107 protein-coding genes and 1 other RNA gene (2 of these 108 cut by a window edge) are annotated in these 112,851 nt (G+C 70.0%); 64 read left to right on the plus strand and 44 right to left on the minus strand.

Translation table 11 applies throughout. The annotated features are described in order from the left end of the window. Together ABN273_RS03015 and ABN273_RS03020 are read left to right on the plus strand one after the other, a co-directional pair. On the plus strand, positions 1-742 hold the final stretch of the coding sequence (locus tag ABN273_RS03015) for a hypothetical protein (protein WP_349447035.1). Its footprint begins 1,010 nt before the window's first position; only the last 742 of its 1,752 coding nucleotides appear in the window; its start codon lies beyond the left edge, outside the window; it ends in the stop codon at positions 740-742. Positions 743-1,060: 318 nt separating this feature from the next. After that, on the plus strand, positions 1,061-1,321 hold the full coding sequence (locus tag ABN273_RS03020) for a WhiB family transcriptional regulator (RefSeq protein ID WP_020546325.1): 261 nt from the start codon (positions 1,061-1,063) through the stop codon (positions 1,319-1,321). A gap of 407 nt (positions 1,322-1,728) precedes the next feature. Here ABN273_RS03020 and ABN273_RS03025 read toward each other — a convergent pair whose 3' ends face one another. The 5 genes from ABN273_RS03025 to ABN273_RS03045 all read right to left on the minus strand — a co-directional run bounded on the left by ABN273_RS03025 (position 1,729) and on the right by ABN273_RS03045 (position 5,308). Continuing rightward, a complete protein-coding gene (locus ABN273_RS03025) occupies positions 1,729-1,935 on the minus strand; it encodes a hypothetical protein (RefSeq protein WP_349447036.1) in 207 nt (68 codons plus the stop codon). Beyond that, positions 1,935-2,336 carry a VOC family protein gene (locus ABN273_RS03030; RefSeq protein WP_349447037.1) on the minus strand — a complete coding sequence of 134 codons (402 nt, stop codon included), beginning with the start codon at positions 2,334-2,336 and terminating at the stop codon, positions 1,935-1,937. The genes ABN273_RS03025 and ABN273_RS03030 overlap by 1 nt, the downstream gene beginning before the upstream one ends. A gap of 143 nt (positions 2,337-2,479) precedes the next feature. After that, a complete protein-coding gene (locus ABN273_RS03035; RefSeq protein WP_349447038.1) occupies positions 2,480-3,595 on the minus strand; it encodes a CU044_5270 family protein in 1,116 nt (371 codons plus the stop codon). Beyond that, a complete protein-coding gene (locus tag ABN273_RS03040; RefSeq protein WP_349447039.1) occupies positions 3,595-4,179 on the minus strand; it encodes an RNA polymerase sigma factor in 585 nt (194 codons plus the stop codon). Before ABN273_RS03040 ends, ABN273_RS03035 begins: the two co-directional genes overlap by 1 nt. Before the next feature lie 307 nt (positions 4,180-4,486). Further along, on the minus strand, positions 4,487-5,308 hold the full coding sequence (locus ABN273_RS03045) for an SDR family oxidoreductase (protein WP_349447040.1): 822 nt from the start codon (positions 5,306-5,308) through the stop codon (positions 4,487-4,489). Positions 5,309-5,566: 258 nt separating this feature from the next. On the opposite strand from ABN273_RS03045, the gene ABN273_RS03050 reads away from it, so the two are divergent. Beyond that, the gene (locus tag ABN273_RS03050) at positions 5,567-6,061 is read left to right on the plus strand and encodes a MarR family winged helix-turn-helix transcriptional regulator (RefSeq protein WP_349447041.1); all 495 of its coding nucleotides are present in this window, start codon (positions 5,567-5,569) and stop codon (positions 6,059-6,061) included. A 201-nt stretch (positions 6,062-6,262) separates the two neighbouring features. On the opposite strand, the gene ABN273_RS03055 is transcribed toward ABN273_RS03050, so the two are convergent. After that, positions 6,263-6,703 carry a metallopeptidase family protein gene (locus ABN273_RS03055; RefSeq protein ID WP_349447042.1) on the minus strand — a complete coding sequence of 147 codons (441 nt, stop codon included), beginning with the start codon at positions 6,701-6,703 and terminating at the stop codon, positions 6,263-6,265. A gap of 389 nt (positions 6,704-7,092) precedes the next feature. Here ABN273_RS03055 and ABN273_RS03060 point away from each other — a divergent pair, with 389 nt between their 5' ends. From ABN273_RS03060 to ABN273_RS03080, 5 genes are all read left to right on the plus strand, one after another. Further along, a complete protein-coding gene (locus tag ABN273_RS03060; RefSeq protein ID WP_106236645.1) occupies positions 7,093-7,461 on the plus strand; it encodes a DUF3499 domain-containing protein in 369 nt (122 codons plus the stop codon). Between the two features lie 182 nt (positions 7,462-7,643). Further along, entirely contained in the window at positions 7,644-8,993 is a 1,350-nt protein-coding gene (locus ABN273_RS03065; RefSeq protein WP_349447043.1) for a phosphomannomutase/phosphoglucomutase, read from the plus strand. Continuing rightward, entirely contained in the window at positions 8,990-9,157 is a 168-nt protein-coding gene (locus ABN273_RS03070) for a Trm112 family protein (RefSeq protein WP_106236648.1), read from the plus strand. The genes ABN273_RS03065 and ABN273_RS03070 overlap by 4 nt, the downstream gene beginning before the upstream one ends. Then, entirely contained in the window at positions 9,154-10,263 is a 1,110-nt protein-coding gene (locus ABN273_RS03075) for an SIS domain-containing protein (protein ID WP_349447044.1), read from the plus strand. Before ABN273_RS03070 ends, ABN273_RS03075 begins: the two co-directional genes overlap by 4 nt. Positions 10,264-10,312: 49 nt before the next feature. After that, complete coding sequence (locus ABN273_RS03080) at positions 10,313-11,269, plus strand: cation diffusion facilitator family transporter (protein WP_349447045.1); 957 nt, start codon at positions 10,313-10,315, stop codon at positions 11,267-11,269. Positions 11,270-11,327: 58 nt separating this feature from the next. Here the strand turns inward: ABN273_RS03080 and ABN273_RS03085 are convergent, their stop codons facing one another. After that, a complete protein-coding gene (locus ABN273_RS03085; RefSeq protein ID WP_349447046.1) occupies positions 11,328-11,903 on the minus strand; it encodes a phosphatidylglycerol lysyltransferase domain-containing protein in 576 nt (191 codons plus the stop codon). Here ABN273_RS03085 and ABN273_RS03090 point away from each other — a divergent pair. Further along, complete coding sequence (locus ABN273_RS03090; protein WP_349447181.1) at positions 11,853-11,981, plus strand: hypothetical protein; 129 nt, start codon at positions 11,853-11,855, stop codon at positions 11,979-11,981. The two genes, ABN273_RS03085 and ABN273_RS03090, sit on opposite strands and share 51 nt — an antisense overlap. Before the next feature lie 130 nt (positions 11,982-12,111). Here the strand turns inward: ABN273_RS03090 and ABN273_RS03095 are convergent, their stop codons facing one another. Further along, positions 12,112-12,450 (minus strand): MerR family DNA-binding transcriptional regulator, encoded by a 339-nt coding sequence (locus tag ABN273_RS03095; protein ID WP_349447047.1) that lies wholly within the window; start codon positions 12,448-12,450, stop codon positions 12,112-12,114. A 103-nt stretch (positions 12,451-12,553) separates the two neighbouring features. Between ABN273_RS03095 and ahcY the strand changes: the two genes are divergently transcribed. Together ahcY and ABN273_RS03105 are read left to right on the plus strand one after the other, a co-directional pair. Further along, positions 12,554-13,981: an adenosylhomocysteinase gene (gene ahcY / locus ABN273_RS03100; protein ID WP_349447048.1), complete on the plus strand. Its 1,428-nt coding sequence runs from the start codon at positions 12,554-12,556 to the stop codon at positions 13,979-13,981. Positions 13,982-14,064: 83 nt separating this feature from the next. Beyond that, positions 14,065-15,300: an adenosylhomocysteinase gene (locus ABN273_RS03105; protein ID WP_349447049.1), complete on the plus strand. Its 1,236-nt coding sequence runs from the start codon at positions 14,065-14,067 to the stop codon at positions 15,298-15,300. Positions 15,301-15,407: 107 nt separating this feature from the next. Here the strand turns inward: ABN273_RS03105 and ABN273_RS03110 are convergent, their stop codons facing one another. The 4 genes from ABN273_RS03110 to ABN273_RS03125 are packed head-to-tail and all read right to left on the minus strand — an operon-like array spanning position 15,408 to position 18,658. Then, entirely contained in the window at positions 15,408-16,211 is an 804-nt protein-coding gene (locus ABN273_RS03110; RefSeq protein WP_349447050.1) for an ABC transporter permease, read from the minus strand. Beyond that, positions 16,208-17,173: an ATP-binding cassette domain-containing protein gene (locus ABN273_RS03115; protein WP_349447051.1), complete on the minus strand. Its 966-nt coding sequence runs from the start codon at positions 17,171-17,173 to the stop codon at positions 16,208-16,210. Before ABN273_RS03115 ends, ABN273_RS03110 begins: the two co-directional genes overlap by 4 nt. A 16-nt stretch (positions 17,174-17,189) precedes the next feature. Beyond that, positions 17,190-18,128 (minus strand): DUF4097 family beta strand repeat-containing protein, encoded by a 939-nt coding sequence (locus ABN273_RS03120; protein ID WP_349447052.1) that lies wholly within the window; start codon positions 18,126-18,128, stop codon positions 17,190-17,192. Continuing rightward, positions 18,128-18,658, minus strand: a complete 531-nt coding sequence (locus ABN273_RS03125; RefSeq protein WP_349447053.1) for a hypothetical protein — start codon at positions 18,656-18,658, stop codon at positions 18,128-18,130. The genes ABN273_RS03120 and ABN273_RS03125 overlap by 1 nt, the downstream gene beginning before the upstream one ends. A 98-nt stretch (positions 18,659-18,756) precedes the next feature. Here ABN273_RS03125 and ABN273_RS03130 point away from each other — a divergent pair, with 98 nt between their 5' ends. Further along, entirely contained in the window at positions 18,757-18,975 is a 219-nt protein-coding gene (locus ABN273_RS03130) for a cold-shock protein (RefSeq protein ID WP_349447054.1), read from the plus strand. Positions 18,976-19,011: 36 nt separating this feature from the next. Here the strand turns inward: ABN273_RS03130 and ABN273_RS03135 are convergent, their stop codons facing one another. Continuing rightward, positions 19,012-19,644 (minus strand): DUF305 domain-containing protein, encoded by a 633-nt coding sequence (locus tag ABN273_RS03135; RefSeq protein ID WP_349447055.1) that lies wholly within the window; start codon positions 19,642-19,644, stop codon positions 19,012-19,014. A gap of 166 nt (positions 19,645-19,810) precedes the next feature. Between ABN273_RS03135 and ABN273_RS03140 the strand changes: the two genes are divergently transcribed. Both ABN273_RS03140 and ABN273_RS03145 read left to right on the plus strand, forming a co-directional pair. Beyond that, the gene (locus ABN273_RS03140; protein WP_349447056.1) at positions 19,811-21,199 is read left to right on the plus strand and encodes an LVIVD repeat-containing protein; all 1,389 of its coding nucleotides are present in this window, start codon (positions 19,811-19,813) and stop codon (positions 21,197-21,199) included. Between the two features lie 78 nt (positions 21,200-21,277). Continuing rightward, positions 21,278-22,660: an LVIVD repeat-containing protein gene (locus ABN273_RS03145; RefSeq protein ID WP_349447057.1), complete on the plus strand. Its 1,383-nt coding sequence runs from the start codon at positions 21,278-21,280 to the stop codon at positions 22,658-22,660. Between the two features lie 25 nt (positions 22,661-22,685). Here the strand turns inward: ABN273_RS03145 and ABN273_RS03150 are convergent, their stop codons facing one another. Continuing rightward, positions 22,686-23,615: an RDD family protein gene (locus ABN273_RS03150; protein ID WP_349447058.1), complete on the minus strand. Its 930-nt coding sequence runs from the start codon at positions 23,613-23,615 to the stop codon at positions 22,686-22,688. 51 nt (positions 23,616-23,666) lie between these two features. Here ABN273_RS03150 and ABN273_RS03155 point away from each other — a divergent pair, with 51 nt between their 5' ends. Then, positions 23,667-24,659: a stage II sporulation protein M gene (locus ABN273_RS03155; RefSeq protein WP_349447059.1), complete on the plus strand. Its 993-nt coding sequence runs from the start codon at positions 23,667-23,669 to the stop codon at positions 24,657-24,659. Positions 24,660-24,668: 9 nt separating this feature from the next. Here ABN273_RS03155 and ABN273_RS03160 read toward each other — a convergent pair whose 3' ends face one another. From ABN273_RS03160 to ABN273_RS03180, 5 genes are read right to left on the minus strand one after another with little or no spacing between them, the layout of a single operon-like run. After that, entirely contained in the window at positions 24,669-26,042 is a 1,374-nt protein-coding gene (locus ABN273_RS03160) for a DUF58 domain-containing protein (protein WP_349447060.1), read from the minus strand. A gap of 40 nt (positions 26,043-26,082) precedes the next feature. Then, positions 26,083-27,063 (minus strand): AAA family ATPase, encoded by a 981-nt coding sequence (locus tag ABN273_RS03165; RefSeq protein WP_349447061.1) that lies wholly within the window; start codon positions 27,061-27,063, stop codon positions 26,083-26,085. Beyond that, positions 27,053-28,255, minus strand: a complete 1,203-nt coding sequence (locus ABN273_RS03170) for a DUF4350 domain-containing protein (RefSeq protein WP_349447062.1) — start codon at positions 28,253-28,255, stop codon at positions 27,053-27,055. The genes ABN273_RS03165 and ABN273_RS03170 overlap by 11 nt, the downstream gene beginning before the upstream one ends. Next, positions 28,252-29,010, minus strand: a complete 759-nt coding sequence (locus tag ABN273_RS03175; RefSeq protein WP_349447063.1) for a DUF4129 domain-containing protein — start codon at positions 29,008-29,010, stop codon at positions 28,252-28,254. The genes ABN273_RS03170 and ABN273_RS03175 overlap by 4 nt, the downstream gene beginning before the upstream one ends. Positions 29,011-29,012: 2 nt before the next feature. Continuing rightward, on the minus strand, positions 29,013-30,275 hold the full coding sequence (locus tag ABN273_RS03180) for a DUF7847 domain-containing protein (RefSeq protein ID WP_349447064.1): 1,263 nt from the start codon (positions 30,273-30,275) through the stop codon (positions 29,013-29,015). Positions 30,276-30,544: 269 nt separating this feature from the next. Between ABN273_RS03180 and mtrA the strand changes: the two genes are divergently transcribed. The 6 genes from mtrA (at position 30,545) to ABN273_RS03210 (ending at position 37,885) form a co-directional block, all read left to right on the plus strand. Beyond that, positions 30,545-31,222: an MtrAB system response regulator MtrA gene (gene mtrA / locus ABN273_RS03185; RefSeq protein ID WP_043620615.1), complete on the plus strand. Its 678-nt coding sequence runs from the start codon at positions 30,545-30,547 to the stop codon at positions 31,220-31,222. 18 nt (positions 31,223-31,240) lie between these two features. Next, positions 31,241-32,974, plus strand: a complete 1,734-nt coding sequence (gene mtrB, locus ABN273_RS03190) for an MtrAB system histidine kinase MtrB (protein ID WP_502910920.1) — start codon at positions 31,241-31,243, stop codon at positions 32,972-32,974. Further along, a complete protein-coding gene (locus ABN273_RS03195) occupies positions 32,961-34,751 on the plus strand; it encodes an LpqB family beta-propeller domain-containing protein (protein ID WP_349447066.1) in 1,791 nt (596 codons plus the stop codon). Before mtrB ends, ABN273_RS03195 begins: the two co-directional genes overlap by 14 nt. Before the next feature lie 201 nt (positions 34,752-34,952). Next, on the plus strand, positions 34,953-35,717 hold the full coding sequence (locus ABN273_RS03200; protein ID WP_349447067.1) for a ComF family protein: 765 nt from the start codon (positions 34,953-34,955) through the stop codon (positions 35,715-35,717). Between the two features lie 629 nt (positions 35,718-36,346). Continuing rightward, entirely contained in the window at positions 36,347-37,015 is a 669-nt protein-coding gene (gene hpf / locus ABN273_RS03205; protein WP_349447068.1) for a ribosome hibernation-promoting factor, HPF/YfiA family, read from the plus strand. 171 nt (positions 37,016-37,186) lie between these two features. Further along, complete coding sequence (locus ABN273_RS03210; RefSeq protein WP_344996617.1) at positions 37,187-37,885, plus strand: response regulator; 699 nt, start codon at positions 37,187-37,189, stop codon at positions 37,883-37,885. A 5-nt stretch (positions 37,886-37,890) separates the two neighbouring features. Here the strand turns inward: ABN273_RS03210 and ABN273_RS03215 are convergent, their stop codons facing one another. The 3 genes from ABN273_RS03215 to ABN273_RS03225 all read right to left on the minus strand — a co-directional run bounded on the left by ABN273_RS03215 (position 37,891) and on the right by ABN273_RS03225 (position 40,422). Beyond that, complete coding sequence (locus ABN273_RS03215; RefSeq protein WP_349447069.1) at positions 37,891-38,499, minus strand: Uma2 family endonuclease; 609 nt, start codon at positions 38,497-38,499, stop codon at positions 37,891-37,893. A gap of 27 nt (positions 38,500-38,526) precedes the next feature. Continuing rightward, positions 38,527-39,726 (minus strand): winged helix-turn-helix domain-containing protein, encoded by a 1,200-nt coding sequence (locus ABN273_RS03220; RefSeq protein ID WP_349447070.1) that lies wholly within the window; start codon positions 39,724-39,726, stop codon positions 38,527-38,529. Between the two features lie 435 nt (positions 39,727-40,161). Then, positions 40,162-40,422, minus strand: a complete 261-nt coding sequence (locus ABN273_RS03225) for an HGxxPAAW family protein (protein WP_349447071.1) — start codon at positions 40,420-40,422, stop codon at positions 40,162-40,164. A 222-nt stretch (positions 40,423-40,644) separates the two neighbouring features. Between ABN273_RS03225 and secA the strand changes: the two genes are divergently transcribed. After that, positions 40,645-43,434 carry a preprotein translocase subunit SecA gene (gene secA / locus ABN273_RS03230; protein ID WP_349447072.1) on the plus strand — a complete coding sequence of 930 codons (2,790 nt, stop codon included), beginning with the start codon at positions 40,645-40,647 and terminating at the stop codon, positions 43,432-43,434. Between the two features lie 118 nt (positions 43,435-43,552). Here secA and ABN273_RS03235 read toward each other — a convergent pair whose 3' ends face one another. The 3 genes from ABN273_RS03235 to ABN273_RS03245 form a co-directional block, all read right to left on the minus strand. Then, positions 43,553-43,981 carry an Rv3235 family protein gene (locus ABN273_RS03235; protein ID WP_349447073.1) on the minus strand — a complete coding sequence of 143 codons (429 nt, stop codon included), beginning with the start codon at positions 43,979-43,981 and terminating at the stop codon, positions 43,553-43,555. 228 nt (positions 43,982-44,209) lie between these two features. Next, a complete protein-coding gene (locus tag ABN273_RS03240) occupies positions 44,210-45,523 on the minus strand; it encodes a PTS transporter subunit EIIC (RefSeq protein WP_349447074.1) in 1,314 nt (437 codons plus the stop codon). Between the two features lie 28 nt (positions 45,524-45,551). Next, positions 45,552-46,292, minus strand: coding sequence for a GntR family transcriptional regulator (locus tag ABN273_RS03245; RefSeq protein ID WP_349447075.1), 741 nt, complete (start codon positions 46,290-46,292; stop codon positions 45,552-45,554). Positions 46,293-46,406: 114 nt separating this feature from the next. On the opposite strand from ABN273_RS03245, the gene ABN273_RS03250 reads away from it, so the two are divergent. The 6 genes from ABN273_RS03250 (at position 46,407) to nagZ (ending at position 51,517) form a co-directional block, all read left to right on the plus strand. After that, positions 46,407-47,441, plus strand: a complete 1,035-nt coding sequence (locus ABN273_RS03250; RefSeq protein ID WP_349447076.1) for an SIS domain-containing protein — start codon at positions 46,407-46,409, stop codon at positions 47,439-47,441. A 32-nt stretch (positions 47,442-47,473) separates the two neighbouring features. Then, a complete protein-coding gene (locus ABN273_RS03255; protein WP_125632338.1) occupies positions 47,474-47,710 on the plus strand; it encodes a PTS sugar transporter subunit IIB in 237 nt (78 codons plus the stop codon). A gap of 10 nt (positions 47,711-47,720) precedes the next feature. Continuing rightward, positions 47,721-48,161: a PTS sugar transporter subunit IIA gene (locus ABN273_RS03260; protein ID WP_349447077.1), complete on the plus strand. Its 441-nt coding sequence runs from the start codon at positions 47,721-47,723 to the stop codon at positions 48,159-48,161. Positions 48,162-48,244: 83 nt separating this feature from the next. Continuing rightward, a complete protein-coding gene (locus ABN273_RS03265) occupies positions 48,245-48,505 on the plus strand; it encodes an HPr family phosphocarrier protein (protein ID WP_349447078.1) in 261 nt (86 codons plus the stop codon). Next, entirely contained in the window at positions 48,502-50,169 is a 1,668-nt protein-coding gene (gene ptsP, locus ABN273_RS03270) for a phosphoenolpyruvate--protein phosphotransferase (protein WP_502910921.1), read from the plus strand. The genes ABN273_RS03265 and ptsP overlap by 4 nt, the downstream gene beginning before the upstream one ends. 61 nt (positions 50,170-50,230) lie before the next feature. Next, positions 50,231-51,517 carry a beta-N-acetylhexosaminidase gene (gene nagZ, locus ABN273_RS03275; RefSeq protein ID WP_349447080.1) on the plus strand — a complete coding sequence of 429 codons (1,287 nt, stop codon included), beginning with the start codon at positions 50,231-50,233 and terminating at the stop codon, positions 51,515-51,517. Here nagZ and ABN273_RS03280 read toward each other — a convergent pair. Further along, positions 51,514-52,323: a F0F1 ATP synthase subunit A gene (locus ABN273_RS03280; protein WP_349447081.1), complete on the minus strand. Its 810-nt coding sequence runs from the start codon at positions 52,321-52,323 to the stop codon at positions 51,514-51,516. The genes nagZ and ABN273_RS03280 overlap by 4 nt on opposite strands. A gap of 142 nt (positions 52,324-52,465) precedes the next feature. On the opposite strand from ABN273_RS03280, the gene ABN273_RS03285 reads away from it, so the two are divergent. The 5 genes from ABN273_RS03285 to ABN273_RS03305 all read left to right on the plus strand — a co-directional run bounded on the left by ABN273_RS03285 (position 52,466) and on the right by ABN273_RS03305 (position 55,798). Beyond that, on the plus strand, positions 52,466-53,110 hold the full coding sequence (locus ABN273_RS03285) for an HAD family hydrolase (RefSeq protein ID WP_349447082.1): 645 nt from the start codon (positions 52,466-52,468) through the stop codon (positions 53,108-53,110). 93 nt (positions 53,111-53,203) lie between these two features. Continuing rightward, positions 53,204-53,710, plus strand: a complete 507-nt coding sequence (locus ABN273_RS03290; RefSeq protein WP_349447083.1) for a DUF6912 family protein — start codon at positions 53,204-53,206, stop codon at positions 53,708-53,710. Between the two features lie 105 nt (positions 53,711-53,815). Continuing rightward, complete coding sequence (locus ABN273_RS03295) at positions 53,816-54,268, plus strand: DUF2690 domain-containing protein (RefSeq protein WP_349447084.1); 453 nt, start codon at positions 53,816-53,818, stop codon at positions 54,266-54,268. A gap of 87 nt (positions 54,269-54,355) precedes the next feature. Next, a complete protein-coding gene (locus ABN273_RS03300; protein ID WP_349447085.1) occupies positions 54,356-54,982 on the plus strand; it encodes an HAD family hydrolase in 627 nt (208 codons plus the stop codon). A 108-nt stretch (positions 54,983-55,090) separates the two neighbouring features. Continuing rightward, positions 55,091-55,798 carry an HAD family hydrolase gene (locus ABN273_RS03305; RefSeq protein WP_349447086.1) on the plus strand — a complete coding sequence of 236 codons (708 nt, stop codon included), beginning with the start codon at positions 55,091-55,093 and terminating at the stop codon, positions 55,796-55,798. 42 nt (positions 55,799-55,840) lie between these two features. On the opposite strand, the gene ABN273_RS03310 is transcribed toward ABN273_RS03305, so the two are convergent. After that, positions 55,841-57,403 (minus strand): penicillin-binding transpeptidase domain-containing protein, encoded by a 1,563-nt coding sequence (locus ABN273_RS03310; protein WP_349447087.1) that lies wholly within the window; start codon positions 57,401-57,403, stop codon positions 55,841-55,843. 87 nt (positions 57,404-57,490) lie between these two features. Here ABN273_RS03310 and ABN273_RS03315 point away from each other — a divergent pair, with 87 nt between their 5' ends. The 3 genes from ABN273_RS03315 to ABN273_RS03325 are packed head-to-tail and all read left to right on the plus strand — an operon-like array spanning position 57,491 to position 61,288. Next, positions 57,491-58,408, plus strand: a complete 918-nt coding sequence (locus tag ABN273_RS03315) for a LysR family transcriptional regulator (RefSeq protein ID WP_349447088.1) — start codon at positions 57,491-57,493, stop codon at positions 58,406-58,408. Then, positions 58,405-59,262, plus strand: a complete 858-nt coding sequence (locus ABN273_RS03320; protein ID WP_349447089.1) for a serine hydrolase — start codon at positions 58,405-58,407, stop codon at positions 59,260-59,262. Before ABN273_RS03315 ends, ABN273_RS03320 begins: the two co-directional genes overlap by 4 nt. Before the next feature lie 58 nt (positions 59,263-59,320). Next, positions 59,321-61,288, plus strand: a complete 1,968-nt coding sequence (locus ABN273_RS03325; protein ID WP_349447090.1) for an acetoacetate--CoA ligase — start codon at positions 59,321-59,323, stop codon at positions 61,286-61,288. On the opposite strand, the gene ABN273_RS03330 is transcribed toward ABN273_RS03325, so the two are convergent. Then, complete coding sequence (locus tag ABN273_RS03330; RefSeq protein ID WP_349447091.1) at positions 61,269-62,930, minus strand: zinc-binding dehydrogenase; 1,662 nt, start codon at positions 62,928-62,930, stop codon at positions 61,269-61,271. The genes ABN273_RS03325 and ABN273_RS03330 overlap by 20 nt on opposite strands. Before the next feature lie 88 nt (positions 62,931-63,018). Between ABN273_RS03330 and ABN273_RS03335 the strand changes: the two genes are divergently transcribed. The 5 genes from ABN273_RS03335 to rhaS all read left to right on the plus strand — a co-directional run bounded on the left by ABN273_RS03335 (position 63,019) and on the right by rhaS (position 68,780). Continuing rightward, positions 63,019-63,972, plus strand: coding sequence for an AraC family transcriptional regulator (locus tag ABN273_RS03335; protein ID WP_349447092.1), 954 nt, complete (start codon positions 63,019-63,021; stop codon positions 63,970-63,972). A gap of 121 nt (positions 63,973-64,093) precedes the next feature. Further along, positions 64,094-65,590 carry a sugar ABC transporter ATP-binding protein gene (locus tag ABN273_RS03340; RefSeq protein WP_349447093.1) on the plus strand — a complete coding sequence of 499 codons (1,497 nt, stop codon included), beginning with the start codon at positions 64,094-64,096 and terminating at the stop codon, positions 65,588-65,590. Positions 65,591-65,621: 31 nt separating this feature from the next. Beyond that, positions 65,622-66,728, plus strand: a complete 1,107-nt coding sequence (locus tag ABN273_RS03345) for an ABC transporter permease (RefSeq protein WP_349447094.1) — start codon at positions 65,622-65,624, stop codon at positions 66,726-66,728. Then, a complete protein-coding gene (locus ABN273_RS03350) occupies positions 66,718-67,701 on the plus strand; it encodes an ABC transporter permease (protein WP_349447095.1) in 984 nt (327 codons plus the stop codon). Before ABN273_RS03345 ends, ABN273_RS03350 begins: the two co-directional genes overlap by 11 nt. Then, positions 67,698-68,780, plus strand: coding sequence for a rhamnose ABC transporter substrate-binding protein (rhaS, locus tag ABN273_RS03355; protein ID WP_349447096.1), 1,083 nt, complete (start codon positions 67,698-67,700; stop codon positions 68,778-68,780). Before ABN273_RS03350 ends, rhaS begins: the two co-directional genes overlap by 4 nt. A 3-nt stretch (positions 68,781-68,783) precedes the next feature. Here the strand turns inward: rhaS and ABN273_RS03360 are convergent, their stop codons facing one another. After that, complete coding sequence (locus ABN273_RS03360) at positions 68,784-69,449, minus strand: response regulator (protein WP_349447097.1); 666 nt, start codon at positions 69,447-69,449, stop codon at positions 68,784-68,786. Continuing rightward, entirely contained in the window at positions 69,446-70,735 is a 1,290-nt protein-coding gene (locus ABN273_RS03365) for a sensor histidine kinase (RefSeq protein ID WP_349447098.1), read from the minus strand. Before ABN273_RS03365 ends, ABN273_RS03360 begins: the two co-directional genes overlap by 4 nt. A gap of 134 nt (positions 70,736-70,869) precedes the next feature. Between ABN273_RS03365 and ABN273_RS03370 the strand changes: the two genes are divergently transcribed. From ABN273_RS03370 to ABN273_RS03385, 4 genes are all read left to right on the plus strand, one after another. Then, complete coding sequence (locus ABN273_RS03370; protein WP_349447099.1) at positions 70,870-71,787, plus strand: ATP-binding cassette domain-containing protein; 918 nt, start codon at positions 70,870-70,872, stop codon at positions 71,785-71,787. After that, positions 71,784-73,358 (plus strand): ABC transporter permease subunit, encoded by a 1,575-nt coding sequence (locus ABN273_RS03375; protein ID WP_349447100.1) that lies wholly within the window; start codon positions 71,784-71,786, stop codon positions 73,356-73,358. The genes ABN273_RS03370 and ABN273_RS03375 overlap by 4 nt, the downstream gene beginning before the upstream one ends. Beyond that, positions 73,355-74,131, plus strand: a complete 777-nt coding sequence (locus ABN273_RS03380) for an ABC-2 transporter permease (protein ID WP_349447101.1) — start codon at positions 73,355-73,357, stop codon at positions 74,129-74,131. The genes ABN273_RS03375 and ABN273_RS03380 overlap by 4 nt, the downstream gene beginning before the upstream one ends. Before the next feature lie 183 nt (positions 74,132-74,314). Continuing rightward, positions 74,315-75,139 (plus strand): L,D-transpeptidase family protein, encoded by an 825-nt coding sequence (locus ABN273_RS03385; RefSeq protein ID WP_349447102.1) that lies wholly within the window; start codon positions 74,315-74,317, stop codon positions 75,137-75,139. Here the strand turns inward: ABN273_RS03385 and ABN273_RS03390 are convergent. The 5 genes from ABN273_RS03390 to ABN273_RS03410 form a co-directional block, all read right to left on the minus strand. Further along, the gene (locus ABN273_RS03390; RefSeq protein ID WP_349447103.1) at positions 75,136-76,557 is read right to left on the minus strand and encodes an FAD-binding oxidoreductase; all 1,422 of its coding nucleotides are present in this window, start codon (positions 76,555-76,557) and stop codon (positions 75,136-75,138) included. The two genes, ABN273_RS03385 and ABN273_RS03390, sit on opposite strands and share 4 nt — an antisense overlap. An 88-nt stretch (positions 76,558-76,645) precedes the next feature. Then, positions 76,646-78,265, minus strand: coding sequence for an NADH-ubiquinone oxidoreductase-F iron-sulfur binding region domain-containing protein (locus ABN273_RS03395; RefSeq protein ID WP_349447104.1), 1,620 nt, complete (start codon positions 78,263-78,265; stop codon positions 76,646-76,648). A gap of 70 nt (positions 78,266-78,335) precedes the next feature. Next, a complete protein-coding gene (locus ABN273_RS03400) occupies positions 78,336-79,169 on the minus strand; it encodes a hypothetical protein (protein ID WP_349447105.1) in 834 nt (277 codons plus the stop codon). Positions 79,170-79,236: 67 nt separating this feature from the next. Then, a complete protein-coding gene (locus tag ABN273_RS03405; RefSeq protein WP_349447106.1) occupies positions 79,237-80,712 on the minus strand; it encodes a DUF1996 domain-containing protein in 1,476 nt (491 codons plus the stop codon). Next, positions 80,709-81,353 carry a DUF4142 domain-containing protein gene (locus ABN273_RS03410; protein ID WP_349447107.1) on the minus strand — a complete coding sequence of 215 codons (645 nt, stop codon included), beginning with the start codon at positions 81,351-81,353 and terminating at the stop codon, positions 80,709-80,711. Before ABN273_RS03410 ends, ABN273_RS03405 begins: the two co-directional genes overlap by 4 nt. A 108-nt stretch (positions 81,354-81,461) precedes the next feature. On the opposite strand from ABN273_RS03410, the gene ABN273_RS03415 reads away from it, so the two are divergent. The 4 genes from ABN273_RS03415 to ABN273_RS03430 all read left to right on the plus strand — a co-directional run bounded on the left by ABN273_RS03415 (position 81,462) and on the right by ABN273_RS03430 (position 88,014). After that, positions 81,462-82,016, plus strand: a complete 555-nt coding sequence (locus ABN273_RS03415; RefSeq protein ID WP_349447108.1) for a sigma-70 family RNA polymerase sigma factor — start codon at positions 81,462-81,464, stop codon at positions 82,014-82,016. Beyond that, positions 82,016-82,213: a zf-HC2 domain-containing protein gene (locus ABN273_RS03420; protein WP_349447109.1), complete on the plus strand. Its 198-nt coding sequence runs from the start codon at positions 82,016-82,018 to the stop codon at positions 82,211-82,213. Before ABN273_RS03415 ends, ABN273_RS03420 begins: the two co-directional genes overlap by 1 nt. 84 nt (positions 82,214-82,297) lie before the next feature. Further along, complete coding sequence (locus ABN273_RS03425; protein ID WP_349447110.1) at positions 82,298-83,101, plus strand: tryptophan 2,3-dioxygenase; 804 nt, start codon at positions 82,298-82,300, stop codon at positions 83,099-83,101. A 38-nt stretch (positions 83,102-83,139) separates the two neighbouring features. After that, positions 83,140-88,014 carry an NAD-glutamate dehydrogenase gene (locus ABN273_RS03430; RefSeq protein WP_349447111.1) on the plus strand — a complete coding sequence of 1,625 codons (4,875 nt, stop codon included), beginning with the start codon at positions 83,140-83,142 and terminating at the stop codon, positions 88,012-88,014. Here ABN273_RS03430 and ABN273_RS03435 read toward each other — a convergent pair. From ABN273_RS03435 to ABN273_RS03460, 6 genes are all read right to left on the minus strand, one after another. Continuing rightward, the gene (locus ABN273_RS03435; protein WP_349447112.1) at positions 88,011-89,162 is read right to left on the minus strand and encodes a DUF418 domain-containing protein; all 1,152 of its coding nucleotides are present in this window, start codon (positions 89,160-89,162) and stop codon (positions 88,011-88,013) included. The two genes, ABN273_RS03430 and ABN273_RS03435, sit on opposite strands and share 4 nt — an antisense overlap. Positions 89,163-89,166: 4 nt before the next feature. Beyond that, positions 89,167-90,012 (minus strand): ABC transporter permease, encoded by an 846-nt coding sequence (locus ABN273_RS03440; protein WP_349447113.1) that lies wholly within the window; start codon positions 90,010-90,012, stop codon positions 89,167-89,169. Next, positions 90,009-90,911 carry an ABC transporter ATP-binding protein gene (locus ABN273_RS03445; RefSeq protein WP_349447114.1) on the minus strand — a complete coding sequence of 301 codons (903 nt, stop codon included), beginning with the start codon at positions 90,909-90,911 and terminating at the stop codon, positions 90,009-90,011. Before ABN273_RS03445 ends, ABN273_RS03440 begins: the two co-directional genes overlap by 4 nt. A 93-nt stretch (positions 90,912-91,004) precedes the next feature. Continuing rightward, on the minus strand, positions 91,005-91,487 hold the full coding sequence (locus ABN273_RS03450) for a Clp protease N-terminal domain-containing protein (RefSeq protein WP_349447115.1): 483 nt from the start codon (positions 91,485-91,487) through the stop codon (positions 91,005-91,007). Beyond that, positions 91,484-91,717: a hypothetical protein gene (locus tag ABN273_RS03455; protein WP_349447116.1), complete on the minus strand. Its 234-nt coding sequence runs from the start codon at positions 91,715-91,717 to the stop codon at positions 91,484-91,486. The genes ABN273_RS03450 and ABN273_RS03455 overlap by 4 nt, the downstream gene beginning before the upstream one ends. 109 nt (positions 91,718-91,826) lie before the next feature. After that, a complete protein-coding gene (locus ABN273_RS03460; protein ID WP_349447117.1) occupies positions 91,827-92,846 on the minus strand; it encodes a DUF8094 domain-containing protein in 1,020 nt (339 codons plus the stop codon). A gap of 129 nt (positions 92,847-92,975) precedes the next feature. Between ABN273_RS03460 and prfB the strand changes: the two genes are divergently transcribed. The 8 genes from prfB (at position 92,976) to ABN273_RS03500 (ending at position 100,824) form a co-directional block, all read left to right on the plus strand. Further along, complete coding sequence (gene prfB, locus ABN273_RS03465; RefSeq protein WP_349447118.1) at positions 92,976-94,100, plus strand: peptide chain release factor 2; 1,125 nt, start codon at positions 92,976-92,978, stop codon at positions 94,098-94,100. A 392-nt stretch (positions 94,101-94,492) separates the two neighbouring features. Further along, positions 94,493-95,182 carry a cell division ATP-binding protein FtsE gene (gene ftsE, locus ABN273_RS03470; RefSeq protein ID WP_349447119.1) on the plus strand — a complete coding sequence of 230 codons (690 nt, stop codon included), beginning with the start codon at positions 94,493-94,495 and terminating at the stop codon, positions 95,180-95,182. 21 nt (positions 95,183-95,203) lie between these two features. Beyond that, positions 95,204-96,112 carry a permease-like cell division protein FtsX gene (gene ftsX, locus ABN273_RS03475; RefSeq protein ID WP_349447120.1) on the plus strand — a complete coding sequence of 303 codons (909 nt, stop codon included), beginning with the start codon at positions 95,204-95,206 and terminating at the stop codon, positions 96,110-96,112. A gap of 25 nt (positions 96,113-96,137) precedes the next feature. Continuing rightward, complete coding sequence (gene smpB, locus ABN273_RS03480) at positions 96,138-96,605, plus strand: SsrA-binding protein SmpB (protein WP_349447121.1); 468 nt, start codon at positions 96,138-96,140, stop codon at positions 96,603-96,605. Positions 96,606-96,625: 20 nt separating this feature from the next. Next, entirely contained in the window at positions 96,626-98,485 is a 1,860-nt protein-coding gene (locus ABN273_RS03485; protein ID WP_349447122.1) for a penicillin-binding transpeptidase domain-containing protein, read from the plus strand. A 287-nt stretch (positions 98,486-98,772) separates the two neighbouring features. Further along, positions 98,773-99,156: a transfer-messenger RNA gene (ssrA, locus tag ABN273_RS03490) on the plus strand. A 163-nt stretch (positions 99,157-99,319) separates the two neighbouring features. Further along, a complete protein-coding gene (locus ABN273_RS03495; RefSeq protein WP_349447123.1) occupies positions 99,320-100,183 on the plus strand; it encodes a hypothetical protein in 864 nt (287 codons plus the stop codon). After that, a complete protein-coding gene (locus ABN273_RS03500; protein ID WP_349447124.1) occupies positions 100,180-100,824 on the plus strand; it encodes a hypothetical protein in 645 nt (214 codons plus the stop codon). Before ABN273_RS03495 ends, ABN273_RS03500 begins: the two co-directional genes overlap by 4 nt. On the opposite strand, the gene ABN273_RS03505 is transcribed toward ABN273_RS03500, so the two are convergent. Then, complete coding sequence (locus tag ABN273_RS03505) at positions 100,818-101,222, minus strand: hypothetical protein (RefSeq protein ID WP_349447125.1); 405 nt, start codon at positions 101,220-101,222, stop codon at positions 100,818-100,820. The genes ABN273_RS03500 and ABN273_RS03505 overlap by 7 nt on opposite strands. A gap of 98 nt (positions 101,223-101,320) precedes the next feature. Here ABN273_RS03505 and ABN273_RS03510 point away from each other — a divergent pair, with 98 nt between their 5' ends. The 5 genes from ABN273_RS03510 (at position 101,321) to ABN273_RS03530 (ending at position 107,848) form a co-directional block, all read left to right on the plus strand. Continuing rightward, positions 101,321-102,283, plus strand: coding sequence for a GlxA family transcriptional regulator (locus tag ABN273_RS03510; protein WP_349447126.1), 963 nt, complete (start codon positions 101,321-101,323; stop codon positions 102,281-102,283). Positions 102,284-102,328: 45 nt separating this feature from the next. After that, positions 102,329-103,828: a serine/threonine-protein kinase gene (locus ABN273_RS03515; RefSeq protein WP_349447127.1), complete on the plus strand. Its 1,500-nt coding sequence runs from the start codon at positions 102,329-102,331 to the stop codon at positions 103,826-103,828. 13 nt (positions 103,829-103,841) lie between these two features. After that, positions 103,842-106,655, plus strand: coding sequence for an AfsR/SARP family transcriptional regulator (locus ABN273_RS03520; protein ID WP_349447128.1), 2,814 nt, complete (start codon positions 103,842-103,844; stop codon positions 106,653-106,655). A 73-nt stretch (positions 106,656-106,728) separates the two neighbouring features. Then, the gene (locus ABN273_RS03525) at positions 106,729-107,322 is read left to right on the plus strand and encodes a hypothetical protein (protein ID WP_349447129.1); all 594 of its coding nucleotides are present in this window, start codon (positions 106,729-106,731) and stop codon (positions 107,320-107,322) included. Beyond that, on the plus strand, positions 107,306-107,848 hold the full coding sequence (locus ABN273_RS03530) for an OmpA family protein (RefSeq protein ID WP_349447130.1): 543 nt from the start codon (positions 107,306-107,308) through the stop codon (positions 107,846-107,848). The genes ABN273_RS03525 and ABN273_RS03530 overlap by 17 nt, the downstream gene beginning before the upstream one ends. A 38-nt stretch (positions 107,849-107,886) precedes the next feature. Here ABN273_RS03530 and ABN273_RS03535 read toward each other — a convergent pair whose 3' ends face one another. Continuing rightward, positions 107,887-108,975: a S1C family serine protease gene (locus tag ABN273_RS03535; protein ID WP_349447131.1), complete on the minus strand. Its 1,089-nt coding sequence runs from the start codon at positions 108,973-108,975 to the stop codon at positions 107,887-107,889. Positions 108,976-108,993: 18 nt separating this feature from the next. Further along, a complete protein-coding gene (locus tag ABN273_RS03540) occupies positions 108,994-110,424 on the minus strand; it encodes an AMP-binding protein (protein ID WP_349447132.1) in 1,431 nt (476 codons plus the stop codon). Positions 110,425-110,504: 80 nt separating this feature from the next. Between ABN273_RS03540 and ABN273_RS03545 the strand changes: the two genes are divergently transcribed. Then, positions 110,505-111,497: a hypothetical protein gene (locus ABN273_RS03545; protein WP_349447133.1), complete on the plus strand. Its 993-nt coding sequence runs from the start codon at positions 110,505-110,507 to the stop codon at positions 111,495-111,497. A gap of 64 nt (positions 111,498-111,561) precedes the next feature. Then, a protein-coding gene (locus tag ABN273_RS03550; RefSeq protein ID WP_349447134.1) for an acyl-CoA dehydrogenase family protein crosses the window boundary here: on the plus strand, positions 111,562-112,851 show its 5' portion. Its footprint extends 954 nt past the window's final position; 1,290 of the gene's 2,244 nt are visible here — the first part of the coding sequence; the start codon lies at positions 111,562-111,564; its stop codon lies beyond the right edge, outside the window.

Below are 112,851 nucleotides of genomic sequence, written 5' to 3' on the forward strand. Positions count from 1 at the left end.
CAGCCAGCCGAACGTCTACGGCCAGCCGAGCCCCAACCCCTACGCGCCCCCCGCGGCCGAGCAGCCCAACCCGTACGCGCCGCCCGTGGACCAGCCGAACCCCTACGCGCCGCCCGCGGACCAGCCCAACCCCTACGCTCCGCCCGCGGACCACCAGAACCCGTACGCCCCGCTGGACGCCGCGGCCAACGCCTTCACCGGCCAGGCATTCCAGACGCCGCCGGCCGACACCGCTCCGAGCGTCCCGTACCCCCCGGCCGCCGAGCAGCAGCCGCACTTCGGTCAGAACGCCTTCGACTCGCAGGGCGGTCAGCCGTTCACCGGTTACTCCGGCCACGAGTACGCCGCGCCGTACCAGGAGCCGGAACCGCCTGTGGACCCGCGGTCCCAGCAGCTCATGGACGCCTACCAGCAGGCCGAGACGTACCAGCACTCCACGGGCGGCACCCAGCCCGAGCTGCACGTGCCCGACTACTCCAACCAGGCGCCCAGGCCGTACGACGACCCGTTCGGCCACCCGCAGCAGCCCGCGCCCGGCGGATACGAGCCCCAGCAGGGCCAGTACCAGCCCACGCACCAGCAACAACAGCAGCAGCAGCCGGGCTGGCCCCAGGCGGAGGGCGGCGGAGATGCGACGATGCGGCTCGACTCCGCACCTTTCGGCAGCGGCTTCGGCACCCGCCCGGGCGACGACCCGATCGACCCGACAGCCATATACACCCCCAACGAGCCACGCAGGTAACGGACCGGCAATGAACGGCTAGAGAGAAGGTGGGGCGACGGGCGGGTGTCTATCCCGCCCTGGTACGGTTCGGACCGCTGACACGTTGAAGGTGCCTTGCCGACGCCGAGAGCAAAGGGTGTTGGCCGGGTGCGAACATCACATGCCAAGCACACCGGGGCGAGCTCTGGTCTTTCCCCGGATAGCTGCATGCCGCTTGACGTCAGCTACGGCGCACGCGTGTAATTACAACCATGTTGTTACGCCTTCCGGTGGGTGGGTAATAAGGAAGGCGTCCATGGGGGGCTCCATTGCGGGCGGGCGGCAGGGAGGTGTGCAGTGACCGATCCGGTCATCGCACAGGATCAGCTTGACGCTGAAGAACTCGGCTGGCAGGAGCGCGCGTTGTGCGCGCAGACGGATCCGGAGGCGTTCTTCCCGGAGAAGGGCGGCTCCACCAGAGAGGCCAAGAAGGTCTGCCGATCGTGTGAGGTTCGTGCCGAGTGTCTCGAATACGCACTCGAGCACGATGAGCGGTTCGGCATCTGGGGAGGGCTGTCCGAACGAGAGCGCAGACGGATCAAGCGCCAGGCCGTTTAGGTATATGGCGAATGGGGTCACGCGGGCGACCGTGTGACCCTTTTCGCATGTCAGCGGAGCGGGCCAGGGGGTTCCTGGGGGGACAGTATGGTCCTCTGCAAGGGGGCGCTTCGCGCGATGAGAGCTCGGGCAGCGCCCTGTGGGGGCAAGCCCCCACACCCCCGGCGGGGACCTGCCGGTCCCCGCACCCCTCGGACGTGACCCGGTTTAACACATGGCAAGATGCCTGACCGAAAGCTGGACGACGGCCGTGGTGTCCACGGTGACAGAGAGCCGGAACGTGCTGCGAGCTACGAAGCGACGATCGCCATCAACTCTGCCAGTCGTGAGTCATTCCACTGTGCCGGGTGATTTTTCCGCATCAGTGACTTGCTGATACGACAGTTCGTACAGGTGGCCGCCTTTGATCAGGACCGATGCCTCCACCGGCTGCCTGAGGTCGCTGTAGACCACCCGGAACTGCCCTTCACCAGTCCCCGAGTCCCGAAGAACTCGGCGGAACCGGGCATCACCACGTACGTCCATCCGCCCTTGCCCTGGCTCTTCAGCAACGTCGCCGTGAACTCCTTGTCGAGCTCGTGGACCACGTCGTCCCCTCGCGCCGTGACAGCCATCACCGCTCTCCCTTCGGCTCTTCGACGATCTCGAAGCCGTTGCCGTCCGGGTCGCGGAAGGAGAACATCGGCGGGATGCCCTCCCACAGCAGCAGCTCACCCACGTCGACCCCGCGCGCCACCAGCTCCTTGTGCAGGGACGCAGCGTCCGCCGTGGTCAGCCGGATGCCGGTCTCGACGCCGGCCGCCTTACCTGGACCTGCCGGAACGAGTGCGATCGCGGTCACCGCGCCCGGCGGCGCGACCTCGATCCAGCGCCCACCGAGCTGCTCGACGGGCGCGTCCAGCCGTTTCTCCAGCCCCAGCGTGCCCACGTAGAACTCGACGGCCCGGTCCTGGTCGGTGACGGGGACGCCGATGGTCCTGACGCCGTGGATCGCGGTGCTCACTTGCTCGCCCACTGCGGGCCTCCTGTCGTTCGGTGCATCCAGGTGGACTCGTGAGCTGCCCGAAAATCATCGCGGATCCGGGGTGCTGCCTTGCCGCGGCACCGCCTTGGAACCCATCACGGCGGTCAAGGCGGTGCCGCGGATTCAGGCTTGCCTCACTCCTGCGCGGGCGGGGTGTCGGTGGGTCCGACGGCCAGCACCGCGATGTAGGAGGTGCGCGGCCCGCCGGGTACCTCGTAGCCCTCTCCAGCCAGCGGCTGGCCGCTGGCTGGGTCGATGATGATCCGGCTGGTCCCCGGGATGCCTTCCGATTCGTCGCTCGTGCGCGTGAACGCCTGCCCCTTGCGCCCCAGCGGATCGGTGACCTCTCCCAGCGACCGGACCCCGGGCACATCGGCCAAGATCCGGTAGGAGGCCGCGCGGACCTGCGGCGACACCGGGCCCTCCGGGTGGAGGAGCACCATGCTGACCGCGGCCCACAGCTGTGCGGCGTCACCTTCCACCGGCCCGCCCAGGCCATCGGAACGAGTCCAGTGGAGGAGTTGCTCCTTGAGCCGTGCCGGATCGGCGGACAACTTCCTGACGTCCAGACCGGGGTGGGAAGTCATGAAACCCGCCAGGTCACCCGCCATCCGCACGGTCTCCATGCGCTCTTGCGGCCGAGTGTCGAAATCAGGGCACGGACCGGAGGGTTGTTCCACGGTGACCTTCCCGTCAGGCCCGGTCTTGTAGAGCTTGCCCTTTGTGCACGGCCGCGGCACCCGGGTAGGGCTGCCGGCCGCGCGCCAGGCGGCCGCGTCCTCGGCGCTGACCGGCGCGGCCCCCAGATTCTGGTACGCGTACCAGCCATCGTCGTCCTTGGACGTGGGGTACCACCAGGCGTCGATCCGGCGACTCAGCATCGAGTAGGGCCGCTGCGGCGAACCTAACTTGGCGACTCCGCCGGTCTCCACCTTGAAATGGGTGTAACGTCCCTGCGCCTCCTGGGCCTCGCTGCTGGTCGCGGCGAGGATCAGCAGTTCTCTGGCGCTGGCGGGTCCAGCGGAGGGGATCCCGATGACCAGCGCGAAGACGACCGCCAGCGACACGGTGGCGGCCCATCCGCCGTAGAACAGCGGCCTCCTGCCGTAGAGCAGCCGCTTGGCCGGGCTGCGATGTCCGCTGCCGCCCTCATGGGCGAGCCGGAGGAAACGGGCGCGCCCCGCCGCCGCCTCCCGCGGTGTGGGCTCCGGCTCCGCGAACACGGCCTCGATCACCTTCAGCTCGTCCATCACCACTCCCTCATCGGGTTGACGTCACCCAGGGCGTTGCGCAGCTTCTTCCTCGCCCTGTTGATCCGGGACCCGACGGTCCCGACCGGTATGTCCAGCGCGGTAGCGATCTCCTCGTAGCCGAGCCCGCCGAACACGAGCAGGAACACCACGTCGCGATCGCCCTTCGCGAGCCCTTTCAGCCCGCGCACCAGCTCCGGCCTGCTGGCCTGCGCCGCAAGCTGCGAGGTCACGCGGTCCTCGTGGCCCTCGGCGGAGCTCTCGGCCGTGACCTTGCTGAGCGCGTTCAGCCGGCGGCCTTCTCTGCGGCGGTGCCGGGCCACGACGTTCGTCGCGATGCCGTATAACCAGGACCGCACGGTGCCGCGCTGGGGATCGAAGCCGCCCCTGCTGTTGAACGCGATCAGGAAGGCGTCCGCGACCAGGTCTTCGACATGCTCGCGGCCGAGCCGCGCGGCCAGATACCGGTAGAGATCTTTGAAGTACCGGTCGTAAAGGAGCGCGAAAAGGTCGGGATCGTCCAGCGACCGCTCAACCACGGTGACGTCTTCCATCACGTCACTGGCGTCTGGTGGTGCAGTCATGGCTTCCTTTCGAAGGGAACTGACGCCCACAGTTCGCCGCTCGGCCGGTTTTCTTCACGCCCACCGCCGTACCGCCTTCGGTCCCAGCCGCCAACCGTTCGCGGCGTCGCAGCCGAGCTCGCCGAGTCCCTTCCGAACGGAAGCATCACCTGGTGTCACGCCGCGAGCGCCGACCACGTGGCCGTCGCGCTCGGAGGAGAACTCGCCAAGTGCCGCGCCTCGCTCCCTCTCGGCGGCGAGTGGCGAGGCGGGGCATCACGTTGATTTATCTGGTCGAGCAGGGCGTCGGGCCGGTCGTGTCCCGGGATCAGCCGGTGAAGTCCGCGGCGTGGTCCCGCGCCCAGTCGGCGAAGGTGCGGGCGGGGTGGCCGGTCAGCTCATGGACGGCCTGGGTGATCTCGACGGGGCGGCCGTCGTTGGACTGCCACCAGTCCAGCAGCGGGTCGGCGTAGGAGGCGGGGATGTACTCGGCCATCTCCGCCTTCCATTCCTGGCGGCTGAGCTGCTTGACCGTGATGTCCCGGCCCGTCACCTCGGCGAGGATGTCGATCTGCTGGGCGAAGGTGAGGGATTGCGGGCCGGTCAGCGTGTACGGCCGGCCGCCCAGGTCGGGGTCGGTGAGCACGGCGAGAGCGGCCTCGGCGACGTCGGCCTCGTGGATCGGGTCGTTGTGGGAGCCGGGATAGGGCAGGCCGACGGGCTGGCCGGACTTGATGGACCAGGCCCAGCCCAGCGTGTTGCCGGCGAAGGACCCGGGGCGCAGCGAGGTGGCGCGGACCGGGGAGGCTTCCAGAGCCCTCTCTGCCTCCAGGTGCGACTTGGCGAGCGGGCTGCTGTCAGGGTCGGGGATGAGGACCGCGGAGGAGGACAGCAGCACGATGTGCTCGACTCCGGCGCGTGCGGCCTCTTCGGCGAAGGCGTCGGCGCAGGCCGGTTCGGCGTACAGGAAGACCGAGGTCACCCCCTTCAGCGCGGAGGGGAAGGTGATCGGGTCGGTGAGGTCGCATCTGACGGTCTGCGGGTCGCCCGGCGTGCTGGAGGCAGGGCGGACCTCCAGGCCGCGGTCGCGGAGCAGGGCGACGAGGTTTCTGGCGACGGCGCCGCGGCTGCCGGTGACGAGAACGGTCATGGGGGTGTTCCTTTCGAGGACGTGACATTGCGTGGTGGTCGCCGCATCAGGCCGCAGCGGATGAGCGTGGTGACGGCCACCCGGCGAGGCTGCGCACCGCGGCCGTGGCCTGGGCGGCGGTGCGGGAGCCGAAGTAGACGGAGGTCACCGGCAGCGCCGGCCGCGGTGTCTCCCTGGCGATAGGATATATACGTGACACACATTGTGTGCCGCACAAATATTGTGTGACGCACGTAAACTTGGAGCATGGAGGGCCGGATGTCAAACCGAGCCGAGTTGATGGCGCGTGTCGTCACCGAGAGCCGGCGGCACTACGCCGCATATGTGCTGTTCAACCAGGCACTGGCCGACCATCTGGGCCTGCACTCCACCGACCTGCAGTGCGTGTCCCTGCTCGACCTCGAGTCCGGACCGGTGAGCACCGGGGAGATCGCCGCGCTGACCGGCCTGACCCCCGGCTCCGCCTCACGGTTGGTCGATCGCCTGGAGAAGGCGGGCTTCGTCGTGCGCCAGGCCGACCCGCAGGACCGCAGACGCGCCCTGGTCGCCCTGGCACCCGACGCGCGCGCCAGGATCGGGGCGGCCTGGGCCATTCCCGGCAACGCCTTCGGAGAAGTCCTCGACCGTTATGACGACGACAAGCTCGAGGTCATCGCCGACTACCTCCGTCGCGCCTCCGACGTGGGTCATGACCAGGCGCGCCGCTTCACCTCCGGCAGTTCCTCCTCGACTCCGTCTCCTGATCGAAGTTGAAGAAGCCGCTGGAAACGCTGAGGGCTGAATGCTCGTTGAGGGATTGTCTACAGCGACTTCAGACGGCCGGTGGAGGAGTCGGTCCTCATCTAAAAGCAAGCACCTCTGCGAATTGTCCTGTCAGGTAGTCGGGCTGCGTCCGAGGGGTGCAGCCCCAGAGAGGCAGCCCGAGCTCCCGTGGTGTTGGACCTCGTACGAGTTTCAGCGGCGGTCGTCGTAGCCGGGGTCGACGGTTTCCGGGGAGAGGCCCAGGAGGGTGGCCACCTGTTCCACCACCGTGTCGTGGACCATGGCGCCCAGGGTGTCCCGGTCTCTCGCCCTTGCCTCCAGTGGCCGCCGGTACACCACGATCGACGCCGGCTTCTGGCCGCTTGCCGCGTCCGCGCGGCCGAACGGGATCGGGTCAGGGCTCAGGCTGGGGCCGTCGCCCAGCTCGCTGAGCGGCGGGACCTCCTCCACCGCGAACTCCACCGCCGACAGCTGGCGCTCCCAGCGGGGGCGGAGCCGGTCCACCGCGTCCAGCACGAGGTCGTCGAAGCGCTCGCTGCGGGACTTGGCCATGGGCACGTGGGAGGGGGCGAGCGGGCCGCGGAGGCCGCGACCGTGGCGATCGCGCCGTCGGGGACCGCGCTTCTGAGTCACGAGGAAAGTCTAAGGGTCCGGTCCGGTGGCTCGGGGGAGTGGTGTCGTCCCGGAACGCATGTTTCCGAGGTGCTCCCTACCTTGGGCAGCGGTCGTCTGGGGGGCCGGGGGCATGGGAGCGGAGGACGGGGGCTCGGGGGAGCCGCGCAGGGGGGGTTCCAGGGGGCCGGGTTGCGGGCGGCGGGCAGAGCGTGGAATGCGCGCCCGGAATAGGGCTCCCGGGCGGTGCCCAGGATGGGTGATCCCCCGTTGATTTCGGGGTTTCCGGGGCTGGGGTCTTCGGGGCATGGGGGTGGAAAGGCTGTGACAGGTGTCCGAATTGTGGCGACACGCTCGTTAAGAGCGCTGAGATAGTGGCGCCTCGCACTCTTACCAGATACGGTCCCTCCGTGAGCCCCGTCCGCCGCTGTTCCCGCACCGCCTGCAGTCAGCCTGCCGTCTTCACGCTCACGTACGTATACGCCGACTCGACCGCTGTTCTCGGCCCCCTGGCGACGTACGCGGAGCCACACTGTTACGACCTGTGCGCCGAACACGCCGAGCGGTTGACCGCTCCCCGCGGCTGGGAGGTGGTACGGCTGCCGACGGACGGTGCCTCCCCGAGTTCCGACGATCTCGAGGCGCTGGCCAACGCGGTCAGGGAGGCCGCGCGGCCCACGCCGTCCGGTGGCGGTGAGCCGGTCGGTCAGGGCGTCGAGGTCGGCCGCAGAGGGCATCTGCGCGTGCTGCGGTCAGCCCAGCAGCACCGCGACCGGTAGGCCGCCCCACCCCATCCGGCTGAGGCCTGGCACACCTGGGCCACCGGCGGATTCCGGCTGCGCGCCCATGCCTTCCGCCACGATGGGAAACGTTCCCGGACCCTATGTCCCACGCAGGATCGCTAAGCTGACGAAAGACGCTCGAAAAACACGGAGAAACGACCTAAGGGCGGAGCTGGAGAGTGGGCGACCTCGCCAAGATCTTCAAAGCGTACGACGTTCGCGGCGTGGTGCCCGACGAGCTCGACGAGCTGACCGCCGAGGCCGTGGGGGCCGCCTTCGCCGAAGTCACGGGGGCCGAGTCGGTGGTCGTCGCGCACGACATGCGCGAGTCCTCCGTGCCGCTGGCCGACGCGTTCATCCGGGGTGCCCGTTCGCGTGGCGCCGATGTGGTGCACGCGGGGCTCGGCTCCACCGATCTGCTCTACTACGCCAGCGGGAGCCTCGGGTTGCCCGGCGTGATGTTCACCGCCAGCCACAATCCCGCCCGCTACAACGGCATGAAGATGTGCCGGTCCGGCGCGGTGCCGATCGGCGGTGACACGGGGTTGCGCGAGATCCGCGACAGAGCCGCCGAGCTGGTGGGCGTCACAGCCACGGCCGGCGGGTCGTTGATCGAGAAGGACCTGCTGCAGGGCTACGCGCACCACCTGCGCACGCTCGTCGATCTCACGCGCGTCAGGCCGCTCAAGGTCGTCGTCGACGCGGGCAACGGCATGGGCGGGCACACCGTGCCCGCCGTGTTCGAGGGCCTGCCGATCGAGCTGACCCCGCTCTACTTCGAGCTGGACGGCGCCTTCCCCAACCACGAGGCTAACCCCATCGAGCCGCAGAACCTCGTCGACCTCCAGCGGGCCGTGGTCGAGGGCGGCGCCGACATCGGGCTGGCGTTCGACGGCGACGCCGACCGGTGCTGGGTGATCGACGAGCGGGGCGAGTCGGTTTCGCCGTCGGCCGTGACGGCGCTGGTCGCGGCGCGGGAGCTGGCCAAATATCCGGGAGCGACGGTCATCCACAATCTGATCACGTCGCTCGCGGTCCCCGAGATCGTACGTGAGCACGGCGGCGTGCCCGTGCGCACGCGGGTCGGGCACTCGTTCATCAAGGCCGAGATGGCCCGGACGGGCGCCGTCTTCGGCGGTGAGCACTCGGCCCACTACTACTTCCGTGACTTCTGGTTCGCGGACTCCGGGATGCTGGCGGCGCTGCACGTGCTGGCCGCGCTCGGCGAGCAGGAGCGGCCGCTGTCGGAGGTGGTGGAGGTCTACTCCCGCTACCACGCCTCGGGCGAGCTCAACAGCGCCGTGGCGGACCAGGGCGACGCGTTGCGGCGAGTGCGGGCGGCGTTCACGGGACGGGGGGAGTTCGACGAGCTCGACGGGCTGACCGTGACCGGGCCCGGCTGGTGGTTCAACCTGCGGGCGTCCAACACCGAGCCGCTGCTCAGGCTGAACGCCGAGGCGGCCGACGAGACCGAGATGAAGGCGATCAGGGACGAGGTTCTCGCGATCGTGGGAAGGGTGTCAGAGTGAAGATCGACGACTGGCTGCTGGAGATCCTGGCCTGCCCGGCGTGCAAGGCTCCCCTGCGCGCCGAGACCGAGGCCGAGGAGCTGGCCTGCACGGGCTGCGGCCTGATCTATCCGGTACGGGATGACATTCCCGTCCTGCTCGTCGACGAGGCCAGGAAGCCGTGACCTGGGAGCCGGAGCGGCTCGACGACCAGCGTCACCTCAGCGAGGCCGACCCTGGCGGCATGCTCCCGGCGGTGGCCGCCTCCGCGGCCCACGTACGCACCGGCTACCGCACGGCCGTCGAGGCCGAGGTCGTCGCCCGCCTGGCCGGCCACGGGCGCCCGCGGGCCATCGTGGTCGCGGGCGTGGGCGGCTCGGGCATCGCGGGCGACATCCTCGCGGCGATCGCCGGCAACGGCGCGCCGCTGCCGATCGTGTCCCTGCGCTCCTACCAGCTCCCCGGCTGGGTGGGCGCCACCGACCTGGTCATCGCCGTCTCCGGCTCCGGTGCGGCCGAGGAGACGCTGTCCGTCGCCACCCAGGCCGTGCGGCGCGGCTGCACGCTGCTCGGCGTGGGCGCTCCGGGCTCCCCGCTGGAGGCCATCGCCACCCAGGCGTCGGCGCCGTACGTGCCGGTGCCCGTCACCGGACAGTCCAGGGCGAACCTCTGGCTGCTGACCGCCCCCATCATCGTGGCCGCCGCCGGGCTCCGGCTCGTGCAGGCCGACGCCGACGTGTTCGAACGGGTGGCCAAGACGCTGGAGGACATGGCGCACCGGTGCAGGCCGTCCAGCGAGTCGTTCATCAACCCGGGCAAGTCGCTGGCCATGGACCTGGCCGAGAGCGTGCCGATGATCTGGGGGTCGTCGGCCTTGGCGTCGGTGGCGGCGTACCGGATGGCCTGCCAGCTCAACACGAACGCGAAATATCCCGCCATCTACGGTGAGTTGCCCGAGGCCGACCACAACCAGATCGTGGCCTTCGACGGGCCGATGGCCGAGCGCGACATCTTCGCCGACACGGCCGGGCGCACGCTCAAGCTCGTCATGCTGCGTGACGTCGAAGAGCATCCGCAGGTGACGCGGCGGCGCGAGGCGTCGGTACGGCTCGCGAACGATCGCGACGTGCCGGTGACGGAGCTCGTGGCGGAGGGCGTGCACCCGCTGGAACGGGTGGCCACGCTGATCGCGCTCGGCGACTACGCGAGCACCTATCTGGCGCTGGGATATGCCGTCGACCCGACCCCTGTGTCGGCGATCACGGAGCTGAAGGCCAGAATTTCGCAATAGGATCCCTTTTCAGGCCTTTGTACGTGATCTTTATGAGTGGAGAAGATCGGTGAGCGCGAGCGGCGGAACGAAAGCGATCATTGCGGCATTGACCGCGAACCTGGCAATCGCCGTGTCCAAATTCGTGGCCGCGTTCTTCACGGGGTCCTCCTCGATGCTGGCGGAGGGCATCCACTCGGTGGCCGACTCGGGCAACCAGGTGCTCCTGCTGATCGGCGGCAAGCGGGCGGCCAGGGCCAGCACCAAGGAGCACCCCTTCGGCTACGGCCGCGAACGCTACTTCTACGCCTTCGTGGTGGCCGTGGTGCTGTTCACGATCGGCGCGGCGTTCTCGATTTACGAGGGCGTGCACAAGCTCTCGGACCCGCATGCGAAGGTCGAGTCGCCGATCTGGGCGTTCGCGGTGCTGATCTTCGCGATCATCGCCGAGGCGTTCTCGTTCCGCACGGCGATCAAGGAGTCGAACGCGGTACGCGGCAAGCAGTCGTGGGTGGCCTTCGTCCGCCGGTCCAAGTCCCCGGAGCTGCCGGTCATCCTGCTGGAGGACCTGGGCGCGCTGCTCGGTCTGATCTTCGCCCTCTTCGGCGTGACGATGGCGGTCGTCACCGGCGACCCCGTCTGGGACGCCGTCGGCACCCTCATGATCGGCGTGCTGCTGGGCGTGATCGCGGTCGTGCTGGCCATGGAGACCAAGTCGCTGCTGGTCGGCGAGGGCGCCACGCCCGAGATGGAGGCGCAGATCCGGACCGCGCTGGAGAGCTCGCCCGAGGTGGCCAGGGTCATCCACATGCGCACGCTGCACCTGGGGCCGGAGGAGCTGCTGGTGGCCGCGAAGATCGGGGTGGCGCACGACGGCACGGCGGCCGAGGTCGCTCATGGCATCGACGAGGCCGAGCGCCGCGTCCGCGAGGCCGTGCCGATCGCCCGCGTCATCTACCTGGAGCCCGACCTGGACCGCCTGCGCACCACCGCTTCGGGTTCGCCCTCCGAGGCCGCCTCGGGCTGAGCGCGTTCGCCCGCGGCCCGGCCCGATCGTGAGCCGAGAAGTGCCGGCGCGGGCGGTGTCATGAGGTGAGCCGGGCCGGACGCAGCCAGGGGAGCCGCAGGCGACCCCGTTGCGAGCGGCCCAGGGTGATGAACGCCTCGGCCTGCAGCGCCGAGATCCCGATGCGCGGCAGGTCGCGGGCGTTCGGATAGACCACGAAGCGGGGCTCCCAGATCGGCCGGAACTTGGCGTTGAACCGATACAGCGACTCGATCTGGAACCAGTGCGACAGGAAGATCAGCAGCGCCCGCCACGCGCGCAGCACCGGGCCGGCACCGAGGCGCTCCCCGCGGGCCAGGACCGCCCGGAACATGGCGAAGTTCAGGGAGACCTGCGCGATGCCCAGGGCGGGCGCGGCCTGGAGGGTCTTGACGATCAGCAGCTCGTTGAGCCCGGGCTCGGCGTCGCGGTCGCGCCGCATGAGGTCGAGCGAGATGCCGTGCGGTCCCCACGGCACGAAGTGCAGCACCGCCTTGAGCTCGCCGTCCTTGTGGGCGGTGCACACCAGGCAGTCGGCGTCCCCAGGGTCGCCGAAGCGGCTGCGGTGAAGCCGCCGATGCAGGCGTCGTCGCTGTTCCTGCCCAGCGGCGGCCACAACTTCAACACCTGGAACCGGGAGCTGCCGCAGGCCCTCCCATGGCTCGCCCAGCAACTCGCCACCCCTGCCGCCTGATTCGGGGGTTCCGCCTGCGGGGTGGGGTCCGCTACGGGTGGCCCCGCATGGGCGGTGCGGGCACGCTGGTGGGCGTGGGATCAAGCCGCTCGAAAAGGGCGAGGGCCGCCGGCGGGAAGGGGCAGAGAGCTCACCCGCCGGACGGGCGGAGCAGGCGAAGCGCCTTCTCCTTCTCGAAGTCGAGGGCCCGGCGGGGCACCTGGATGCGCCCGATCCGGACCCCGAGGTCGCGCACGGCCGCCGCCACCGCGGGCTCAGTGAGCACCCGCAGCGCGAACGCCAGCTCGGCCGGCGAGACGTCGAACCGCTTCTCCAGGTCCACCCCCTGCGCCACCGCGGCCAGCTCCTCTGGACCGAACCGCCGATGCGCCCCCTGCTCCCGTACCGGCGGCAGCAGGCCGAGGGCCTCCCGGTACCGAAGCATTCGCGGGGACATGCCGAGCCGCTTCGCGGCCTCAGTGATGCGCATCCTTACATTCTTACGTCAGCTTTGCGCGCCTGAAGATGCGACCCCGCCATAAGGCCGCCTAAACTCAGTGCCGACAACCATCCGCGACGCGAGGGAAACCCCGATGGACTTCAAGGTCGCAGACCTTTCACTGGCCGACTTCGGCCGCAAGGAGATCCGGCTCGCCGAGCATGAGATGCCCGGCCTCATGGCGATCCGAAAGGAGTACGCGGCCTCTCAGCCCCTTCGCGGCGCGAAGATCATGGGCTCCCTGCACATGACGATCCAGACGGCCGTCCTGATCGAGACGCTGGTCGCCCTCGGCGCCGAGGTCCGCTGGGTCAGCTGCAACATCTTCTCCACCCAGGACCACGCCGCCGCCGCGGTGGTCGTCGGCCCCGACGGCACCACTGACGACCCGCAGGGTGTGCCGGTGTTCGCCTGGAAGGGCGAGACGCTGGAGGAGTACTGGTGGTGCACCGAGCAGGCTCTCTCGTGGCCTGACGGCAGCACTCCCAACATGATCCTCGACGACGGCGGCGACGCCACGCTGCTGGTCCACAAGGGCGCCGAGTACGAGAAGGCGGGCGCCGTGCCGGCCGCCACGGCGGAGGACCCCGAGGAGTGGCACGTCATCATCGACCTGCTCACCCGCACGGTCGGCGACGACAAGAAGTGGACCGAGATCGCCGAGAGCATCAAGGGCGTCACCGAGGAGACCACGACCGGCGTGCACCGTCTCTACGAGATGCACAAGAACGGCCAGCTCCTCTTCCCGGCCATCAACGTCAACGACTCGGTCACCAAGTCGAAGTTCGACAACAAGTACGGCTGCCGCCACTCCGTCATCGACGGCCTCAACCGCGCCACCGACGTGCTGATCGGCGGCAAGGTGGCCGTGGTCTGCGGCTACGGTGACGTCGGCAAGGGCTGTGCCGACGCGCTGCGCGGCCAGGGCGCCCGGGTCATCGTGACCGAGATCGACCCGATCTGCGCGCTCCAGGCGGCCATGGACGGCTACCAGGTGACCACGCTGGACGAGGTCGTCGGCATCGCGGACATCTTCGTGACCGCCACCGGCAACTTCAACATCATCACCGCCGCCCACATGGCGAAGATGAAGCACCAGGCGATCGTCTCCAACATCGGCCACTTCGACAACGAGATCGACATGGCCGGCCTGGCCAAGCTGCCCGGCATCGTCAGGAACAACATCAAGCCGCAGGTCGACGAGTGGGTCTTCGAGGACGGCCACTCGATCATCGTCCTCGCCGAGGGCCGCCTGATGAACCTCGGCTGCGCGACCGGCCACCCGAGCTTCGTCATGTCCAACTCGTTCACCAACCAGGTGATCGCGCAGATCGAGCTGTTCACGAAGACGTCCGAGTACCCGATCGGCGTCTACACCCTGCCCAAGCACCTGGACGAGAAGGTCGCCCGCCTGCACCTCGACGCCCTGGGCGTCAAGCTCACCGAGCTGACCAAGGAGCAGGCCGCCTACATCGGCGTCCACGTCGAGGGCCCGTACAAGTCCGACCACTACCGGTACTAATCGGGGTGCTGAGGCTCCGGAGGGGTTCTCCCCTCCGGAGCAGCTCCATAGGAGCGCTCATCTTCTTCGCTCAAAGGGCTGGCATGGATCTCTGGGAAAGTGGCGAGCGGCAGATCTCCTGGGCCGCTCGTTCGATGCCGGTGCTGACGGCGATCGGAGAGCGGTTCGGGCTCGAGCGGCCGCTGGACGGGTTGAAGATCGCTGCCTGCCTGCACGTCACCGCCGAGACGGCCGTTTTGATGGGGGCGTTGAAGGCCGGAGGGGCCGAGATCGCGCTTGCCGCCTCCAACCCCCTGTCCACTCAGGACAACGTGGCCGAGGCGCTGCGGATGTACGGGATCGGCGTGCACGCGCGCGCGGGCGTCGATCGGGCCACCTACTACCGGCACATTCACCAGGCGCTCGATCTCGAGCCCGATCTCGTGCTCGACGACGGGTGCGATCTGGTGAACATCCTCCACACCGAGCGTACTGACCTGCTCGAACGCGTCAGCGGCGGCTGCGAGGAGACCACCACCGGGATCATCAGGCTGCGCCAGATGGCCGCCGAGGGCGCGTTGAGGTTCCCCATGGTGGCCGTGAACGACACGCGTACCAAGCGCATGTTCGACAACCGTTACGGCACCGGGCAGTCCACGCTCGACGGCATCATGCGCGCCACCAACACCATGCTCGCCGGCCGCACGGTCGTCGTGGCCGGGTTCGGGTTCTGCGGGCGAGGCGTGGCCGAGCGGGCCAAGGGGTTCGGGGCGCGGGTGATCGTGACCGAGATCGACGCCGTGAAGGCGCTCGACGCGACCCTGCAGGGCTATGAGGTACGGCCCATGGCGCAGGCGGCGATGGTCGGCGACCTGTTCGTCACCGTGACGGGCAACCGCGACGTGATCAGGGCCGAGCACCTGTCGGCCATGAAGGACGGCGCGATCCTGGCCAACGCCGGGCACTTCGACGTGGAGATCGACGTGCGGGCGCTGGACGAGATGTCCGCGGAAGTGCACCGCGGGGTGCGGCCCAACACCGACGAGTACGTCATGCCCGACGGCCGGCGGCTGCTGCTGCTCGCCGAGGGGCGGCTGGTCAACCTCACCGCGGCTGAGGGGCATCCCGCGGCCGTCATGGACATGTCGTTCTCCGCGCAAGCCCTTGCCGTGGCCTGGCTGGCCGGCGAGCGCTCCCGCCTGGAGCCCGGCGTCTACGACGTCCCTGAGGAGATCGACCACGAGGTGGCCCGGCTCAAGCTGGCCGCCGCCGGCATCGGCATCGACGTGCTCACCCCTGAGCAGGAGGACTACCTGCACTCCTGGCGCGTCGGCTCCTGACCGGCGCGGTTGATCCACCTGAACTCGTGGCGGGCGCTGGATCACGTGCGCCCGCGCCGGCGGGCAGCATGATCGTGGTGCTGCCCGAGCCGGAGCTCTGTCGATCTTCATTGACTGACGGCTCTCTTGTACAGCCGCGTGGCCAGCGGTGCGAACACGGCCAGGAGCACGACCGACCACAGGAACGACAACGGCACCGCGTGCTGCAGCGGCCAGGCGCTGGGTGTGGGGATGGCCGGGCTGGTGTTGCCGAACAGTTCGCGTGCGGCCTGAGCGAGTGTGGAGACCGGGTTCCATTCGGCGATCGGCTTGAGCGGCCCGGGCAGGCGCGTGCTGTCGGCGAAGGCGTTGGACGGGAAGACCAGCGGGAACGACATGATCGTGGCCACGTTGTTGAAGACCTCAGGGGTGCGCAGAGCCAGCGCGACCGTCGCCGTCACCCAAGAGAAGGCGTACGCGAACAGCAGCAGCATCAGGAACCCCAGGGCGGCCTCCCACGGCGAGGTGCGGATGCGCCATCCGACGAGCAGCCCGACGAGCGCCATCGTGACGATGCTGGTCAGGTTGGTGATCACATCGCTGACGGTCTGGCCGGTCAGCACCGCGGAGGGGGACATGGGCAGCGTGCGGAACCGGTCGAAGATGCCCTTCTGCAGGTCCTGCGTCAGGGTGTAGCCGGTGATCTGGGCGCTCGTGACGATCGTCATGACGAAGATCCCGGGGAGCAGGTATTCCCCGTACGACATGCCCGGCAGGCTGATCATGCTGCCGAAGACGTAGGTGAACAGTAAGACGAACACGATCGGGAGCATGACCACGCCGCCCAGCAGGTCGGGGGCTCGCCGGATCTTCAGGGCGTTGCGCTTGGCGATCGTCACGCCGTCGGCGACGGCGATCTGCAGGGCGTTCATCGGGCGGTCTCCTTGACCTTCTCGTCGGCCTGGTGTCCCGTGAGGCTCAGGAACACGTCGTCCAGGGTCGGCCGGCGCAGGCCGGCATCGCGTACGGTGATGCGCTCGGCGGCCAGGTGGCCGAGTGCGCTGGTCAGCGCGGCTGCGCCGCCCGTGACCGGGATCGTCATCCGGAAGGTGGTGGTGTCGAGCCGCATGTCGCCGACGGCCAGCGGCGCCAGCGCCCGCGAGGCGGTCTGCAAGTCAGCCGAGCTCGTGACCGACAGCTCGATGCGGTCGCCGCCGACCTGGTCCTTCAGCTCGTCGGCGGTACCCAGTGCGATCACGTGCCCGTGGTCGACCACCGCGATGCGGTCGGCGAGCCAGTCGGCCTCCTCCATGTACTGCGTGGTCAGCAGCACGGTCGTGCCGTCGGCGACGAGCTCGCCGATGACGTCCCACAGGCCCGCGCGGGCCCGCGGATCCAGGCCGGTGGTGGGTTCGTCGAGGAACAGCACGGGCGGGTTGGCGACCAGCGCGCCGGCCAGGTCGAGCCGGCGCCGCATGCCGCCGGAGTAACCCTGCACCGGGCGGCCGGCCGCCTCCGTCAGGTCGAAGCGCTCCAGCAGGTCGCGGGCGCGCTGCCTGGCGCGCCTGGCGCCCAGGTGATAGAGGCGGCCGACCATTTCCAGGTTCTCGGCGCCGGTGAGGTGGTCGTCGACGGCGGCGTACTGGCCTGAGGCGCCGATGTGGGCGCGCAACCTGGGGGCGTCGCGGACGACGTCGAACCCGGCCACCCGGGCGTGCCCGGCGTCCGGCTTCAGTAACGTGGTCAGGATCCGCACGGTGGTGGTCTTGCCGGCGCCGTTCGGGCCGAGCAGCCCGAACACCGTCCCCTCCGGGACGTTCAGCTCCATCCCGTCGAGGGCGGTCACGTTGCCGTACTTCTTGACCAGGCCCTCGGCCATGATCGCGTCTGGCATCACAATCTCCTTTTGGTCAGGAACGATGGATGACGATGTCGCCGTGGGTGGTGTAGGCCCGCACCTCGATGACCTGATCCGACTGGCCGGGGCCGTCGCTGGAGTCGAGGGAGACGCCCACGGTGCCGTACTTCGAGCTCACGTCCAGCCAGGCGGCGGTGCCCTCGGGGATCCCGAGCTCCAGTCCGCCGCCGGTGGTCTCCATGGAGACCGAGCCGGACACCACCTCGCCGATCCGCACGCTGCCGTACGCCGTCTTGGCGACGACGCCGGCCAGGGCACGATCGACGTCGATGTCGCCGTGGGAGGAGTGCAGCCGCAGCTCACCGGTCACCTTGCCGAGGCGGACGTCGCCGTGGGCGGTCTTGACCGCGGCCGTGCCGTCGATCTCGCCGATGCGGATGTCGCCGTGGCTCCCGATGATTTCGGCGTGCCCGGTCGAGCGGGTGACGGAGATGTCGCCGTAGGTGCTCTTCAGCCGTAGCCGCCCGGCCTGCTCGATCCGGATGCCGCCGTAGGAGGTGGTGAAGCTCACCTCGCCGAGCGGACCCCGGCAGCGCAGGCTCGCCTCCGTCTTGGCATCGAGGCGGGAGCCCGCCGGCAGGCTGACCGTCACGTCCACCGAGCCGGGGCCGAGCAGCAGCGAGCGCGCCCAGTCCTTGGGCGACTCGATGAGCCTGTCGAGCGACAGGCCCCAGCCGGACGCCGAGCCGGTTTGCTCCTCGTCCGTCCGCACCAGGAGCCTGCCGTCGGCGTACTCGATCTGGGTGTGCCGGGCGGCCTGCACGTCGGCGTCGTTGAACTCATCGCTCGGGCGGACCTCCACGACGGTGTCCGTGCGGTCGCTCGCGTCGATCCTGACGTTGGCGGCCGCCATGTCGATGATGGCGAGGATGGGCTCTGGGGTGTCGAAGGTCGGCATGGCGTACCCCTCCTCATGTGTTGGCGTGGTCATCAGCGCACCCAGCCGCTGTAGCGGTTGCCGCTCTGCGCGGCCGGGCGGCGGCCGGCGCCGCGGCCTGGCTCGCCCGGGTCGAGCGCGGCGGAGACGGCGCGGACCAGCCAGGCGTTGACCGACAGGCCGTCCCGGGTGGCCGCCTCCTCGATGCGAGGCTTGAGGTGCTCGGGGACCCGGAGCGAGATCCGGGACGTGCCGCCCTCGTCGGCGTCCGGGGGTGGCGGCGGGGCAGGCGGCCGCTTGATCCGCTCGATCTCGCCTTCATCCTCGAAGGGCTGGGCGCTGGGCGGTGGCGTCACGACGAAGTCGGGGTCGCGTCCGCGCAGGCGCACCTCGACCGAGCCCGGTGCGAGGTCCTGGGTGATCTCGTCCGCGGCGGTGGACAGGGCCTCCAGCAGCGCGAGCCGGGTGGCCGACTCGAGCGTCGCGGCGAGACGTTCCGCCAGCGCGCGGGCTTCCTCGCCGCCTGCCCCGGCGGCGATCGCGAGTTCGCGGCGGAGGTGGGCGACATACGGCGCAAGGTCCATGGTGTCATGGTGCCATCGTCATGGCGTCATTTCAAGCCGAAATGACGTCATCTATGACGTCATAGCGGCGTCAGCCATGTGTGCCGGATAATGTGATCATGACCCGTGGCACAGTGAAGTTCTGGAAGGCCGACAGGGGTTGGGGAGCGATCTCCTCCCCCGAACTCCCGTCTGGCCGCGACGCGTTCGCGCACTTCAGCGACATCGTGGCAAGCGGCTACCGGCAGCTGGAGGCAGGAGACGAGGTCGAGTTCGACTGCGTCGAACGGTCGCAGGACAGCTTCGATTACGTCGCGGAGAACATCCGCAAGCTGTGATGCCGGCTGGCCGCGCAAGCGTGCCGCAAAGGGCGGCTAAAGGGCGGACTGCATTTCCTGCATGCGGCGGATCTCGGCCGCCTGGGTCACGCTGACGTCGGTGGCCAGCTCCTCGACCCGGATGTGGGAGCCGCTGGTCAGCACCTGCTCCGACATCTTGATCGCACCAAGATGGTGGTTGATCATGAGCTCAAGGAACATCCGGTCGAAGTCCTTGCCCTTTGCCGCCTTCAGCGCCTCGAGCTGCTCGGGCGTGGCCATTCCCGGCATGCCGTCGTGTGCGGCGTGGTGGTCGGGCGCCGCCTGCTCCTGCTCCCGCAGCCACGTCGTCATGAACTGGATCTCCGGGCCCTGGGCGGCCTTGATCCGGTCGGCCAGGCTCTTCAGCTTGGCCGAGTCCGCCCTGCTGGGCGCGAGCAGGGCCATGTCCAGGGCCTGCCGGTGATGGACGATCATGTCCTGGACGTACTTGATGTCGGCCGCGTTGGCGGTGGGCGAGGGCACGGCGGTGGCGGCCTCGCCCGGCGAGAGCGTCTTGGCCTGCTCGCCGGGACGGCCGGGAGCGATCACCGGCGCGGTCGAGTCGGCGCGCGGGGCCTGCGGCGGCGGGGAGCTGCAGCCTGAGAGGGCAACGACCGTGCCCATGACAACAATGAGCGCGGCGCGCACCCAACCTCCCTGACTGACTCGGTCGAGAATGCGCACTCTAGGTTATAACCGGACAAATTTAAAGGGGGCGAACCGGAACAAAAATTGACAAGTTGTCTGCTGGCTTGCGGAGGTGGAAGAAGCGAGGATTACGTAGATTTATGCCCCCTTTATAGGAGGATCCCGAGTGTTCACCCTCCGCAGGGCCCTCACCCTGGTGGCAGCGGTTGCGCTGCTGGGCGGCGTCACCTTACCGGTACAGGCCGCGGACATCCCGGCTCCCGGCGAGATCGTCATGAGCCCCAACATCAAGCACGTCACGAACGTGCCCAAGCCCGAAGCCCTGGCTGACATCCACACGGACATGGCTTTCCAGGGCGACTACGCCTATGTGGGCAACTACTCCGGCTTCTCGATCTACGACATCAAGAACCCGAAGCGGACCTCCCTGGTCAGCTCAGTGGTCTGCCCGGGCGGCCAGATGGACATGTCCATCTACGGCAACCTGCTGTTCGGCTCCGTCGACTCCTCGCGCAACAACGACTCGTGCAGCAGCACCTCCCAGTCCGCCTCGGTCAAGGAGTCGTGGGAGGGCATCCGCATCTTCGACGTCTCCGACAAGGCCAGCCCGAAGTACATCAAGTCGGTCGAGACGAACTGCGGCTCCCACACGCACACGCTGGTGCCCGACCGCAGGCGTGAGAACGTCTACATCTACATCTCGTCCTACAACCCGAGCGCGACCTTCCCCGACTGCCAGCCGCCCCACGACCTGATCACGATCATCAAGGTGCCGCTGCGTGACCCGGCGGCCGCCACCGTGATCGCGACGCCGAACCTCTTCCCCGACGGCGGCAACCCCGGCGTCCCGCTGCCGTACCCCGACGGCAAGTCCGCCACCAGCGGCTGCCACGACATCACGGCCTACCCGGAGAAGGGGATCGCCGCGGGCGCCTGCATGGGCGAGGGCATCCTGCTCGACATCCGCGACCCCGAGCAGCCCAAGGTCACCGCCAAGGTGCGCGACGAGGCGAACTTCGCCTTCTGGCACTCGGCCACCTTCAACAACGAGGGCACGAAGGTCATCTTCACCGACGAGCTCGGCGGCGGCTCCAGGGCCACCTGCAACGAGGCCATCGGCCCGAACCGGGGCGCCAACGCGTACTACGACATCGTGAACGGGCAGCTCCAGTTCAGGAGCTACTTCAAGATCGCGCGTCACCAGGCCGACACGGAGAACTGCGTGGCCCACAACGGCTCGCTGATCCCGGTCAAGGGCCGCGACATCATGGTGCAGGCGTGGTACCAGGGCGGCATCTCGGTGGTCGACTTCACCGACTCGGCGCACCCGCAGGAGATCGCCTTCTTCGAGCGCGGCCCCGACAACACCGCGCCGGCGCTCAGCGGCGGCTTCTGGTCGGCGTACTACTACAACGGCTACATCTACGGGTCCGACTTCAACCTGGGCCTGGACGTCCTGAAGATCAACGACTGGCGTACCAACCGGGCGAACGGCGTGCGGATGCGCTCCCTGAACGCGCAGACCCAGGCGTCGTATCCCGAACACCGCCACTGACCGTCAAGCGGCGAGGACCCCGGCGGGGTCCTCGCCGCCTTCTTTTATGCCCGGACACACGATCAAGGAGGCTCCGGAGTGTCCAATCCGCGCCGTGCCCTCGTGGTGGCCGCGGCGGCCGTCGCGTTGGCGCTGACGGGAATGCCCGCCATGGCTGCCGACGTCCCGCCGCCCGACACCGTGGTCAACAGCCCCAACGTGACCCACGTGCTGAACATCCCCAAGCCCGCCCCGATCGCCGGGACGATCAACACCGACATCGCGTTCCAGGGCGACTACGCGTACGTCGGCAACTACGGCGGCTTCTCGATCTACGACATCCGCGACCCCAAGAAGGCCAAGCCCGTCAGCTCCGTCGTCTGCCCCGGCGCCCAGATGGACGTCAGCGTCTACGGCAACCTGCTGTTCACCGCCGTCGACTCCTCGCGCAACAACGACTCGTGCAGCAGCACCTCCCAGTCCGCCTCGGTCAAGGAGTCGTGGGAGGGCATCCGCATCTTCGACGTCTCCGACAAGGCCAGCCCGAAGTACATCAAGTCGGTCGAGACCAACTGCGGCTCCCACACCCTGACCCTGGTGCCGGGCAAGGGCCGCGACCGGTACAAGAACGTCTACATCTACGTCTCGTCCTACCTGCCGGCGGCGAGCTTCCCCGACTGCCAGCCGCCGCACGACAAGATCTCGATCATCAAGGTGCCGCTCAAGGACCCGGCGTCCGCCGCGGTCGCGGCCACCCCGGTGGTCTTCCCCGACGGCGGCAACGAGACCCAGCCGGGCCTGCTGCTGCCGACCACCGGCTGCCACGACATCACCGCCTACGCGGAGAAGGACATCGCGGCGGGCGCGTGCATGGGTGACGGCGTGCTGTTCGACATCTCGGACCGGCTGAACCCGAAGGTGACCGCGAGGACCACGGACCCGAACTTCGCGTTCTGGCACTCGGCGACCTTCAGCAACGACGCCAGGAAGGTCGTCTTCACCGACGAGCTCGGCGGCGGCAGTGGGGCCACCTGCAACGAGGCGACCGGGCCGAACCGGGGCGCGGACGCGATCTATGACATCTCGAACGGGCAGTTCACGTTCAAGAGCTACTTCAAGATCCCGCGCTACCAGGCCGACAGCGAGAACTGCGTCGCGCACAACGGCTCGCTCATCCCCGTCAAGGGCCGGGACATCATGGTCCAGGCCTGGTACATGGGTGGGCTCTCGATCTGGGACTTCACCGACGCGGCCCACCCGAGGGAGATCGGCTACTTCGAGCGCGGTCCCCGCTCGGCGGGCGGTGGCGGCGGCATCTGGTCCGCGTACTACTACAACGGCTACATCTACGGGGCCGACTTCCACGAGGGCCTCGACGTCATCAAGATCAACGATCCGCTCACGGACAGCGCCAGGGGTGTCCGTACCGACCGGCTGAACGTGCAGACCCAGGAGTCGTACCGGAACGGGTGGCACGGCTGACGGGTCGCCCGCGGAACCGTCGTCCTCACTGGGGCGGCGCGAACCCGCCCGGAGTCGCCTTCGGCGGCTCCGGCGCGGGTGCGGCCGGAGGCCGGTAGGGCGCGCCGACCTGGGGATTCGGCTGGGGCTGCGGGTAGGGCCCCGGCTGCTGGTACGGCCCCGGCTGCTGGTACGGCGGCTGCGGGCCCTGAGGTGGGAGGCCGTTGCCGGCGCGTTGCGCGAGGCGTACCTGCTCCCTCCTGCGGCGCTCGGCCAGCACGGCGCTCAGGTACGCGTGCGGCGGCACCCCGGCCGGCGCCGCGGGCGAGACGAACGCCGCCACCTGAGTCGCGATCCGCACCCCCATCTCGTGCTGGACCTGCGGCGACAGGTCGTGCCATCGCGACAGGTACTGCCTGGCGGTCTGCGCCACCTCGCCGGGGAGCTGGGAGAGCTCAAGCGTGGCCGCCCAGGCCGCCAGCGGCGGCGGCATCACGATGAACTGCCCGGTGTCGCGCGGCGCCCGCTCGGAGATCACGATGGTGCCCGCGAAGATGTCGCCGAGCCGCTTGCCCCGCTGCGAGACCAGCGACGAGATCACCGCCGGCGCCCCGAAGAGAAACCAGATCTCCATGACCCCGGCCACGCCCCTGAACAGCGCCTGCCTGAAACGCTCGGGGCTGCCGTCGTCGCCGACCACCCGGAGCCCGAGCGCCAGCTTGCCGAGGCTGCGGCCCCTGGAGAGGGTCTCGAAGATCACGGGGTAGCCGACCAGCACCAGCGCCACGAGCACGGTCATCACGGCCCCGAACATCGCCGAGTCCGAGATGACCGCGAACGCACCCAAGATCAAATAGGCGCCTTGCAGCAGGCCGTACTGGACGATCATGTCAATGATGATCGCCACCGCGCGCGAGGGCGCCTGGGCCACCCGTACTTCGACGACGACCGCGTCGCCGGTCACAACCTCTGACATATGTGGAGCCTAACGGCTAGGTCGCCCGGATCGAGCGGCCAGAATGTTCGGGTGGACATCGACGCGTTCATCACAGCACACCGCCCCGTGTGGGACCGGCTCGACCATCTGATCAAGTACCGCTCGTCGCTGACAGGTGTCGAGGTGGACGAGCTGGTGGACCTCTACCAGCGGGTGTCGACGCACCTGTCCATCGTGCGCTCCTCGTCCGGGGACCCGATGCTGACCGGGCGGCTGTCGGCGCTGGTCGCCAGGGCCAGGTCCGCGGTGACCGGTGCGCACACGCCTGCCTGGCGGGAGCTGGTGCGCTTCTTCACGGTGTCGTTCCCCGTGGTGGCCTATCGGGCCCGGTGGTGGTGGCTGGCGAGCGCGGTGGCGTTCACGGTGGTGGCGTGGGTGATGGGGGCATGGATCGCCGCGAATCCCGAGGTGCAGGCGTCGATCGCCTCGCCGGAGCACATCACGCAGCTCGTCAACCACGACTTCGCCGACTACTACTCCGAGAACCCCGCCGCCTCCTTCGCCAGCAACGTGTGGCTGCACAACGCGGAGGTCGCCGCGCTGATGATCATCTGCGCGGTGCTGCTCGGTCTGCCGATCCCCTACATGCTCTACGCGAACGCCGAGAACGTCGCCGTCTCGGGCGGTCTCATGGCCTCCCGGGACAAGGCAGACATCTTCTTCGGCCTGATCATGCCGCACGGGCTGCTCGAGCTGACCGCCGTGTTCCTGGCGGCGGCCGTGGGCATGCGCCTGGGCTGGGCGGTCATCGACCCCGGGCCGCGCCGCCGGACGGAGGTGCTGGCCGAGCAGGGCCGGGCGGTGATGAGCGTGGCGCTGGGGCTCGTCGTGGTGCTGTTCGTGTCGGGGCTGATCGAGGCGTTCGTCACGCCGTCCGGGCTGCCCACGTGGGCGCGCGTCGGGATCGGCGTGCTCGCCGAGGTGGCGTTCCTGGCATACGTGATCGTCTTCGGCCGCCGCGCCCTCCGCCAGAACGAGACCGGCGACATCGAACACGCCCCGGACGTCGCCCCGACGGCCTGACGTGCGGGGCTAGAGCCGCCCCGCCGCTTTCAGCGCCAGGTACGCGTCCGCCAGCGCGGGGGCGATGTCCTCAGGGGGCGCGTCCACGACCTCCACGCCGTGCCGCCGCAGCCGGGCCGTGATGCGCCGGCGTGCGAGCTGGGCGTGCTCGGCCGCCGCCGCGTCGTACACCGCCTCGGCCGACCCACGGCGGCCCGCCATGGCCGCCACCCGGGGATCCGACACCCCGGCCACCAGCACCAGGTGGCGCGCGGACAGCTGGGGGAGCACCGGCATGAGCCCCTCGTCCAGCGCCGCCGAGTTGAGGTCGGTGAGCAGCACGACCAGGCAGCGCCGTTTGGCCCGCGCCAGGATGGCCGCCACCATGCCCTGCGAGTCGGCCTCGATCAGCTCGGCCTCGATCGGCGCCATCACGTTGACCAGCGACGACAGCAGCTCCGTCCGCGAGGCTCCGCTCACCCAGGCGCGCACGGCCCGGTCGTAGGCGAGGAAGTCCACCTGGTCACCGGCGCGGGCGGCGAGCGCGGCCAGCAGCAGCGCCGCGTCCATCGACCAGTCGAGCCGCGGCCAGCCGGGCGCGGGGCGCGGGTTCGGCCTCACCAGCAGCCCGCCGCCGCCCTGCGCGGCCCCCGCCAGGGGGATCGGCGCGTCGCCCACCCGGCCCGCCGACGTGCGGCCGGTGTCGAGCACGATCAGCACGCGGCGGTCGCGTTCCGGTCGCCAGGTGCGTACCACGACGTCGTGGCGGCGTGCCGTGGCCCGCCAGTCGATGGAACGCACGTCGTCGCCCACCACGTACTCCCGCAGCGAGTCGAACTCCGTCCCCTGGCCGCGCACCAGCGCCGGGTGCTGGCCGTCCAGCTCGCGGAGCCTGGCCAGCCTGGACGGCAGGTGCTTGCGCGACAGGAACGGCGGCAGCACGCGTACCGACCACGGCGCCTTGTGGCTGCCCTGGCGGGCGGCCAGGCCCAGCGGCCCGACCGAGCGTACGGTCACCGCCACGGACGACCGGTCGCCCCGCCTGGTCGGGGCGAGCGTCACGACGATCTTGCGGCGCTCGCCCTTGGGCACGTCCAGCTCGGCGACGCGCGGGGTGGCTCCCGCCGAGGGCGGCCAGGCGTCCCTGAGCGCGCCGCGTACCCGCCTGGCGCCGGGGTTCTCGACGATCAGCTCGACCGTGGCCCGCTGGCCGAGCCGTACGAGCGTGTCGCCGGAACGGTGGAACCTCAGCGGGCGCACGGCGCCGGCGAACACCAGGTCCACGACGATCGCGGCGGCCAGCAGCAGGCAGACCCCGGCCAGCGCGGCCCCGGGCTGGGGCGCCAGCAGCACCACCACGATCCCGATCGCCGCGATCAGCCCGGCACGTCCGGTGAGAGCCATCAGCGCGCCACCACGATCCCAGTGCGTTCCGTGAGAGCCATCAGCGCGGGACCGGGACCGAGGCGAGGATGCCGTCGAGCAGGCCGTCGGCGGTCGCGCCCTCCAGCTCGGCCTCCGGCCTCAGCTGGATCCGGTGCCGCAGGGCGGGCCTGGCCAGCGCCTTCACGTCGTCAGGCGTCACGTACGGGCGCCCGGACAGCCACGCCCACGCCCGCGAGGCCGCCAGCAGCGCCGTCGCCCCACGCGGCGAGACGCCGAGCTGCAACGACGGGGAGTTCCTGGTGGCGCGGGCCACGTCCACGATGTAGCCGAGCACCTCGGGCGCCACGTGCACCTTGGAGACGGCCTCCCGCCCGAGGGCGAGGTCGTCGGCCGTGGCGACGGTCTTCACCTCGGTCAGGTCGCGCGGGTCGAAGCCGCGGGCGTGCCGTTCGAGCACCGAGATCTCCTGCTCGCGCGGCGGCAGCGGCACGGTCAGCTTGAGCAGGAACCGGTCGAGCTGCGCCTCGGGCAGCTGGTAGGTGCCCTCGTACTCGACGGGGTTCTGCGTCGCGCACACCACGAACGGGTCGGGCAGCTGCCGCGCCGTGCCCTCCACGCTGACCTGCCGCTCCTCCATCGCCTCGAGCAGCGCCGCCTGGGTCTTCGGCGGGGTGCGGTTGATCTCGTCGGCGAGCAGCAGGTTCGTGAACACCGGCCCCTCGCGGAACTCGAACTCCGCGGTCTTCGCGTCATAGATCAACGACCCGGTCACGTCACCCGGCATCAGGTCCGGCGTGAACTGCACCCGCTTGAAGTCCATGGCCAGGGCCGCCGACAACGTGCGCACCATCAACGTCTTGGCCACGCCCGGCACGCCTTCGAGCAGCACGTGCCCCTTGCACAGAAGCGCGATGACCAGCCCCGTCACCACCGCGTCCTGGCCGACCACGGCCTTGGCCACCTCGGCACGCAGCGCGCCCAGCGCCTCTCTGGCCGAGTCGCCCAAGCTCGTGACGCGGAAAGTCTCCTCAGAGTTCACTGACCTGCCTTTCGATGAAGTCCAAGTATCCGGCCAACCCGACGAGCCCGGCGTCGTCCACCGGCGGCGGCCCGTACAGTGCCGCGCCGACCTGGTGGGGGTCCTGGCCCGTGCGGGCGGCGAGCGCCGCGACGACCTCGTGCTGTCCCGCCCCCGACGCCAGCCCCAGCCTGGGCGCTAGCCGGTCGATCGTGCCCGCGCGCAGCGAGTCGGCCGCCCGCTGCCTGGCCCGCCTGGCCCGGTAGAGCCGGCCACGGCCCTCGACGGTCTCGGCCGCGCGCACGACCACGGGCAGCTTCTCCGTCACCACGGGACCCAGCCGCCTGCCCCGCCAGAACGCGGTGACGGCCAGGGCGACGAGCGACATGTAGATCGTCCAGCGGATGCTGTCAGGCATCAGGTCGTACATCGACTTGCTCCGCTCGACCGGCACCTCCGCGATGGGCGGCGGGGTCTCGGGGCGCACGAGCCAGGTCACGGGCTTGCCGGTGCCGATCAGGTTGAGCGCGAGCGCGGCGTTGCCGTCCTCGGCCAGCCGCTGGTTGGTCATGAAGCCGCCGTCGCCGACGACCGTGGTGACGCCGCCCGCGTTCGGGAAGCTGACCAGCGTGTAACCCTTGCGGCTCGGATAACAGCCGGTGGCTCCCGCCGGTCCGGTGAAGGCGGTGCCGCCCATGTACGCGCTGCCCGCGGCCGTCGCGGCGGGCAACGCGCATTCCGGCTCGCGCGAGCGCGGGCGCGCCGGGCCCTGGTCGGTGCGTACGCCGGGGGCCAGGGCGTCGAGGCCGGGCAGGTCGCCGACGATCAGCCGGTCGCCCGGGATCCTGGACAGGGCGTACTCGTTGAAGTACGACATGTCCGTGATCAGCAGCAGCCGCGGGCCCGTTCCTGCCTTGTCCGCGGCGGCCTGCACGGAGTCGACCCGGTCCACCGTGACGCCCCTGGACCTGAGCACCTCGGCCAGCGCCTTGGAGCCCGCCAGGGAGGTGTCGTCGGGGTCCAGGGCGCGCGACGGGCCCCGCTGGGGGCCGAGCAGGACGCTTCCGATGGCGACGAGGACCAGGATCACGCCGAGCAGCACGATGATGCGGCCGCCGTGCCAGGCGGAGCGGGCGGTGGGGGAGGCCGGCCGGGACCCGGCGGCCTGGGTGGGCGCGCCGCCGGCGTCCGGAGGCCGCGTGGTCACGCTCATGCCGCCCCACCCGCCCCGTTCTCGGGCTGGTCAGGCGCCCCGGCAACCGGGCCTCCAGGCGCGCCCGCCGCGCCGGCGCCGATCGGGGTCCCCGTGCTCACACCGGCGGGAACCGGTGTCGCGAGCGGGACGGGGCGGGCCTGGCGGAGCCGGTCGTCCAGGGACGACATCACCTCGTACACCTCCCGCGTCCCCGGCACCCCGCCGTACGTCACGTCGTCGAACGCCCGCGCCGCCGCGGCCAGCTCCGTGGCGAACCCGGGCAACGAGACGGCGGCCTCGGCGGCCAGCTCGTCGGCGGTGCGCCCGGGCATGCCGTCCACCAGCGCGCGTTCCTCCAGGTCGCGCGCGATGGCCCGGAGCCGTTCCTGGATGGCCTCGGTCCAGCGTCCCTCGGCGGCCAGCCCTACGGACGCCGCCCGATGCTCGGCCGCCGTCATGGCCCGCTCCCCGAACAGCCCGCCCGCCACGAGCGCGTTCCTGCGCACGGTCTTGCGGAGCTCCCACGAGATGAGCACGATCACCCCGAGGATGATCAGCACGATCAACACGGTGGCGATGATCCCTCCGGCGGTGCCGCCGCCCGTGGCCGCGTCGAACAGGTCGCCGAGGAACTGCATGACCCGCCGGTAGATCTGGTCGACCAGCGGCTCCTTCTCGTAAGCAGGCTTGAGCAGCTCCTCCGCGGCCCTGCGCGCGGCCTCCTCCCGGTCGACCGGGGTGTCGAGCCGCAGCGCGGAGGCGGCAGTGAGCATGCTCACGACCTGGCGGAGTTGGACGGGTGCCAGAGCTCGTCCGCGGACTCGTGCACCCACCCCTGACGCTGCTGCTCGATGGCCGCCGTCTGCAGCACGAGGTCGAACGCCTCGCTACGCATGCGCCGGTCGGCGTAGAGCAGGCCGGCGACCCCGGCCTCGAACGGATAGGTGAGCATGGCCGCGAGCGTGGCGCCGATCGCGATCAGCACGGCCGAGACGACGGTCGTGGCCGCCGAGCCCGCGCCGAACATGCCGAACAGCGTGCCCGCGATCGTGAAGGGCACCGACAGGACACCGGCGACGAGCCCGACCAACAGGGACGTGAGCAGCAGGATGCCGAACACCCGCCAGAAATCGCCGGTCACCAGGTGCCACGAGCGCCGCATGGCGTCGATCGGCCCACGCCCCTCCAGGACCACGGCGGGCGAGGCGAACGCGAAGCGGGTCCTGAAGAACAGGCAGTAGGCGAGGTACATGACGATGAACAGGATGGTCAGCCCGGCCAGCCAGCCGAGGCTGCCGCTCGAGGCGTTCATCGCGAGCGCCACCATGAGCAGCGCGAACACGATCAACGGCACGATCATGATGACGGCCATCAGCCCCACGACGCCGAACAGCGCGGGCACCCGGCCCTTGACGAGCTGCCACGCCTCGGCCGCGTCGAGCTTGCCGCCGAAGACGGCCCGGCCGAGTATCCGGGTCAGCACGCCGGTCAGCAGGGTCACCACGACGAACTGGACCGCGTACGAGACCAGGGTGCCGCCGTACTGGCCGATGACGCCGTACACGCTGTCGAGGCCGGCGGAGGCGCTGTCAGCGCTGCCCGGGTCGGACATGACGTCGCCCATGGAGTTGAGCAGGAACGCCTGCCCCACGGCCAGTGGCACGGCGGCGAGCAGCGCGGCGACGGCCGACAGGCCGAGCACGGCCTTGGGGTTGGACCGGATCAGCTTGATCGTGCCGTCGAGTATGTCGCCGAGCCTCAGCGGGCGCAGCGGGATGATGCCCGGCCTGAGCGCCGACGGGGGAGGCCCGTAGCCGTAACCGGGCTGAGGATGCGGATGGGGCGGATATGGTGTTTGGGGCCCCGGTCCGAGTGGCTGCTGTTGCTGAGGGGGCTGGCCGTACGGCTGCCCATAGGGCGCCTGCTGCTGCGCGCCCGGCGCGGTCCACGGGGAGGCCGGCGGGGCGCTGTAGGGCGGGGGCTGTTCGGCCGACCAGCCTGATGGCGTCTCGGGCGGGGGACCGTGACCGTCTGACATATCCCAATCCTGGCACGCTGAACGGGGCATTGGTGTCACCGAGTGGATTCGCCGCCTCATCTTGCCCGCATTCCACGGCGAATCCGGTCAAGGTTCGCGTCCAGGGATGGCCGAAAGTTGCTCTGTTACCGCAGACTGAGATAGCGGTCGCGGGGGCGGACCTAAAATTCGCCTTTTGCATGGCTCATGTCACACTCATGGGCCGACCAAGGGTAACCTTCAGCGGTCGTGCGGGTATGTCCCACAATGCGTAGAACGAATGAGGGGCCATGAAAGGTCGCGTGCTGGTCGTCGATGACGACGCCGCTCTCGCCGAGATGCTGGGGATCGTGCTGCGAGGGGAAGGCTTCGAGCCGTCATTTGTATCCGACGGCGACAAGGCCCTCGACGCGTTCCGGGATACACGCCCGGATCTGGTCCTGCTCGACCTGATGCTGCCGGGGGCCGACGGCATCGACGTCGCGCGGAGGATCAGGGCGGAGTCGGGGGTTCCCATCGTCATGCTCACGGCCAAGAGCGACACGATCGACGTCGTTCTCGGGCTCGAGTCGGGTGCCGACGACTACATCGTCAAGCCGTTCAAGCCGAAGGAGCTCGTCGCGAGGGTGCGGGCGCGGCTTCGCCGTACCGACGAGCCGACCCCCGAGATCCTCCAGATCGGCGACATCACCATCGACGTGGCCGGTCACTCGGTCAAGCGCGGCGAGGAGACGATCAACCTCACGCCGCTGGAGTTCGACCTGCTGGTGGCGCTGGCCCGCAAGCCGCGCCAGGTCTTCACCCGCGAGGTCCTGCTCGAGCAGGTCTGGGGCTACCGCCACGCGGCCGACACCCGGCTGGTCAACGTGCACGTGCAGCGGCTCAGGGCCAAGATCGAGAAGGATCCCGAGCACCCCGAGATCGTGGTGACGGTCCGCGGCGTCGGCTACAAAGCCGGCCCCGCCTGATCTTCCCCAAGCCCTGCCATGCCCCCGACGAAGAAGAGGTCCCGCCGACGGACACTCCGCCAGATTCTCGGCGGCGTTCGCCGGCGGGTGCGTCGTGCGGCGGGCAGGACACGGAGCGTGTGGCGGCGCTCGCTCCAGCTCCAGGTGGTCACCAGCACGCTGGTGATCTCCGTGATCGTCGTGGTGGTGCTCGGCGCGTTCCTCTCCGAGCAGATCAACAGGTCGGTCGTGGCGAGCAGCCAGCGCTCGTCCGCCAGCGAGGCGTCCGCCGACCGCCTGCAGATCGCCGACGCGCTGACCCCTGAGGCCGACGACCAGGCCAAACCCGCCGACACCGGCAAGAAGGGCTCGGGCAACCCGCTCGACGACGTCATGGACATCGTCACCGGGTCGGGCGAGAACGGCTCCAAGAAGCGCTACGACGTGCTGATACTCAACCAGACCGCGCCCGGCCAGTCCCGGGCGTCCGGTGGCGTCGTACCGCTGAACGTGCCGCTGAGCCTGCAGCGCAACGTGCAGAAGGCCGAGCACGGCAAGGCCGTCGGCTCGATCGAGCAGATCAAGTTCGCCGGGGAGAGCCAGCCCAGGCTCACGTACGTGGTCGGCGGCATCGTGCACGTGCCGTCCACCGGCGAGAACTACGAGGTCTACCACTTCTTCCCGTTCACGGACGAAGAAGAGCTGCTGTCCAACGTCCGGCTCGCCATCGTCGTGGTCGCCCTCGCTCTCGTGCTGCTGCTCGCCGCCATCGCGTACCTGGTCGCCCGCCAGGTCGTCACGCCTGTACGGCTCGCGCGCCAGGCCGCGGAGCGCCTCGCCTCCGGCAAGCTGGACGAGCGGCTCAAAGTACGCGGCGAGGACGACCTGGCCCGCCTGGCGAACTCGTTCAACGAGATGGCCGCGAACCTGGCGCTGAAGATCCACCAGCTGGAGGAGCTCTCACAGGTCCAGCGGCAGTTCGTCTCCGACGTCTCCCACGAGCTGCGCACGCCGCTCACCACCGTGCGCATGGCCGCCGACCTGCTCTACGACGCCCGCGAGGACTTCGACCCGATGGCCGCCCGCTCGGCGGAGCTCATGCAGGCCCAGCTCGAACGGTTCGAGTCGATGCTGGCCGACCTGCTGGAGATCAGCCGCTACGACGCCGGCGCCGCCACGCTCGACCTCGACTCCGTGGACCTGCGCGACGTGGTGCTGCGCGCGATCGCCGACTCCGAGGCGCTGGCCGAGCGGCACTCGACCCGCTTCGAGCTGCGGCTGCCGAACGAGCCGTGCATGGCCGAGATCGACAACCGCCGGGTCGAGCGGATCCTGCGCAACCTGCTGTTCAACGCCATCGAGCACGGCGAGGGCAGGGACATCGTGGTCACCGTGGGCGCCGACAGGGACGCCGTCGCGGTGGCGGTGCGCGACCACGGGATCGGGCTGAAGCCCGGTGAGGACACGATGGTGTTCGACCGGTTCTGGCGGGCCGACCCGTCGCGGGCGCGGACGATCGGCGGCACCGGGCTCGGGCTGGCCATCTCGCGCGAGGACGCCACGCTGCACGGCGGCTGGCTGCAGGCGTGGGGGCAGCCGGGGGAGGGCTCGCAGTTCCGGCTGACGCTCCCCAGGTCCGCCGGGATCGATCTGAAGGGTTCGCCGCTGTCGCTGGTGCCGCCCGAGATCGAGATGCGCCGTACGTGGCGCACGGCCATGACCCCGGTGCTGCTGCCGGCGTCCGCGGACGGGACCGGCCATGACGAGGACTAGGCGGCTCGCGATGGTCTGGTGGCTCGACGCCGTCGCGGGAAGAGAACGGCGGGCGAGAGCGCGGCGGCTCGGCGCGGTGGCCGCGATCGTGGCGGCCATGGTGCTGGCGGGTTCCGGCTGCACCGTGATCCCCGTGACCGGCCCGCTCACCGTCAACGAGACGGGCAGCAGCGACCCGCTGAGCAAGCCGTTCCAGCGCATGATCGCCATCCCGCCCCAGCGCACCTGGGGCCCAGAGGACACCGTCAGGGGCCTGCAGGCGGCCATGGCCGCCTACGCAGACGACCCGAGCATCCTGCCCAAGTACCTGACCCCCGAGGCGCGGGCCAAGTGGAACGCCTCGGGCCCGGTGACGGTGATCGAGGACGGGTACGAGTTCGCGCCGCGCGACGGGACGGGCTCGGTGGAGAAGGTCACGCTCAAGGGCCGATGGGTGGCGAAGATCAAGGAGGACGACTCGTACGTCCCCACGGCCGCCCCATGGGAGGGCACGTTCGAGCTCGTGAAGGTCGAAGGGGGAGGCTACCTCGTCAAGAGCCTGCCGAACGGGCTGAACGGGCTGCTTCTCACCAACTCCGACGTGACGCGCGCGTACCGGGCCACGAACCTCTACTACGTGGCAGGACCCGCCCACGACAGGCTGGTCGTCGACCGCGTGCGCCTGCGGCTGAAGCCGACGGAGACCTACGCGCAGACCATCCTGGAACGCCTGCTCAAGAGCCCGACCGCGGCCCTGCAGGGAGCGGTGACGACGAGCTTCCCGCCCGGCACCAAGATCGAGTCGATCAGGTCGGAGGAGCGCGTGATGATCAACCTCTCCGGCCCCATCGATATTCTGGACCTGACCGCCGAGGCCGCACTGAAGGCCCAGATCAGGTACAGCCTCAACAAGAACGAGATCGCCAAGGGCCGCGTCATCGAGATCCAGGTGGACGGGGAGCCGTACTCCATCGACCGGCCCGACTCCGACGACGACTGGCTGGACGGCGGCAGCGACAGCGCGTACTACGTCAGCAAGGGCGCCGTCCACTACATGGGCAAGGACGGGCCCGCGGGCACCGTGCCGGGTCCGGCGGGGGAGCAGCGCGAAGGCTACTCGGCTTTCGCCCTGTCCAAGGACGGGTCGCAGATCGCCGCCAAGACCTCGACCGGCATCTCGGTGGCCGGGCTGACGGCGGGGGGACGCTGGCAGGAGGTCATCCCGGGCGAGAAGCTGACCCCGCCAACATGGCACCAGGATGGCTCCCTATGGACCTATGACCAGCAAAATGCCGTCTTGCTGCGGTACAACCCGTCCAGCGGGAAAGGTCCAGAACGGGTGGCGGCCTCCCAGCTGACCGGGCTGGAGGTCACCCAGCTCAGGATCGCCAGGGACGGGGTGCGGGTGGCGGTGGTGACCGCGAAGAACACCGTCCAGATCGGCGCGCTGACGGGCGGGGCGGCGGGGACGATGCTGGGGAACTTCCAGTTCCTGACCACCACCGAGGTGGGGAACAAGATCCGCGACATCGCCTGGAGCGATTCCGAGCACCTGCTCGTGCTGGTGGAGAGCAAGGCCGGGCAGATGCAGCTCAACGAGATCAACGTGGGGGACGGGGAGGTCGTGGGGGTGCCACTGAAGGATGAGCTGCAGTCGGTGGCGGCGCTGGACGATCGGGTGCTGGCGGCGGCCACGACGGACCAGGGCACCAAGATCATCGAGCTCAGCCAGGACCGCCAGACCTGGACCGTCAAAATCGAGTCCGACGCCAGCTCCCCCCTCTTCCCCCTCGGCTGACCCACCTCCCGCCTCCCCTGCGCCCGCGCCCTGCGACTCTGTGCCTGAGCCTGCGGTCGCGCTCCGGCGCCCACGCTCGCGCCCTGTGCCTGCGCCGCCCCTGTCGCGCCCTGCCCCGCGCCACTGACCCGGCCCCGTGCGCTCGGGCCACGCCTTGCCCACAAGCGACCGCCCCGTGCTTGCCGACCCTCAGGGAGTCGCGTGGAAGCCGTCGGTGGCGGCGCCGTGGAAGGCGCTGGTGGTGCCGGGAAATTGTCGGTCGCGGGCGGCATCCTGGGTCGCGTGCTGAGCGCCGTACTCGATCTCGTCCTGCCTCAGGCCTGCGCCGGGTGCGGCGCCAGAGGGGCGCGGTGCTGCCCGGCGTGCCTGGCCGAGCTGATCGGCGCCCCGGCGCGGCGGTTGCCTGAGCCGGTGCCGCGCGGTCTGCCCGACTGCTGGTCCGCGGCCCCGTACGACGGCGCGGTGCGTAGGGCGATCGTGGCGTACAAGGAGCGTGGTGCGGTGGCGTTGGCGGGGGTGCTGGCGGAGGCGGCGGCGTTCACCGTCGTGCGGGCGATCACCGGCACCGGGGCGTCCTGGGCGGACCGGCCCTTCGCGGTGGTGCCCGTGCCCAGCGGGCGGCGGACGCGGCGGCACCGGGGGCACGATCCGGTCGGGCGGTTGGCGGTGCTGGTCACGGCGCAGCTGCGGGCGTTCGGCGTGCGGGCCGAGACCTGGTCCGCCCTGAGCCAGGCGCGGCGGGTCGCCGACCAGGCGGGGCTGAGCTCCGCTGAGAGGAGCTCCAATCTCGCGGGGTCACTCCAGGTCCCGGAGAGTGCGAAAGGCCCTCCAGCGGCCTGTGCGCTCCTTCTGGACGACATCGTGACGACCGGCGCGACCCTCGTCGAAGCCGCCAGGGCGCTGCGGTCGGCAGGGGTGCGGGTGCCGCTGGCGGTGACGGTGGCCGCGACACGCCGAAGATCTTGAAAAGGATTACGGTCACGGTGCGTAAAGAAAGATCCAAATCATGACCCTCACCGGGAGGTCACATGTCGCTAGCCCGAGGGCCGGGGTGGCGCTGTTCAACGGACAGGAGTCCCGCACCCATAAGGGCTGCCGATCGGTTAAATAGGGCATAGAGGGCCCTCCGGAGACCTCGGGAAAGTCACGGTACGTGATCCTTTGGCCGATCCTCCGGCTGACATTCTTCCTGGATACGGATAGCGTTCTGACATGGCACCCGTTCGGGTCCGTGGTTGCGCAGGGTCGGGGATCCCGGCTCTGCTAGCCGATGCCAGCCGCAGGCAAAACGGTCCACGTAAGGCGACTCTTTGTCGACCGATCACGGTGCGGCTTAGGGGTAAGTCCTGCCTTCCCGAGGGTCCAGATGTCCCTCGCCAGAAGAGAAGGGCAGTAGTGGCGACAGAGCTGCGAAACCCTCAGCAGGCGGATGTGGGGTCGAAGACCAGGTCGGCCGGGCGGGTGCCGCCTGAGTTCCCGGAGACGGAGAGTCGGAAGAGGGTAACGGTGAGAGAAAGGCAGACAGAAGACCTCGTCCGGCATGCACGTCGTCGGACGCTCTTGCTCAGTCGTTAGACCGAAAGGGGGGCTGTTGCATGGACATCATCGTCAAGGGCCGGCACACAGGAGTTAGTGATCGGTTCCGAGACCACGTGACGACCAAGCTGGCCAGGATCGAACGTCTGGACAACAAACTCATCCGAGTTGATGTGGAGGTGTCCAAGGAACGCAACCCGCGCCTCGCAGACCAGCGCGAGCGCGTCGAGCTCACCATTCACTCCCGAGGACCGGCCATCCGCGCCGAGGCCTCGGCCGACGACCGATTCGCAGCCCTCGACATGGCTCTCGACAAGCTGGAAGGCCGCCTCAGGCGACTGGCCGACCGGCGCAAGGTTCATCACGGCAACCACTGCCCGCCCTCTGTGGCGGAGATCACCGCGACGCTCCCCGACGTCGCCGACCTGGCGCCACGGACGGAGCCCACCGTCACCAAGCAGCAGGCCGAGCCCGACGAGGACGAGCTGGCGCAGCGCGACCAGCGCTACGACGACATCGTCCCGATAGAGATGGACGGTGAAGGGCCGCTCATCGTACGGGAGAAGTTCCACAAGGCGGAACCCATGACCATCGACCAGGCCCTCCTCGAGATGGAACTGGTCGGACACGATTTCTACCTGTTCCGTGACAAGGAGAGCGGCCAGCCGTGCGTCGTTTACAGCAGACGTGGCTACAACTACGGCGTGTTGCGGCTCGTAGAGCCCTGATCGCGCGCTAAAAGATCTTCTCGACCACCCGAGAACCGCGGCCACGTGCCATCATGGCGGTTCAACGGCTCTGGCCCCCCGACGAGGAGGAGACGTGAGCGAGCTCAGTCAGGTTCAGATGAGCGAGCGAAGCGAGGGTAAGGCGGTCACGAGGCACCCCAAGGAGGCCTCGTGACCGAGTCCGGCGAGGCTCGCCCGTCAGCGAGCGAGCCGATCCGCGTGCTGATCGTTGACGATCACGAGCTGATCCGGCGGAGCCTCGCGCTCGCGCTGGCCGCTGAGCCCGACATCGAGGTGGTCGGTGAGGCGAGCGACGGGCAGGAGGCGGTCGAGTTGGCCGATCGCCTCATGCCCGACGTCGCGCTCATGGATGTTCGCATGCCGCGGCAGGACGGGATCGAGGCGACGAAGGGCATCAAGGCCTCCGTCCCGAGCACCCGCATCATCATGCTGACGGTGAGCGACGAGGAAGAAGATCTCTTCGAGGCCATCAAGGCGGGAGCCACCGGCTACCTGCTCAAGGACGTCCAGATCAACGACGTGCCGGCCGCTGTGCGGGGCGTCCACGAGGGCCAGTCGTTAATCAACCCGGCGATGGCGGCCAAGCTCATCAGCGAGTTCGCGAACATGAGCCGCAAGGAGGCCGAGCGCCCGCCCCAGCTCCCCGTGCCCCGGCTGACCGACCGCGAGATGGAGGTCCTGCGGCTGGTGGCCAAGGGGATGAACAACCGCGAGATCGCCAAGCAGCTGTTCATCTCCGAGAACACGGTGAAGAACCACGTGCGCAACATCCTCGACAAGCTCCAGCTGCATTCGCGGATGGAGGCCGTGGTGTACGCCGTGCGGGAGCGCATGCTGGAGATCACTTAGCGGGTCTATGGGCGTAGCTCATCCCAGTCGAGGCTGATGCGGATCGGCCACTCCACCAGTGCCCCCGAGCCTGGTTCTAGGAGGGAAGCCAACCGATATCCGCCGATGCCGTAGTCCAGCGCGAGGAGCTCGATGTTGGAGACGCCCCGGTCGTCCAGCCTGACGATCCAGTACCAGGGGATGCCGGCAGCGGCGTATTCGGCACGTTTCTCGACCGTGTCGACCTTGCCCAGACCGGACACCACCTCGACGACGAGTAGCACCAAGTGCGCCGGGAGGGGTTTCTCATCTTCCGGCGCACAGCGAAACAGGGCGGCGTCGGGGCGACGGATCTGCGTGGCCGGTAGCTCCCACAGCAGCACGTCGAAATCCATGTCCGCGTCGAGGCATTCATGTGCCTGAGCGCTGTGTCGTCGAGCAGCGCGCTCCAGCATGTTGGCTAGATGCCGCGACATCTTTTGGTGCAGCCGGGTCGGCGACTCGCAACGCACGGCCTGGCCATTGATCACCTCGACTTGGCGACAAAACTCTTCGGGGAGCCGTTTCCAGATGTCCAACGTGATGGGCTCCGGCTGAAGTTCGGTCTTGCTCACCCAGTCGAAAATCTCCGACATGACGCCCTTCCGATCCCGGGATTGTGCTCACTTCACCGTACTGGTCGTGCTCAGTATCGGCACGAGTTCCGGCGGGTCGGCACGTTCGACGCGTACGGCCTCGCAGCCCACCCACTCGGCGGCCGACCACAGGGCCTCCCTTAAGTCGTCGGCCCGCTTGACGGCAGAAAAGCCCGGCTCCAGGTGGAGCTGCTTGATGACCAGGGTGGTGCCCTCGCGGGCCGGGTCGACGCGGCCGATCAGGCGGCCGCCGGCCAGCACCGGCATCGTGAAGTAGCCGTGGACGCGCTTGTGCTTGGGGACGTAGAGCTCGAGCGTGTACTGGAAGCCGAAGACGCGCTCGGTGCGGCCGCGGTGCCAGATGAGGGAGTCGAACGGCGACAGCAGCGTCGTGCGGTGACGGCCGCGCGGCTCGGACTCCAGGGCCGCCGGATCTGCCCAGGCGTTTGGTTTGCCCTTCTTGCCCGGCCAGGCCGTGACCGTCACGGGCACCAGGCCCGCGGCGCCGCTGCGGAGGATCTCGTCGAGCATGGCCGCTTGCTCGCCCCGCAGGCGGAGGAAGTCGAGCAGATCGGTCCGGTTGGCCACGCCCAGCGAGCGGCCCGCCACGGCGGCCAGGCGTGCGATGCACTCCTCGTCGGAGAGGTCCTCGGCCAGCAGGCCGGCGGGGACCACGCGCTCGGCCAGGTCGTAGACCCGCCGCCAGCCGACGCGGCGGCTGCAGACCAGCTCGCCGATGTCGAGCAGCCACTCCAGCCCGATCTTGGAGTCTGACCAGTCCCACCACGGGCCGCCGTTCTTGGCGCCGCCGACGTCGGAGGTCGTGAGCGGGCCCTGCTCGCGGACCTGCGCGAGCAGCTTGTCGACGCCGTCGGGGACCTCGTGCCAGCGGTAGCGCCGCTTGAGGTATGCCCGGCGCCTGAACGAATAGAGCGGCCAGTGCTCGATGGGCAGGATGCAGGCGGCGTGGCACCAGTACTCGAAGCTCTGGGCGGGGTTGTGCCAGTAGGCCCGCTCGATCTTGGGTCTGCCCACCGCGCCCAGGCGGGCGTACGCGACCAGCTCGTGGGAGCGGGCCAGGACCGAGATCGTGTCGAGCTGCACCGCGCCCAGCCTGCGGAGCATGGCGTGCACGCCGCCCTTGCGGGCGTCGGCGCCGATCAGGCCCTGCGAGCGCAGGATGATCCGGCGCGCCTCGTCGGGGGTGAGGTCGGTGACACCGGTCATGGCTGCGATTCCGTACGGCGATGCATACGGGCAATGTAGCGGCGATGACCGACAAAAGCGGGCGCTCGTGCGGGGGCCCTGGGCTGCCACATCCGCCTCGCCTGCTGCCGGAGCCACGGGCGAGGCCGTGCAGCGCATCCCGTCAGACGCCCCATGCGCCACACGGGGATGGCCGTCATTCATCCGCTCAGGGGCATGTGGACACCCCCGGCACCTCGTCGCCCCCTGGCGCGGTGGCATGTGGACGCCCGCGCCGGGGGCGACGGCGGGCAAAGCATGAGCGCCAGGGGACACGCCCGGGATCCGGGGCCGGGGTCGGGGTGTACGCCCCGGGATCCGGAGACGGGGTCAGGGTGCAGGCCCTGGACTCCGGGTCGGGATCAGGGGCGGGGGCAGGCACCCGTTGGGGCGGGTGCCCGCTCGGTGATGCCTGCGTCAGCGGTGATCTTCAGAGCGCATGCCCACGCGGGGCGCGTCGATCACGACGTCGGTGAAGATGTCGAAGACGAGGGCCAGGACGCCGCCCACGACGAACACGCCGGCGCCGATCCAGACGAGCGTCCAGTTGGCGGCCGTCAGGCCGAAGCCGGCCACCACGGTGCCCACCAGCATCACGGTCACCGCCAGCCACGATGACGCGCGACCGCCGTGGCTGCCGAGATTCTCCGAATGCTCCGACTTCGTCTCCTCAACCATGGCTAATCCTTCCTTTGCCGGTTATCGCGCTTATTGGTGCGAGCCGGCCTCAACCGGCATACCCTCTGCCTTGCCCCATTCTCCCAGACAGGTCAGGCGCCCTCGTCGTCACGGTGGCTGTGTCTGGTTGCGGAACCGCCTACGATGGCAACGGGGAAGTTTGTCTCGGCCTCTCCTCCTGGCGGCGCCGCCGGGGTAGACCTGCGAGGAGCTTTACATAAAGTGGCAGCCATTCTCGACAAGATCCTACGTGCCGGCGAAGGTAAGACCCTGCGCAAGCTCAAGCGGATCGCAGACCAGGTCAACTCCATCGAGGACGACTTCACGAGCCTGTCCGACGCGGAGTTGCGTGCGCTGACGGACGAATTCAAGCAGCGCCATGCCGACGGCGAAACGCTCGACGATCTGCTTCCCGAAGCGTTCGCGGCCGTGCGCGAGGCCGCCCGCCGCGTGCTCGGCCAGCGGCCGTACGACGTGCAGATCATGGGCGGCGCCAACCTCCACCTCGGCAACATCTCGGAGATGAAGACCGGTGAGGGCAAGACGCTCACCTGTACGCTGCCGGCGTACCTCAACGCGATCTCCGGCAAGGGCGTCCACGTCATCACGGTCAACGACTACCTGGCCAAGCGTGACGCCGAGACCATGGGGCGCATCCACCGTTTCCTCGGTCTCGAGGTCGGCTGCATCATCGCCGGGCAGCAGCCCGACGAGCGCCGCAAGCAGTACGAGGCCGACATCACGTACGGCACCAACAACGAGTTCGGCTTCGACTACCTCCGCGACAACATGGCGTGGTCGCTCGAGGAGTGCGTGCAGCGCGGCCACAACTTCGCGATCGTCGACGAGGTCGACTCGATCCTGATCGACGAGGCCCGCACGCCGCTGATCATCTCCGGCCCCGGCGAGCAGTCGGGCAAGTGGTACCAGGAGTTCGCCAAGATCGTGCCGCGGCTGCGCCGGGGCGTCGAGGCGAAGAACCCGGGCGAGGAGAGCACCGGCGACTACATCGTCGACGAGAAGAAGCGCACGGTCGGCGTCCTGGAGGCGGGTGTCGAGAAGGTCGAGGACTGGCTCGGCATCGACAACCTCTACAAGCCCGAGCACACCCACCTGGTCGGCTTCCTGAACAACGCGCTCAAGGCGAAAGAGCTGTTCAAGAAGGACAAGGACTACATCGTCGCCGACGGCGAGGTGCTGATCGTCGACGAGTTCACCGGCCGCATCCTCCACGGGCGCCGCTACAACGAGGGCATGCACCAGGCCATCGAGGCCAAAGAGGGTGTGAAGATCAAGGACGAGAACCAAACTCTCGCCACGGTCACCCTGCAAAACTACTTCCGCCTGTACAAGAAGCTCGCCGGCATGACCGGTACGGCCGCCACCGAGGCCAACGAGTTCCACCAGACGTACAAGCTGGGCGTCGTCCCCATTCCCACCAACCGGCCGATGGTCCGCAAGGACCAGGCGGACGTGGTCTACAAGACCGAGGACGCCAAGTTCAACGCGGTGGTCGAGGACATCAAGGAGCGCTACGAGGCCGGGCAGCCGGTTCTCGTCGGCACCACCTCGGTGGCGAAGTCGGAGCGGCTGTCCAAGGCGCTCAAGCGCCGCGGCGTGCCGCACGAGGTGCTCAACGCGAAGAACCACGCGCGTGAGGCGTCGATCATCGCCGAGGCCGGGCGCAAGGGCGCGGTCACCGTCGCCACCAACATGGCCGGTCGAGGCACCGACATCATGCTCGGCGGCAACTCCGAGTTCCGCGCCGACCTGGAGCTGCGCCAGCGCGGGCTCGACCCGGTCGAGACGCCGGAGGAGTACGAGAAGGCCTACCCCGAGGCGCTGGAGAAGGCCAGGGCGGCGGTCAAGGCCGAGCACGACGAGGTCACCTCGCTCGGCGGCCTCTACGTCCTGGGCACCGAGCGGCACGAGTCGCGCCGCATCGACAACCAGCTCCGCGGTCGTTCCGGCCGTCAGGGTGACCCCGGCGAGTCGCGGTTCTACCTGTCGCTCGGCGACGACCTCATGCGCCTGTTCAACTCGGCCAGGGTCGAGATGATCATGAACAGGCTCAGCATCCCCGACGACCAGCCGATCGAGTCCGGCATCGTCTCGAAGGCCATCGCCTCCGCCCAGCACCAGGTCGAGCAGCAGAACTTCGAGATCCGCAAGGATGTTCTGAAGTACGACGAGGTGATGGACCGCCAGCGCAAGGTCATCTACGCCGAGCGCCACCGCGTCCTGGAGGGCGCCGACCTGCACGAGCAGGTGCGCGGCTTCATCGGCGAAGTGATCGAGGGCTACGTGCAGGGCGCCACGGCCGAGGGCTTCGCCGAGGAGTGGGACCTCGACAAGCTGTGGAAGGCGTTCGGCGAGCTCTACCCGGTCTCGGTCAGGATCGACGACCTCGTCGAGGAGGCCGGCTCGCGCGAGGAGCTGTCCGCCGAGCTCATCACCGAGAAGGTCAAGGCCGACGCTCTCGCGGCGTACGACAGGCGCGAGGAGGAGTTCGGCGCCGAGACCATGCGCGACCTGGAGCGCCGCGTGATCCTCTCGGTCCTCGACCGGAAGTGGCGCGAGCACCTCTACGAGATGGACTACCTGCGCGAGGGCATCGGCATGCGGGCCTACGCGCAGAAGGACCCCAAGATCGAGTACGCGCGCGAGGGCTTCGAGATGTTCGCCGCGATGCTCGACGGCATCAAGGAGGACTCCGTCGGGTTCCTGTTCAACCTCGAGGTGGAGGTGCAGGAAAACCCGATCGTCGAGGAAGAGGACGCGGTCCTCGCGGAGACCCGTTCGATCATCGCGCGCGGGCTGCGCGGGCCCGAGCGGCCCGCCGAGCTCGAATACTCGGCGCCCGGCGAGCAGGGCGAGGTCGAGCATACCCGGGTCCGCACGACTCAGGCGGAGCGCGCGGCCTACGGGAACGTGGAGCGTAACGCGCCTTGCCCGTGCGGGTCCGGCAAGAAGTACAAGCGCTGCCACGGCGATCCCAAGAACGCGGCCTGACAGCTCTTCTGAGACCCCCACCTCGGGTGGGGGTCTCTCTTTTTGCCTGTGCCGCTTCGAAGTCCTGTGCCGCTTCGAAGTCCTGTGCTGCTTGGAAGCCCTGTGCTGCTTCGAAGTCCTATGCCGTTTCGAAGTCTGTGCAGAGCCATTGGACGCCTCTCCGTTCGAGGCGTATGGCGAGCACGTGGTTGCGCTCGCCGCAATGGATGAGGAGGCACATTTCCACCACGCCGTCCCGGGGCTCCTTGACGTGCACGCTTCCGGCGAACGGCGGCCGGGCCGTCTGTATCATCTGCCCCGCCTGGACGAGCTCGCGGTAGGCGCGGACCGTGAGCTTGTCTGCCACGGTCTCCGGCGGACGCCGGCCCGCCAGGACCTCGGCCAGGGCCTGTCCCAGGTGGCGCAGCTTGCGCTCGTCGGGGATGGCTCCTGGCGGGCCCCACACCAGGGGGCGCGGGTCCAGGGCCAGGGCGCCGTGGGTCTCGGGTGGCTGCGCTACGTCATTCGAGGGCTCGGGGGTGATGCCGAAGCGGGGGGCTGGTGACACGCATCCTCCAACTCTTGGGCGAAGAAACAATCGCTTCAAGGAGTTTTCGGTCTGGCTGAGGAATACAAGTGCCACCAACTTCTCCGAGCGTCTCCAGAGTTCGTCCGGGTTTGGTGGGGAAGGTTGCTGGAAGTTGGATCCCTGGCGCGGGGCTTGTTTGGCGGTTTGGGGCGTGATCCGGCCGTCTGAGGGCCGCCCCAAACCGTTCAGGTAGAGCAGGAGTAGCGGTTATGTTTCGCCCGAATCGACGTCCGGCTCGGGTTCGCGGCCCGGGGTCATGATGTTGAGCTTGCGGATGAGGAACGTGAAGACCACGTAATACACCACACCGTAAACGACACCCAATATCAGGATTCCAGGCAGATTTTCGGTATTCGACTTGCTGGCGTTCAGGAGCATGTCCAGCAGGCCCGCGGAGAAGCCGAACCCCAGCTGGCCGCCGATCAGGGTGGTCAGGGCCATGGCCAGGCCGGTCAGTACGGCGTGCACCACCAGCAGCAGGGGCGCCACGAAGATGAAGGCGAACTCGATCGGCTCCGTGATCCCGGTGACGAACGACGCCAGGGCGGCCGACAACATGATGCCGCCCACCGTGGCCCGGCGGTGCGCCGGGGCCGCGCGCCACATGGCCAGGGCGGCGGCGGGCAGGGCGAACATCATGATCGGGAAGAAGCCGGCCATGAACTGGCCCGAGTGCGGGGCGCCGCCGAAGTAGCAGTTCCAGTCCCCGCCCAGCACCCGGCCGCCGACCTCGCACTGCGGCACCACGTACCAGACGACCGAGTTGACGAAGTGGTGCAGGCCGAGGGGGATCAGGAGGCGGTTGACCAGGCCGTAGATGCCGGTCCCTATCGGGCCGATCGAGGTCAGGGCCTCGCCCGCGTGGCGGATCCACTCGCCGATCACCGGCCAGAGCCAGCCGAAGAGCACGCCGATGAGCAGCGCCACGATGGAGGTGATGATCGGTACGAACCTGCGCCCGCCGAAGAAGGCCAGCCAGGACGGCAGCTTGATGCGGTGGAAACGCTGCCAGAGCAGGGCGGTGACCAGGCCCATGACGATGCCGCCGAGGACCTTGGTCGGGTTCTGCATGCCGTAGTCGATGACCTCCTTGACGCCCTGGGCCTGGACCTCCTTGATGAGGACGGTGTCCCTGATGTGCGAGCCGAAGAACATCACCTTGCTCACCCGGTCGAAGACCAGGTAGCCGACCACGGCGGCGAGCGCGGTGGAGCCGTCGGACTTCCGGGCGAAGCCGATCGCCACCCCCACGGCGAACAGCAGCGGCAGGTTCTCCAGCAGCGCCGCGCCGGCCGCGGCCAGCACCTCGGCCACCTGGTTCATCCAGGCGAACCCGGCCACGTCCGCCAGGCCCCCCGGCTCGGCGCCGTTGGAGCCCAGCATGTCGGGCTGCCCGAAGCGCAGCAGCAGAGCGGCCGCGGGCAGGGCGGCGATGGGCAGCATCAGGGAGCGGCCCAGCCGCTGGAGCACGGTCATCACGCGAGCGAACGGCGAAGGCCGGGCGGCGGTGGTCTCGTTCACCGGGCGTTCCTCCGAGCCGGGTGAGGCCTCAGCCCCGTCTTACGGGCATTTCCAGGATGGTGCGTAGCTGGTAGCGGTCCGCACGATACGTGGACACGCCCAGCTCCGCACAGACGCCCCCGGCGAACGATCTGCGCTGCAGCAGCAGTACGGCGCCGCCGCGGGGCAGCTTCAGCAGGTCGGCGTCGCTCGGGTCGGCGATGCCGCCGTCGATGGTGAGCTCGCCGGCGTCCATGACCAGGCCGTAGCGCCTCTCCAGCAGCTCATACAGTGATTTATCCGACAGATCCAGGGAACCCAGGTCGGGCGCGAGCTTGACCGGGATGTGGGCCCGTTCGATGGACAGCGGCTCCCCGTCGGCCGTCCGCAGCCGCTCGATGAAGTGCACCTCCTCGCCCGGCTGGATCCCCAGCTCCTTGGCCAGATGGGCGCTGGCCCGCACGATCCGGCGGTCGAGGTCGCGCGAGCCCGGGACCATGCCTCGCGCCCGCATGTCGTCGGTGAACGACGTCAGCTGGAGCGCCAGCTCGATCTTGGGTCGGGCGACGAACGTTCCCTTGCCGGGCACACGGTGCAGGCGGCCCTCGGACACGAGGTGGTCGACGGCCTGCCGCACGGTCATCCTGGACAGTCCGAAACGCTGGCAGAGCTCGCGCTCGGACGGGATGGCCGCCCCGATGCTGAGCTCGTCGCTGTCGATGAGGTCCAGCAGGATCTCGCGAAGCTGGAAGTACTTGGGCACCGGGCTGTCCGGATCGATGTGCGCCACGGATCCTCCCCTCGATCCTGACCTGGGCAATGGGTTATGGTTCGTACTGGTCTAGTCCGGACTAGACCACATGTCGCGAAAGACGGTCAAGTCCGCACAAGGAAAGAGCCCGAGATGACCACGAAGATGCGCAGCGAGATCGCCGAGCAGCCGGCCGCGCTGCGGGCCACGCTGGACGCCCTGCTGCCGAGGGTCAGCGAGGTGAGGGCGGTGGGCGAGCAGACTCGCCAGCTGCTGTTCATCGCGCGGGGCACCTCCGACAACGCAGCAGTGTACGGGCGCTACCTGGTCGAATCACACGCGGGCCGCCTGGCCGCGCTGGCCGCGCCCTCGATCGCGACGACGTACAAGCGCCGGCTCGACCTGGACGGGGTGCTGGCCGTCGCGATCTCGCAGTCGGGGCGCACTGAGGAGATCGTCGAGACGCTGGCCTGGGCCAAGGACTGCGGGGCCAGGACCGTCGGCATCACGAACGGGGGCGAGGAGAGCCCTCTCGCGCAGGCCGCAGACGTCGCTCTGTGCACGGTCGCCGGGGAGGAGAAGGCCGTTCCCGCGACCAAGACGTACACGACGCAGCTCGCCGCGCTGGCCGTGCTCGCGCTGGGCCTGGGCGCCGACGTGGACGCGGACGACCTGCGGCGGGTGCCCGAGGCGGTGGAGAAGCTGATCACCGAGCCGGGCGATCTGGACGCCGTGGTCGAGGGGTTGTTCGACAAGCAGGGCGTCGTCGTGTCCGGGCGCGGGCTGGCGTTCTCGACGGCTCTGGAGACGGCGCTGAAGCTCAAGGAGGCGTGCTACCTGCACGCCATGGGCCTGTCGTACGCCGACCTGCTGCACGGGCCCATCGCCGTGGTCGACGCCGACACCCCCGCGCTGCTGGTCGCCGCCCAGAACAGCCCGACGTTGCCCGGCACGGTGGCGCTGGCCGAGCGGGTGGTGGCCGCGGGCGCCGCAGCGTACACGATCGGGGGCGGCGAGGCGCTCGCACGGGCGGGCACGGCCGCGCTGAACGGCCCCGACCTGCCCGAATGGGTGGCGCCCATGGGCCTGATCGTGCCGGGGCAACTGCTCACCGAGGCGCTGGCCCGCAGGCTCGGCATCGACCCTGACGCGCCGCGCGGACTGAACAAAGTCACCCAGACCGACTGATTTAACCTGGTCGCAAAAGCTAGGGAGGCCGGATGGCGGCGGATGTGAACGCGATCATCGCCGGGCTCGGCGGGGCGGACAACATCATCGAGATCGAGCCCTGCATCACCCGGTTGCGCACGGAGGTGCATGACGCGTCCAAAGTCGACCAGGCCGCGCTCAGGGCGGCGGGCGCGCACGGCGTGATGGCCGCGGGAAACGTGGTCCAGGTCGTCGTGGGGCCGGAGGCGGACACCATCGCCAGCGACATCGAGGACATCATCGGCTGAGGGCGAGATCATGACGACTGTTCTCGCCCCGGTCGAGGGGGAGGCTGTACTGCTGGCCGCCGTGCCCGATCCGGTGTTCTCCGCGGGGCTCGTCGGGCCGGGAGCGGCGATCGATCCGCTGAGGGGGCCGGGGAAGGCCGTAGCCCCCATAGCGGGAAAAATCATGAAACTGCATCCGCATGCCTACGTGATCGTCGGGGACGACGGCAAGGGCGTGCTGGTGCATCTGGGAATCGACACCGTCCAGCTCAAAGGCGCAGGGTTCCAGCTCCTCGCCGCCGAGGGGGACAGGGTGAGCGCCGGGCAGCCCGTCGTGGCGTGGGACCCCGCGCTCATCGAGGCGGGCGGGCGTTCTCCTGTCTGTCCCGTCGTGGCGCTCGACGCGGAGTCCGTGAGCGAGGTCGCGGAGGGGGCAGTTCATGTGGGAGACGAGCTTTTCCGATGGGACTAGCCACGGCGGCCGAGGCGTCACAATGAACGGGCGCTATCACGAAGAAGGTCCGGCTGGTCTGGACCGGCACTGAAGGAGGAGTAATGGGTGAGCGCAAGGTCACCGTGGCCGCGGAGGTGGGGCTGCACGCCCGTCCCGCCGCGACGTTCGTCCAGCGGGCCAAGAAGGCCCCCATGGACATCATGGTGACGAAGTCCCACGGCGGGGAGAAGGTCAACGGCAAGAGCATCCTCGCGATCATGGCGCTGGACGTCAAGCAGGGTGAGACCGTCGTGATCAGCGCGGAGGGCGACGGCTCGGAAGAGGTCCTCGACGAGCTGGCCGAGATCGCCGGTACGCCATGAACCTGCGGGGGGTGGGGGTCAGTCCGGGCATCGGGCACGGCCCCGCTTACGTGCTGACCGTCTCCGTGCCCGAACCCCCCGAGGGCGCCACCTACACCGGTGAGGCGGATCAGGAGAAGGAGCGCGCGATGGTCGCGCTCACGCAGGTCGCGGGCGAGCTGGAGGCCCGCGGCAACCGGGCGGGCGGCGAGGCGGAGGAGATACTCAAGGCCCAGGCGCTGATGGCCGAGGACCCCGGGCTGGTCGTCAAGGTGCGCACACTGATCGACCGCGGCCTGGCCGCCCCCAGAGCGATCTTCGAGGCTTTCACGAAGTACCGGGACGTGCTGGCCGGGTCCGGCGGCTACCTGGGCGAGCGGGCCGCCGACCTCGACGACATCAGGGACCGCGTGATCGCGCTGCTCTACGGGCACGCCATGCAGGGGCTCCCGATCGCGCCCGCGGAGCCGTACGTGCTGGTCGCCAGGGATCTCGCCCCCGCCGACACGGCGCTGCTGCGCAAGCAGGACGTCGCGGCGTTCGTCACCGAGGAGGGCGGGCCCACCAGCCACACCGCGATCATCGCCAGGGCGATGGGCGTGCCCGCCGTCGTGGCCTGCGGGGGCGCGACCGCCATCCCGCCGGGCGTGCGGGTGATGGCCGACGGCACCTCGGGAGACGTGCGCGTGGAGCCCGCCGAGGCCGACGTGGCCGAGGCGGTCGGCGCGGACACCGCCAGGCAGGCCGCGTTCGCCGCGGTGAAGGGTCCCGGCAGGACCGCCGACGGGCACGCGGTTCCGCTGCTCGCGAACATCGGCGGCCCCGCCGAACTCGACGACGCCGTCAGCGCGGGCGCCGAGGGCGTCGGGCTCTACCGGACCGAGTTCCTCTTCCTCGACAGGACCGAGCCGCCCTCCGCTGAGGAGCAGCGGCATGCCTATCGGGCGGCGCTCGAGGCGTTCCCCGGCGGCAAGGTGGTCGTGCGCACGCTGGACGGCGGTGCTGACAAGCCGATGGCGTTCCTGCCGGTGCCGGTCGAGCCGAACCCGGCGCTGGGGGAGCGGGGGCTGCGCAGGTTCAGGAGGTTCCCCGGCGTCATGGAGGCGCAGCTCGGCGCACTGGCGGCCGTCGCGTCCCCAGGGCTCCAGGTCATGGCGCCGATGGTGGCCACGGCCGAGGAGGCCGGGTGGTTCGCGCAGGAGTGTCGGTCCAGGGGCCTGAAGGACGTGGGCGTGATGATCGAGATCCCGTCGGCCGCGCTGCGGGCCCGGGACCTGCTCGCCCGGGTGGACTTCGTCTCGATCGGGACCAACGACCTCGCCCAGTACGCCTTCGCCGCCGACCGCCAGGCCGGCGCCCTGAGCGCGCTACACGACCCGTGGCTGCCCGCGCTGCTCGACCTGGTCGCCATGACGGCGACCGCCGCCTCGCAGGCGGGCAAGCCGTGCGGCGTCTGCGGCGAGTCGGCCGCCGACCCGGCGCTGGCGTGCGTGCTGGTCGGGCTCGGGGTCTCGACGCTGTCGATGGGGGCCGCGGCGCTGCCCGCCGTACGTGCCGTGCTGGCCGCGCACACGCTGGATCAGTGCCGCCGCGCCGCCGAGGCCGCGCGGGCGCAGCCGACGGCGGCTTACGCGCGTGCGGCGGCCCGCGTGCACCTGCCCGGCCTCGACCGGCTGGGCCTGTAGAACGTCCGATCCGGGAAAAGGGCGGTCTCGCCCGGGTCGTCACATGGATACCTTTGGAGGCATGCTTCGACGGATCGGTACGGCAGGCCTCCTCACGATCACTCTCACCGCCTGCGCCGCCGGCGGCGGCTCGGCAGGCGCGACCCCCAGCGGAGGCAAGGCCGCGCCGCCCGCGCAGACGACGACCCCGCAGAGCCCGCCGCAGGCTCAGGCGGGCCCCGTCGAGCGCGCCCTGTCGAAGATGAGCGTCGAGGAGAAGGTCGGCCAGCTCTTCATGCCCGTCCTGTACGGCACCGCGGCCGACACGGTGTCGGGCGAGAACCAGGCCAGGTACGGCGCCGGGACCCCGGCGAAGGTGATCGCGAAGTACCACCTGGGCGGCGTGATCCTCTTCCCGCACAACATCAAGGGCGTCGGCCAGGTCGTCGGACTCAACAACGGCCTGCAGAAGGCGTCCAAGGAAGTCCCGCTCCTGATCGGCACCGACCAGGAGAACGGCCTGGTGGCCAGGATGTCCGCGCTCATGACCGACTTCCCCGGCGCCGCCGAGATCGGCGCCACCAAGGACCCCGACCGGGCCCGGGCCGTGGCCAAGGCCACCGGCGAGGAGCTGCGCGCGCTCGGCGTCAACCTCGACTTCGCCCCGGTCGCCGACGTGAACGTGGACCCGGACAATCCCATCATCGGCCGCCGCGCCTACGGCGACGACCCGGCGCGGGTGGCGAAGATGGTGGCGGCGGCGGTCAAGGGGTTCGGCGAGGCGAAGGTGGCCGCCACCGCCAAGCACTTCCCCGGCCACGGCGACACCAACGTCGACAGCCACACCGGGCTGCCTGTGATCAAGCACACGAAGGCCCAGTGGGAGAAGATCGACGCGCCGCCGTTCAAGGCCGCGATCGGCGCGGGCGTGGACGCCGTGATGAGCGCCCACATCGTCTTCCCCAAGCTCGACCCGTCGAGGGACCCGGCGACGCTGTCCAAGCCCATCCTGACCGGCCTGCTCAGGCAGAAGCTCGGCTTCAAGGGCGTGATCTCCACCGACGCGCTCAACATGGCGGGCGTGCGCAAGAAGTACAACGACGGGGAGATCGCGGTGCGGGCCGTCCTGGCCGGGGCCGATCTGCTGCTCATGCCGAACGACCTGCCCAAGGCGCATCAGGCGGTGCTGGCGGCGGTGAAGTCGGGCCGGATCTCGCAGCAGCGGCTCGACCAGTCGGTCACCCGGCTGCTCACGCTCAAGCAGAACAGGGGATTCCTGGTCAAGGCCCCGGTGGCGGACGCGGATGAGGCGGCCCGCGTGCTGCGCTCCGCGGAGCACCGCAGGCTGGCCGCCCGTGTCACGCGTTAGTGCGCGCCGCGCAGCCCACTGGCGATGAACATCCCGGCCAGCATGGCGAACAGGAACGCCTGCAGAAACTGGACGAGCATCTCGAACGCGGTCATCACGATCGTCATCAGCACGCCGAGGACGCCGAGGCCCGCTCCCAGCGGGGTGAGCCGCTCGAACAGGAACCAGAAGCCCACCGAGCTGAAGAAGGCCACGATGATGTGGCCGGCGAACATGTTCGCGAAGAGCCGGACGAAGTGGGTGAACAGCGACGTGAGGAACACCTCGGCCAGGATCATCGGGGCGTAGAGCCCGTACGCCCAGCCCGGCAGGCCGGGCAGGTGCACGATGCCCCTCAGGTAGCCGCGCACGCCGTGGTGCCGGACGCCGAGGTAGACCTTGATGCCGTACACGGTGAGCGCCAGCACCAGGGGGAAGGCGATGTGCGCGGCGACGGGGAACTGGATGAGCGGGATGATGCCCATCAGGTTCCAGATGAGCACGGTCAGGAAGACCGTGAAGAGGAAGCCCATCCAGCGGTCTGAGTCTTTGCCGAGGTTGGGCTTGGCGATCTGGTCGCGTACGAATACGTACGCGTACTCGCCGATGCTCTGCCAGCCCCGCGGGATGAGCTTGGGCTTGGCGAATGCGGCCCAGCACACGGCGATGGCGATGACCGAGCTGAGCAGGGCGATGAGCACCGGTTTGGTAAGCCATTCCGGGCCGCCGGGGAAGATCGGCGCGAACTTGAAGAGTCCGAGTCCCGGGGCTTTCCATTCAGGGGAGGCGTTCAGGCCATAGGAGGTGATCAGGATCGTCGTCCGCACGGCGGTCCTTTCTGGGTAGCGACCTATCGCTGGAGGATCACTTTAACTAGACATTTCGGACATTCCTTTTGTGGGGTTTTGTCGATAAATAAATGATTGGCCGGTGTAAAGGGGGCATCCGTGGCTGCTCTACCCTGGAACGGTGCTTACGGGTGTGCTCATCGACTGGGGCGGGGTGCTGACGACCGGCCTTTCCGACGCCATCACGCGCTGGATCGTGGCCGACAGGATCGACGGCGACCACTACCGCGAGGTCATGCGGGAGATGGTCGACCACGCCTACCACGGTGACGGCGAGAGTGTCGTCCACGCGCTGGAGAGGGGCGAGATCGACGGCTCCTCTTTCGAGCGCGACCTCGCCGCCAGGCTGCTGACCCTGGACGGTGTGCCGCCCGCGGCCGAAGGGCTGCTTGCCCGGATGTTCGCGGGATTCGAACGAGTTGACGCAATGTACGACATGCTCCGCGACGTGCGGAAAAATGGTGTCAAAACGTGTTTGCTCTCTAACTCCTGGTCGAATGAGTACCCTCGCGACGGCTGGGACGAGGTCTTCGACGCGGTCGTGATCTCCGGCGAGGTCGGCATGCGCAAACCCGAGCCGCGCATCTTCCACCACGCGCTCGACCAGATCGGGCTCGCCGGCGAGAAGTGCGTGTTCATCGACGACATCGAGGCCAACATCCTGGCCGCCCGCGCGCTCGGCATCGCCGGCATTCACCACAGAGACGCGAACTCGACCATCGCGGAACTCGAGACTCTCCTCCGTCTGACGTTGCGACGGGCATGATAGAGCCCTTGTAAGGCTGAGCCGGATGCCCTCGCTGCGGATCCGTCTCAGCACGCCGAGCGGAGCTCGGCCAGAAAGCACGAAAGGTTCGTCATGCGCGTCTATCTGCCGTGCACTCTCCCGGCCCTCGCCACGGCGGTCGAGACGGGAGAGCTGGGCCCGGCCCCGCTGACCGGCTACGCGGTGACCCCCGCGCTGACCGAGTGGTACGCCTCGGGCGACACCGAGGAGCTCGAATACGTGGCACTCACCGAAGCGGCCCGCGCCTCGCTGCGGATGCTGGCCGCCGACCTCGCCGACGGCATCCAGGCCGCGCCGCGGCGCGTGGTGGTCGCGGCCGAGGTGCCCGACCGCTCGGTCTCCGCGGGGGTCGATCTGGAGGAACGGGCGCGAGTCCGCCTCGCCGACTCGATCCCGCTGGCCAAGGTGGCCGCGGTGCACATCGACGACCACGAGGCCATCCCCGACATCGAGGCCGCCGTCGCCGCGCTGCCCGCCGCCGACGAAGGCGACGACGACGCGAGATTCACCGTGGACGGGGCCGAGGCGCACGAGCTCATGTGGTACGCGACACAGGAGATTCCCGACCTGCTGCGCTGAGTAACGATGGCGTTACATCGATCACACTTCCTTGACCATCCAGAGCCGCGCCTCGCTAAGGTCCCGACGCAACATCGTTTGTCTGACGCAAGGAGTCGGTTCCAAGTGAAGCTTCGAGTCGTGGCCACCACCGTGAGCGCCATGGCAGCGGTCGCGCTGGCGGTCGCCCCTGCGAACGCGCAGGCCAAGCCGCATCCGTACGACCACCAGGACCCGGCCAAGTCGGGCTGCTGGAACTCTGCCAAGGTGGTGCGGACGGCCGACATCAAGAGCCGTCTGGAGCCCACGGTCGGGACGATCAAGCTGTGGTGGTCCTTCAAGTGCAAGACCAACTGGGTGGAGATCAGGACGGCCGCGTCGGCGACCGGCTCCATCAGCGTGTATGCCAAAGACGGCCGGAGTGACACGTACCGGTTCAGCAAGGGCAACAAGGGCCAGCACTGGGGCAACATGATCGAGGCCGACAACATGTGCGCCTGGGGCAGCGCTTCCATCCAGTGGCACGGCGGCCGCGGCGGCCAGAACGGCCAGGGCACCACCGGCAAGGCCTGCAAGTAGCTTTTCCGGGGCCGTGGCCGGATGGTCGCGGCCCCTGCGGTGGGCGTTCATCGAAATGTCATGCGTGCCGTCTAAGCTTGTCGCAATATGACGAAGCACATCATCTGGGATTGGAACGGCACGCTCTTCCACGACATCGACGCCGTGGTCGGAGCCACCAACGAGGTCTTCAAGCCGTACGCGCTTCCTGCCCTGACCGCGGACGGCTTCCGCGCGGTCTACACCCGGCCCATCTGGGTCGCCTACGAACGCCTGCTCGGCCGCCCGCTCGCCGAGGGCGAGTGGGAGTTGCTGGACGACGGGTTCCACGAGCACTACTTCCGGCTGAGCGAGGTGTGCGGGCTGGCCGACGACGCCGAGTCCGCCCTGGCGAGCTGGACGGGCACCCAGTCGCTCTGCTCGATGGCGCCCCATACCCACCTGGTGCCCAAGGTCGAGTCGTTCGGCATCTCGGGGCACTTCAACCGGATCGACGGGCTGCTCGGCACCACGGGCGGCGAGAAGGCCGCACACATGGTGGCGCACATCGAGGCCATCGCGGTGGACCCCGGCGAGATCCTGGTGATCGGCGACAGCGTGGACGACGGGCTCGCCGCCAAGCACGTGGGCGCCAGGGCGGTGCTCTACACGGGCGGGATGACCACCAGGGCCGACCTGGAGGGCACCGGTCTCCCCGTGGTCGACACGCTCTCCGACGCGCTCGACTACGCGTGAGGCCTTCGTGCCGGCCCATGCTTTAATCGCTCAGGCCCCGACCTGAGCGGCGGTGCCCGTCGTACGCTATGCAGCGTCACCCCCCAGGAGGCCGCCATCAACCGTCTTGTGCTGTGGAACGTCGACCTGACGCTGGTCGACGTCGCCATCGTGACCAGAGACGCCTACGCTGAGGCGTTCCGCTTCGTGACCGGGCGACCGCTGGTCAAGCTCGTGCCCCCGATGGGCCGCCCGGACTCCGAGATCGTCTTCGAGACGCTCGCCGTCAACGGCATCCAGGCAGAGGACGACCATCTGCCCAAGTTCCTGTCGGCGCTCGCCGTGGCCTTCGCCGACCGGCGCGGGCGGCTGGCCAAGGAGGGGCGGATGATGCCGGGGGCCAAGGACGCGCTGAAGGCGGTGTCCAGGCTGGACGGCGTGATCCAGACGGTGCTGACCGGCACCATCAAGAGCAACGCCGTGCACAAGCTCAAGGCGTTCGGGCTGGACAAGTACATCGACTTCGCGCTTGGGGGATACGGCGAGGAGGTCTACCCCAAGGCGACGCTGCTGCAGGTGGCGCAGTCGCGCGCCAAGCAGCGCCTGGGCACGCCGTTCACCGCGGCCAACACCGTGATGATCGGGGACTCCACGCGCGACGTGCAGGCCGCCAAGATCGGCGGAGCGGGGATGATCGGGGTCGCCTCGGGGCGCTCCATGGCCGCCGAGCTGCGCGACGCGGGCGCCGACGTGGTGCTGCCCGACCTCTCCAACGCCTCCGAAGTGGTGGCCGCCGTGGCCTCACTCACCTCCTCCGTCGGCCGCGCCGTCCGCTGAACCACCCTTCCACCCCCGACCGGGAGCCGGGGCGGGATGGGGTCAGGGGAGGGCGTTGAGGAAGCGGGCGGCGGCTGGGGCGGCCACGGTGGCGCCTGTGCCGGCGCCCTCGGCGATGACCGCGAAGGCCAGGTCGCCTCGGTAGCCGATGAACCACGAGTGGGTCGGTGGTTCCGCGCCGGAGCCGTATTCCGCCGTGCCCGTCTTGCCGGCCGTGCCCTCGGGGAAGCGGACGGCGTGGGCGGTGCCTTCGGTGACGACGGCGGGCATGAGCTTGCGCAGGGCGGTGATCACGCCCTGCTCCAGCGGGCGCGGGTTGGTCGGCTGAGCGCCGGGGATCAGCTCCTCCTTGACGAGGCTGGGGGCGATCCAGGCGCCCGAGGCGATGGCCGCCGCGACCGAGGCCATGTTGAGCGGGCTCGCCAGAACGCGGCCCTGGCCGATCGAGGCGGAGGCCAGGTCCGTGTCGTCCTTCGGGTCGGGGAACTCGGCACGGACGGCGGGGACGCCCGGGGTGATCGGGGTGCCGAAGCCGAAGCTGCGGGCGACCTCCGCCAGCCGGCCGCCGTTCAGCCGGTCCACGCTCATCTCCCCGAACGTCGTGTTGCACGAATGCGCGAACGCCTTCTCGAACGACAGCGTGCCGAAGTCCTCGAAATCCGCGTTGTGGAACGGGAAGCCGCCGATGTTCTTCTCGGCAGGACAGGTGACTTGGCGGGACGGCTCGATCCCGCCCGCCACCAGTGCGGAGGCCGTGACGACCTTGAACGTCGAACCGGGCGGGTACTTGCCGAGCAGCGCCCGGTTGAAGCCTCCTGGCTTGTTCACCACCGCGAGGATCTCGCCGGTCGAGGCGCGGAGGGCGACAAGTGAGGCGGGCTTGGAGACGCCCTCCAGGGCCTTGGCTCCTGCCTGGTGGACCTTCAGGTCGATGGTGGTCTGGAATGGGCGATATCCGGCCGCGCGGACGACCGTCTGGATGGGTTTGTCGCCCTCGTAGAGGTCGATCCGGTTGCGGGCCGGCGACTTGAAACGATCCGGGAACGTCTGCTTGATGCCCTCCACCAGCTGCTGCACCGAGCCGGGCGCGGACGGGGTGTTGATCGGGGTGCCGTCGGCGGCCAGGACCTGCAGGGAGTCGCCCTGCTGGCTGATGACGCGCAGCGAGCGGCCCTGCTTGAGCAGCGGGTGGATGGCCGCCGGTGTCCAGGCCACCTTCCAGGCGCGGTCGCGTTCGACGAGCTTGAGCTCGCCGCCGTAGTCCCAGTCCTCCTGGCCGGTCAGCTTCGCCGCGAAGCTGATCTCGTCCCCGTAGGAAGCGAAGACCCCCGACGCACTGGGGACGTGGAACCGCGCCTCGGTGACCTTGAGGTCGGTGCGGAAGCGGCGGTGCCAGGTCTCGAAGTCGGCGGGCGGGTCGGCCACCAGGGCGCGCATCCCCGCATAGTCCTGTGCCGACCACGCCGCCAGATACTTGTCGGCCGTCTCCTTCGGCGAGCCCTCCGTGCGCAGCGCCCAGATGACGCCTCCCGCCGCGACGACCGGGACCAGAAGCCCCGCCAGGAGCCACGGCCAGCGACGCTTTTTCCCCCGTTGTGGTGCCATGAGGCAGAGGACACCAGAGGGATGGCCTGGGTGTCCAATACTGATATGAGCGCTTCAAAGATATAAATGTGGATATAGTGGCTGGTCGTGGACCTCGTCCGGCATCTACGCTACTTCACCGTGGTCGCGGAGGAACTCCACTTCGGCAACGCTGCGATCCGCCTCGGCATGGCGCAACCGCCCCTCAGCCAGCGCATCAAGCGCCTGGAGGAGGAGCTCGGCGTGCGGCTGTTCGACCGCTCCGCCCGCCAGGTGCGCCTCACCGAGGCAGGCAGGCTGCTCCTCGGCGAGGCCCGGGAGATCGTGGCCAGGGTGGACCGGCTGCACGAGCTGGCCAGGCAGGGCGAGGGCGCGGTGCTCAAGGCCGGCGTCCCGCCCGACCTGGCCGCCGCCGTGATCGCCGCCCTGGTCGCGGGGTTCCGCGAGACCAATCCCGAGGTACGCCTCGCGCCCGCCGAGATCTGGACCGCCGACCAGGTGACGGCGCTGGCGGAAGGGGCCATAGACGTCGGCCTGGTCCGCCATCCGGTCTCCGCGCCCGGCCTGAGGTTCGGCCAGGTGCTCGTGCAGGCGCAGGGCGTGCTGCTGGCCGAAGGCGACCCGCTCACCGGTGTCGGCGAGGTGCATCTGGCCGACCTGGCCGGACGCGACCTGCTGATGCCGCCCCAGGAGGGCGAGCCGGGTCTCTACGCGGAGATGCTCTCGGAGTGCCGCCGCCACGGCTACGTGCCCGTGCAGGTGCACGAGGGCGCCGGGCTGGGGCTGGTGCTGGCGGGGGCGGCGGTGGCGTTCGGCCCGAAGGTGGAGCTGCCGGGGCTGGCCTGGCGGCCGCTGCTAGGCTCGCCGATCACGTGCCGGGTCTCCACCGCCTGGCGCGTGGCGGCGAACGCGGTCGACGACTTCTCGGCCGTGGCCGTCCGTACGTTGAAGGAGAGCGCCGGGATGACGGACGAGGGCGCCGTGTCCGTGCGGCGGGTCAGCCGCCGGCCGGGGATGCTGGCATGAGCCCGCCCGACTTCGACTCGCTGTTCCGCGCGGCGGGCGTGACCGGCTGGCTGTATGCCGCCGACATCGACTCGGGGCGAGATGTGGGGCACAGGCCGGACGAGCCGGTGCCCACGGCGTCGATGTTCAAGGTGCCGCTGCTGGTGGCGCTGTGCCGGCAGGCCGACGCCGGGCTGCTGGATCTCTCCGACCGGGTGACCGTGACGGCCGGCGACCGGGCGTCGGGGCCGACGGGGATCTCGGCGATGCTCGACGACGTGACGATCTCGCTGCGCGACCTGGCGTACCTGATGATCACGGTGAGCGACAACACCTCGGCCGACGTGCTGCTGGGCCGGGTGGGGTTCGACGCGGTCAACGCCATGCTGGCGGGGTTCGGGCTCGACGGGACACGGGTGACGCAGAGCGCCCGGGAGCTCCTGGACAGCATGAGTATCGACGCCGGGCACGGGTGGCCGTTCGTGGATCCCGAGGACATCGCGCGGCTGAGCGTGCTCGACCCCGCGCGGACGAACCGGTCCACCCCCCGCGAGCTGGCCAGGCTGTTCGGCATGATCTGGCGGGACGAGGCGGCCTCGGAGCAGTCCTGCGCCTGGATGCGCGGCGTGCTCAACATGCAGGTGTGGCCGCACCGGCTGGCCTCCGGCTTCCCGTACGACGACGTCGCCGTCAGCGGCAAGACCGGCACGCTCCCCACGCTGCGCGCCGAGTCGGGGGTCGTCGAATACCCCGACGGCCGGCGCTACGCGGTGGCCGTGCTCACCCGCTCCTTCAGCACCGCGCTCAACCAGCCGCGCGCCGACGCGGTGATCGGCACGGCCGCGCGTATGGCGGTGGACCACCTACGGCGATAGCAAGTTATGTGGAAGGTCGGGTATGACTTTCCCCCGAACGGGCGACAGGATGGGTCACATGGTTGCTGAGGGCGCGCTTCTCTGGGAGCCGAGCGAAGAGGTGGTCGCGAAGGCCAGGCTGACCCACTACGTGGAGTGGCTGGGGCGGTCGGGCCCTTATGAGGATGTGTGGCGGTGGTCCGTCGAGCACCCGGAGGAGTTCTGGACGTCGGTCTGGGACTACTTCGACGTGCTCGGCGAGCGTGGCGACGGGCCCGTTCTCGCAGGGACGATGCCGGGCGCCAGGTGGTTCGAGGGCGGCTCGCTCAACTACGCCGAGAACGCGCTGCGCCGGTCGGAGGGCACCGCCGTGGTGTTCGTGTCCGAGGACGGCGCCCGCCAGGAGCTGACCTGGGGCGAGCTGCGCGAGGAGGTGGCCCGCGTCCGGGCGGGGCTGGTCCGGCTCGGCGTGCGGCGCGGCGACCGGGTGGCGGCCTACCTGCCGAGCATCCCGCAGGCCCTGATCGCCTTCCTGGCCACCGCCTCGCTGGGCGCGATCTGGTCGGCCGGCTCGCCCGACTTCGGGGTGCCGAGCATCGTCGACAGGTTCAAGCAGATCGAGCCCAAGGTGCTCATCGCGGTCGACGGCTACCACTACAACGGCAAGACGTACGACCGCTCCGACGCCGTCAACGAGATCGCCGCGCAGCTGCCCACGCTGCGGGCGACCGTGTGGATCCCGTACCTGGCCGCGCTCGACGAGGGACGTGCGCCCCAGCAGGCCCAGCCCAGCGAGGCGCACACCCGGGAGGTGCCGCACGGCGAGGTGATCGGCTGGGAGGGGCTGCGCTCCGAGGAGGGGCCGCTGGAGTTCGAGCGGGTGCCGTTCGACCACCCGCTGTGGATCCTCTACTCCAGCGGCACGACCGGGCTGCCCAAGCCGATCGTGCACGGCCACGGCGGCGTCGTGCTGGAGCATCTCAAGTCGCTCGCCTTCCACCAGGACGTGGGCGAGGGCGATGTGTTCTTCTGGTACACCACCACGGGCTGGATGATGTGGAACTACCTCATCGGCGCCCTGCTGGTGGGGGCCACGCCGGTGCTGTACGACGGCGCGGCCACCTATCCGTCGCCCGCCGCGCTGTGGCGCATCGCGAGCTCCGAGAAGGTGACCTACTTCGGGGTGGGGGCGCCGTACATCATGGCCTCGCTGAAGGCCGGGATCCACCCCGAGGGGCTGGAACGGCTGCGCGGCATCGGCTCGACCGGGTCGCCGCTGCCGCCGGAGGGGTTCGAATGGGTGGCCGCCGAGCTGCCGGGGGTCCCGCTGGGGTCCTTCTCCGGGGGCACGGACGTGTGCACGGGGTTCGTCGGGGCGACCGCGCTCCATCCGATCAGGGCGGGGATCATCCCGTGCCGGTCGCTGGGGGCGAAGGTGGAGTCGTACGACTCCGCCGGCAAGCCGGTCGTCGGCGAGGTGGGCGAGCTGGTGCTGACCGCGCCGATGCCGTCGATGCCGGTGAAGTTCTGGAACGACCCCGACGGCCGGCGCTACTTCGAGAGCTACTTCGACGTCTACCCGGGCGTGTGGCGGCACGGCGACTGGATCAAGATCGATGAGGACGGCAGCTGCGTGATCTACGGCCGCTCCGACTCGACGCTCAACCGGGGCGGCGTCCGCATGGGCACCAGCGAGTTCTACCGGGTGGTCGAGCGGTTCGAGGAGATCGCCGACAGCCTCGTGATCGACACCGGGCAGCTCGGGCAGGAGGGGCGGCTGCTGCTGTACGTGACGCTCGCCGAGGGCGCGGCGCTCACCGAACCGCTCGAACGCGCCCTCTGCGACGCCCTGCGCAAGGAGCTGTCACCGCGTCACGTGCCCAACGAGATCCACGCCGTCCCCGGCATTCCGCGTACGCTCTCCGGCAAGAAGCTGGAGGTGCCGGTCCGCAAGATCCTGTTGGGCACGCCCGTCGAGCAGGCGGCCAACCCCGACGCCATGGCCAACCCCGAGGTGCTCCGCCACTTCAGGCCGGAAGCAGGATGATCTTTCCGCGGGTGCCGCCCTCCTCGGCCCGGCGATGCACCTCGTGCAGCTCGGTCAGGGGGAGCGACTCGGCGATCTCGAGCGCGAGCTCGCCCCGGTCGATGAGGGCGGCGAGCTCGGCCAGCTGAGCCGGGTCGTTGCGGGCCACGAAGTGGGTGCCGCCCTCGATCGGGGTGGCGATGGTGATCACCGTGCGCCCGAGGCCGGCCAGGGCCGCGGCGTCTTCGCCGGGGAGCGCGGCCAGGTTGAGCACCACGTCCATGCCGCCGGGGAGCGGTGTGGTGGTGTAGTCGATCACCTCGTGGGCGCCGTACCGCTTGACCGCGGCCGCGCTGCGCGGGCTCGCCGTGGCGAACACGACCGCCCCTGCCAGCTCGGCGAGCTGGACGGCGAACATGCCGACTCCGCCGCCCGCGCCGTTGACCAGCACGCGCTGCCCCCGTGTGACGCGGGCGTGCTCGTGGACCGCCTGCCAGGCGGTGAGCCCGGCGACGGGGACGGCGGCCGCGTGGGCAAGCGGCACGCTCCGCGGTGCTCTGGCCAGGACGCTCGCGGGCGCCACGGCGTACTCGGCCGCCACGCCGCCCACCAGGCCGAACACGCGGTCACCAGGGGCCAGCCCGGTGACGCCCGGGCCGAGCTCGAGGACCGTGCCGGAGACGTCCGAGCCGAGCGTGCCCGGCAGGTCCACGTGGAGCACGTTCCGCAGCAGGCCCGCGCGCAGGCCGATCTCCGACGGGTTGAACGAGGTCGCGGCCACCTCGATGAGCACCTCCCCATGGCCCGGCCGAGGCGTCGGGATCCGGTCGTAGCGGATCTCGCCGCCGTATTCGTGGATGCGGGCGGCCGACATGGTCTCGGGCCTGGGAACGGCGCCGAACTCCGCCGCGTGCTCCGCCACCCAGGTGCCGAACGTTCGTGGCGGGGTCTTGGTGACCTCCTCGACCGTCGCGGTGCGGGGAGCGGGGTGGGCGACCAGGTCTGCCTGGGCTCGGAGGACGCCGTCCACCGCCTGCGGGGGCCAGCCCCTGGCCAGCAGCTCCTCGCGGGTGTGCTGCGGCGGGACCTCCTCCCAGCGGGCCGGGAATTTCGTAATTTCGGAAATGATGCGTACCTGGTCGGCCTGGGTGATCGACTCCGGGCCGGTCAGCTCGTAGACGGCGCCGTGGTGCCCGCCGTCCAGCAGCGCTCGTACGGCGACCGCCGCGATGTCCCCTTCGTGCACGACGGGCATGGCGGCCCGGCCGTACGAGCCGCGCACCACCCCCGCCCGCACCTGCGCCGCCCACCGCAGCGCGTTGGCCGCGAAGGCGTGCGGGCGCAGGAACGTCCACGCCAAGCCGGACTCCTCGATCAGCCGCTCAACCTCGCGTTCGTGGTCGCGCACCGCGGCGGAGGAGAGGTAGACCACGTGGCGGGCCCGGCGGGCGATCGCGTCGATCACCGCCTTCGCCCCGTCCGCCGTGGCGAACGGCCACACCAGGAACACCGACTCCACCCCGTCGAGCGGCAGCGAGCCGGGATCCGTCAGGTCGCCCGTGGCCCTGGTGAAGGGCCGGACCTCGGCCCCGGCCTCCCGCAGCTGCGCCGCCACCTGCCTGCCGACCGTGCCGGTCGCGCCCGTGACCAGTACTTTTCTCATGCAGGCCACCGTAGAGGTCCGCCACGAGACAACCAATGCGTCATCGATGCCGATTTCATACGCGATCGTCTTCCTCTAGGCTTCCTCCATGGATGTGCTCAGCGACGTGATCGCTCTCATGCGCACGGGCAGCCCCCGATCGGCCCGCGTCGAATGGCAGGCGCCCTGGGGGCAGCGCTTCCCCTCCGTGCCCGGCTCCGCCGGGTTCCAGGTGGTCCTGCGGGGATCGAGCTGGCTGATCCCGCCGGACGGCGATCCGGTCGCGCTGTCGGTGGGCGACGTGGTCTTCTTTCCGCACGGTCACGGCTACGCCATGGCCGACTCGCCGTCCACCCCGGTGGCCGAGCCCGACTGCGACCCGCTGGCCGACGGGCCGGGCCTGTTCGCCTCAGCGTCGATCGACGGCCCCGTGTCGGCCGTGCTGCTGTGCGGGGGCTACCGGCTCGACCCCGGCCGGGCCCATCCGATCCTGCGCGAGCTGCCCGACATGATCCACCTGCCGGCCCGGCTCGGCCTGCACACCGAGCTGCGTGCCGCCGTCGAGGCCCTGGGCGCGGAGATCCAGCGTCCCAGGCTGGGCGCTGACACGGTGGTGTCGTCGCTGCTCGACCTGCTCCTGCTCTACCTCCTGCGGGCCTGGTTCGAGGGGGAGCACGGCCAGTGCTCGGTCGGCGGGTGGGCGCAGGCGCTGGCGGATCCCGGCATCAGTGCCGCGCTGGACGCCATCCACCGGGATCCGGCGCACCCGTGGACGGTCGAGGAGCTGGGTGCGCGGGCGGGGCTGTCGAGGGCCGCCTTCTCCCGCCGCTTCGGCGCGCTGGTCGGCCGGCCGCCGCTCACGTACCTCACCTGGTGGCGCCTGGCCACGGCGGCCCGCCTCATGCGGGAGTCCGATGCCCCACTGGGTCGGATCGCCGCCAAGGTCGGTTACACCTCGGAGTTCGCCTTCGCCAACGCCTTCAAGCGGGAGTACGACGTGGCGCCGGGCAGGTACCGCCGCGAGGGCTGTTCTTTGCCCGCGAAAGAACTCCTTAAAACGTAACAATTTCTGCACGACGTTGAGTGCATGGAAAACTCCTATTCTCCAGCCATTGACGCTCCACCTTTGGGTGATTTAACGTCGCCACATTGCTTAAAACGATTTTGCCGGGGAGCCGCGGCAAATGGATGAGACTCCCGTTCTGTCCCTCTCACAGGTCAGCAAGGCGTTCGGTGCGGTGCGCGCCGTACGCGAGGTCTCTCTGGAGCTCTTCCCCGGCGAGGTGCACGCGCTCGCCGGGGAGAACGGCGCGGGCAAGTCGACGATCGTGAAGATCCTCTCCGGCGTGCACCGCCCGGACTCGGGGCGGATCCTGCTGGACGGCGAGCCGGTGGAGTTCGGCGGGCCCGCGGACGCGCAGCGGGCCGGGGTCGCGGTCATCTACCAGGAGCCGACCCTCTTTCCTGATCTGTCGGTCATGGAGAACATCTTCATGGGCCGCCAGCCCCGCGGCCGCCTCGGCATCGACCGGCGGGCCATGCGCGCGAGCGCCGCCGAGCTGTTCGCCAGGCTGGGCGTGCACCTCGACCCCGACCAGCCGGCCCGCGGCCTGTCGATCGCCGACCAGCAGCTCGTGGAGATCGCCAAGGCGCTCTCGCGGCAGGCGCGGGTGCTCATCATGGACGAGCCGACCGCCGCCCTGTCGGGCACGGAGGTCGCCCGGCTGTTCGGCGTCGCGAGGGCGCTGCGCTCGCAGGGGTGTGCGCTGCTGTTCATCTCGCATCGGCTGGAGGAGATCTTCGAGCTGTGCCGGCGGGTCACCACCCTGCGTGACGGCGCGTACGTGGCCGGGGACCTGATCGCCGACCTCACCCCCGACGACCTCGTACGCCGCATGGTCGGCAGGGAGCTGGACGCCCTGTTCCCCAAGCAGGAGACGGCCAGCGGCGAGGTGGCGCTGAAGGTGCGCCGGCTCACCCGCGAAGGCGTCTTCACCGACGTGTCCTTCGAGGTGCGGCGGGGCGAGATCGTGGCGCTGGCCGGGCTGGTCGGGGCCGGGCGCTCCGAGGTGGCCAGGGCCGTGTTCGGCATCGACCGGCGGGACGCGGGGAGCGTGGAGGTGGACGGCGAGCGGCTGCGGCCGGCCAGCCCCACGGCGGCCATGGCGGCCGGACTGGCGCTGGTGCCCGAGGACCGGCGGCAGCAGGGGCTCGTCATGGACCTTTCCATCGAGCGCAACATCGGGCTCGCCGGGCTGGCCGCCGTACGCCGGGGGCCGCTGATCTCCCGGCTCGCCGAGCGGGAGCGGGCCAAGGACTGGGCGGTGCGGCTGCGGCTGAAGTTCGGGCGGCTGACGGACCCCGTGAACGTGCTGTCCGGCGGGAACCAGCAGAAGGTGGTGCTGGCCAAGTGGCTGGCGCGCAAGCCGTCGGTGCTCATCGTGGACGAGCCGACCCGGGGGATCGACGTCGCCACCAAGGCCGAGGTGCACCGGCTGCTGTCGGAGCTGGCCGGGAGCGGGGTGGCGGTGCTGATGATCTCGTCCGAGCTGCCCGAGGTGCTGGGGATGGCCGACAGGGTGCTGGTCATGCACGAGGGACGGCTGGTGGCCGAGATCGCCCGTGCGGACGCGACCGAGGAGAGCGTGATGGCCGCCGCCACCGGAAGGAGCGTCGGGTGACCGTGACCGCCGCCACCGGAAGGAGCCTCGCGTGACCGTGACCGCCGCCAGGCCCGAGGCAGCCAGGCGCAACGGCGGCCGGCGGCTCGTGGACCGGGTCGCGCGGGTGCGGGAGCTGGGCATCGTCGTCGCGCTCGGCCTGCTGTACGGCGTCACAGGCGCCGTCAACCCGTCGTTCCTCACCTACGCCAGCCTCCGCGACATCCTGCTGAACTCCGCCATCGTCGCCATGCTCGCCGTCGGCCAGACACTCGTCGTCATCACCAGGAACGTCGACCTGTCCGTCAGCTCCGTGGTGGGCCTGTCGGCGTTCGGGGGCGCGCTGACCCTGGCCGACCATCCGGGCGTGCCGGTCGCGGTCGTGATCGCCGGGTGTGTGCTGCTCGGCGCCCTGTGCGGGGCGGTCAACGGGCTGCTCGTCGGGGCGGCGAAGGTGCCCGCGCTGGTCGCCACGCTCGGCACCCTGTACGCCTTCCGCGGCATCGACTACGCCTGGGCCGGCGGACGCCAGGTGAACGCGGCCGACATGCCCGAGGGCTTCCTGTCACTCGGGACGCGCTCGGTGCTCGGCGTGCCGCTGCTCGCCCTGATCGCCCTGGTCGTGCTGGCGGCGGTCGGCTGGATGCTGCGCAACCTGCGCTCCGGCAGGGAGCTGTACGCCATCGGCTCCAACCCCGAGGCGGCGGTGCTGGCCGGGATCCGGGTACGGCGCAGGATCGTCGCGGCGTTCGTGGCCAACGGCGCGCTGGCGGGGCTGGCCGGGGTCATGTGGGCGGCCCGCTTCGGCACCGTGGACGCCACCGTGGCCACCGGGAAGGAGCTCGACGTGGTCGCGGCCGTCGTGGTGGGCGGGGTGGCCATCTTCGGCGGCAGCGGCACGGTGTACGGGGCGGCGCTCGGCGCGCTGCTGCTGGCGAGCATCACCAGCGCGCTGGCCGTGCTCCGGGTGGACGCCCTCGCCCAGACCGCCATCAACGGCGCCCTGCTGATCGCCGCCATCGTCCTCGACCGCGTGCTCGCCCTGCGCGTCGCCGCCGCCCTCCGCCGCCGGAGGTTCCACGACGTCGCCGGCCCCGCACCCGGGGAGCCCCACGACGTCACCGTCCCCGCACCTGGGAGGCCCGACGATGGCCGTTGATCTCGCCCGGATGGCCCGCCGGTGGGAGGGGCTCATCCTCGTCCTGCTCGTCGGCGTGGTCGTGTGGGCCTCGCTGGGCGTGGACGGGTTCGCCAACGGGTCCAACATCTCCTTCCTGCTCCTCGACACCACCGAGATCGCCCTCATGGCCCTGACCATGACGCTCGTGATCGTCGCGGCCGAGATCGACCTGTCGGTGGCCTCCACGCTGGGCCTGTCCTGCGCGGTGCTCGGCTGGTTGTGGAACTCGGGGCTCCCGATCGAGGCGATCATGCCCATCTGCCTGCTGGTGGGCGCCGCATGCGGGGCGGTCAACGGGCTGCTCGTCACCCGGCTCGGCCTGCCCTCGCTGGCGGTCACGATCGGGACGTTCGCGCTGTTCCGCGGCCTGGCGTACGTGATGCTCGGCGACCAGGCGGTGGCCGACCTGCCGCCTGGCTACACGAGCCTGGCGACGGCCTCGATCGGGCCGATCCCGGTCGTGACCGTGCTGGTCGCGGTGCTGGCGGCGGTGGCGGCCGTGGTGCTGCACGCGACGGGGCTGGGCCGGTCGATCTTCGCGCTCGGCTCGAATGTGGAGGCCGCCTTCTTCGCGGGTGTCCGGGTCAAGCGGATCAAGCTCTGGCTGTTCGTGGCCTCCGGGATGATGGCGTCGCTGGCGTCCCTGGTCTACACGTTCCGCTATGCCAGCGCCAGGGCGGACAACGGCGTCGGGCTCGAACTGGCGGTGGTGGCCGCCGTACTGCTCGGCGGGGTGTCGATCTTCGGCGGGCGCGGCACGCTGCCGGGGGTCCTGATGGCGGTGCTGCTGCTCGGCGTCGTGCGCAACGCGCTCATCCTCGCCGACGTGGCCAACGAGGTCCTGAACTTCGTGACGGGCCTGCTGCTCGTCGCATCCGTGCTCGCGCCGAACTTGGGGGCGGTATGGCGGCGGCGCACAACACCACAAGTGGAAGGGAAGTCCGCTTCATGACAACGCGCACCCCTTGGCGGCCCACGGCGCTCCTTGCGGGACTCGTCCTGCTGACGGCTGCTTGCGGCGGCACCACCAAGAGCGACGTGGCACAGCAGTCCTCCGCCTCCGCCACAGCCGCCGCGTCGTCCGCCTCGGCGAATCCGAACGCCCCCATCAAGCAGGGACTGAAGATCGCGTTCCTGCCCAAGCAGGTCAACAACCCGTACTTCACGATCGCCGACGGCGGTGGCATCGCGGCCGCCAAGGAGTTCGGCGGCGAGGGCAAGGAGGTCGGGCCGTCCGAGGCCAGCGCGTCCTCCCAGGTGTCCTACATCAACACGCTGATCCAGCAGAAGCAGGACGCCATCGTCATCTCCGCCAACGACCCGAACGCCGTCGTGCCCGCGCTCACCCGGGCACGGGCCGCCGGGATCAAGGTCGTCAGCTACGACTCCGACACCACGCCCCTCGGCCGCCACGTGTTCGTGAACCAGGCGAGCGCCGAGGACCTCGGCCGCACGGAGGTCCAGCTGCTGGCCGAGCAGATCGGGCACAAGGGCAAGATCGCCGTGCTGTCCGCCACCCCCAACGCGACGAACCAGAACACCTGGATCGACTTCATGAAGGACGAGCTCAAGAAGCCCGAGTACAAGGACATGGAGCTGGTCAAGGTCGCCTACGGCAACGACGACGACCAGAAGTCGTTCACCGAGACGCAGGGACTTCTCCGCTCTTATCCGGACCTGGCGGGCATCATCTCGCCCACGACCGTGGGGATCGCCGCGGCCGCCCGCTACCTGTCGGACTCGCCGTACAAGGGGAAGGTCAAGCTCACCGGGCTCGGCACCCCCAACCAGCTCAGGAAATTCGTCAAGGACGGGACCATCGAGGCGTTCGAGCTGTGGAACCCGGCCGACCTCGGCTACCTGGCGTCATACGCGGCGGCCGCGCTCGTGTCCGGGCAGGTCACCGGGGCCGAGGGGGAGAAGTTCAAGGCGGGAAAGCTGGGCGAGTACACGATCGGGGCCAAGGGCGAGGTGCTGCTCGGCAAGCCGACCGTGTTCAACAAGGACAACATCGACAAGTTCGACTTCTGACGCTCAGGCCCGGCCGCGCGGCACGACCAGGCCAGTCTCGTACGCGGCGACGACGGCCTGGGTCCTGTCGCGCAGGCCGAGCTTGCCCAGGATGCGGCTCACGTGCGTCTTGACCGTCTCCTCCGTGACCACCAGCCTGGCCGCGACCTCGGGATTGGACAGGCCCTCGGCGACCAGCCGCAGGACCTGCGTCTCGCGCGGGGTGAGCGAGGCGAGCGCCGACGTGGCCGGCTTCGGGCCCAGCCGGGCGAACTCGCTGATGAGGCGGCGGGTGACCGCCGGGGCCAGCAGCGCCTCGCCGGCGGCGATGACGCGGACCGCGTCGAAGAGACGCTCGGCCGTGACGTCCTTGAGCAGGAAGCCGCTGGCTCCCGCGCGCAAAGCGTCGTAGACGTACTCGTCGAGGTCGAACGTGGTCAGGATGAGCACCTTCGGCCCGCCCGCGAGGCGCCTGGTGGCCTCGATGCCGTCCATGACCGGCATGCGCACGTCCATGAGCACCACGTCGGGGGACAACTCGCGGCAGGCCCGCACCGCCTCGGCCCCGTCGGCGGCGGTGCCCGCGACCTCGAAGTCGGGCTGGGTGTCGAGCAGCTCGGCGAACCCGGTCCGCACGACCAGGTGGTCGTCGGCGATGACGATCCTGACCTTGGAGTGCCCGCCGCTCATCCGGCCGTCCCCGCCCTGCCCGGCAGGCGGGCCGCCACGAGGAAGCCGCCGCCGTGGGCGGGACCCGTGCGGAGCTCGCCGCCGACCGCGGCGGCGCGCTCGCGCATGCCGGACAGGCCGTGTCCGCCCCCTTCCGCGCTCGACGGCCCGGGGCCGTTGTCGCGCACGAGCAGGCGCAGGTCGTCGCCGGTGTAGTCGAGCTCCACGTCCACCGCAGCCCCCGGCGCGTGCCGCCGCGCGTTGGTGAGCGCCTCCTGGATGATCCGGTACGCGGCCAGCTCCACGCCGGGGTCGAGCTCCACCGGCGAGCCGCGCAGGATCAGCCGGGTGCTCGTACCCGACGCCTCCCGCGCCTCGTCGACCAGCTCGTTGAGCTCGTGCAGGCGCAGGCCGGGCTGGGGCCGCCGGGCGGCTTCGGCCTCGGCGTCCTCGCGCAGCACGCCGAGCAGCCGCCGCATCTCGGTCAGCGCCGCCCTGGCGGTGTCGCCGATCGCCAGCAGCCGCTCCGCGCCCGCCGCCGGCATCCCGGGCACGGCCACGCGGGCGGTCTCCGCCTGCACGGCCACCATGGAGATGTGGTGGGCGACGACGTCATGCAGCTCGCGGGCGATGCGGGCGCGCTCGCCGCGGGCGGTGTGCTCGAGCAGGCTCTCGGCGACGACCTGCCGGGCGGCGGTGTCGGCCCTGGCCTTGTGCCGGGCCCGCACGGCGATCCCGGCCAGCGCCGCCGCCGGGGCCAGGAACCCCAGCAGCAGCGCCAGCCTCCGCACGTGGTCGCCCGGCCCGAGCGCCACCGCCAGCACCGGGTACGGCACGGTGACCAGCACGGCCGCCGCCTGCGACCCGTGGCGGCCGAGCCGGTAGCCGGTGACCAGCTGCGCCAGCACACCCGCCACGGTCAGCGTGTGGAATGCCGTGATCGACAGCAGGCTCGCCCCGCAGGTCAGGATCGCCGCCACGGCCGGCTGGGCCCACAGCAGGGGCAGCGGCAGCGTGGTGGCCAGGGCGAGCAGGGGAAAAGCCATGAGGAACAACGGCGCGTCACCTTCGCCGGTGACCGGCGGATCCTCGGGGTGCATGGGCGAGCCGTCCACCGAGCCGTTGACCGGGGCGCTCACCGTGTCGCTGAAGGCGGACACGTTCCCGGCGTGCGTGACCGACTCCGCCACCCCGAGCAGCGCCAGCACCACGCCGGCGACGACCGGCGCGTACGGCGCCGAGACGACCCGGCACCCCCAGCCGTAAGCCCCCGAGGCCAGGCGCCTCCACCCGTGCGCTCGTTCCACCAGGTCATTGTCCCGGGCTCCGGCAATTCTGGCATCCCTCACAAGAGGGACGTGACGTAGCTGACGCCAGCGACGGCGCAGATCGCTCCGCCGCGTGACGACCGCGGCAGTGGCCGCTGCCTAGTCTGCCTGGCGTGGAAGCAACCATCGAAGTCACCGGACTGCGTAAACGGTTCGGCCAGACCCAGGCGCTGCACGGAATGACGTTCACCGTGCTGCCGGGCCGGGTCACCGGATTCGTGGGGCCAAACGGGGCGGGCAAGTCCACCACCATGCGGGTGGTGCTCGGCCTGGACGCGGCCGACGAGGGCCGCGCGCTGGTCGGCGGGCGGCCGTACCAGAGCCTGCGCAGCCCGCTGAGCCACGTCGGCGCGCTGCTGGACGCGGCCGCGCTGCAACCGAGCCGTACGGCGCGCAACCACCTGTTGTGGCTGGCCCACTCCCAGGGCCTCGGCGCCAGGCGGGTGGACGAGGTGATCGAGCAGGTCGGGCTGACCCCGGCGGCCCGGCGCAAGGCGGGCGGCTACTCGCTGGGGATGCGCCAGCGGCTCGGCATCGCCGCCGCGCTGCTCGGCGATCCGCCGGTGCTCATGCTGGACGAGCCGTTCAACGGGCTCGACCCCGAGGGCATCGTGTGGATCCGTGGCTTCCTGCGGTCGCTGGCCGCAGAAGGGCGCGCCGTGCTGGTGTCCAGCCATCTGATGAGCGAGCTGCAGGACACCGCGGGCCACCTCGTGGCCGTGGGCAGGGGCCGGGTCGTCGCGGACACCAGCGTGGCCGATCTGATCACCACAGCCTCGCGCGACCGGGTCACGCTGCGTACGACGGCCCGCGCCGAGGCGATGTCGGTGCTGGCCGGCGCGGACGCCACCGTGACCGTCACCGAGCGGGACACGCTCGTCGTCTCCGGGCTGGCCGCCGAGCACATCGTGCGGCTGCTCGGCGCACAGGGGGTGCCGTTCTCGGAGGTCGCCGCCCACCGGGCGACGCTGGAGGAGGCGTACCTGGATCTCACCAGGGACGCGGTCGAGTTCAGAGGAGCGGCACGATGACCGCCGTCACCCCCTACCGCTCCGGGGCGCGGACCGGCAGGGACGGCTTCGCGCAGCTGCTGCGTGCCGAGTGGATCAAGCTCCGCACGGTCCGCGGCTGGATGCTCGGACTGGCGCTCGCGGCGCTGCTCATCGTGGGGCTGGGAGTGCTGTTCGCGACCGGCAGCCGCTCCTCGTGCATGAACGGGCCGATCGAGGTGCCCTGTCCCGCCCCGCTGATCGGTCCCGGCGGCGTGGCCGTGGAGGACCGCTTCTACTTCGTGCACCAGCCGCTGGACGGCGACGGCAGCATCACCGTACGCGTGAGCTCCATGACCGGGCAGCTCCGCAAGCCCGACGTCACCCCCGGGGTCAGGAACGTCGTTTCCGGCGTCACGCCGTGGGCCAAGGCCGGGGTCATGATCAAGCAGAGCGTCCGGCAGGGGACGTCGTACGCGGCTCTGATGGTCACCGGCAGCCACGGGGTGCACATGCAGTACGACTTCACCGAGGACGTGGCGGGGCGTCCCGGCGGCGTCTCGGCGGCGTCGCCGCGCTGGCTGCGGCTCACCCGTACCGGCAACACGATCACCGGCGAGGAGTCGTCCGACGGCTCGCACTGGACCACGGTGGGCACCGTCCGGCCGGCAGGACTGGCCGGGAAGGTGCAGATCGGGCTCTTCGCCGCCTCTCCCGGCGACCTGACCGTGAGCCCCAACGTGATGTTCGGGGCCGCCACCGCCTCGCGCTTCGCCGAGGTCACCGCCGTCATGGACCAGGTCGGCGTGCGGGGCGTGGCGGCCGGGGGCGCGTGGAGCCGTGATGACATCGGCGTCACGATGGAGCCCGACGGCGTCACCCCGCACCACCCGGGCGGGCTCACCCGGTCGGGCGGCACGTTCAGGGTCACGGGGGTGGGCGACATCGCGCCGTCCGCGGAGGGGATGCCGGTCGAGCGCGTGCTGGCCGGGGTGCTGGCCGGGCTCGTCGCGATGATGGTGGTGGCGGTGATGTTCGTCACCGCGGAGTACCGGCGGGGGCTGATCCGCACCACCCTGCTCGCCAGCCCGCGGCGCGGCCGGGTGCTGGCGGCCAAGGCCGTCGTGATCGCCGCGGCCACCTTCGCCGCCGGGCTGGCCGCCGTGGCCACCACCGTGCCGGTCGGGCGGTCGATCCTGGCCGCGAACGGGAACATGCTCGCCCCGGTGGCGACGCTCACCTCGCTACGGGTGATCGTGGGCACCGCCGCGCTGCTCGCCGTGGCCGCCGTCTTCGCCCTCGCCGTGGGGGCGCTCTTCCGGCGCAGCGCCATGGCCGTCATCGCGGTCATCGTGGCGATCCTGGTCCCGTACGTGCTCGCGACCGCGTCCATCCTGCCGGACGAGGTGTCGCGGTGGCTGCTGCGGCTCACTCCGGCGGCGGGGTTCGCGATCCAGCAGAGCATGCCCACATACGCGCACATGACCGCCCGCCACGCACCCGCGGAGGGCTACTTCCCGCTGCCGCCCTGGGTGGGCTTGGCGGTGCTGTGCGCCTACGCCGCACTCGCCCTCGCCCTGGCCGCGTACCGGCTGCGCCGGAGCGACGTATGAGGCGGGAAGTGCACGCCGAGTGGACCAAGCTGCGTACCGTGGCGGGGCCGGGGTGGCTGCTGGGCGCGCTCGTCGCGCTGACCGTGGCCGCGGGTGCGGTGGCGGCCGCGGTCGTGCCCTGCGCGGCGGCCGGGTGCGGACAGGACGCCGCCAGGATCAGCCTCGTCGGTGTCCAGCTGGGCCAGGCGATGGTCGCCCTGCTGGCCGTGCTGGCGATCTGCGGCGAGTACAGCACCGGCATGATCCGCACCAGCCTCACCGCGATGCCCCGCAGGGCCACCGCCCTGGCCGCCAAGGCGGTCGTGGTCGGCGGGCTGACGCTGGCCGCGGGGACCGTCGCCGTGCTCGGGTCCGTGCTGGCCGGTCGGCTCCTGCTGCCGGGCAGCGGCTTCACCCCCGCGCACGGCTACCCGCCGCTGTCCCTGGCCGACGGGCCCGTCCTGCGCGCCGCCGTCGGCTCGGTGCTGTATCTGGTCCTGATCTCGCTGCTCAGCCTGGGCCTCGCCACTGCCGTACGCGACTCAGCGGCGGCCGCCGGGGTGGTGCTCGGCCTGCTCTACGTGTTCCCGCTCGCCGTCCTCATGGTCTCCGACGAGGAGGTGCGGCAGGTGCTCTGGACGATCTCCCCGACGAATGCGGGGCTGGCCGTCCAGGCGACCAAGGATCTCGCCGATCTCCCCATCGGCCCATGGGCCGGCCTCGGCGTGCTGGCCGCGTGGGCCGCGGCGGCCCTCGCGGGCAGCGGCCTGCTGCTCCGGCTACGTGACGCGTGACCTCGGCGACCGGCTCGCCCTTGCGGGCGTACATGGTGATTTCGTCATCGCGGTAGCCGAGCTCGCCGGGTGCATAAAAGCGAAATAGCGGCATTTTGCGGGGTTCGCTGATTATTCGGGAATTTGCTTGGCCAAATCTGTGGGCGGAGATGAATTCCCGGCTTTCTGGGTACGCGTCGTTTCATGACGACAATGCTTCGCGCAATTGCGGCTCTGGTCGCAGGATGCGCTCTGCCGCTGCTCGCGGTGGTGCCCGCCATGGCGGAGGACCCGCCCGTCCCGGCGGAGCGGCCGTCGGTTCTGGCGGAAGAGCCGCCGGTTCAGGCGGAGCGACCGCCGGTCCAGGCAGCGCAACCGCCGGTTCAGGCGGAGCGACCGCCCGCCGAGGCGGAGGAGGAGACCGTCACCATCCTGCGTCCGGGCACCCGCGGCGAGATGGTCAAGCTGCTCCAGCAGCGCCTGCGCGACCACGGCTTCTACTACGGCGCCATGAACGGAAAGTACGACGTCCAGACGAGGTACGCCGTCTGGGCCTTCCAGAAGACCCGGCGGATGAGGCCGATGAGCGCCGTGGGGCCGAAGGTCTGGCAGGAGCTCGACCGGCCGAGACGGCTGCGCCCGCTGGTGCCCGACGGTCCCGCCGACCGGGTCGAGATCAACCTGACCGACCAGCTGCTCACCGTCTACCGCCGCCGCCGTCCGGTGCTGACCTCGCACGTCTCGACCGGCGCCAACGTGCACTACTGCGAGAAGGGCCACTGCGGCAACGCGATCACCCCGGTGGGGGACTTCCGCGTCTACAGGCGGGAGCCCGGCTGGACGAAGAGCCCCCTGGGCGAGATGTTCAACTCCCTCTACTTCGCCGGCGGCATCGCGATGCACGGCTCGTCGGTGGTGCCCACCAAGCCCTCCTCACACGGCTGCGTACGCGTCCCGGTGCCCACCGCCGTGCGCCTGTACAAAATGGTGGGAATAGGAGAACCGGTGTACGTGCGCGGAAAGTCCTAAACGCCCTGCGGAAGCCGGAACAGCCGGTCGGGGTCATAGGTGGACTTCACCTCGGCGAGCCGGGTTGCGTTGGGCCCATAGTACGCATTCCGCCAAGTCTTCAAATCAGGGTCAATGTAATTCACATACGCGTGATCCCCGAAATATGGAGACATGTCGGAATGTAGGCCACGCAGCCACGCCCGATCCGTCCCCTCCTCGTAATACTGAACGCTGAAAAGCGCCGCCCGATGTGGAAACGCCGTGGCCGCGGGGCCGACGCGGCCGATGGCCCCGCCCATGGCGTCCAGCAGCACGGAGTGCCGCCCGCCGCGCGCGACCCCGTTCACCAGCGCCCGGACCCCGGCCGCCGGCAGCCTCCCGTACGCCATGTGCGACTTGGCCGAGAACGCCTCCCGCGGCATCCGCCGGCACTCGGCGACCGACTTGGCCGCGCAGCCGCCCATGACCTTCATGCCCTCCAGGTAGGAGACCGTCCGCGCCGAGCGGGACGACGGCCGCCCGGCCTTGGCGACGAGCGGGGCCAGCAGCCGGTCGAGGGCGGCTTTGCCGCCGACGTAGGTGCCGATGACGGAGGCGTCGAGTCCGCTCGCCGAGCGGTCCAGATGGAGGGACGACCACAGCTCGTCCGGCGCGGAGGGCCCCCACGACTGCCATGCCCTGACCACGGCCTCCGCCCTGGACCACGGCCAGTGCAGGAAGAACACGGTGACGTCGCGCGCCTCGAACGTCCTGAACGTGAAGGACACCGCCACGCCGAAGTTGCCGCCGCCACCGCCCCTGCAGGCCCAGTAGAGCCCGGAGTTACGGGCGGCGTCGCAGGTCAGCACCCTGCCGTCGGCCGTGACGACGCGTACGGACTCGAGGGTGTCGCACGTGAGCCCGTACTTCCTCGACACCACGCCGATGCCCCCGCCCAGCGTGAGGCCGCCGATCCCGACCGTGGGGCACGAGCCGGCGGGGATGCTCACGCCGTGGCGCGAGAGCTTGTCGTAGACGTCGATCAGCTTCGCGCCCGCGCCGACCGTCGCCCGGCCGCCCGAATAGGCGACCGAGCTCATCCTGGACACGTCGATCACCAGCCCCGTGCCCGTCGACCAGCCCGCGTAGGAGTGGCCTCCGGAGCGGGTGGTGACCGGCACGCCGCTGGTGCGCGCGAACGTCAGGCACGCCGACACGTCGGCCGGGTTCGCGCAGTAGGCGACCCCGCCCGGCCTGATCCGGTCGAAGGCGGGGTTGTAGAGGCGGCGCGCGGTGTTGTAGCCGGCGTCGCCGGGCAGCACGAGCGTGCCCGCCAGCTGCCTGCGCAGCCGCGCCCAGTTGGGCGGCGGCGCGGAGATCTCGAGCGCCCCGGGCCGGGACGCCGCGGCGGCCAGCGGCGCCAGCGCGGCGACATGCAGAAAATCCCGGCGGTTCATGGACATCCCCCAGCTGGTCGGTGTTCGGCCGATCGGTGAGACGTCAGGATGACCCGCCAGGTTGGTCACATCTTCATCACTTCGGGCCTCACCCGGCCGTCCCGCCAAACGCGTTCCGGGTGGGTACGGCGCCCACCCGCGTGAGCCGGGGCGCGCTCGCCCAGGCCTTCTTGAGCACTCCGTCCTTGACCAACCGCAGCGGCGACCCGACCGGCTTCGGCCCGTCCCCGGTGGTCTGAACGAGCCGCAGCGCCAGCGCCGGGCACATTTCGACGGTACGCCGCGCCTCCTTGGCCATCCACCCGGGGACGTTCCTGAACGACGGGAACCCGTAGTCGTCCAGGTCCACGAACTCCGGCAGCAGATGCGCGCACAGGCCGTGCCCCTGGCAGCGGGACCAGTCGACCTCCAGCCGGTACTCGACGTCCGCCTCGCGCTCGGGCATGGGCAGCACGCCGCGCACCGGCCGGCCGCACGAGCCGTGCTCCAGGTGGAGCGCGATCTCGCTCTCGAACGCGTCCAGCGCCGACAGCACGAACTTGGCGGTGCCGTCCGGGTGGAAGCAGGCTCCGCGCCGCTCCACGCCGCGTACGCAGCGCCGTACGGCATCCACCGAGCCGGTGCCCTCGGCCAGCGCGCACATGGCCCTGGCGATGTCCGGCAGGCCGAGCCGGCACGGGCCGCACTGGCCCGCCGACTCGGCCGCCAGATAGGAGGCGACCCTGGCGGCCTCGCCCAGGGAACACGTGGATTCGCCGAGCGGGACGATGATCCCGGCGCCCAGGGTGGCGCCGGCCTGCTTCATGCCCTCGCGCGAGATCACGGCCGTCTGGGCCGCCTCCGCCGACAGCCACGCGCCGTGGTAGCCGCCGATGAGCACCCCGTCGCCGACCTCGGCCTCGGTCAGCGCGAGCACGTCGGCCAGGTAGGTGCCGGTCGGCGCCTCGATGACCGCGCCGCTGGCCGCGCCGCCGCTGACGGTGAGGAGGATGGTGCCGGGCTCCTTGCTCGTGCCGACCTCGGCGTACCTCTCCGGGCCGAGCTCGGCGAGCAGCGCGAACTGCGCGTACGTCTCCGTGTTGGACAGTAGGGTCGGCAGGCCGTCCACGCCGCTGATCGCGGCCCGCCGCTTGCGGCCGGGCGGAATGCCCTCCTGGCCGTTGACGGCGTTGACGAGCGCGCCGCCCTCGCCGGAGATGAACCTCTCCTTGATCCCGACCACCCGGATCGGGACGCGGCTCTCCGCACCGCCCGACACGTTCGCGGCTCTGCGCTCGGCCACGGCGGCGGCGACGGACGCCTCGGCCACCTCGCCCCCGGCCGTGGCGACGACCACCTCGCGGGCGCCCAGCGCCTCGGCCGCCAGCACCGCGCCGTCCAGCACCAGGTGCGGGTTGCGGGTGAGCAGCATGGCGTCCTTGGAGCTGGCGGGCTCGCCCTCGGCGCCGTTGACCAGCACGACGCTCTCGCCCGAGCCGGCCGAGTCGGCGACGGCCCGCAGCTTGCGCGCGAACGGGAACGCCGCGCCGCCGCGGCCGCGCATGTCCACCTCGTTGGCCTGCGAGATGAGCTCGCCCAGCTCGCGCGGCTCGGGAGCGCCGTGGAGCGTGCGGTGTGCGGGAAGATCCAGCCGCCGGGTGTGGTCGAGCCCGGCGGTCAGCCGGGCCGGTCCCATGCGTAACACCCGCGGCACTCGGGCCGGAATCACGATTGCTCCTGTGGGGTTGCGGGGGTCATCCGGCATCCTGATGTGCGTGCCGGGCAGATCTCGGGCGGGATCATCCGGCCTCCCGGTACCTGCGCCGGGCGTCGGCGAGGCTCACCGGCGCGTTGACCCTGGCGGCCGCCTGAGCGGCCGCCACCGGCGCCGCTGTCTTCTGCGGCCGCGCCATGGGCACGTTCGCGGTGACGGCCGAGCTCACCGCGGGCCCTTCGACCCTCTCAGGTACGATCGGCGGCCGGCGTACCGTGGCCAGCACGCGTACGACCAGCGCGGAGCCGACCGCCGCGAGGCAGGCCACGTAGGACCAGGCCACCCAACCGGCCGGCGGGCGGCCGGCCGTGAGTCCATGCATGATCGCGACCGGCCAGGCGATGTACGCGGCGGAGTGCAACATCCGCCACATCCACGGCCTGCTCCGCACCGCGAAGCGCCCCCTCAGCATTCCCGTGGCCACAGCCAAGATCATGAGATCGAAGGCCAGCGTACCGAGCCCCACGTAGATCCCGGCCACGGGCACGACCGCCGCCCCCAGCGGCACGTGCCCGAGACTGATCATGAGTGTGATGTGCGTGACCAGGTAGGCCAGTCCGATGAGCGCGGTGGCCTTGTGCGCGAGCTGCGCCCTGACCCGGTTGGCCGGCGACAGGAAGACACGTTCGGTCGTGAGCAGACCGAGCGCCACTGTCGTGGTCAGCAGCACCAGGGCGAACACGCCCGCGTAGAACTCGAGGAAGCTGACCCCTCGGCCGAGCAGCGCGACGCCGCGTTCCGTCCTGGTCAGCAGGAACGCCGACAACAGGATGGCCGTGATCGAGGCGCTCGCCCCCAGCCGGACGTTCCTGGAGTCCAGCTTGGTGGGGGCGTGCCGGGGGTGTCGTCTGTGGAGCATCTATGTTCCCTCCAAGGTCGGGTGAGGGTGCGACTCGGAAGGCTGGGCGCCCGTGAGGGCTTTCAGATCAGCAACGGCGCCCCCGGTTGATGCATGAGACGACGAACTGCATCAGCCGATCGGGCATCACGTTCGCGAAGTCCGCGTGGTCGGTGACCGGGTTGTGCTTCTGTTCAGGGAAGGCGTCCACGGCGAAGGACGGGCCCTGCGGCACGGAGTACGTGAGGGTCATGCGCAGTGCCGGAATCGCCCTGGTGCCCTGTGGGCAGGCGCCGCCCTGACCGGGGAAGACCACGTGCGTTCTGTGATTGGCGCTGTCGGTGTTCTGGCCGTCCCAGCAGCTAGGGAAATCCAGGATACGAACGACCTGGCTGCCGCGCGGGCAAAGCGGATATTTGTCGGGACTTATGCGATTTTGGAATCCCGTGCAGGTCCAGGCGGCCCTGGCGTTGGCGCCGCCGTTGGTGGCCGCCTTGGCGTCACCGGTGATCAGCCTGAGGAACCTCGGCATCGCGACGACCCTGGAGGTGGCGTTGCCGCGGAACTGGAGCGTCACGGAGCGGGCACGCAGCACCTGGCCGACGTTGCCGTCCGGGTCCTCGGTGTTGACGTCCACCTTGCGGTCTCTGAGGACTGGCCAGAAGTAGGTGGATTTGTCGCCCAGCCGGCACGTGGTGCCCGCGGCGGCCAGGCTCTCGTCCGTGGAGAAGCCGTCCGTTGACAGGTTGCCCACGTAGTCGTGGAGGTGGTGGGCGCCGTTGCTGACGCCGGGGGCGACGATGAAGTTGTCCGGGTTGTTGTGGCCGTTGCGGTTCGTCCCGCACTGGGAGACGAAGGAGCCACGCGAGCCGTTCCTGCCGATGCGGGCGTCAAGCTGACGCGGCGCCACCTGGCGGATGTCGACGAAGTCCTCGACGAACGGACCGAGGTCGGCGCACTCGTTGTGGTCGCCGTCGGACGCCGTGGGCGAGGCGGTGGGGGAAGCGGTTCCGTCCGGGTTTTCCTGGGTCTGGCTCGGCACCGGCGTGGCGGTCCTGGTCGGGCGTCCGCGGCGGGAGAACGTCGAGGCGGTCTCCTCCGGGTCGGGAGCCTGGCCCTGGTCGGGCGCGGCCGTCTCGTCCACCCCGGGGTCCTGAGCCGGGTCCAGCACCGCGGCGCCGCTGCCCTGGGGCGCCTGGTCCTGCTGGTCGGCGTTCTGCTGATCGCCGTTCTGCTGGTCCTGCTGCTGACCTTGGTTCGGGTCCTGCTGTTGCTGGTCCTGGTTCTGACCCTGCTGATCTTGATCCTGTTGCTGGTTCGGGTCCTGTTGCTGGTTGGGGTCCTGGTTCTGGTCCTGGTTGGGGTCCTGATTCTGGTTCTGGTCCTGGTTGCGGTTCCGCTGCCGCTGCGGCGTCTGGGTTGCCTGCGGCGTCTGGTTGGCCTGGGCCGGGTCGCAGTGGTCGGCGCGTGCGGGGCCGACGCCGATGACGGCCGCGGACACCAGTCCGCCTGCCGCCACGGCCAAGGCGGACATGGCCGCGGCCATGCGTCTGGATCTCCTCATGTGTGTCTCCTCTTTTCGACCGCCATCGCGACGGGTGGAGCGGGTGAGGGCATCGGCGGTTCGGGCAACTGGGTGTGGTCGACCAGGCCGGTGGACTCCAGGTACGCCATGTGGCGCATGACGAAGTTGATGCCTTCCTGGGCCAACTTCCTGATCTCCGAGTTGCGCGTCCCGGACCGTACGCTCGCCACGACGGTGAAGACCTTGCCGTGCGCGGCACGCAACAGATTCGTGTAGTCCTTGTCGAAGGCGGGGCCGCTCTCCGAGGCCAGCTGGGCCAGCCAGCTCTGCTGCTCGGGGTTGGGCTCGTCGGGCAGTGCCACGCCGAGCTTCTTGGCCGTCTGCCGGGTCATCAGGTCCAGCTTCATGTGTTCCTGCATGATCAGCTTGCCGACCTCCTTCACGCGTTGGGACTCGGCGCGGGTCTCGGCGTACTGGCCCGCGGGCATCTCCCAGAGGCCGGCCTGGCGCACCTTGATGAGCAGGTCGCGGTCGGCGGCCGTGAGCGGTCCTGAGGACGTCTGCGTCCATGTCGCGGCCGCGGGATCGATCGAGGGAGGCATGACCAGCACGATCGTCACCGCGGCTGCGACGACAAAGCCACCGAGCATGAAGAGCTCGCCGCGCAAAAGCCTGTGCATGGTCGGAGGTACGCGGGCTTCCCAGGCCTGGTTCACTCATGGCCGGAGATAGTTAGAAATGACCGGAGTTATCGGAGTGGCTACCGGACTGATAACGAAGGTGTAAAGATGTGCCCCGTGCTAGGTCACCTCGACGGCAGGTTCGAGAGTGCGGATGCCGAGGCGGAGCACCGCATCGCGGTGCTTTACCAGGAGTTCGGCGGCCCTCTGCTGCGCCACGTACGCAAATCGACAGGTAACGACCTTCAATGGGCCGAAGACGTCGTGCAGGAGACGCTCGTCAGAGCCTGGCGAAACTCGGCAAGACTGCAATGGGAACCAAGCCTCATATGGGCGTGGCTACTCACCGTAGCTCGCCGAATCGTTATCGATGGACGTCGACGGAAAAGCGTCCGGCCTCACGAGGTCGAGCCGCCCGAAGTCGACATGATGGCGGTGCCCGACGGCTCGGAGCGGGCTCTCTCGGCGATCGTCGTCGCCGACGCGCTTCGCAGCCTCTCTGCAGAACACCGCGAAGTCATAGAGCAGACCTACCTCAGAGACCGTACGATTAATGAAGCGGCAGAGATTCTGGGGATCCCGCCGGGCACGGTGAAGTCCCGGCTCTACTACGGGATCCGGGCTCTCCGTGAGCTGTTGCGGGACAAGGGGGTAGCCGGCTGATGCATGACGGGGTGGCTGCCTATGTCCTCGGCGTCCTTGATCAGGAGGAGCACGAGGCGTTCGAGCGCCACCTCGACACGTGCGAGAGATGTCAGGCGGAGTTGATTGAGCTTGCCGAGCTTCCAGAAGAGCTCGACGAGCTCAAGAACGCTCCCTCAGCCTCCGACGACGACCCCCCCATGTCGATGTCACGTTGACGTCTGTGCCATTTTTGGGTGGTATCGGTACGGCAAGGCTTCTCGCCCGGTGAAGCATGACCGGGCGACAGGGGGAGGTGTTCGGTGGGCATCGACGGCGATGCGCCCGTTCCCCCGCATCGGCGGTTCGGCGAGGAAGGCGGCCGGCTGTCGTACGGCGGCTATCTTCGCCTGCCCGCACTTCTCGCACAGCAGCAGCCTCAGTCGGAGGCCCCCGACGAGCTGCTCTTCATCACCATCCACCAGGTCTATGAGCTGTGGTTCAAGCTGCTGCTCCACGAGCTGGAGAACGCCCGCGAGGCCATGTTCGAGGGCGAGCTCTGGCAGGCCAGGCACCTGTTCCAGCGGGTGCACTCGGTAGAGAAGGTGCTGATCGGGCAGGTGGAGGTCTTGGAGACGATGACGCCTCAGGACTTCCTCGAGTTCCGGGCGAAGCTGGAGCCGGCCAGCGGCTTCCAGTCGGTGCAGTTCCGGGAGCTGGAGTTCCTGTCGGGGCTGAAGGACGAGCGCTATCTCGGCACCTTCAGGCACGCCAGCGACACGGAGCTCGCGCGGCTGCGCCGCAGGCTGGAGGAGCCCACGCTGTGGGATGCTTACCTCACCGCCCTTTCCCAGCGTGGCCTGCCGGTCTCCGACGACGAGATCATGGACTCGCTGCTGGCCGTGGCGAGGGACCGCAGGTCTTACGACGACCTGTGGCAACTGGCCGAAGATCTGCTGACGCATGACGAGAACGCTGCGCAGTGGCGGATGCGTCACGTCCAGATGGTCGAACGCCAGATCGGCACCAAGTCGGGCACAGGAGGCTCGACCGGCGCCCCCTATCTGCGCGGTAGAACGCGTTTGCACTATTTCCCGCTGTTGTGGGAACTAAGGGCCTGGCTATGAATAGCTATGGCAAACCCTCACAAAGGAGTGAGACCGAAATGCCCCTCGACGAGGCCAAGGATGAGCTGCTCCAGCGAGCCGCGGAGAGTTGCGCGGTCAGCAGCGAACATGTGAGTCCCGAGGAGGCACTGTCCTTCCTCCGGGTCTACTACCGGCATGTCGCGCCCGAGGACCTGCTCGACCGCAACCCCGTTGACGTGTACGGCCCTGCGATGTCGCAGCGGCAACTGGCCGAGGTCCGCCCCCAGGGCAGGGCGGTCGTCCGTGCCTACACGCCCACGCTGGAGGAGAACGGCTGGGACCCGGGGCACTCCGTCGTCGAGGTGGTCACCGACGACATGCCGTTCCTGGTGGACTCGGTGACGATCGAGCTCGACCGGCACGACCTGGGCATCCATCTGGTCGTCCACCCGCAGATGCGGGTGCGCCGCGACATGACGGGCCGCATGCTCGGCCGCGGCCAGGAGGACGTGACCGGCCAGATACTGGTCGAGTCGTGGATGCACATCGAGATCGACCGGCAGTCCGACCCCGAGGCGCTCAGGCGGATCGAGGCCGACCTGCAGCGGGTGCTCAACGACGTGCGCCACGCGGTCGAGGACTTCAGGAAGATGCGGGCGCTGGCCGTGCAGACCGCGGAAGACCTGAGCATGAGCCCGCCGCCGCTGGAGCCCGCGGAGGTCGAGGACAGCCTCGACCTGCTGCGCTGGCTCGCCGACGGGCACTTCACCTTCCTGGGCTACCGCGAGTACCGGCTGGAGCACACCGACGAGGGCGAGACGCTGCGGGCGCTGCCGGGGGCGGCGCTGGGCATCCTGCGCGGCGACAAGGTGGGCTCCGAGAGCTTCTCCGCGCTGCCCGCCGAGTTGCGCGCCAAGGCGCGGGAGAAGCAGCTCCTGATCATCACCAAGGCCAACTCCAGGGCCACCGTCCACCGGGCGACCTATCTCGACTACATCGGGGTCAAGCTGTTCTCGCCCGAGGGTGAGGTGATCGGGGAGCGGCGCTTCCTCGGCCTGTTCACGCACGTGGCCTACAACGAGTCCATCTCCAGGATCCCCGTGCTCAGGCGGAAGCTGGCCGACGTGCTGGAGCGGGCCGGGCTGGCGCCCGACAGCCACGACGGCAAGGACCTGATCGAGATCCTCGAGACGTTCCCCCGCGACGAGCTGTTCCAGACCTCGATCGACGAGCTGCTGCCGATCGCGCTCGGCGTGCTGCGGCTGCGCGAGCGCAAGCAGGTGAAGCTGTTCCTGCGGCGCGACGACTACGGCCGCTACATCTCCTGCCTGATCTACCTGCCGCGCGACCGCTACACCACCAAGGTGCGGCTGAAGATGCAGGAGGTGCTGCTGCAGGCCCTGGGCGGCAAGTCGCTCGACTACAGCGCGATGATCGGCGAGTCGGTGCTGGCCCGGCTGCACGTGGTCGTGCGGGGCGAGCGCGGCAAGCAGCTCCCGCCGCCGAGCGTGGACGTGGAGGAGCTGGAGGCGCGCCTGGCGGCGCTCACCCGCTCCTGGGAGGACGACCTGGCCGCGGCGCTGGGCGAGATGACCTCGGAGGAGGAGGCGCCCGCGCTCATCCGGCGGTACGCGTCCGCGTTCCCCGAAGGGTATAAAGCGGACTTCCCGCCCAAGGTGGCCGTCGTGGACCTGCGCCGCCTGGAGGAGATCGTCGCCGCGGGCGACGGCGAGGAAGTGGGCATCAACCTCTACGAGCCGTACGACGCGAACGAGGGGGAGCGGCGGCTCAAGATCTACAAGGTCGGCTCGCCCATCTCGCTGTCCCAGGCGCTGCCGCTGATCCAGCGGCTCGGCGTGGAGGTCGTGGACGAGCGGCCGTACGAGATCGACCGCGACAACGATCCCAACACCAAGAACGCCTGGATCTACGACTTCGGCCTGCGCTACACGCCGTCCGACGAGGTCGACAAGAACGACTTCAAGCGGCTCTTCCAGGACGGGCTCACCGCCCTGTGGAAGGGGCGGGTCCAGGCCGACGACCTCAACTCGCTCATCCTGAGCGCCGGGCTGACCTGGGAGCAGGTCGAGATCCTGCGCGTCTACGCCAAATACCTGCGGCAGGCCGGGAGCACGTTCTCGCAGCCCTACATGGAGCGGGTGCTGGCCGGGAACGTGCGGCTGGCGCGGCTGCTCGTACGCCTCTTCGAGGCCAGGCTCGATCCGCGGCGGCCCGAGGACGTGCGGGTCGATCTCGCCGAAGCGCTCCACGAGGAGATCCTGGGAGCGCTCGACGAGGTGGCCTCGCTGGATGAGGACCGGATCCTGCGGGCGTACCTCGAGATGATCCTGGCGACCCTGCGCACCAACTACTTCCAGACCGTGGACGGCAGGCGCAAGCCGTACATCTCCTTGAAGTTCGATCCGCAGGCGATCAGCGTGCTGCCGCTGCCCCGGCCCAAGTATGAGATCTTCGTGTACTCGCCGCGGGTCGAGGGCGTGCACCTGCGCTTCGGGAAGGTGGCGCGGGGCGGCCTGCGGTGGTCCGACCGGATGGAGGACTTCCGTACGGAGATTCTCGGCCTGGTAAAGGCGCAGATGGTGAAAAATACCGTCATCGTGCCCACTGGGTCTAAAGGTGGATTTGTCGTAAAGCAGCCGCCTGTGTCCGGATCGCGGGAGGACATGCTCGCCGAGGGCGTGGCCTGCTACCGGACGTTCATCTCGGGGCTCCTGGACGTGACCGACAACCTCGAGGACGGCAAGGTCGTGCCGCCGCCCGACGTGGTCAGGCACGACGGCGACGACACCTACCTCGTGGTCGCCGCCGACAAGGGCACCGCGACCTTCTCCGACATCGCCAACGGCGTGGCCAAGGAGTACGGCTTCTGGCTGGGTGACGCGTTCGCCTCCGGCGGCTCGATCGGCTACGACCACAAGGCCATGGGCATCACCGCCCGCGGCGCGTGGGAGTCGGTCAAGTACCACTTCAGGACCATGGGCGTGGACGTGCAGGCCACCGACTTCACGGTGGCCGGCATCGGCGACATGTCCGGCGACGTGTTCGGCAACGGCATGCTGCTGTCCAGCCACATCCGGCTGGTGGCCGCGTTCGACCACCGGCACATCTTCATCGACCCCTCGCCCGACGCGGCCCGCTCGTTCGAGGAGCGCCGGCGGCTCTTCGAGATGCCGCGCAGCTCCTGGGAGGACTACGACGCCAACCTGATCTCGGCAGGCGGCGGCGTCTTCCCGCGCACGGCCAAGTCCATCCACCTCACGCCGCAGATGCACGAGGCGCTCGGCATCCCCGCGGGCGTCAAGTCGATGGCGCCGAACGACCTGATCAGCGCCATCCTGCGGGCCCCCGTCGACCTGCTGTGGAACGGCGGCATCGGCACGTACGTCAAGGCCGCCGCCGAGTCCCACGCGGACGTCGGCGACAAGGCCAACGACGCGCTGCGCGTCAACGCGGGAGACCTGCGCTGCAAGGTCATCGGCGAGGGCGGCAACCTGGGGTTCACGCAGCTCGCCCGGATCGAGTTCGCCCTGAACGGCGGGCTGGTCAACACCGACTTCATCGACAACTCGGCCGGCGTGGACACCTCCGACCACGAGGTGAACATCAAGATCCTGCTCGACCAGGTCGTCCGCGACGGCGAGCTCACCGACAAGCAGCGCAACCAGGTCTTCACCTCGATGACCGACGAGGTCGCCGACCTGGTGCTGCGTGACAACTACGCACAGAACGTGGTCCTCGCCGCGGCCCGTGCCCAGGCCGTGGAGATGCTCCACATCCACTCCCGCTACCTGCGGCGGCTGGAACGGGACGGGCTGGTCAACCGGGAGCTGGAGTTCCTGCCCTCGGACAAGGTGCTGGCCGAGCGCCGCCAGGCCAGGCTGGGCCTGACCGCGCCGGAGTTCTCCGTGCTGCTGGCCTACACCAAGCTGGTGGCCGACGCCGAGCTGCTGGGCTCCGACCTGCCCGACGACCCGTACCTGGCTTCGTGGCTGGTGTCGTACTTCCCCTCGGCGCTGCGCGAGCGCTTCAGGGCGTACATGGACAACCACCCGCTGCGGCGGGAGATCATCACCACCCGCGTGGTGAACGAGCTGGTCAACTCCATGGGCACCACGTTCATGTACCGCTTCGGCGAGGAGACCGGGGCCTCGACGCCGGACATCGTGCGTGCCTACCTCGTGGCGCGCGAGGTGTTCGACCTGGCCAGCTTCTACCGGGCCGTGGAGTCCCAGGACAACAAGATCGGCACAGAAGTACAGATCGCCATGCTGCTGGAGGCCCGCAAGCTCGCCGAGCGCGGCACCCGCTGGCTCCTGGTCAACCGCCGCCCGCCGCTGGACCTGTCCGGGTCCGTCAACTTCTTCGTGAAGGGCGTCAACGGCCTGCTGTCCCACATCCCCAAGCTGCTGACGGGGCCCGACCTGGCGGCCTACGAGGAGCGCCGTGACTCGTTCGTGGCCAGGGGCGTGCCGCAGGAGCTGGCCGAGCGGGTGGCCGCGATGGTGCCGGCGTACTCGATGCTGGACCTGATCGAGGTCGCGTCGGTGACGGGCCGCCCGGTCAACGAGGTGGCGGAGGTCTACTTCGACCTGGCGGACCGGCTCCAGCTGGCGCGTCTCAGGGAGCGCATCATCGCGCTGCCCCGGGACAACCGGTGGAACTCGATGGCCCGCTCCGCCCTGCGCGACGACCTCTACGCCGCGCACGCCTCGCTGACCCGCGACGTGCTGGCCCACAGCACGCCGGGGCTGTCGCCGGAGGAGCGCCTGGCCAGGTGGTCGGAGGCCAACTCGGCGGCCGTCTCCCGGGCTCGCCAGACGCTGTCGGAGATCTGGGAGAGCGACCACTTCGACCTCGCCACCCTGTCGGTCGCCCTCCGTGCCATCCGCACGCTGGTGGCGGCCAGCAACCTGCCGCACACGGATTCCTAGGGTGCCGCGCTGCTGCGGCGGCCGGACCGGCGGTAGGTCAACCGCCGCAGCAGCACCTCCAACGGGCCGCGGTGACCGACGCGGCGCATCCAGTCCGCCAGCAGGACCGAGATCGCCCAGATTGCGACCGCGATCCCGAGCGCGGCGGCGAAGCCCAGGTCGTCGCCCAGGTCCAGGGTGAACGGATAAAACAGCAGGAGGAAGACCACCGACTGGAACAGGTAGAACGTCAGCGACCGCTGGCCGAGCGCGGCCAGGGCGGTGGTGAACGGCCCGTGTCCGGCGCCGGTGGTGCCACGTACGCGTTCGGCCCGCGTCGCGACCAGGCCGATGAGGGCTGCCAGGCCGATCCCGCCGGCGTAGCCGGTGAGGGTGTGCGCGAGGACGGCGGCCCAAGGCGCGGGGGGCGTCCACGCGCCGGCCATCAGCAGGGCTCCAGGGAGCCTGCCGACGAGCGCGATGCCGAGGCAGATCCCGGCGACGCGGCGCAGCAGGGTCCGGTGCCGCTCGGGCTCGTCCAGGACGCGGCGGCGGGCGGCCCAGATGCCCAGCAGCATGCCCGGCACGATGTCGATCGTGCCCAGGGCCGTCTTGAACGGCCACGTCTGGAGGCCGGACAGCAGGTGGGAGCCGAGGTCGGCCGGCATGATCCCGGCCCCCGCGATGTCCACGGCGCCGGCGAGGGCCAGCAGGATCGGCCCGGAGGTCACGAGCACCGCCGGGAGGAGGGCCAGGGCGGCCGTCCAGCACAGCACCGAGTCGCGGGCCCGCACCAGAGGGGCGAGCACCAGCAGCGTCAGCCCGTACACCGCGACGATGTCCAGCGGCACGAGCACCCCGTGCACGAAGCCGATGACGATCAGCCACAGGCTCCTGCGCCGCAACAGCTTCCTGAGCGAGACCCAGTCGCCGCCCCGCGCCTGGTGACGGTGCGCGAGCTGGCCCAGCGCGTAGCCGAACAGGAACACGAACAGGGGCCGGGCCTGGTTGTGGGCGAGCAGGTGATCGAGGAACGCGGCGACGCCGTCGAGGACGCAGGGAGAGCCGGAGACGAACACCGGCGCGTGTGCCAGCGCGATCGCCAGCAGCATGAAGCCGCGGGCCAGGTCGGGCGCCAGCGAGCGGCCGCGCAATGTCGTGACGGTCACGTCGTCACCCGACCCGCTGCAGGGCGCGCTCGCGGCGCGCGGCCACGGCCGACCCGGACTCACCGCGCGCCATCCCACGCAGCACCATCGGCGCCACCAGCAGGCCGAGCACCGCCCAGGCGCCCAGCACGCCGGCGGTCTCCAGGTGCCGCCAGGACTCGCCGATCTCGACGCCGGCCGCCGCGTCCGGCAGCAGAGCCGAGCGCATGCCGAGCCCCATCCAGTAGATCGGGAAGATCTGGGCGATCCACTGGAGCCAATCGGGCAGCGCCGTGATGGGGTAGAAGATGCCGGAGATCCCGATCACGGCGAGGACGGGCAGCTGGATCAGCCCTTGAGCGCGGGCGCTGCCGAGCACCGAGCCCAGGACCGCGCCGATGGGCAGCGTGGCCACCAGGCCCAGGGCCAGCACCCAGGCCAGCGTCGGCCAGGAGCCCGGGCCGATCCGCAGGCCCTCGACGATGAGCATGCCGGGGACCAGGAAGATCGCCAGGTCGGCGAGCAGCCCGCCGGCGACCGAGACGACCTTGCCGATGAGGTAGGCGGGCATCCCGTGCGGGGTCGCCTTGGCCCGCAGCAGGGTGCCGTCCTCGCGGTCGGCGGTGAGCTGCTGGCTCATGCTGACCAGGCCCATGCCGGCGTTCATGCCGAGGATGCCCGGCAGGGCCAGGGTGCCCAGCAGCAGGCCGCTGGATTCGAACGACATGTCCCGCAGGAAGAACATCGCGACCAGCAGCAGCACGGGCCAGAGGAAGTGGGAGAACAGCTCCGGGCCGTTGGTGAAGGACTGTCGCAGCTCGATCAGCCCGCGGGACCAGCCCGCGCGCAGTGCCGTCGTGGCCGGGTTCATCGGGCACCTTCCACGGTCGATTCGGCCTGGCGGACCAGGGCCAGGTACGTCTGCTCCAGCGAGGCCCGGTGGACCTCGAGTTCGCGGATCTGGTCGCCGTACCGGTCGAACAGGCCGCGGGCGAACCCCGTCGAGTCGGTGGTCTTGTGCTTGTGGCGCTGCCCGTCGCGCACCCAGCGCACCTCGTCCTCGCCGGCGATGCGCCGGGCCAGCTCGCGGGCGGTGCCGTCGGCGACGATCCGTCCGCCGTTCAGGATGAGGATGCGGTCGGCCAGCTTCTCCGCTTCGTCCAGGTCGTGGGTGGTGAGCAGGACGCTGATCTCCCGGGTGTCGACCAGGCCGCGGACGAGGTCGTGGAAATCGTGCCGGGCCTGCGGGTCGAACGCCGCGGTCGGCTCGTCGAGGAACAGCAGCTCGGGTCGGCCCACGAGGCCGATCGCCACGTCCAGCCTGCGCCGCTGCCCGCCGGACAACGTCTTGATCTTCTTGTTCGCGTGCCCGGTCAGGCCGACCGCCCCGATCAGCTCGTCGGCGTCCCACGGCCGCCGGATCCGGTCGGTGGCATAGCCCGCGTAGTACGTGCCGAGGTGGGTCAGCAGCTCGCGCACCCGCCATTTGCCGTGGTCGCGCCACGACTGCAGCACGACGCCCAGCCGGGCCCGCCATCGCTCGTCGCCGTGTGCGGGATCGGCGCCGAGCACCTCGACCCGGCCCCGCGACCGCATCCTGAAGCCCTCCAGGATCTCGATCGTGGTGGTCTTGCCGGCTCCGTTCGGCCCTAACAGGGCCAGCACCTCGCCGTGGCGGGCTTGGAACGTTACATCGTGCAGGACGTCCACCGAGCCGTAGCGCATGCGCAGCCCGTCGACGTCGAGCACGATGGTCTCGCTCGTCGTCATTGCGTTCTCCTCTGGTCGTGAGGGCATGACGCATCGCGGCCCGAGACGTGCCGTCAAGGGCCGGAAGCGGGAAAGGGAAAGTGAGTGGCCGGGCTACCAGCGCTCGGTCGCCAGCGTCCGCTGGGCGCGCGCCATCAGGTCGCCCCGGTCGACACCCGCCAGGGCGAGCGCGCGCGGCACGGTGCCGATGCCGGTGTTCAGGACCCCGAGCAGCAGGTGCGCAGGGCGCAGGTCCTTCTTGCCCGTGGCGGTGGCGTAGCCGCGCTCGAGCGCGAGCCGGGCCGAGGCTCCGACACCGGGACGGCGCTCGGGGTCCCGGCTGGGCTTCGGGAGGTCGTAGGCGGCCAGGGACACCCCGGCCATGCTCAGGCTGTGCTCGAACTCCCGGTCCAGTGCGGTCCTGATGGCCTGGCGGTCAAGGCCCACGGAGCTCAGCACCGCATGAGCGGCCGTCCCCTCATGGGAGGCCAATGCCAGCAGCAGGTGATGTGCCTCGGTGTCCGCGGAGCCGTCCTCCCAGGCCTCGGCCGCGCCCTGCTTCATGATCGCGTTGATGTAGTGGTCGATTGCGCTCATTGTCGTCTCCTCAGCGTGACGCCGGCCGCGATCAGCCGCTTGGAGTGCTTCTTGTGGACCGCCTGGCGCGTGACGCCGAGCGCCTCGGCGACCGCGGGCCAGCTCCAGCCCGCGCGCATGGCCTGCTCGACGGCGGCGTCCTCGATCTGGTCGGCCAGGCGCCGCAACGCCGCCGCGGCCGCCAGCGCGTCGGCGGGATCCTTGGCAACGGGAATCTCATCAGCCGGCATATAAGCAACCGTAGTTGACTAAATGAGGGTTAGTCAACCCGAGTTGCTTAACGCGCGGACAAGTGAGCCCGAGGTTCTGCGCGGAACGGGGGAGAGGCGGTGGCGGGGGTTATTGGCCCGAGGCGCGAGTGAGCGCGCCGTCGTGGGCGATGACGGCGGCGGGGGCAGGGGCCTTCAGCGAGGGGACGACGGTGGCGTACTGGTGCGTCTCGATCAGCTTGAGCGTGCGGCGCAGCACCGGCGTGGTGATCGCCCACTGCGCGGACTCCGGTACCGGGATGTAGTCGTCCTCGGCCGTCTTCGTCGTCGTCGACGTCGTGCGGGACAGCGAGTACTGGATCAACGCCCCGCCGTCCTCGGTGCGCAGCGCGTAGACCGGATAGTTGTCGGCGCTGAAGATCGAGTCATAACTGAACCCGTCGTTCTTCGCCGTCTCGCGGAGGCTGGCGATCTGCTCGGCCACGTCCGTCGTGTACGGCCCCGCCGCCACGAGCCCCGCCGTGACCCCCGCGGACCCCGTCTCGGCCACGCTGGCGTGCACGGGCCCCATGAACTGCGGGCTGATCGTGACCGACTTGTCGTCGGGCGCCAGCGCGGTCGCGTAGCCGTCGGCGTCCCGCTGGATCTCCGGCACCTCCTGCCCCGGCAGGAGCTCGGCCGCGGAGCTGAGCCGCCACCGGTCGGACTTGGCGAACGTCAGCAGCGTCGGGCTGCCGTCGCGCGTCGCCAGCGCGCTGAACCAGAGCGGCGCGGTCTCGTCCGGCGCGATCCTCGGCACGAACAGCGTCGGCGCCCCCCACTTGTAGTGGGGCGGCGCGTAGGCGGAGGACAGGTATGCGGCCACGGTGAGCGGCGTCTGGCCGCCCGTCGTGAGGTCCACGGCCATCGCCAGGCGCCCCTGGAGGTCGCTCTTCACCCGCAGCGCGTCGTCGGTGACCGTGATCTCGGAGAACACCTGGGCGGCCTCGGCCTGCGTGACGGCCGGTGCGGGGGCGGAGGGCGAAGGGGAGGCGGAGGGGGTGGCGGCCGCCTTGGACGGCTGTGGCGAGGCATTGCTGGTGCAGGCGGTCGCCGCGGCCAGGACGCCGGCGGCGAGCGCCAGCACCTTCCGCCGCCCGTATGCACGCACCACGCCATGTTATTCGGGCGCGCAGGAAGCCGGAGCCTTCCACACCCCCTTTCGCGGCGTGAAAGGGTATGGGATGTCCTCGGTGGGGATGGGGGGCGTTGCTCTCCGGGGGAAGTAGGCTAGGGAGACGTGGCAGGCATCGATCCGGCAGAAGAGATCAACGAGCTCGCGGGCACGCTCCGCAGCATCCAGGACGTGCTCGACCTCGACGCGAAGCGCAAGCAGATCGAGGAGCTGGAGCAGCAGGTTGCCGCCCCCGATCTGTGGGACGACCCTGACCAGGCGCAGAAGGTCACGAGCAAGCTCTCCCACCTCCAGGGCGAGCTCAACCGTGTCGAGGGCGTCTCGCGCCGCCTGGACGACCTGACGGTCCTGTACGAGCTGGCGGCCGAGGAAGGCGACGACGACACGCGCAGCGAGGCCGACAAGGAGCTCGAGGCGCTCAAGTCCGACATCGGGGCCATGGAGGTGCGCACCCTGCTCTCGGGCGAATACGACTCCCGCGAGGCGCTCGTCACGATCAACTCCCAGGCGGGCGGGGTCGACGCCGCCGACTGGGCCGAGATGCTGCTGCGCATGTATCTGCGGTGGGCCGAGCGCAAGGGCTACGCCACCGAGGTCTACGACACCTCCTACGCGGAGGAGGCCGGCATCAAGTCGGCCACGTTCACGATCAAGGCGCCCTACGCGTACGGCACGCTCCGCGGCGAGCACGGCACCCACCGGCTGGTCCGCATCAGCCCGTTCGACAACCAGGGCCGCAGGCAGACCTCGTTCGCCGGGGTCGACGTCGTGCCGGTCGTCGAGCAGACCGACCACATCGACATCAACGAGGACGAGATCCGCGTCGACGTCTACCGTTCGAGCGGCCCCGGCGGCCAGGGCGTCAACACGACCGACTCGGCGGTGCGCATCACGCACATCCCGAGCGGCATCGTCGTCTCCTGCCAGAACGAGCGCTCCCAGCTGCAAAACCGCGCCACCGCCATGAACGTCCTGCAGGCCAAGCTGCTGGAGCGCAAGCGGCAGGAGGAGGCGGAGAAGATGTCGGAGCTGCGTGGCGCGACCACGACGTCCTGGGGCACGCAGATCCGCAACTACGTGCTGCACCCATACCAGATCGTGAAGGACCTGCGTACGGGCACGGAGGCGGGCAACCCCTCGGCGGTGCTCGACGGCGACCTCGACGGGTTCATCGAGTCGGAGATCCGCTGGATGCGCCGCCAGGAGTCGGAGAGCGCCCAGGCGTCCTAGAGCCCGCTCAGGTGCTTGACCGCCAGGGTCACGAAGAGCAGGACGACCAGGAGTAGAGCGATGAGGGCGGGTGACAGCCCGGCGAAGCCGTGCTGATGCATCCGCTCTCTGCTGGCGCGGCACGTGGGGCAGCGTCCCTCGATCACGGGGTGGGCACACTGCGCGCATACGAGATGTTCACAACTCATGACAGCCCCAAGTCTAGCCGCACAATCGTTTTGTTTCCGTTATGGACTTTCCAGCCCAGTCTTCCCCCTAGACTGTCGTCTGGCCAATCGAAACGTCGATCATCAGTAAAGACGACGTAACCCCGAGTGGCCGGTGGCGGGAAGTGGGCATGTGCCACCCTCGCTTCCGTCCTGACCCCTAGACTGGCATGCCGTGATGCTCTCGTGATCCATTTCGATAATGTCACCAAGGTCTACGCGAACCAGAACCGGCCCGCCCTCGACCACGTATCCGTAGACGTGGACAAGGGTGAGTTCGTGTTCCTCGTCGGTCCTTCGGGATCAGGCAAGTCCACGTTCCTGCGGCTGATCCTGAAGGAGGAACGACCCAACTCCGGCGCCATCCATGTCGCCGGCAAGGACCTGGGCCGTCTGTCCAACTTCAAGGTGCCGCACCTGCGCCGCCGCATCGGCTGCGTGTTCCAGGACTTCAGGCTGCTCCCGAACAAGAACGTCTACGAGAACGTGGCGTTCGCCCTCGAGGTCATCGGAAAGCCCCGGCGGTTCATCCGCAAGGTGGTGCCCGAAGTCATCGAGCTGGTCGGCCTTGAAGGCAAGGCCCACCGCATGCCCGACGAGCTGTCCGGCGGCGAGCAGCAGCGCGTCGCCATGGCCCGCGCCTTCGTCAACCGGCCCATGATCCTGCTGGCCGACGAGCCCACGGGCAACATCGACCCCGCGACGAGCATCGGCATCATGAAGGTGCTCGACCGCATCAACAGGACTGGCACCACGGTCGTCATGGCCACGCACGACGCGGCCATCGTCGACTCCATGCGCAAACGCGTGGTGGAGCTGGAGGACGGCAAGATCGTCCGTGACCAGTCGCGTGGCGTTTACGGCCAGGCGTACTGACAGGGAGCTGCAGACAGAATCATGCGGGCGAATTTCATCTTCTCCGAGGTCTGGATCGGCCTCCGTCGCAACCTGACCATGACGGTCGCGGTGGTCCTCACCGTGGCGGTCGGCATGGCGATGCTGGGCGTCGGCTTGATGATCAACGCCCAGGTCGGCTTGATGAAGGGCTACTGGGACGACAAGGTCGAGGTCTCGGTCTTCCTGTGCAGCAAGGGCTCGGCCATCCCGGCCTGTAACGGCAAAGAGATCACCAAGGCCCAGACGACGGCCCTTGAGCAGACCATCAAGAGCACCCCCGGTGTCAAGGAGGTGATCTACGAGGACCAGTCGATGGCGTACCAGAACTTCCAGAAGATGTACGAGACCAACAAGGCCCTCCAGACCGCCGCCAGGATGGAGGACATGCCGACGTCCTTCCGCGTCAAGGTGACAAACCCGGACAACTATTCATCCGTTGTCCAGGCGCTGCAGGGCAAGCCGGGCGTGTCGCAGGTGATGGACCACGCGCAGCTGATCGGGCCCTTCTTCGAGCTGCTCGACAAGCTCTCTTTCTACGCGCTCGCCGTGGCGATCATCCTGGTGCTGGCGGCGGCGCTGCTGATCGGCAACACGGTACGGCTCTCCGCGTTCAACCGGCGTAGAGAGACGGGCATCATGCGGCTGGTCGGCGCGTCCAATCTCTACATCCAGCTCCCGTTCGTCATGGAAGGCGTCATCGCCGGCCTCATCGGTGGTGTGTTCGCGGCGATCATCCTGATCGTGACCAAGGTCTTCCTCTTCGAGGAGCTGGGGCGCTACCTGGGCAACGCGACCGCGCAGCTCGGCTGGAACGACGTGGCCGAGACCATCACCATTACCATGATCATCGGTGTGGTCATCTGTGTGCTGGCCTCGTTCGTGACGCTCCGCCGCTACCTCAGGGTGTAGGTGGAAACACCGGTAAAGTCGAAACATGCCACGTGAGACCGGGCGTAAGGTCATCGCCCAAAACAAGCGTGCCAGGCACGACTACCACCTCGAGGACACGGTCGAGGCGGGTCTCGTGCTCCAGGGCACCGAGGTGAAGTCGCTGCGTGAGGGCCGCGCCTCGCTCGTCGACGGCTACGCCAGCATCGACGGCGGCGAAGCGTGGCTGCTCAACGTCCACATCCCCGAATACTCCCAGGGGACGTGGACCAACCACGCCGCCCGGCGCAAGCGCAAGCTGCTGCTCCACCGGAAAGAGATCGACAAGCTCGCCGCCAAGACGAAGGAGGGCGGCCTCACGATCGTGCCGCTGACGCTCTACTTCAAGGACGGCAGGGCCAAGGTCGAGATCGCCCTCGCCCGAGGCAAGAAAGACTGGGACAAGCGGCAGTCGCTGGCGGAGCAGCAGGCAAAGCGGGAAATGGCCCGCGCGCTGCGGCACCGCAACCGATGAGAGCGGCGGCACCTCACCCGATGAGACGCGCTCGCCGCATCCTTGCCGCGGCCGCCACCCTGGCGGTCGCGAGCACCACCCTGACCGGCTGCTTCGAGGAGCCCTCGCCGCACGACGCGGTGCGCGACTTCCTCGTGGGCTGGCAGTCGGGTGACTACGACCTGGCCGCGGGCCGCGCCGACGGCGACCGCGCCACGGTGCGCAAGGCGCTGTCCGACGCCAAGCTGGAGCTCGACGCAGCCTCGTTCCGCTTCAAGATCAAGAGCCTCAGCATGACGGACGACGAGGCCAAGGCCGACTTCCACGCCGAGGTCGACCTGGGGGAGAACAACCCGCTCTGGGAGTACGACGGGATGCTCCCACTTCACCTCGTGGACGGCACGTGGAAGGTGCGCTGGTCACCCTCGGTGCTGCATCCGCAGCTCAAGGAGGGGCAGCGGTTCGCGGTCGACACCGAACCCAAGTCGCGCCAGGCGATAGTCGACCGCACGGGCCAGCCGCTCCAGGGCAACACCGTGTTCTACAGCGCGGGCGTCTACCCGGCCAGACTCGGCGACAAGGCGGAAGAGGTCGCCGCGAAGCTGTCCGAGTACACCGGCTACGCGCAGGACCGGCTGCTGAGCCGCATCAGGTCGGCTCCGCCCGACAAGTTCGTGCCGCTGGTCACGTTCGGGCGCAACCGCTTCCAGACCATGAAGCCCAAGCTTGACACCATCGCGGGAATCGAGGTCAAGGAACAGAACCAGCCCGTCAACCCCGAGCCGCCCCGGCAGATCGTCGGCAGCGTCAGCGCCCTCACCCCCGAGACCGAGCTGCAGCTCGGCGGCCCCGAGCGGGCCGGTGACTCGATCGGCAGGACCGGTCTGCAGCAGGCCTACCAGGACTACCTGACCGGCTCCACCAGGACCAGGGTGATCATCCTCGACCTCAAGACCGGCAAGCAGGTCGCCCTGCTCAAGGAGTGGCCGGGCCAGCAGAACGTCCAGGTGAAGACGACGATCGACCGGCAGGTCCAGGCGGCCGCCGAGCAGGCGGTGGCCGACACCGAGACGAGCGCGATCGTGGCGGTGCAGCGTGACACCGGCCAGATCCTCGCCGTCGGGGCCAAGGGCGACATGAACCAGGAGAAGCACGCGCTGGCCGGCAAGTTCCCGGCGGGCACGGCGTTCTCGATCGTGGCCGCGGACGCGCTGATCAAGCACAAGGTCAGCCCCAAGCAGCGGCTGGCGTGCCCGGAGGAGCGTACGGTCGGCGGCGCCAAGTTCGTGCAGGCGGGGCAGCCCGCCGGGGTGACGACGTCGGCCACCTTCCAGGACAACTTCGCCAAGGGCTGCGTCACGGCGCTGGCCTCGCTGGCCCGCCGCGTCACGGGCGCGGAGCTGACGGCGAGCGCCAAGGCGTTCGGCGTGGGGCAGCCGTGGCGGCTGCCGCTCAAGTCGTTCAGCGGCTCGCTGCCCGCACTGCCCGGCGACGCCGACAAGGCCAGGGCCATCGCGGGCGAGAACGTCGAGGTCAGCCCGCTCGGCATGGCGCTGGTGGCCGCGGCGGTCGCCTCGGGTACGTGGCGCCCGCCGGTGCTGGTCACCGATCCCAAGTCGCCCGATCCCGCGGCGGAGGCCGTACAACCTGAGCAGCCCGCCCCGGTGCCCTTGGACCCCGAGGTCCGCACGGCGCTGACGGCGATGATGCGGGCAGGTGCGGCCGGAATGAGCACCCGGGGAGGCAAGGACAGGGTGTACGGCGTCAAGGCCACGGTGGGCAGCCAGTACACGTGGTTCGTGGGCTGGCGGGGCGACGTGGCCGTCGCCGTGCTGGCGAAGAACTACGACGCCGCGGCCGAGGCGGGCAGCTTCTTCTCCGCGCTTCGGAACTCATCGTGAAATTGTCGTCACCCTGAGCAACCATTCGTGACCTCGGCTGCGTCTTACCTAATGACTGGGCCCGCTCGGGGGGTTGCGGATCCAGTCGCCGTGATGAGACAGGACTTCATCTCGGGGGAAGTCCTGCCGTCCGGACCGGCTCGACCCTGCCGGTCGGCCCCCGGGAGCGCGAGCTGTTGTGCCACGCTCCCGGGGGTTTCGCCATGGGAATTAAGTTGGCGTTGAGGGTGTTGTCTCTTGTAGATTCATGTTGCTCACCCGGCGACGGGTGTGTTGACAACTGCACAGGGGGTGACTGGCTTCGACTTCGACTTTGCAAGCCAGGTGAAGCGGGCCGAGGACTGCGGACATAACCTCGTTAATCCTGTGACCGCAAACAACAAGTGCCAATTCCAAGCGCACTGTGGTCGCCCAGGACTCCCTGGGCCTCGCTGCCTAAGTAGCGAAACCACTGTCAGCCCGGGAGTGCCTTCGGCCCGGTGTCTGGCATCGCTAGAAGGCTCAACCGTTCGACCCGGCCACGGGGGAGATCGGGAAATCAAACAGTGGCTGAGCCCGTCGGCGACTCGCCTGCGTGATCGCCGGGGCTGAGAAAAGCACAGCAGGCTGCGCCCGGAGAAGCCCTGACTTGGGGTTGAAGGACGCGGGTTCGATTCCCGCCACCTCCACCACTTCAGACCGCCCCTTACCTGCGGAAACGCCGCAGGTAAGGGGCGGTTTTCGTGTCTGCGGGGGCACCCTCGGTACACATTCGACACCTCTCTGCCATCAATGAGTGCTTTGTATGTGCTTAGGTGGTCCTCTGACAATTGTGGGCCGGAATGAGGTTGAAGGGTGTCAAGGTACGGCTGGCGTCACTCGGCGTTCGCGCCCGTGGTGGGCCTGGTGGTCTCCGCGCTGCTCATGGCGGCCGGATTGGTGGAATCCCTCCTGCAGGCCGTGGGCGCGAGCACGGCCCCGACGGCTGCGGAGCTCGTGGTCGCGCTCATCATCGCGGTGTTCTTAACGGCCTTTCTCCGCATCGCGAGGGCCGTGCCGGACATCCGGCGGGAGAGCGTGGCGACGGCGCGCGCCGTGGCGAATGTCCAGGCGGTGAACCCGGCCGAGGACACGCTGGTGGCGCGGCGGCTCAAGCTGTTCAGGGAGGCGGCCGAGGCCGGCAATGACTGCGAGGCGGTGCTGAGTGCCCGCTCCGCGCTCGACGACAGCGAGATGGCCAACAAGCATCACCTGGACCACGCGCTCATCTGGGCGCTCCCGGTCTTCGGGTTCATCGGCACCGCGCTGACCATGGGTGCGATGGTCAGCTCGTTCTCCAACGCCCTGGACAGCAAGGGCGACCCCGGCGTGCTGATCGCCGCGCTCAAGCAGCACGTGCTGCCCGAGCTGGCGTCCGCGTTCGGCGTCACCCTGATCGCGCTGTTCCTGAGCGTGCTCGCGTTCGGCGCGATGGCCTTCGTGGAGCGGGCGGAGCGGGCCGGCGTGGTGGCCGCCGACGAGGTGTTCCTGACTTATATCGCGCGCCTGCCCGGGAAGCAGGCGGCCCCGGCCATGAACGGGCTCACCCAGGAGCTTGCCCTGTCCAGAGGCAGGACGGAGGAACTCGTCAAGGGCATCGACGCGCTGCGCACCGCGGTGGAGCGGCTGAGCGCGGTCGAGAGCAGGCCGCAGAAGTACACCCTGGTGAGGGAGCCGTGAGGAAGCAGGCCGCCAGGTCGTTCGCGCCGCCGCTTGACTTGCGCTTCATCGACCTGTTCATGGCCATCGTCCTGGCGCTGTCCTTCGTCGCGATCATGTTGACCGTCGTGGCGCGGATGTTGCCGACGGAGGCGTCCACACCGCCCCCGCGCCAGGAGACGCGCCAGAGCGTGGCCCAGCTGAAGAGGCAGCTCGAGACAGCCGTGGAGGCGCAGCAGGCCGCCGAGGAGGCGCGGAAGAAGGCCGAGGCCGAGCTGCGCACCGCCCAGGCGAAGATCGCCGAGCAGACCGCCTTCGCCCTGCCCTGGTGGCTGATCGGGTTCTGTGCCCTGCTCGGCGTGTTCGCCGTGTTCATGGGCTGGCGCATCCGGCTGTGGAACAAGGGCAACCTGCCACGATTGCGCAGCTGGCTGCTGGTCACCGCGGTGGTGATGGTGGTCACGGTGGTGATCAGGTGGCTGAGTGACAGTGAGGGCTATCTGCTGCTCGCCGCGATCCCCTGGTGGGCCGCCGACGCCCTCTGCCTCGGGCTCCTGCTGGTCGCGTACGTGCTGATCTCCGTGATCCGGGAGAGCCACGCCACGCTCGGCGTGATCAAGGCCCGGTCGGCGCCCAGGCCGACCCCTGAAGGCGCTCAGTGACAGCCGGCGTACTCGTCGAGGCGGCGCAGCATCGCCACCAGCATGAGCGGGAACATCGCCACGTGCGTCACCACCATCAGCACCCCGCCGTCGATGACGCCCAGCCACAGCAGGGGGAAGAGCGGCACGACCGGGACGAACATCACGGCGCACATCTCCAGCGTCGAGGCCCAGCCGTGCCGGCGGATCCGCATCCACACGGCCATGCCGACCGACATGTTGACCGCCATGACGAGGTACGCCAGGTCGGGGTGCTGGTCATGAGAGACGGCGAGCCCGAGTGCGGACTGGAGCATGCCGAGCGCGAACATGCCGGCGAACATGGCGATGATCATCTCGACGTAGTGGAGGGCGAACCGGCCCCAGCGGCGAGTGGTGTGCGTGCCTGTCGTTGTCATGCCTCGACTGTCTCCGGTGCCGCCATCGGCGCCAAGGAAGGCGGCCGGGGAGGTCCGGAAACTTGGGTTCTTCGTCCCTCGGACCTACAGTCGGTGTCATGGACGCGCGGCGGGTCGTGGTGGTGGGGTACGAGGCGGCGGAACTGCTCGACATCGCCTGCATCACCACGACGCTGGTGGTCGCCAACTGGCACGGTGCGAAGCCCTATTACGAGACGCTCCTGGTCACGCCCGGCGGCCACACCATCACCTGCGGCACCGGGCTCAACCTCCAGGCCCACCAGCCTCTGGAGCGGATCACCGGGCCGCTCGACACTCTCCTGGTCTCCGGCGGCATCGGCTACGCGGACGCCGCGGCGAACCCGCTGATCGTCGGTCACGTCCGCCGGCTGGCCAGGGAGAGCCGTCGTGTCGCCTCCGTCTGCACGGGGTCGTACATCCTCGCCGCCGCGGGCCTGCTGGACGGCCGGCGTGCCGCCACCCACTGGGAGCGCGCGCCCGAGATGGCCGCCCGCTACCCCGAGGTCGTCGTGGACGCCGATCCGATCTTCATCCGCGACGGGAACGTGGCCACGTCCGCCGGCGTCACCTCCGCGTTAGACCTCACCCTGGCCTTCGTCGAGGAGGACAACGGCACCGAGCTGGCCCGCACGGTGGCCCGCCACCTGGTCACCTACCTGCAGCGGCCCGGTGACCAGGCGCAGATGAGCATGTTCGTCAGCGCGCCCGCCCCCGCGAACAGCCTGGTCAAGCGGATCGTCGAGCACATCGCCGCCCACCTGCGCGACGACCTCACCACGCCCGCGCTGGCGGCCGAGGCGGGCGTGAGCGAGCGGCATCTCACCCGGCTGTTCCTCAAGCATCTGGGGCTCACGCCGGGGCGGTACGTCCGGCAGGCCCGCACCGAGGCCGCCGCGCACCTGCTGGCCACCACGTCGCTGCCGATGGCGTCCGTGGCCGTGCGGTGCGGGTTCGGGACGGCGGAGACGTTGCGGCAGGCGTTCATCGACCGGTACGGGGTCTCGCCGTCCCGATACCGGCTGACACAGGCGGCCGGGTAAGACCAGTCCGTCCGGGAAACGCCGGGTCTGACTAATCTGTCTGCGATGAACGAGGTCATAGGCGGGTACACGCTGCGGCGCCTGCTCGGCAGCGGCGGCATGGGCGAGGTGCATCTCGCGAGCACGCCCACCGGCGGCCTGGCCGCGGTCAAGGTCATCCATCCCGCGCTGGCCCGTGATCCGGCCTTCAGACGGCGGTTCGAGCGCGAGGTGGCGGCGGCCCGGCGGGTGGCCAGGTTCTGCACCGCGCCCGTGCTGGACGCGGGGATCGACGGTGACGTCGCCTACCTCGTCACCGAGTACGTCAAAGGGCCCGACCTGGCGCAGGCCGTACACGATCAGGGGCCGCTCTCCGGCGGGAACCTGGAGGCGCTCGCGGTGGGCATCGCCACAGCGCTGAGCGCCATCCACGGGGCCGGGGTGATCCATCGCGACCTCAAGCCGTCCAACGTGCTGCTCTCGCCGCTCGGCCCCCGGGTGATCGACTTCGGCATCGCCCAGCTCGTCGAGAACGACGGCCTGGCCAGCCAGGCGATACTCGGGACGCCCGCGTTCATGGCGCCCGAGCAGGTGCGCGGGGAGCCGCTCACGCCCGCGGCCGACGTGTTCGCGTGGGGCGGGGTGATCGCGTTCGCGGGGACGGGGCGGCTGCCGTTCGGGGGCGGGGCGCCCGGGGAGGTCCTGTATCGGATCATGCAGGAGGGGCCCAGGCTGGACGGGCTCGACGAGGGGATCAGGCAGGTCGTGGAGCGGGCGCTGGCCAAGGATCCCCGCCTGCGGCCGACGGCCCAGCAACTGCTGGCCGGCCTGGTCGGCGGCACCCGCCTGGCCGCGGCCACCGAGGTGGTGGAACGCACCTGGACGGGCGGCGCCGTGACCGCCGTGCAGCAGCCTCAGCCGCCCGTCGCGCGCAGGCGGCGGCGGTGGCCGTGGGTCGCGGGGGCCGCCGCGCTCGTCCTCGCTGTCGCCGCGGCCGTGCCCGCGCTCTCGCGGGAGAGCTGGCCGTACGAGGCGGGCTTCGGCGACTCGTGGGCCGTCGGCACGTCGGAGGGCGGGACCGCCCGGCAGTCGGGCTCCGGCTACGAGCTCATCGTCAAGCCGGGCTGGCGGCTGTGGAAGTCGGCCCCCAGGCAGGAGCCGGAGGGCGGCGTGATCGTCAGTGCGAAGGCCGCCCTCGAGGAGGGGGCCGGGGAGTACGGTGTGTGGTGCCATGGCTCGGCGAGCTCCGCAGACCGTTACGAGTTCGGGGTGAGCAGTTCGGGCAAGGTCACGATCGTCAAGCGCCGCACGGGCACCAGGGGCAGGACCCTGTACGGCCCGGCGAGCGCACAGAGCGCGGCCGTCAACCGCATCGTGGCGGAATGCGGCAAGAGCGGGGGCAAGGTGACGCTACGCATGTGGCTGAACGAACGCCTGGTCGCGGAGGCGTCCGACGCGGACGCGCCCTACGGCCCGAACGAGTCAGGCGTTCACGCCGCATCCGGCGCCACCGCGAACCTGCGGGTGCGCTTCGACTCCTTCGCGCTCAGACCGGCGGGCCAGTGATGCCGAGGGGGGCGTGAACGTGCGCTTCGGCGTGCTCGGGCCGCTGCGGATCGAGGCCGGCCAGGTGCCGGGACCGGCCAAGCACCGCACGTTGCTGGCCGCGCTGCTGCTGTCGGCCCGCGAGACGGTGCCGATCGAACGGCTGGTGTCCGTGGTCTGGGACGACCGGCCGCCGGCGTCGGCGGGGTCGGTGCTCAGGGTGTACGTCAGCGCGTTGCGCAAGCTCGTGGACGGAATCCGCACGGTGCCGGGCGGCTACGTGATCGAGGTCGAGCGGGACGAGGTCGACTGCCACCGGTTCGCGCGGCTGGTCGCCACGGCCAGGCAGGAGCGCGAGTCGGGGCGGATCGCGGAGGCGGGCGACACGTTCAGGGCGGCACTGGGGTTGTGGCGGGGGCAGGCGCTGGCCGATGTCGAGTCGTCCCTGTTGCGCCGGGAGCACGCCGTACCGCTGGAGGAGCTGCGCCTGACCGCGCTGGAGGAGCGGGTGGAGCTGGACCTGCGGCTCGGCAGGGGCGCGGAGGTGGTCGGGGAGCTGCGGGCTCTGGTCGGGGCGCATCCGCTGCGCGAACGTGCCTGGGTACGCCTCATCGAAGCCCTCCACCAGGCGGGACGCCGGTCGGAGGCGCTCGGGGCCTACCAGGACGCGCGCAGGACGCTGGTGGAGGAGCTGGGCCTGGAGCCGGGCGCTGAGCTGACCGCCGCGCACCAGCGGGTCCTGAGCGACGAGGGCCGCCCGTGGACGAGAGCCGGCGAGACCCGGCAGCGCGTGGGACAGGTCGATGAGCTGCCGCCGGACATTTCCGACTTCGTGGGCCGGCAGGACGCGCTTGACTGGATCGTCCGGACGGCTCGCGAGCACGCGTCCGCCCCTGTGCACCTCGTCCTGCACGGCCCGCCCGGCTGCGGGAAGTCGGCCGTCGCCGTGCACGCGGCCACCGCGCTCGAGCGGCCGGACGGCCGCCTCTACGCCTCGCTCGGCGCCAGGCCACCGGGCGCCGTGCTGGAGGACCTGCTGCGCTCGCTGGGCTGCCCGGACGGCGCGGTCCCGCCGGCGCTGGACGAGCGCGTGCGGCTCTACCGGAGCATGACGGCCCGCAGGAGGCTGCTCGTCGTCCTCGACGCCGCCGCCGACGAGGCCCAGGTGCGCCCGCTGCTGCCGACCGGGCCCGGCAGCCTCACCCTGGTGACGAGCCGGTCGCCGCTGGCCGGGCTGGAGGCGGCGCGGGCGTACGAGCTGGGGGTTCTCGGCCAGGACGAGGCCGTGGCGATGCTCGGCGAGGTGGCCGGCCACGACAGGGTTCGTGCCGAGCCTGAGGCCGCCCTGCGCATCGTCGGGCTCTGCGGCCGGCTGCCCCTGGCCCTGCGCATCGCCGGGTCCCGGCTGGCCAGGAAGCCGGGGTGGACGCTCGACCACCTGGCGGGCCGCCTCGGGGACGAGCGGCGCAGGCTCGACGAGCTCAGCGCGGGCGACCTGGCCGTGCGGGGCAGCCTGGCGCTCGGCTACCGGGGCCTGCCGGACCCTGAGAAGAGGTTGCTGCGCGGGCTCGGCGCGCTGTCGGCACCCGACTTCGCGTCCTGGGTGCTCGACGCCGACCTGGAGCCGCTCGCCGAGGCCGGGCTGCTGCAGTCGCGCGGCCTGGACGAGGCGGGCCAGGAGCGGTACGGATGGCACGACCTGACCAGGCTCTACGCCGCCGAGCGACTCGTGGAGGAGGACGGCGGCCCGGCAGGTGTGCTGGCGGCCAGGGCAGGCGCGATCCTCGAGCGCACCAGGCAGGCCAGAGCCACTCTCCTCCCGGCCGAACCCGGGACCGGCCGCACCGAGGTCCATCCGCCCGGAGCCGGGGCGGGCGGGCAGGGGCTGGAGACCGGCTGGCTGCGGCAGGAGGCGCGGTGGCTGAGCGCCGAGCGCCGGTTCCTGGTGGCGGCCGTCGATGACTTCTACCGGTCGGGCCTGTACGAGGCCGCCTGGCGGCTGGCGTTCTACCTGACGCCGCTGTTCGAGCTGGGCGCGCACCACGACGACTGGCACGTGACCACGGCCACCGGGCTCGACGCGGCCAGGGCGGTGGGCCACCGGCACGGCGAGGCGCTCCTGCTCCGTGGCCTGGCCGACCTGCACAGGGCCGAGGGCCGCACGGAAGCGGCGGCCGCGGCGCTCCGGGCGGCCCAGCCGCTGGTGGAAGGGCTGGAGCTGGCCAGGATCACGCTCAGGCTCGGCCTCGTCCAGGCCCGCCCGGCAGAGGCCGAACAGGCGTTCGTCCGGGCGCTGCGGGTCTTCGAGGAGGCCGGGGACCGGCGCGGGCGGGCCGACGCCTTGCGGGCGCTGGGCGCGCTGCGCCGGGACGAGGGCGCGCTCAACCAGAGCCTGGCCGCCTACCAGGACCTCGGGGACCCGCGTGGCGAGGCGGAGGCGCTGCTCGACCTGGCCAGGGCGCACCTCGGGGCCGGCAGGCGCGCCGAGGCCCGCGAATGCGCGGAGCGGCGGCTGCGGATCAACCGCCGCCTGGGCGACCGGCTGCCCGAGGCGGTGGCGCTGCTCGTACGGGCCGAGATCGCCAGGGCGGAAGGCGAATCCGGCGCCGCCGCCGGATTCGTCCGCGAGTCGCTGGAGATTTTCCTCGCGTACGGCGACCGCAGGGGCACCGCGCAGGCTCTCATGGCGCTCGCGCATGCCGCGCTGGACCTCGACGACATTGATGAGGCAGTTGAGGCGCTTGTGCGTGCTATGGGAGAGTTTGACGGCCTCGGTGACGAGCAGGGCCGGGTCGGCGCCGAACGGCTCGCGCAGGAGGCCCGTAGGCGGCGTGGTCAGCGGATATAGGCGACTATGCGGATCCTGAAGGTCGCTTCCCTACGGTGAGGGCCATATCCCCGACGACGAAGGTGATCACATAATGCGAAAGACGATCGCGCTGGCTGTCGCAGCCGTCGCGCTGACGGGCTGCGGCGTGCTCCCCGGCCAGCAGGGCGGCGGCGGTGAGGAGAGGCAGGCGCAGGCCGTCGCCGAGACCCCCACCGAGAAGCAGCCGGACACGGCACCGGCGCAGGAGCAGCAGAGCGCGCCCCCGCAGGACTCCAAGTCGATCGCCAGCCGCGAGGCCCAGGTGGGCGCGGGCGACATGCATGGAAAGGCCCGCGCCGACATCATCTCGCTCAAGCGCCAGGGCAGGACCCTCACGCTCAACTGGACGGTCACCGCGACCGACGGCAAGGTCAACGTGCACAACAGCATGGGCACGTCCCCGCTCGACTTCTCGGTCTCCAACGTCTCCCTGATCGATCCGGTGAACGCCAAGCGCTACCGGGTGGCCCGCAACGGCACCGGCGAGGACGCGAAGTGCGTCTGCTCCGGCACCCAGGGCCAGTTCCTGGAGCCGGGGGAGGCGTCCACGCTGTACGCGGTCTTCGCCGCTCCTCCCGCGGACGTCACGAAGATCAACATTGAGATGCCCATGATCGGCGTGTTCACCGATGTTCCGATCTCTTAGCGTCGCCCTGTCCCTCGTCCTGTCCCCCACCCCGGCGCCCAGCCCGCCGGCCGACGCCACCGGTGTCGTCGAGGACCTGGTGCTGCCCGTCGAGGACATCATCGGCGAGGTCGAGTCGCTGGACGGGACCGAGAGCGAGACCAAGCAGGGACGCCAGGTCACCGTCGCGCTCACCAGCGACGTGCTGTTCCAGCTGGACAAGTGGCAACTGACCGCCAAGGCCAGGCAGCGGCTCCAGCAGGTGGCCGAGAAGGTGAAGGCCGACGGCGCCGGCGGGGTGGTCAAGATCGAGGGGCATACGGACGACCAGGGGAGCGAGGCGTACAACGTCACGCTGTCGCAGCGGCGGGCGCAGGCCGTCCAATCGGCCATGCGCGGGCTGCTCACCGGCGCGGGCGTGACGCTCGAGGCGCGGGGGTACGGCGAGACCCGGCCCAAGCGGCCCAACTTGGTGGACGGGAAGCCCAACGAGAAGAACCGCGCCCAGAACCGGCGGGTCGAGGTCGTCTTCACGGCCAAGCCGTGAAGTGCCGGCTTCGCCCGCTTCCTCGGCGGGGAAGGGCGTCAGTCGCTCGGGAGCTGGCCCAGGGTCACGGTGATCGTCTCCGTTCGGCCGTCCGAGTGGAGCACGCCCACCTTGGCCTGGTCGCCGGGCTTGAGGTTGGCGATGGTCTCGGCGAGGACCGCCATCGTCGGCGTCTTCTTGTCGTTGATCGAGGTGATCAGGTCGCCGGCCCGGATCCCGGCCTTCGCGGCGGGGCCGCCGGGCTCGGGGCGGACCACGCCCACCCCGCTCGGCGTCCCGTCCGCGCCGATCACTGTGCTGCCCCTGATGCCGAGGGCGGCACGGTGGCTGTTGGTGACCCTGCCCTGTTTGACGATCTGGGCGGCGATGTCCGTGGCGGTGTTGCTCGGGATCGCGAACCCGATGCCCGGCGCGGTGCCCCCGCCCAGGGTGGGGTCGACGGCGGCGAGCGTGGGAATGCCGATCACCTGGCCTGACAGGTCCACGAGCGCCCCGCCGCTGTTGCCCGGGTTGATCGCGGCCGAGGTCTGGATGGCGCTGGCGATCGTGGCGCCGGGCGAGCCCTCCGTCTCCTGCGGCTCGGTGACGGTACGGCCGATGGCCGAGACGATCCCGTTGGTCACGCTGCCCGACAGGCCCAGCGGGTTGCCCATGGCGAGCACGATCTGCCCGACCCGCACCTTGGACGAGTCCCCGAACTTCGCGGGCCGCAATCCGTCGGGGCGCTCCACCTTGATCACCGCAAGGTCGCCCAACCCGAAGGACTTGACCAGCCTGGCCTCGCGCGGGGGGCCGCCCGTGGCGATCGTGACCTCCATCTTGGTGGCCTCTCCGACCACGTGAGCGTTGGTGACGATGTGGCCGGCGGAGTCGTACACGATGCCGGAGCCGAGCCCGGCCTTGGTGTTGATCTGCACGATGGACGGCAGCACGTTGGCGATGACGTCCTCGTACGCCGACTCCAGGGCGTGCAGCGACGCCAGGGAACCAGTGGTGGGCGAAGGGGACGACGGGGCGGTCGGCGATGAAGTGGGCGAGCCCGGCTGGGTGGCCCTCGACGTGGGGGCCGGCCCGCAGCCGGTGAGCAGCACGGCAGCGGCGGCCAGTCCCGCGACGATCCTCTTCATGGCAGGAGTGTGCCCACCTCAGCTGGAAAGATACGCCTCCCGGACGTCACGTCTGCTCAGTTTGCCCGTCGGCGTGCGCGGCAACGACTCGCGGTACTCGATCACGCGCGGATGCTTGAGCCTGGCCAGCCGGGGCGCGCAGTGCCGCAGCAACTCGGCCGTGAGCTCGTCGCCGGCCGCGACCCCGGGCGCCGGCTGCACGAGCGCGACGACCTTGTGCCCCCACTCCGGGTCCGGCACGCCGATCACCGCCACGTCCGCCACGGAGGGGTGCTCGAGCAGCGCGGCCTCGATCTCGGCCGGGTAGATGTTGACCCCGCCGGAGATGATCAGGTCGGTCCGCCGGTCCAGCAGGAACAGGTAGCCGTCCTCGTCGAGGTAGCCGATGTCCCCAGGGGCGTACGCCTGACCGCGCATCGCCGCCGCCGTCTTGTCCGGATCGCCGTGGTACTCGAACCGGTTGATCCCGCCGATGTAGACCAGCCCCGGCGACCCTGGCCCCACCTCCCGGCCGTCCTCCCCGACGATCGTGAACGTCATCCCGTCCAGCGCCCTGCCGACCGTGCCGGGCCTGGCCAGCCACTCCGCCGAGGACACCATGGTCGCCACGGCCGCCTCGGTGGAGCCGTAGTACTCCCACAGCACAGGCCCGAGCCAGTCGATCATGGCCTTCTTGGTGGCCGGCGGGCACGGGGCCGCCCCGTGGTAGAGGTGGGTGAGGGACGACAGGTCGTACGACTCCCGATCCGGCACCCCCAGCAGCCGGTGGAACATCGTGGGCACCATGAACGCGTTCGTCACCCGGTACCGCTCGATCAGCCGCAGCGCCTCGGCGGCCTCGAACCGCTCCGGCGCCACGATCGAGTGCCCCAACTGCAGCGCCATCATGGCCTGCCCGTACGGCGCCGAGTGGTAGAGCTGCGAGCTCACCAGGTGCACCCCGCCGGACGGCAGCCCGAAATGGCGCCAGCTCTTCCGCATCAGGATCGGGTACAGCTCCTCCGGCGTCAGGTCCAGCAGCCGCCGCCGCACTCCCTTGGGCCGCCCCGTCGTACCCGAGGTGTAGAGCATCATGGACCCGGCCCGCCGGTGCGCGGGCGTGTCGGCGGGCTGCCCGGAGACGAGCTCGCCGACCGTGAGGGCCTCGGGTGAGATCACCACCTCGGCCCCGCAGTCGGCCACGATGTAGCCGATCTCCTCGGCCGTGAAGTGCCAGTTCACCGGGACGAGGTACGCGCCGGTCTGGTACGTCGCGAGCATCATGGTGAGCGCGTCGAGCCCGTTCCTCAGCACGGTGACCACGCAGTCGCCGGGCGCGACCCCGCGGGACGCCAGGCCGTTGGAGGCCTGGTTCACGCGAGCGAGCAGCTCGCCGTAGGTGGCGCCCGTGTCGCCGAGGAGGGCGGGACGTTCGGGGTCGTTGACTGCGATCTCATAGAAACCCCTCATATCCGCAGACCATACAGAATTAGATTCTGCGGGGCGAGCAGAGGAATTATCCCGCTCTCTCGTGACGTAATCTCGAGGTCATGGAGGACGTCGGCGACCAGAGTCCCTCGTACGATTCACCCACCACCCCGTTCCGCAAGGTCGTCCTGCCGTCTGAGGAGACGGTCCAGATCCCCCGCCCGCCCGCGCCGGGGCCGTCGGTCCCGATCCGCCCGCCGGCCCAGCAGCCGCCCGCCCAGCAGCCCTGGATGGAGCCGCTTCCGGCGCAGTCGCCTCCGGCCGGCCGGTTATCCTCGCTGCCGCCCGTTCCCGAGCCGCCGAGGCGCGGCATCGGCGACATCCCGATCAAGTTCGTCTACCTCGTCGGCGCCATACTCGGCACCGTCCTGGCCGTGTTCCTGGTCTTCTTGCTCTTCTCCGGCGACGTGCCCGCCAACAAGAAGGCTGCCGAGGCCGCCTCCGCCGCCCCACCGCCGGCCTCCGCCGCACCCGTGGCGTCGCCCACCCCGACCGTGACCGAGAGCCCGATCGTGCTGCCGCCCGTGCCGGCGAGCAAGGCGTACCCGACCCTGCCGGGCACGGCGTCCGTGGTCATCGGCATCATCAGCGACCAGAACACCGGGATCAGTTATCCCAGGCTGGCCGCGCCGTGGAAGGCCAAGTCGTTCCCGCCGTTCTCGATTGCGCAGCGCATCGGCAAGGTGGCCGTCCCGCACACGGTGATCGCCTCGGCCATGTTCCCGGGCGACTCGCCGGAGAAGAAGCCCGCCAAGGACGCCGACTACCGCGAACTCGCCGCCCAGGCCGCCCGCTGGGCGATCAGCACCCAGTACCCCAAAGGCGCCACGCTCGCCTGGACCGCCTCCAAGAAGATCCCGGTCGGCAAGGGCTGGACGCTCGGCTACAAGGTCACCTACACCTTCAACGGCAAGCAGCAGGTCGGCCAGGCCATGGTGACGGTCGTCGAGGTGGGCAAGACCAAGCCCGCGATGCTCCTGGCCGCCATCCCCGAGACGAACAAGAAGCACTGGCGCGACATCAACACCCTCGTGCAACAGCTTCGCCCGCTCTAGGCCCAGAAGCATCCTCTAGAATATGATTCTGGGTGATGGCCCGGACCTGGCATGGAGGATGAGCATGGCGATCGGGTTGAGCGAGGAGCACGAGGCGCTCCGCGAGTCGGTGAGCGGCTGGGCCGAGCGGAACATCCCGTCCGAGCTGCTGCGTGCCGGGGCGGACACGCGCCCCACGTTCTGGCCGGGCCTCGCCGAGCAGGGGCTGCTCGGCCTGCACGTGCCCGAGGAGTACGGCGGCTCCGGCTACGGGCTGCTGGAGACGGCCGTGGCCGTCGAGGCGCTGGCCGAGCGCATGGCGCCCGGGCCCTACCTGCCGACCGTGCTGGCCAGCGCGGTGATCAACGCCTCGAAGCGGCCCGAGCACCTGGAGTCGTTCGCCGACGGCACCCTCACCGGCGCCGTCGCGCTGACCGGCACGCTGAGCGGCACCCGCACCGAGGACGGCTCCCTGGTCGTCTCCGGCACGGCCGACCACGTGCTCGGCGGCTCGCTGGCGGACGCGCTCGTGCTGCCGGTCGCCACGGCCGACGGTGCGGAATGGGTCCTCGTCGACGCCTCCGCCGCCACCGTCACCCCGGTCAAGTCCCTCGACCTGACCAGGCCGGTGGCCAAGGTGGAGCTGTCGGAGGTGGTCGTGCCCGCCGAGGGCATCCTGGGCGGCGTACAGAGCTCCGACGTGCGTAACATCGCCGCGATCCTGCTCGGCGCCGAGGCGGCCGGCCTGGCCTCCTGGTGCGTCACGGCCGCCGCCGAATACGCCAAGGTGCGCGTCCAGTTCGGCCGCCCGATCGGCCAGTTCCAGGGCATCAAACACAAGCTCTCCCGCATGCTTGTCGCCCTGGAGCAGGCTCGCGCCACAGTGTGGGACGCCACCCGTGCCGCGGAGCGGCGAGCCGGGCCGGAGAGAGCGAGGGCGTCCAGCCCGATGCCAACGGAGGCCCGAGGGAGCGCGACCATCGACGCAGCCAAAGAGCTGGACTACGCCGCCGCCATCGCCGGTGTGATGGCACCCGACGCCGCCGTGCAGTGCGCAAAGGACGCCATCCAGACGTTCGGCGGCATCGGCTACACCTACGAGCACGACGTCCACCTCTACTACCGCCGCGCGCTCACGCTGCGCGCCCTGCTCGGTTCGTCGTCCGAGTGGGCCGCCAAGGTGACCGAGCTGGCCCTGCAGGGCGTCTCCCGCGAGATGCGGATCGACCTGCCCGAGGACGCCGAGGAGCTGCGCGAGTCGATCCGCGCCGAGATCGCGGAGATCGCCCGGCTGGAGGGCAAGGAGCAGAAGCGGGCCCTGGCCGAGCGCGGCTTCGTCATGCCCCATCTGCCCAGGCCATGGGGCCGCGACGCG

Origin of the sequence: Nonomuraea sp. B19D2 (assembly GCF_040137845.1) — a bacterium.
Taxonomy (GTDB): domain Bacteria; phylum Actinomycetota; class Actinomycetes; order Streptosporangiales; family Streptosporangiaceae; genus Nonomuraea.

What these genes read in the sequence shown, in the direction of transcription:
- ABN273_RS03025 (WP_349447036.1), bottom strand. Translation starts at nt 1,935, where the DNA reads ATGGCTGTCACGGCGCGAGGGGACGACGTGGTCCACGAGCTCGACAAG.
- ABN273_RS03035 (WP_349447038.1), bottom strand. Translation starts at nt 3,595, where the DNA reads ATGGACGAGCTGAAGGTGATCGAGGCCGTGTTCGCGGAGCCGGAGCCC.
- ABN273_RS03040 (WP_349447039.1), bottom strand. Translation starts at nt 4,179, where the DNA reads ATGACTGCACCACCAGACGCCAGTGACGTGATGGAAGACGTCACCGTG.
- ABN273_RS03045 (WP_349447040.1), bottom strand. Translation starts at nt 5,308, where the DNA reads ATGACCGTTCTCGTCACCGGCAGCCGCGGCGCCGTCGCCAGAAACCTC.
- ABN273_RS03050 (WP_349447041.1), top strand. Translation starts at nt 5,567, where the DNA reads ATGTCAAACCGAGCCGAGTTGATGGCGCGTGTCGTCACCGAGAGCCGG.
- ABN273_RS03095 (WP_349447047.1), bottom strand. Translation starts at nt 12,450, where the DNA reads ATGCGCATCACTGAGGCCGCGAAGCGGCTCGGCATGTCCCCGCGAATG.
- ahcY (WP_349447048.1), top strand. Translation starts at nt 12,554, where the DNA reads ATGGACTTCAAGGTCGCAGACCTTTCACTGGCCGACTTCGGCCGCAAG.
- ABN273_RS03105 (WP_349447049.1), top strand. Translation starts at nt 14,065, where the DNA reads ATGGATCTCTGGGAAAGTGGCGAGCGGCAGATCTCCTGGGCCGCTCGT.
- ABN273_RS03110 (WP_349447050.1), bottom strand. Translation starts at nt 16,211, where the DNA reads ATGAACGCCCTGCAGATCGCCGTCGCCGACGGCGTGACGATCGCCAAG.
- ABN273_RS03115 (WP_349447051.1), bottom strand. Translation starts at nt 17,173, where the DNA reads ATGCCAGACGCGATCATGGCCGAGGGCCTGGTCAAGAAGTACGGCAAC.
- ABN273_RS03120 (WP_349447052.1), bottom strand. Translation starts at nt 18,128, where the DNA reads ATGACCACGCCAACACATGAGGAGGGGTACGCCATGCCGACCTTCGAC.
- ABN273_RS03125 (WP_349447053.1), bottom strand. Translation starts at nt 18,658, where the DNA reads ATGGACCTTGCGCCGTATGTCGCCCACCTCCGCCGCGAACTCGCGATC.
- ABN273_RS03130 (WP_349447054.1), top strand. Translation starts at nt 18,757, where the DNA reads ATGACCCGTGGCACAGTGAAGTTCTGGAAGGCCGACAGGGGTTGGGGA.
- ABN273_RS03150 (WP_349447058.1), bottom strand. Translation starts at nt 23,615, where the DNA reads ATGTCAGAGGTTGTGACCGGCGACGCGGTCGTCGTCGAAGTACGGGTG.
- ABN273_RS03160 (WP_349447060.1), bottom strand. Translation starts at nt 26,042, where the DNA reads ATGGCTCTCACCGGACGTGCCGGGCTGATCGCGGCGATCGGGATCGTG.
- ABN273_RS03170 (WP_349447062.1), bottom strand. Translation starts at nt 28,255, where the DNA reads ATGAGCGTGACCACGCGGCCTCCGGACGCCGGCGGCGCGCCCACCCAG.
- ABN273_RS03175 (WP_349447063.1), bottom strand. Translation starts at nt 29,010, where the DNA reads ATGCTCACTGCCGCCTCCGCGCTGCGGCTCGACACCCCGGTCGACCGG.
- ABN273_RS03180 (WP_349447064.1), bottom strand. Translation starts at nt 30,275, where the DNA reads ATGTCAGACGGTCACGGTCCCCCGCCCGAGACGCCATCAGGCTGGTCG.
- mtrA (WP_043620615.1), top strand. Translation starts at nt 30,545, where the DNA reads ATGAAAGGTCGCGTGCTGGTCGTCGATGACGACGCCGCTCTCGCCGAG.
- mtrB (WP_502910920.1), top strand. Translation starts at nt 31,241, where the DNA reads ATGCCCCCGACGAAGAAGAGGTCCCGCCGACGGACACTCCGCCAGATT.
- ABN273_RS03195 (WP_349447066.1), top strand. Translation starts at nt 32,961, where the DNA reads ATGACGAGGACTAGGCGGCTCGCGATGGTCTGGTGGCTCGACGCCGTC.
- hpf (WP_349447068.1), top strand. Translation starts at nt 36,347, where the DNA reads ATGGACATCATCGTCAAGGGCCGGCACACAGGAGTTAGTGATCGGTTC.
- ABN273_RS03215 (WP_349447069.1), bottom strand. Translation starts at nt 38,499, where the DNA reads ATGTCGGAGATTTTCGACTGGGTGAGCAAGACCGAACTTCAGCCGGAG.
- ABN273_RS03220 (WP_349447070.1), bottom strand. Translation starts at nt 39,726, where the DNA reads ATGACCGGTGTCACCGACCTCACCCCCGACGAGGCGCGCCGGATCATC.
- ABN273_RS03225 (WP_349447071.1), bottom strand. Translation starts at nt 40,422, where the DNA reads ATGGTTGAGGAGACGAAGTCGGAGCATTCGGAGAATCTCGGCAGCCAC.
- ABN273_RS03250 (WP_349447076.1), top strand. Translation starts at nt 46,407, where the DNA reads ATGACCACGAAGATGCGCAGCGAGATCGCCGAGCAGCCGGCCGCGCTG.
- ABN273_RS03255 (WP_125632338.1), top strand. Translation starts at nt 47,474, where the DNA reads ATGGCGGCGGATGTGAACGCGATCATCGCCGGGCTCGGCGGGGCGGAC.
- ABN273_RS03260 (WP_349447077.1), top strand. Translation starts at nt 47,721, where the DNA reads ATGACGACTGTTCTCGCCCCGGTCGAGGGGGAGGCTGTACTGCTGGCC.
- ABN273_RS03265 (WP_349447078.1), top strand. Translation starts at nt 48,245, where the DNA reads ATGGGTGAGCGCAAGGTCACCGTGGCCGCGGAGGTGGGGCTGCACGCC.
- ptsP (WP_502910921.1), top strand. Translation starts at nt 48,502, where the DNA reads ATGAACCTGCGGGGGGTGGGGGTCAGTCCGGGCATCGGGCACGGCCCC.
- nagZ (WP_349447080.1), top strand. Translation starts at nt 50,231, where the DNA reads ATGCTTCGACGGATCGGTACGGCAGGCCTCCTCACGATCACTCTCACC.
- ABN273_RS03290 (WP_349447083.1), top strand. Translation starts at nt 53,204, where the DNA reads ATGCGCGTCTATCTGCCGTGCACTCTCCCGGCCCTCGCCACGGCGGTC.
- ABN273_RS03300 (WP_349447085.1), top strand. Translation starts at nt 54,356, where the DNA reads ATGACGAAGCACATCATCTGGGATTGGAACGGCACGCTCTTCCACGAC.
- ABN273_RS03310 (WP_349447087.1), bottom strand. Translation starts at nt 57,403, where the DNA reads ATGGCACCACAACGGGGGAAAAAGCGTCGCTGGCCGTGGCTCCTGGCG.
- ABN273_RS03320 (WP_349447089.1), top strand. Translation starts at nt 58,405, where the DNA reads ATGAGCCCGCCCGACTTCGACTCGCTGTTCCGCGCGGCGGGCGTGACC.
- ABN273_RS03325 (WP_349447090.1), top strand. Translation starts at nt 59,321, where the DNA reads ATGGTTGCTGAGGGCGCGCTTCTCTGGGAGCCGAGCGAAGAGGTGGTC.
- ABN273_RS03330 (WP_349447091.1), bottom strand. Translation starts at nt 62,930, where the DNA reads ATGAGAAAAGTACTGGTCACGGGCGCGACCGGCACGGTCGGCAGGCAG.
- ABN273_RS03335 (WP_349447092.1), top strand. Translation starts at nt 63,019, where the DNA reads ATGGATGTGCTCAGCGACGTGATCGCTCTCATGCGCACGGGCAGCCCC.
- ABN273_RS03340 (WP_349447093.1), top strand. Translation starts at nt 64,094, where the DNA reads ATGGATGAGACTCCCGTTCTGTCCCTCTCACAGGTCAGCAAGGCGTTC.
- ABN273_RS03350 (WP_349447095.1), top strand. Translation starts at nt 66,718, where the DNA reads ATGGCCGTTGATCTCGCCCGGATGGCCCGCCGGTGGGAGGGGCTCATC.
- rhaS (WP_349447096.1), top strand. Translation starts at nt 67,698, where the DNA reads ATGACAACGCGCACCCCTTGGCGGCCCACGGCGCTCCTTGCGGGACTC.
- ABN273_RS03360 (WP_349447097.1), bottom strand. Translation starts at nt 69,449, where the DNA reads ATGAGCGGCGGGCACTCCAAGGTCAGGATCGTCATCGCCGACGACCAC.
- ABN273_RS03375 (WP_349447100.1), top strand. Translation starts at nt 71,784, where the DNA reads ATGACCGCCGTCACCCCCTACCGCTCCGGGGCGCGGACCGGCAGGGAC.
- ABN273_RS03380 (WP_349447101.1), top strand. Translation starts at nt 73,355, where the DNA reads ATGAGGCGGGAAGTGCACGCCGAGTGGACCAAGCTGCGTACCGTGGCG.
- ABN273_RS03385 (WP_349447102.1), top strand. Translation starts at nt 74,315, where the DNA reads ATGACGACAATGCTTCGCGCAATTGCGGCTCTGGTCGCAGGATGCGCT.
- ABN273_RS03390 (WP_349447103.1), bottom strand. Translation starts at nt 76,557, where the DNA reads ATGAACCGCCGGGATTTTCTGCATGTCGCCGCGCTGGCGCCGCTGGCC.
- ABN273_RS03400 (WP_349447105.1), bottom strand. Translation starts at nt 79,169, where the DNA reads ATGCTCCACAGACGACACCCCCGGCACGCCCCCACCAAGCTGGACTCC.
- ABN273_RS03405 (WP_349447106.1), bottom strand. Translation starts at nt 80,712, where the DNA reads ATGAGGAGATCCAGACGCATGGCCGCGGCCATGTCCGCCTTGGCCGTG.
- ABN273_RS03410 (WP_349447107.1), bottom strand. Translation starts at nt 81,353, where the DNA reads ATGCACAGGCTTTTGCGCGGCGAGCTCTTCATGCTCGGTGGCTTTGTC.
- ABN273_RS03415 (WP_349447108.1), top strand. Translation starts at nt 81,462, where the DNA reads ATGTGCCCCGTGCTAGGTCACCTCGACGGCAGGTTCGAGAGTGCGGAT.
- ABN273_RS03420 (WP_349447109.1), top strand. Translation starts at nt 82,016, where the DNA reads ATGCATGACGGGGTGGCTGCCTATGTCCTCGGCGTCCTTGATCAGGAG.
- ABN273_RS03430 (WP_349447111.1), top strand. Translation starts at nt 83,140, where the DNA reads ATGCCCCTCGACGAGGCCAAGGATGAGCTGCTCCAGCGAGCCGCGGAG.
- ABN273_RS03440 (WP_349447113.1), bottom strand. Translation starts at nt 90,012, where the DNA reads ATGAACCCGGCCACGACGGCACTGCGCGCGGGCTGGTCCCGCGGGCTG.
- ABN273_RS03445 (WP_349447114.1), bottom strand. Translation starts at nt 90,911, where the DNA reads ATGACGACGAGCGAGACCATCGTGCTCGACGTCGACGGGCTGCGCATG.
- ABN273_RS03450 (WP_349447115.1), bottom strand. Translation starts at nt 91,487, where the DNA reads ATGAGCGCAATCGACCACTACATCAACGCGATCATGAAGCAGGGCGCG.
- ABN273_RS03455 (WP_349447116.1), bottom strand. Translation starts at nt 91,717, where the DNA reads ATGCCGGCTGATGAGATTCCCGTTGCCAAGGATCCCGCCGACGCGCTG.
- ftsX (WP_349447120.1), top strand. Translation starts at nt 95,204, where the DNA reads ATGCGGGCGAATTTCATCTTCTCCGAGGTCTGGATCGGCCTCCGTCGC.
- smpB (WP_349447121.1), top strand. Translation starts at nt 96,138, where the DNA reads ATGCCACGTGAGACCGGGCGTAAGGTCATCGCCCAAAACAAGCGTGCC.
- ABN273_RS03485 (WP_349447122.1), top strand. Translation starts at nt 96,626, where the DNA reads ATGAGACGCGCTCGCCGCATCCTTGCCGCGGCCGCCACCCTGGCGGTC.
- ABN273_RS03505 (WP_349447125.1), bottom strand. Translation starts at nt 101,222, where the DNA reads ATGACAACGACAGGCACGCACACCACTCGCCGCTGGGGCCGGTTCGCC.
- ABN273_RS03510 (WP_349447126.1), top strand. Translation starts at nt 101,321, where the DNA reads ATGGACGCGCGGCGGGTCGTGGTGGTGGGGTACGAGGCGGCGGAACTG.
- ABN273_RS03515 (WP_349447127.1), top strand. Translation starts at nt 102,329, where the DNA reads ATGAACGAGGTCATAGGCGGGTACACGCTGCGGCGCCTGCTCGGCAGC.
- ABN273_RS03525 (WP_349447129.1), top strand. Translation starts at nt 106,729, where the DNA reads ATGCGAAAGACGATCGCGCTGGCTGTCGCAGCCGTCGCGCTGACGGGC.
- ABN273_RS03530 (WP_349447130.1), top strand. Translation starts at nt 107,306, where the DNA reads ATGTTCCGATCTCTTAGCGTCGCCCTGTCCCTCGTCCTGTCCCCCACC.
- ABN273_RS03535 (WP_349447131.1), bottom strand. Translation starts at nt 108,975, where the DNA reads ATGAAGAGGATCGTCGCGGGACTGGCCGCCGCTGCCGTGCTGCTCACC.
- ABN273_RS03540 (WP_349447132.1), bottom strand. Translation starts at nt 110,424, where the DNA reads ATGAGGGGTTTCTATGAGATCGCAGTCAACGACCCCGAACGTCCCGCC.
- ABN273_RS03545 (WP_349447133.1), top strand. Translation starts at nt 110,505, where the DNA reads ATGGAGGACGTCGGCGACCAGAGTCCCTCGTACGATTCACCCACCACC.